Source organism: Maribacter stanieri, assembly GCF_900112245.1.
Taxonomy (GTDB): Bacteria; Bacteroidota; Bacteroidia; order Flavobacteriales; family Flavobacteriaceae; genus Maribacter; species Maribacter stanieri.
The window spans coordinates 1224928-1340270 of the sequence record NZ_FOYX01000001.1; the positions used below are offsets into that span (position 1 = coordinate 1224928).

At 34.5% G+C, this 115343-nt stretch carries 93 protein-coding genes and 1 tRNA gene (2 of these 94 only partly in view); 33 read left to right on the plus strand and 61 right to left on the minus strand.

Annotation, left to right across the window (positions count from 1 at the left end):
* The 6 genes in view from BM296_RS05315 to BM296_RS19585 are tightly spaced (at most 21 nt apart) and all read right to left on the minus strand, a layout consistent with a single transcriptional unit that may run on beyond the window.
* On the minus strand, positions 1 to 227 hold the 5' portion of the coding sequence (locus tag BM296_RS05315; RefSeq protein WP_027065214.1) for an SRPBCC family protein. Its footprint begins 217 nt before the window's first position; only the first 227 of its 444 coding nucleotides appear in the window; it begins with the start codon at positions 225 to 227; the stop codon falls past the left edge of the window.
* An 11-nt stretch (positions 228 to 238) separates the two neighbouring features.
* Positions 239 to 1201, minus strand: coding sequence for a 2-hydroxyacid dehydrogenase (locus BM296_RS05320; protein WP_027065213.1), 963 nt, complete (start codon positions 1199 to 1201; stop codon positions 239 to 241).
* A complete protein-coding gene (locus BM296_RS05325) occupies positions 1194 to 1688 on the minus strand; it encodes a VOC family protein (protein ID WP_027065212.1) in 495 nt (164 codons plus the stop codon). The genes BM296_RS05320 and BM296_RS05325 overlap by 8 nt, the downstream gene beginning before the upstream one ends.
* A gap of 3 nt (positions 1689 to 1691) precedes the next feature.
* On the minus strand, positions 1692 to 2855 hold the full coding sequence (locus tag BM296_RS05330) for a mandelate racemase/muconate lactonizing enzyme family protein (protein ID WP_091901956.1): 1164 nt from the start codon (positions 2853 to 2855) through the stop codon (positions 1692 to 1694).
* Positions 2852 to 3739 carry a sugar phosphate isomerase/epimerase family protein gene (locus BM296_RS05335; RefSeq protein ID WP_027065210.1) on the minus strand — a complete coding sequence of 296 codons (888 nt, stop codon included), beginning with the start codon at positions 3737 to 3739 and terminating at the stop codon, positions 2852 to 2854. Before BM296_RS05335 ends, BM296_RS05330 begins: the two co-directional genes overlap by 4 nt.
* A 21-nt stretch (positions 3740 to 3760) precedes the next feature.
* Positions 3761 to 4042: a CDGSH iron-sulfur domain-containing protein gene (locus BM296_RS19585; RefSeq protein ID WP_036145751.1), complete on the minus strand. Its 282-nt coding sequence runs from the start codon at positions 4040 to 4042 to the stop codon at positions 3761 to 3763.
* A gap of 107 nt (positions 4043 to 4149) precedes the next feature.
* Between BM296_RS19585 and BM296_RS05345 the strand changes: the two genes are divergently transcribed.
* From BM296_RS05345 to recQ, 4 genes are all read left to right on the plus strand, one after another.
* On the plus strand, positions 4150 to 4836 hold the full coding sequence (locus BM296_RS05345; protein WP_027065209.1) for a GNAT family N-acetyltransferase: 687 nt from the start codon (positions 4150 to 4152) through the stop codon (positions 4834 to 4836).
* A gap of 265 nt (positions 4837 to 5101) precedes the next feature.
* Positions 5102 to 5434: a single-stranded DNA-binding protein gene (locus BM296_RS05350; RefSeq protein ID WP_027065208.1), complete on the plus strand. Its 333-nt coding sequence runs from the start codon at positions 5102 to 5104 to the stop codon at positions 5432 to 5434.
* A gap of 107 nt (positions 5435 to 5541) precedes the next feature.
* Positions 5542 to 5841, plus strand: coding sequence for a GIY-YIG nuclease family protein (locus tag BM296_RS05355; RefSeq protein ID WP_091901957.1), 300 nt, complete (start codon positions 5542 to 5544; stop codon positions 5839 to 5841).
* Positions 5842 to 5978: 137 nt separating this feature from the next.
* Positions 5979 to 8063, plus strand: coding sequence for a DNA helicase RecQ (gene recQ, locus BM296_RS05360; RefSeq protein WP_027065206.1), 2085 nt, complete (start codon positions 5979 to 5981; stop codon positions 8061 to 8063).
* A gap of 21 nt (positions 8064 to 8084) precedes the next feature.
* On the opposite strand, the gene BM296_RS05365 is transcribed toward recQ, so the two are convergent.
* From BM296_RS05365 to metG, 7 genes are all read right to left on the minus strand, one after another.
* Entirely contained in the window at positions 8085 to 9239 is a 1155-nt protein-coding gene (locus BM296_RS05365; RefSeq protein ID WP_036145748.1) for a T9SS type B sorting domain-containing protein, read from the minus strand.
* A gap of 26 nt (positions 9240 to 9265) precedes the next feature.
* Positions 9266 to 11323, minus strand: coding sequence for a phage tail-like protein (locus tag BM296_RS05370; protein WP_091901959.1), 2058 nt, complete (start codon positions 11321 to 11323; stop codon positions 9266 to 9268).
* 191 nt (positions 11324 to 11514) lie between these two features.
* Positions 11515 to 12348, minus strand: coding sequence for a phosphatase PAP2 family protein (locus tag BM296_RS05375; protein WP_027065202.1), 834 nt, complete (start codon positions 12346 to 12348; stop codon positions 11515 to 11517).
* Between the two features lie 94 nt (positions 12349 to 12442).
* Complete coding sequence (locus BM296_RS05380; protein ID WP_218157863.1) at positions 12443 to 13906, minus strand: hypothetical protein; 1464 nt, start codon at positions 13904 to 13906, stop codon at positions 12443 to 12445.
* A gap of 55 nt (positions 13907 to 13961) precedes the next feature.
* The gene (locus BM296_RS05385) at positions 13962 to 14864 is read right to left on the minus strand and encodes a histone deacetylase family protein (protein ID WP_027065200.1); all 903 of its coding nucleotides are present in this window, start codon (positions 14862 to 14864) and stop codon (positions 13962 to 13964) included.
* Between the two features lie 8 nt (positions 14865 to 14872).
* The gene (locus tag BM296_RS05390) at positions 14873 to 17014 is read right to left on the minus strand and encodes a Tex family protein (RefSeq protein ID WP_036145746.1); all 2142 of its coding nucleotides are present in this window, start codon (positions 17012 to 17014) and stop codon (positions 14873 to 14875) included.
* A 28-nt stretch (positions 17015 to 17042) separates the two neighbouring features.
* Complete coding sequence (metG, locus tag BM296_RS05395; RefSeq protein ID WP_036145745.1) at positions 17043 to 19121, minus strand: methionine--tRNA ligase; 2079 nt, start codon at positions 19119 to 19121, stop codon at positions 17043 to 17045.
* 192 nt (positions 19122 to 19313) lie between these two features.
* Here metG and BM296_RS05400 point away from each other — a divergent pair, with 192 nt between their 5' ends.
* Positions 19314 to 19493, plus strand: coding sequence for a hypothetical protein (locus BM296_RS05400; protein ID WP_027065197.1), 180 nt, complete (start codon positions 19314 to 19316; stop codon positions 19491 to 19493).
* A gap of 57 nt (positions 19494 to 19550) precedes the next feature.
* On the opposite strand, the gene BM296_RS05405 is transcribed toward BM296_RS05400, so the two are convergent.
* The gene (locus tag BM296_RS05405) at positions 19551 to 21254 is read right to left on the minus strand and encodes a DUF1501 domain-containing protein (protein WP_091901962.1); all 1704 of its coding nucleotides are present in this window, start codon (positions 21252 to 21254) and stop codon (positions 19551 to 19553) included.
* A gap of 11 nt (positions 21255 to 21265) precedes the next feature.
* Positions 21266 to 22759, minus strand: a complete 1494-nt coding sequence (locus tag BM296_RS05410) for a DUF1800 domain-containing protein (protein ID WP_027065195.1) — start codon at positions 22757 to 22759, stop codon at positions 21266 to 21268.
* Between the two features lie 186 nt (positions 22760 to 22945).
* Between BM296_RS05410 and BM296_RS05415 the strand changes: the two genes are divergently transcribed.
* Together BM296_RS05415 and BM296_RS05420 are read left to right on the plus strand one after the other, a co-directional pair.
* Positions 22946 to 23305 (plus strand): YraN family protein, encoded by a 360-nt coding sequence (locus BM296_RS05415; RefSeq protein WP_027065194.1) that lies wholly within the window; start codon positions 22946 to 22948, stop codon positions 23303 to 23305.
* A gap of 88 nt (positions 23306 to 23393) precedes the next feature.
* Positions 23394 to 24053 (plus strand): aspartate kinase, encoded by a 660-nt coding sequence (locus BM296_RS05420; RefSeq protein ID WP_027065193.1) that lies wholly within the window; start codon positions 23394 to 23396, stop codon positions 24051 to 24053.
* Here the strand turns inward: BM296_RS05420 and BM296_RS05425 are convergent.
* The 7 genes from BM296_RS05425 to mfd form a co-directional block, all read right to left on the minus strand.
* Positions 24050 to 25369, minus strand: a complete 1320-nt coding sequence (locus BM296_RS05425; RefSeq protein WP_027065192.1) for a TlpA disulfide reductase family protein — start codon at positions 25367 to 25369, stop codon at positions 24050 to 24052. The two genes, BM296_RS05420 and BM296_RS05425, sit on opposite strands and share 4 nt — an antisense overlap.
* Positions 25370 to 25535: 166 nt before the next feature.
* Positions 25536 to 25877, minus strand: a complete 342-nt coding sequence (locus BM296_RS05430) for a tellurite resistance TerB family protein (protein WP_091901964.1) — start codon at positions 25875 to 25877, stop codon at positions 25536 to 25538.
* Positions 25877 to 26206: a hypothetical protein gene (locus BM296_RS05435; RefSeq protein WP_027065191.1), complete on the minus strand. Its 330-nt coding sequence runs from the start codon at positions 26204 to 26206 to the stop codon at positions 25877 to 25879. Before BM296_RS05435 ends, BM296_RS05430 begins: the two co-directional genes overlap by 1 nt.
* A gap of 101 nt (positions 26207 to 26307) precedes the next feature.
* Complete coding sequence (locus BM296_RS05440) at positions 26308 to 27570, minus strand: serine hydrolase domain-containing protein (protein ID WP_027065190.1); 1263 nt, start codon at positions 27568 to 27570, stop codon at positions 26308 to 26310.
* 65 nt (positions 27571 to 27635) lie between these two features.
* On the minus strand, positions 27636 to 28643 hold the full coding sequence (gene yiaK, locus BM296_RS05445) for a 3-dehydro-L-gulonate 2-dehydrogenase (protein ID WP_218157864.1): 1008 nt from the start codon (positions 28641 to 28643) through the stop codon (positions 27636 to 27638).
* A gap of 59 nt (positions 28644 to 28702) precedes the next feature.
* The gene (locus BM296_RS05450) at positions 28703 to 29038 is read right to left on the minus strand and encodes a TerB family tellurite resistance protein (RefSeq protein WP_036145743.1); all 336 of its coding nucleotides are present in this window, start codon (positions 29036 to 29038) and stop codon (positions 28703 to 28705) included.
* 1 nt (position 29039) lies between these two features.
* Entirely contained in the window at positions 29040 to 32408 is a 3369-nt protein-coding gene (gene mfd / locus BM296_RS05455; protein WP_091901966.1) for a transcription-repair coupling factor, read from the minus strand.
* A 125-nt stretch (positions 32409 to 32533) separates the two neighbouring features.
* Here mfd and BM296_RS05460 point away from each other — a divergent pair, with 125 nt between their 5' ends.
* Positions 32534 to 33883: a dihydrolipoyl dehydrogenase family protein gene (locus BM296_RS05460; protein WP_091901968.1), complete on the plus strand. Its 1350-nt coding sequence runs from the start codon at positions 32534 to 32536 to the stop codon at positions 33881 to 33883.
* Here the strand turns inward: BM296_RS05460 and BM296_RS05465 are convergent.
* From BM296_RS05465 to BM296_RS05490, 6 genes are all read right to left on the minus strand, one after another.
* Positions 33880 to 34683 (minus strand): TspO-related membrane protein, encoded by an 804-nt coding sequence (locus BM296_RS05465; RefSeq protein WP_091901970.1) that lies wholly within the window; start codon positions 34681 to 34683, stop codon positions 33880 to 33882. The two genes, BM296_RS05460 and BM296_RS05465, sit on opposite strands and share 4 nt — an antisense overlap.
* Before the next feature lie 58 nt (positions 34684 to 34741).
* A complete protein-coding gene (pdeM, locus tag BM296_RS05470) occupies positions 34742 to 35413 on the minus strand; it encodes a ligase-associated DNA damage response endonuclease PdeM (protein ID WP_091901972.1) in 672 nt (223 codons plus the stop codon).
* A 14-nt stretch (positions 35414 to 35427) separates the two neighbouring features.
* Positions 35428 to 37899 (minus strand): ligase-associated DNA damage response DEXH box helicase, encoded by a 2472-nt coding sequence (locus BM296_RS05475; RefSeq protein ID WP_091901973.1) that lies wholly within the window; start codon positions 37897 to 37899, stop codon positions 35428 to 35430.
* Between the two features lie 103 nt (positions 37900 to 38002).
* Positions 38003 to 38260 (minus strand): GIY-YIG nuclease family protein, encoded by a 258-nt coding sequence (locus BM296_RS05480; protein WP_317041478.1) that lies wholly within the window; start codon positions 38258 to 38260, stop codon positions 38003 to 38005.
* A gap of 48 nt (positions 38261 to 38308) precedes the next feature.
* The gene (locus BM296_RS05485) at positions 38309 to 39946 is read right to left on the minus strand and encodes an ATP-dependent DNA ligase (RefSeq protein ID WP_091901975.1); all 1638 of its coding nucleotides are present in this window, start codon (positions 39944 to 39946) and stop codon (positions 38309 to 38311) included.
* Positions 39943 to 40968, minus strand: coding sequence for a ligase-associated DNA damage response exonuclease (locus BM296_RS05490; RefSeq protein ID WP_091901976.1), 1026 nt, complete (start codon positions 40966 to 40968; stop codon positions 39943 to 39945). The genes BM296_RS05485 and BM296_RS05490 overlap by 4 nt, the downstream gene beginning before the upstream one ends.
* 102 nt (positions 40969 to 41070) lie before the next feature.
* Between BM296_RS05490 and BM296_RS05495 the strand changes: the two genes are divergently transcribed.
* Positions 41071 to 41493: a tellurite resistance TerB family protein gene (locus BM296_RS05495; RefSeq protein ID WP_027065180.1), complete on the plus strand. Its 423-nt coding sequence runs from the start codon at positions 41071 to 41073 to the stop codon at positions 41491 to 41493.
* Positions 41494 to 41540: 47 nt separating this feature from the next.
* Here the strand turns inward: BM296_RS05495 and fbp are convergent, their stop codons facing one another.
* Positions 41541 to 42551, minus strand: a complete 1011-nt coding sequence (fbp, locus tag BM296_RS05500) for a class 1 fructose-bisphosphatase (protein WP_027065179.1) — start codon at positions 42549 to 42551, stop codon at positions 41541 to 41543.
* A 108-nt stretch (positions 42552 to 42659) separates the two neighbouring features.
* On the opposite strand from fbp, the gene BM296_RS05505 reads away from it, so the two are divergent.
* From BM296_RS05505 to BM296_RS05515, 3 genes are all read left to right on the plus strand, one after another.
* Positions 42660 to 43142 carry a GNAT family N-acetyltransferase gene (locus tag BM296_RS05505; protein ID WP_091901978.1) on the plus strand — a complete coding sequence of 161 codons (483 nt, stop codon included), beginning with the start codon at positions 42660 to 42662 and terminating at the stop codon, positions 43140 to 43142.
* A 38-nt stretch (positions 43143 to 43180) separates the two neighbouring features.
* Entirely contained in the window at positions 43181 to 44428 is a 1248-nt protein-coding gene (locus tag BM296_RS05510; RefSeq protein WP_027065177.1) for an aspartate kinase, read from the plus strand.
* Between the two features lie 80 nt (positions 44429 to 44508).
* Entirely contained in the window at positions 44509 to 46329 is a 1821-nt protein-coding gene (locus BM296_RS05515) for a lysophospholipid acyltransferase family protein (protein ID WP_091901980.1), read from the plus strand.
* Here the strand turns inward: BM296_RS05515 and BM296_RS05520 are convergent, their stop codons facing one another.
* The 16 genes from BM296_RS05520 to BM296_RS05595 all read right to left on the minus strand — a co-directional run bounded on the left by BM296_RS05520 (position 46330) and on the right by BM296_RS05595 (position 59471).
* Complete coding sequence (locus tag BM296_RS05520; RefSeq protein WP_091901982.1) at positions 46330 to 46830, minus strand: GNAT family N-acetyltransferase; 501 nt, start codon at positions 46828 to 46830, stop codon at positions 46330 to 46332.
* Positions 46831 to 46842: 12 nt separating this feature from the next.
* Positions 46843 to 47331, minus strand: a complete 489-nt coding sequence (locus tag BM296_RS05525) for a DUF6428 family protein (RefSeq protein ID WP_091901983.1) — start codon at positions 47329 to 47331, stop codon at positions 46843 to 46845.
* 15 nt (positions 47332 to 47346) lie between these two features.
* Positions 47347 to 47670, minus strand: a complete 324-nt coding sequence (locus BM296_RS05530) for an ArsR/SmtB family transcription factor (protein ID WP_027065173.1) — start codon at positions 47668 to 47670, stop codon at positions 47347 to 47349.
* A gap of 79 nt (positions 47671 to 47749) precedes the next feature.
* Positions 47750 to 48184 carry an NINE protein gene (locus BM296_RS05535; protein WP_091901985.1) on the minus strand — a complete coding sequence of 145 codons (435 nt, stop codon included), beginning with the start codon at positions 48182 to 48184 and terminating at the stop codon, positions 47750 to 47752.
* Positions 48185 to 48239: 55 nt separating this feature from the next.
* The gene (locus BM296_RS05540; RefSeq protein WP_091901987.1) at positions 48240 to 48626 is read right to left on the minus strand and encodes a VOC family protein; all 387 of its coding nucleotides are present in this window, start codon (positions 48624 to 48626) and stop codon (positions 48240 to 48242) included.
* A gap of 14 nt (positions 48627 to 48640) precedes the next feature.
* A complete protein-coding gene (locus BM296_RS05545; protein ID WP_027065170.1) occupies positions 48641 to 49096 on the minus strand; it encodes a DUF1801 domain-containing protein in 456 nt (151 codons plus the stop codon).
* A 1-nt stretch (position 49097) separates the two neighbouring features.
* The gene (locus tag BM296_RS05550) at positions 49098 to 50042 is read right to left on the minus strand and encodes a 2-hydroxyacid dehydrogenase (RefSeq protein ID WP_091901988.1); all 945 of its coding nucleotides are present in this window, start codon (positions 50040 to 50042) and stop codon (positions 49098 to 49100) included.
* Positions 50043 to 50052: 10 nt separating this feature from the next.
* Positions 50053 to 50418, minus strand: coding sequence for a cupin domain-containing protein (locus BM296_RS05555; protein ID WP_091902954.1), 366 nt, complete (start codon positions 50416 to 50418; stop codon positions 50053 to 50055).
* 116 nt (positions 50419 to 50534) lie between these two features.
* A complete protein-coding gene (gene mgtE / locus BM296_RS05560) occupies positions 50535 to 51890 on the minus strand; it encodes a magnesium transporter (protein ID WP_027065167.1) in 1356 nt (451 codons plus the stop codon).
* Positions 51877 to 52743 (minus strand): 16S rRNA (adenine(1518)-N(6)/adenine(1519)-N(6))-dimethyltransferase RsmA, encoded by an 867-nt coding sequence (gene rsmA / locus BM296_RS05565; protein WP_027065166.1) that lies wholly within the window; start codon positions 52741 to 52743, stop codon positions 51877 to 51879. Before rsmA ends, mgtE begins: the two co-directional genes overlap by 14 nt.
* A gap of 20 nt (positions 52744 to 52763) precedes the next feature.
* Complete coding sequence (locus tag BM296_RS19730; RefSeq protein ID WP_091901990.1) at positions 52764 to 53396, minus strand: DUF4286 family protein; 633 nt, start codon at positions 53394 to 53396, stop codon at positions 52764 to 52766.
* A 77-nt stretch (positions 53397 to 53473) separates the two neighbouring features.
* A complete protein-coding gene (locus BM296_RS05575; protein ID WP_091901992.1) occupies positions 53474 to 55261 on the minus strand; it encodes a tetratricopeptide repeat protein in 1788 nt (595 codons plus the stop codon).
* A 33-nt stretch (positions 55262 to 55294) separates the two neighbouring features.
* Positions 55295 to 55561 carry a YdeI/OmpD-associated family protein gene (locus BM296_RS19775; RefSeq protein WP_218157879.1) on the minus strand — a complete coding sequence of 89 codons (267 nt, stop codon included), beginning with the start codon at positions 55559 to 55561 and terminating at the stop codon, positions 55295 to 55297.
* 297 nt (positions 55562 to 55858) lie between these two features.
* The gene (gene serS, locus BM296_RS05585; RefSeq protein ID WP_091901993.1) at positions 55859 to 57130 is read right to left on the minus strand and encodes a serine--tRNA ligase; all 1272 of its coding nucleotides are present in this window, start codon (positions 57128 to 57130) and stop codon (positions 55859 to 55861) included.
* Between the two features lie 80 nt (positions 57131 to 57210).
* Complete coding sequence (locus BM296_RS05590) at positions 57211 to 58542, minus strand: HTTM domain-containing protein (RefSeq protein WP_091901995.1); 1332 nt, start codon at positions 58540 to 58542, stop codon at positions 57211 to 57213.
* A gap of 2 nt (positions 58543 to 58544) precedes the next feature.
* Positions 58545 to 59471, minus strand: coding sequence for a bifunctional riboflavin kinase/FAD synthetase (locus BM296_RS05595; RefSeq protein WP_091901997.1), 927 nt, complete (start codon positions 59469 to 59471; stop codon positions 58545 to 58547).
* A 53-nt stretch (positions 59472 to 59524) separates the two neighbouring features.
* On the opposite strand from BM296_RS05595, the gene BM296_RS05600 reads away from it, so the two are divergent.
* Together BM296_RS05600 and BM296_RS05605 are read left to right on the plus strand one after the other, a co-directional pair.
* Entirely contained in the window at positions 59525 to 63289 is a 3765-nt protein-coding gene (locus BM296_RS05600; protein WP_091901998.1) for a zinc-dependent metalloprotease, read from the plus strand.
* Positions 63286 to 63972 carry a hypothetical protein gene (locus BM296_RS05605; RefSeq protein ID WP_231500504.1) on the plus strand — a complete coding sequence of 229 codons (687 nt, stop codon included), beginning with the start codon at positions 63286 to 63288 and terminating at the stop codon, positions 63970 to 63972. Before BM296_RS05600 ends, BM296_RS05605 begins: the two co-directional genes overlap by 4 nt.
* Here the strand turns inward: BM296_RS05605 and pth are convergent.
* From pth to BM296_RS05620, 3 genes are all read right to left on the minus strand, one after another.
* On the minus strand, positions 63969 to 64598 hold the full coding sequence (gene pth / locus BM296_RS05610; RefSeq protein WP_027065159.1) for an aminoacyl-tRNA hydrolase: 630 nt from the start codon (positions 64596 to 64598) through the stop codon (positions 63969 to 63971). The genes BM296_RS05605 and pth overlap by 4 nt on opposite strands.
* A gap of 86 nt (positions 64599 to 64684) precedes the next feature.
* Positions 64685 to 65317, minus strand: a complete 633-nt coding sequence (locus BM296_RS05615) for a 50S ribosomal protein L25/general stress protein Ctc (protein WP_027065158.1) — start codon at positions 65315 to 65317, stop codon at positions 64685 to 64687.
* A 60-nt stretch (positions 65318 to 65377) separates the two neighbouring features.
* Positions 65378 to 66319, minus strand: a complete 942-nt coding sequence (locus tag BM296_RS05620; RefSeq protein ID WP_027065157.1) for a ribose-phosphate pyrophosphokinase — start codon at positions 66317 to 66319, stop codon at positions 65378 to 65380.
* A gap of 192 nt (positions 66320 to 66511) precedes the next feature.
* On the opposite strand from BM296_RS05620, the gene BM296_RS05625 reads away from it, so the two are divergent.
* Both BM296_RS05625 and BM296_RS05630 read left to right on the plus strand, forming a co-directional pair.
* Positions 66512 to 66591: transfer RNA gene (locus BM296_RS05625), tRNA-Leu, on the plus strand.
* A gap of 196 nt (positions 66592 to 66787) precedes the next feature.
* Positions 66788 to 67582, plus strand: coding sequence for a CPBP family glutamic-type intramembrane protease (locus BM296_RS05630; RefSeq protein ID WP_091902000.1), 795 nt, complete (start codon positions 66788 to 66790; stop codon positions 67580 to 67582).
* Positions 67583 to 67607: 25 nt separating this feature from the next.
* On the opposite strand, the gene BM296_RS05635 is transcribed toward BM296_RS05630, so the two are convergent.
* Together BM296_RS05635 and BM296_RS05640 are read right to left on the minus strand one after the other, a co-directional pair.
* On the minus strand, positions 67608 to 68648 hold the full coding sequence (locus BM296_RS05635) for a DNA cytosine methyltransferase (RefSeq protein WP_091902002.1): 1041 nt from the start codon (positions 68646 to 68648) through the stop codon (positions 67608 to 67610).
* Positions 68649 to 68865: 217 nt separating this feature from the next.
* Positions 68866 to 70200 carry a phospholipase D-like domain-containing protein gene (locus tag BM296_RS05640; protein WP_091902004.1) on the minus strand — a complete coding sequence of 445 codons (1335 nt, stop codon included), beginning with the start codon at positions 70198 to 70200 and terminating at the stop codon, positions 68866 to 68868.
* A gap of 373 nt (positions 70201 to 70573) precedes the next feature.
* Here BM296_RS05640 and BM296_RS05645 point away from each other — a divergent pair, with 373 nt between their 5' ends.
* On the plus strand, positions 70574 to 71527 hold the full coding sequence (locus tag BM296_RS05645) for a hypothetical protein (RefSeq protein WP_091902006.1): 954 nt from the start codon (positions 70574 to 70576) through the stop codon (positions 71525 to 71527).
* Positions 71528 to 71540: 13 nt separating this feature from the next.
* Here the strand turns inward: BM296_RS05645 and BM296_RS05650 are convergent, their stop codons facing one another.
* A complete protein-coding gene (locus BM296_RS05650) occupies positions 71541 to 72383 on the minus strand; it encodes a hypothetical protein (protein ID WP_027065153.1) in 843 nt (280 codons plus the stop codon).
* A gap of 201 nt (positions 72384 to 72584) precedes the next feature.
* Here BM296_RS05650 and dinB point away from each other — a divergent pair, with 201 nt between their 5' ends.
* Positions 72585 to 73799 carry a DNA polymerase IV gene (gene dinB / locus BM296_RS05655; RefSeq protein WP_091902008.1) on the plus strand — a complete coding sequence of 405 codons (1215 nt, stop codon included), beginning with the start codon at positions 72585 to 72587 and terminating at the stop codon, positions 73797 to 73799.
* A gap of 361 nt (positions 73800 to 74160) precedes the next feature.
* Positions 74161 to 77202, plus strand: coding sequence for a DNA polymerase III subunit alpha (locus BM296_RS05660; protein WP_091902009.1), 3042 nt, complete (start codon positions 74161 to 74163; stop codon positions 77200 to 77202).
* 161 nt (positions 77203 to 77363) lie between these two features.
* On the opposite strand, the gene BM296_RS05665 is transcribed toward BM296_RS05660, so the two are convergent.
* Positions 77364 to 78206, minus strand: a complete 843-nt coding sequence (locus BM296_RS05665) for a helix-turn-helix domain-containing protein (RefSeq protein WP_091902955.1) — start codon at positions 78204 to 78206, stop codon at positions 77364 to 77366.
* Between the two features lie 226 nt (positions 78207 to 78432).
* Between BM296_RS05665 and hxlB the strand changes: the two genes are divergently transcribed.
* Both hxlB and hxlA read left to right on the plus strand, forming a co-directional pair.
* Complete coding sequence (hxlB, locus tag BM296_RS05670; RefSeq protein ID WP_091902011.1) at positions 78433 to 79017, plus strand: 6-phospho-3-hexuloisomerase; 585 nt, start codon at positions 78433 to 78435, stop codon at positions 79015 to 79017.
* A gap of 49 nt (positions 79018 to 79066) precedes the next feature.
* Positions 79067 to 79696, plus strand: a complete 630-nt coding sequence (hxlA, locus tag BM296_RS05675; RefSeq protein WP_027065148.1) for a 3-hexulose-6-phosphate synthase — start codon at positions 79067 to 79069, stop codon at positions 79694 to 79696.
* A gap of 477 nt (positions 79697 to 80173) precedes the next feature.
* On the opposite strand, the gene BM296_RS19400 is transcribed toward hxlA, so the two are convergent.
* Together BM296_RS19400 and BM296_RS05680 are read right to left on the minus strand one after the other, a co-directional pair.
* Positions 80174 to 80311 (minus strand): hypothetical protein, encoded by a 138-nt coding sequence (locus BM296_RS19400; protein WP_027065147.1) that lies wholly within the window; start codon positions 80309 to 80311, stop codon positions 80174 to 80176.
* Between the two features lie 78 nt (positions 80312 to 80389).
* A complete protein-coding gene (locus BM296_RS05680) occupies positions 80390 to 82021 on the minus strand; it encodes a carboxylesterase/lipase family protein (RefSeq protein WP_091902013.1) in 1632 nt (543 codons plus the stop codon).
* A 198-nt stretch (positions 82022 to 82219) separates the two neighbouring features.
* On the opposite strand from BM296_RS05680, the gene BM296_RS05685 reads away from it, so the two are divergent.
* Positions 82220 to 83233 (plus strand): nucleoside hydrolase, encoded by a 1014-nt coding sequence (locus BM296_RS05685; protein ID WP_091902015.1) that lies wholly within the window; start codon positions 82220 to 82222, stop codon positions 83231 to 83233.
* 2 nt (positions 83234 to 83235) lie between these two features.
* Here the strand turns inward: BM296_RS05685 and BM296_RS05690 are convergent, their stop codons facing one another.
* Positions 83236 to 84216: a Gfo/Idh/MocA family protein gene (locus tag BM296_RS05690; protein WP_091902017.1), complete on the minus strand. Its 981-nt coding sequence runs from the start codon at positions 84214 to 84216 to the stop codon at positions 83236 to 83238.
* Positions 84217 to 84357: 141 nt separating this feature from the next.
* Between BM296_RS05690 and BM296_RS05695 the strand changes: the two genes are divergently transcribed.
* The gene (locus BM296_RS05695) at positions 84358 to 85230 is read left to right on the plus strand and encodes a DUF808 domain-containing protein (protein WP_091902019.1); all 873 of its coding nucleotides are present in this window, start codon (positions 84358 to 84360) and stop codon (positions 85228 to 85230) included.
* A gap of 95 nt (positions 85231 to 85325) precedes the next feature.
* On the opposite strand, the gene BM296_RS05700 is transcribed toward BM296_RS05695, so the two are convergent.
* The 3 genes from BM296_RS05700 to gmd form a co-directional block, all read right to left on the minus strand.
* A complete protein-coding gene (locus BM296_RS05700; RefSeq protein ID WP_091902021.1) occupies positions 85326 to 86672 on the minus strand; it encodes an undecaprenyl-phosphate glucose phosphotransferase in 1347 nt (448 codons plus the stop codon).
* A 121-nt stretch (positions 86673 to 86793) separates the two neighbouring features.
* Positions 86794 to 87885 carry a GDP-L-fucose synthase family protein gene (locus BM296_RS05705; RefSeq protein ID WP_091902022.1) on the minus strand — a complete coding sequence of 364 codons (1092 nt, stop codon included), beginning with the start codon at positions 87883 to 87885 and terminating at the stop codon, positions 86794 to 86796.
* A gap of 41 nt (positions 87886 to 87926) precedes the next feature.
* Positions 87927 to 89039 carry a GDP-mannose 4,6-dehydratase gene (gmd, locus tag BM296_RS05710; protein WP_027065140.1) on the minus strand — a complete coding sequence of 371 codons (1113 nt, stop codon included), beginning with the start codon at positions 89037 to 89039 and terminating at the stop codon, positions 87927 to 87929.
* A 1518-nt stretch (positions 89040 to 90557) separates the two neighbouring features.
* On the opposite strand from gmd, the gene BM296_RS05715 reads away from it, so the two are divergent.
* On the plus strand, positions 90558 to 94529 hold the full coding sequence (locus BM296_RS05715) for a non-ribosomal peptide synthetase (RefSeq protein WP_091902024.1): 3972 nt from the start codon (positions 90558 to 90560) through the stop codon (positions 94527 to 94529).
* 14 nt (positions 94530 to 94543) lie between these two features.
* On the opposite strand, the gene BM296_RS05720 is transcribed toward BM296_RS05715, so the two are convergent.
* Positions 94544 to 95401 carry a class I SAM-dependent methyltransferase gene (locus tag BM296_RS05720; RefSeq protein ID WP_091902027.1) on the minus strand — a complete coding sequence of 286 codons (858 nt, stop codon included), beginning with the start codon at positions 95399 to 95401 and terminating at the stop codon, positions 94544 to 94546.
* A gap of 533 nt (positions 95402 to 95934) precedes the next feature.
* Here BM296_RS05720 and BM296_RS05725 point away from each other — a divergent pair.
* From BM296_RS05725 to BM296_RS05760, 8 genes are all read left to right on the plus strand, one after another.
* The gene (locus BM296_RS05725; protein ID WP_091902028.1) at positions 95935 to 103317 is read left to right on the plus strand and encodes a hybrid non-ribosomal peptide synthetase/type I polyketide synthase; all 7383 of its coding nucleotides are present in this window, start codon (positions 95935 to 95937) and stop codon (positions 103315 to 103317) included.
* Positions 103318 to 103358: 41 nt separating this feature from the next.
* A complete protein-coding gene (locus BM296_RS05730; protein WP_091902030.1) occupies positions 103359 to 104051 on the plus strand; it encodes a 4'-phosphopantetheinyl transferase family protein in 693 nt (230 codons plus the stop codon).
* Between the two features lie 201 nt (positions 104052 to 104252).
* Positions 104253 to 105044 carry a polysaccharide biosynthesis/export family protein gene (locus BM296_RS05735; protein WP_091902032.1) on the plus strand — a complete coding sequence of 264 codons (792 nt, stop codon included), beginning with the start codon at positions 104253 to 104255 and terminating at the stop codon, positions 105042 to 105044.
* Between the two features lie 109 nt (positions 105045 to 105153).
* Positions 105154 to 107472 carry a GumC family protein gene (locus tag BM296_RS05740; protein ID WP_091902034.1) on the plus strand — a complete coding sequence of 773 codons (2319 nt, stop codon included), beginning with the start codon at positions 105154 to 105156 and terminating at the stop codon, positions 107470 to 107472.
* A 47-nt stretch (positions 107473 to 107519) separates the two neighbouring features.
* Positions 107520 to 108782 (plus strand): hypothetical protein, encoded by a 1263-nt coding sequence (locus BM296_RS05745; RefSeq protein ID WP_091902036.1) that lies wholly within the window; start codon positions 107520 to 107522, stop codon positions 108780 to 108782.
* Positions 108782 to 110149: a lipopolysaccharide biosynthesis protein gene (locus BM296_RS05750; protein WP_091902037.1), complete on the plus strand. Its 1368-nt coding sequence runs from the start codon at positions 108782 to 108784 to the stop codon at positions 110147 to 110149. The genes BM296_RS05745 and BM296_RS05750 overlap by 1 nt, the downstream gene beginning before the upstream one ends.
* 22 nt (positions 110150 to 110171) lie before the next feature.
* On the plus strand, positions 110172 to 111056 hold the full coding sequence (locus tag BM296_RS05755) for a glycosyltransferase family 2 protein (RefSeq protein WP_091902039.1): 885 nt from the start codon (positions 110172 to 110174) through the stop codon (positions 111054 to 111056).
* A complete protein-coding gene (locus tag BM296_RS05760) occupies positions 111053 to 111988 on the plus strand; it encodes a nucleotide-diphospho-sugar transferase (protein WP_091902041.1) in 936 nt (311 codons plus the stop codon). Before BM296_RS05755 ends, BM296_RS05760 begins: the two co-directional genes overlap by 4 nt.
* Positions 111989 to 112032: 44 nt before the next feature.
* Here the strand turns inward: BM296_RS05760 and BM296_RS05765 are convergent, their stop codons facing one another.
* The gene (locus BM296_RS05765; protein WP_091902043.1) at positions 112033 to 113436 is read right to left on the minus strand and encodes an SGBP N-terminal domain-containing protein; all 1404 of its coding nucleotides are present in this window, start codon (positions 113434 to 113436) and stop codon (positions 112033 to 112035) included.
* 475 nt (positions 113437 to 113911) lie between these two features.
* On the opposite strand from BM296_RS05765, the gene BM296_RS05770 reads away from it, so the two are divergent.
* Complete coding sequence (locus tag BM296_RS05770; RefSeq protein WP_091902045.1) at positions 113912 to 114676, plus strand: WecB/TagA/CpsF family glycosyltransferase; 765 nt, start codon at positions 113912 to 113914, stop codon at positions 114674 to 114676.
* A gap of 148 nt (positions 114677 to 114824) precedes the next feature.
* Here the strand turns inward: BM296_RS05770 and BM296_RS05775 are convergent, their stop codons facing one another.
* Positions 114825 to 115343, minus strand: the 3' portion of a protein-coding gene (locus BM296_RS05775; protein ID WP_091902047.1) for a hypothetical protein. The gene runs 420 nt beyond the window's last position; 519 of the gene's 939 nt are visible here — the last part of the coding sequence; its start codon lies beyond the right edge, outside the window; it ends in the stop codon at positions 114825 to 114827.

A 115343-nucleotide genomic window follows, 5' to 3' on the forward strand; every position in this document is an offset into this window, starting at 1 on the left:
CAAATTTTTAAATTGGGAACTACTTCCGTAACGCTCCAATTATGTGTAAAATTATGTTCACCGGAACTTACTAGAAATTGAGTTTTAAATCCAACTTTTGGCTCAAAATTTGGAATAACATCAAAATACCATTTACGCATGTGTACTACATTGGTCAATGCTTCCCAGACTTGTTCAATTGATGCATTTAATAGTTGCTCTACAATAATGGGTTCATTCTGTTTCATGGTACTATGCTTTAGCTTATCCCTAGTTCTTTTCGATTAAAAATACAATTTGCCATTGGTTGTTCATTTCGTAGAATAGCGAGTGTATTTTCAACTGTCATAGTACACATTTTTGTGTAGGTGGTTTTAGTTAAGCTTCCCAAATGAGCAGTAACCAAAACATTATCTAATTGAAGTAACGGGTCGTTTTCATTGGGAGGTTCTTGCGCTAATACATCTGCTGCGAAACCTGCTATTTTCTTGTCATTTAAAGCAATCAACAATTCTTTTTGGTCAATAATTCCGCCTCTTGCCGTATTGATAAGTAATGCGGACGGTTTCATTTTTGAAAATGCCGAAGCATTGATGAGGTTTTCTGTTTTTGAAGTCAACGGAAGATGTAAACTAATACTATCCGATGTATTTAAAAGCTGGTTAAATTCTACAAAGGAGTAGGGGACATCTTCTTTTTTAGAACTCCAGTACACAACATGCATACCTAAAGCAGTGGCAATCTTTGCAACTTTTTTACCTATGTTTCCCATCCCGATAATACCTAATGTTTTACCGTGAGATTCATCTCCTATGTACGAACCTCTGTCCACCCATCTGTTATCTTTTACCATGCTTACCGCATTGTACAAATTCCGTTGAAGCATTAGTAATAGGGCAATGGTATGTTCTGCAATAGTATCGGCATTGGAATTTGGCGCATTCACCACTTTAATCCCTTTTTTTGTAGCCGAAGACACATCAATATTATCTAGTCCAACTCCGCAACGCGAAATAACTTTTAAGTTGGGCAATTGTTCCATTAACGATTCACGAACCTGACCTTTACCTCGTGTAATGATAGCATCAATAGCATAGTTTTCTAGCTGATGATTCAGTGATGCTTCATCATAAGCGGTTAGAATGTTCATATCCGTAGCATTCTCTAACATTTGCATCGCATCATCGGCAACCGTTTCTAGTAAAAGGATGTTCTTATTCATCGGATTTGTGGTAAAGGGTTGCGTCTTTAGATTTATACCCTCGGAAATCATTTCGCCCAGAGACATAGATTCCTTCTTTGTACAATTCGTCTTCAAAAATCTTCGGGTCAATATAATCCCCGGGTACAGAAGAAAGTTCTACCAAATTACCTGATGGGTCACGAACAAACATTTGAATGGCACCATCGGGTAATTGACGCACATTTCCCCATGGTTTAATATCAATAACACCCAGTTCCTTCATCCGAAAGAACAATGTGTTAATATCATCTACTTGAACACAGATATGACCTCTAAATGAATATGAATCTTCCCACTCCGTTAAGTGTAATTGTTGCTCTTCGTTGAATTTAAAAAATGCAGTTGGGTAATCGAACAAGAATGCGGGTATGGCTTCTAAACCCAGTTCTTCTTCGTAAAATTTGCACGCTTCTTCTAAGTTGCTTACCACTAACGCAACGTGGTTAATATGTACTGCCTTTGCCATAATTTATTGTTTAAAGTCTTTTACAAAATCCCAATTAGGTGTTAAGCCCAAACCTGGTCTATCTGGAGCTATAAGCATTCCTTCCTTATCCACTGTAATGTCTTCTTCCACCAAATCGTACATCATAGGATTACCGCCCAATGAAAATTCAATAACATTTGCTGAAGGAGAAGCGAATGCAACAGAGAGTCCCGCCATAAAAGAAAATGCAGACCCCCAACAATGTGGTGCCAATTCTAATTGATAAGTATGAGCTAATTGTGATACACGCATGGCTTCGGTAATACCTCCAATTATAGCACAATCTGGTTGTAAAACATCTAAGGCACGTTCTGCAATTAAATCCCGAACATCAAAAGCTGTGTATTCGCTTTCGCCTGCAGCAATTGGTATAAAGGTGTTTGCACGAACTTCTGCAGTGCCAATTTTATTATCGGGACTTATAGGTTCTTCAAACCAGTATAGATTACAATCTTCTACGCCTTTGGTAAATTGTTTGGCTTCCGGTACACTAAACGTTCCATGGGCATCGGTCATTAATTTTATATGGTCTGGCAATGCTTCTCGTGCTGCCTTTACCCGTTTTATACTTTCGGCAACGGTTTGGTCCATAATACCAACGCGCATTTTTACTCCGCCAAATCCTTTTTTCGTGTAGCCTACTAATTGTTCGCCAATAGCATCGGCTTTTGCCCAACCACCACTTGCATATGCAGGCATTTTATCGCGACAGCTTCCACCTAACAATTCAACGACAGGAGCACCTAAAGTTTTTCCTTTAATATCCCAAAGGGCAGTATCAATACCACTCATGGCAGAAATGGTTAATCCTCTTCTTCCTAAAATTGGAAATTTACGCCCTCTAGAAAGTGAATAGTGGTCTCTGGTACCATTGTAAACATGCTCCCAAATACGAGAAATATTACGGGCATCTTTACCAATTAATTGTGGCTTTAATTCATTTTCGATGCAACTCACAATAGAGGCGCAGGATCCAGAAGAACCTACTGCGGCTTTTGCTTCGCCAAAACCTTGTAACCCGGTATCGGTTGTTACAACGACCAATGTCATATCAAAGTTTGTTAATAGACCGTAATCTGAAAAATGTTGTTTTTCTTTTGGTATAGGGCAGCGTAACCAAAAGGCTTCTATATTGGTAATTTTCATTTGATAAGGTCTTTTAAGGTGTCTATTGATTTTTTGGTAAGCATGGTATAAAACTCATCGGTAGTAGCAGAACTACCATGGTCTTCCAAGAATTTCTTTTGTTCAGCGGTCAGTCCTTCCGGATTGGTTTCAATTGAGTTTGGATATAGATTTGCAGGGGTACGGTCTAATGGAGCGCAAAACTCTACCGATAATACTTTGTTATACTCAATTTCTTTAAGAGTGTCAATAATTTTAGTCCAGTTGAGGTGGCCCATGCCAGGTGCCATTCTGTTATTGTCCGCAACATGAAAATTTACCAATCGCTTGCCGACTTTCTTCATCGTTTTGAACATATTTTCCTCTTCTAGGTTCATATGAAACGTATCTAAACAAACTCCACAATTAGGACCAACAGCTTCGGCTAATGCCAAAGCTTGTTCCCCTCTATTTATAAAATATGTTTCAAAACGGTTGATGGGTTCAATACCAATTTTCAGCCCATGGTCTTCCGTATACTTATAAATTTCTTGGATACCTTCAACAGCCCATTCCCATTCTTCGTCGGGTCTGGCATCGGGTACAATTTTACCTACCGTTGCTGGTACTAATGAAATGACTTTACCACCCAATTCATAAACCATTTTAGCAACGTCTTTTACATATTGCACAGACATTTTACGTTGAGCAGGGTCTTTAGCAAGTAAGTTTCGCTGTTCTAACATTAAGGTTACAGATCCCCAACATTTTATACCGTATAAGTCTAAGAGTAATTGAGTCTTTTTTATATCATAACTCTCAGGAGCACCTTGTATTTCTAAATGAGTGTAATCTAATTTGTTGATTCTGCTTAGTGTGTGCTCTAAAGATTCTGCACGCATCCAATTATGTATTGCTAATTCCATTGGTAGGTAAGGTTGTTTTGTTTATCCAGTATATTCTATCTTTCTATGAAATCCATCACAGAATGGTTTGTTGTCAGAAACTCCACATCTACAAAATCCTGTAGTGCCCTCTTTTGTAACAATCTCGCCAGATGCCAATTGTATTTGTAAGTTTCCTTTAATTTTTAATGACCGTTGTTTGCTACAATGTATCTGTAACGCATTGGTCTTTAGATGTAATTTCTTCCATTTAGTTTGTTCATTTTTATAAGCTTTTAAGGTAGGTAAAAAATATTTCTTTTGCCTACTTACAGGTACAACCAATTGCTAAATTTTGTTATTATTTATATAACCGAGTATGAAAAGATATTGGTGGAACTTGAATATTTCAATTGTTGTTTATTTAATTTTACGTTTTATAATTTACGCTAATGGCAGACTTAGAAGAACAACTTAATAATCCGGTTTGGTATTCCTTAAATGAAACTCATAAAAGGTTTGCTGTGGAATTTGATGGTGTTCAGTTTTATGATCAAGAGGTATGTACTTTTGGGTCCTTTTTTGATGATTCAAAAACGATTGTAGCTGCGAACAAATATTCAAAAACTACAGGTAGTTTTTTCTTTGTTTCAGAGAATCAAACTCCGAAAATAGACGCAGCTAGAATTGTGTTAGAGAAAAAGATTGATGGTTGTCAAATGGTTTTAAATGAACTACCAGAGGTGTCGATAACCGAAGAGATTGTGCTTTTAGGCGATGAGTATATTGATGAAATATATAATTTAGTCCAGTTAGTAATGCCTGGTTATTATAGAAGAAGAACTTTTGAAATGGGGAATTACTATGGTATATTTAAAGAAGGCAAATTAGTTTCAATAACCGGTCAACGAATGCAAACTAATCTTTTTATAGAAGTTAGTGCAGTAGTTACACACCCTGATTATACACGAAAAGGATTGGCAAAACAGCTAATTGCACATACTACAAAACAAATTTTAAAAGCGCATAAAACACCCATTTTGCATACCAATAAAGGAAACCTTGCTATTCCTCTTTATGAGAAATTAGGATTTCAATTAACCAGAGATATGAACTGGTGGTTGTATCGGAAAAAATAGAATCTTATTTTTTTAATGCCTTTAGGATATCGATTATTCGTTATTATTTGATGCTTATTTCTCAATTTTCCTTTTCTATTAAGTTTAATAATTGTAGGTAACTATATTTAAATCAATATTATAAAAGTTTTCAAACGACTGTAAACGATTACAAACGATAGTAAGTGTTTATAACCCGATTAAAGTTTCAATGCTGTTCTAGGTTTGCAGTGTCGAGTCAATAAGGCTTGATAGTATAAACTGTTAAACCATTAATAATAATAAGATGAACGCATTAAAAAACAAAGTACAGTTAATTGGAAACTTGGGGCAAGACCCAGAAATTATTAATCTAGAAGGTGGTACCAAATTGGCAAAATTTTCCATTGCCACTACCGATAGTTATAAAAATGCTAAAGGAGAAAAAGTAGATGATACCCAATGGCATAATGTGGTTGCTTGGGGTAAAACGGCAGAGATAGTAGAGAACTTTTTAACTAAAGGAAAACAAGTAGCCGTAGAAGGTAAACTTACCCATCGTTCTTATGAAACCAAAGAAGGTGAAAAAAGATACATTACCGAAGTTAGATGTAACGAGTTATTGATGTTGGGTAAATAACGTGAACGTCTTCACGAGGAGGAACGACGAAGTGATCTGTAAGTTTGGAACACGAATTGGTAGATTGCTTCGTGCCTCGCAATGACGTCAATTTTAATTAAATCGAAATGAAAACTTCATATATTTATTTCATGACGAATAAAAATCATACAGTTATTTATACTGGTATAACAAGTAATTTGTTGAGGCGAGTTTACCAACATAAAACCAAGTACTTTATAGGATTTACTTCCAAATATAATTGTAATTTTTTAGTGTATTATGAAGAGTTTTTTGATGTTAATTTGGCAATTGAAAGGGAAAAACAAATTAAATCGGGGAATCGAAAAAGAAAAGAAGAATTGGTGAATTCAGTAAATCCTAATTGGGAGGATTTATCTGATGGATGGATATTTGAATGTAAATAACGTTTTAACGAGGCTTTACGATAAAGTAATCAGTTTAATTTTAAACACGAATTTCGTAAATAACTTTCTGCCTCTTGAAAATTTCATTCTTAGATTATCCCGAGTAAAGACAATTTCAAACACTATTTTTGCATAACATGATTTCAATAGAACAAGATTTACTCCCTTTATTAAAAAAGCACTTTGGTTACGATTCTTTTAAGCCAAATCAATTATCAATTATTGAAGATGCTTTAGGTAAAAAAGATGTATTGGCAATTATGCCTACTGGTGGCGGTAAGTCTCTTTGTTATCAATTAACGGCATTGGCATTAGAAGGAACTGCAATAGTAATTTCTCCGCTAATTGCTTTGATGAAAGATCAGGTTGATGTTTTAAAGGCGAACGGTATTGCAGCTGAATATTACAATAGCTCGCAATCTCAAGAAACCCAACAAGAGATACTTAAAAAGTTAGAGAAAGGGGAGTTAAAACTATTCTATGTGGCTCCAGAAAGTCTTGGATTCTTCAACGGAATTTTAGAAAATCTGAATATTAGTCTTTTTGCTGTAGATGAGGCTCATTGTATTTCTTCATGGGGACACGATTTTAGAACTGCATATACACAATTAGGTGGGTTAAAAAGAAGGTTTCCCAATATCCCGGTAATGGCTCTTACTGCGACTGCCGATAAAACAACGCAAGACGATATTGTTGATCAATTAAGAATACCTCACGCAGAGCGTCATTTAGCATCTTTTAATAGACCTAACCTATACTTGGATGTTAAACCTGCTCAAGATCGTATAAAGCACATTTTAGATTTTTTAGATGACCGACCTTTTGAAAGCGGTATTATTTACTGTTTAAGTCGTAAGAGCACAGAGTCTATTGCTGAAAAATTAAAGAATGCAGGTTTTAAGGCAAAAGCGTATCATGCGGGTATGTCATCTGATGAGCGTTCTAGTGTGCAAGAAGAATTTATTACTGATAAAGTGCCAATTATTGCTGCTACCATTGCTTTTGGGATGGGTATAGATAAAAGCAATGTACGTTGGGTTATTCATTATAACCTTCCGAAGAATATAGAAGGATATTATCAAGAAATTGGTCGTGGTGGTCGTGACGGACTCCCAGCTCATGCATTATTATTTTACAGTTTTGCCGATGTGGCTCAATTACGTCGGTTCATTACCCAAAGTGAAAATGCCGATGTTGAATATGCAAAATTAGAGCGTATGCAGCAATTCGCCGAGGCATTGAGTTGTCGCAGAATTGCTTTGTTAAATTACTTCGGAGAGCAAGTAACAGAAGGTTGTGGTAATTGTGATATCTGTAATTCTCCCCCTGCTTATTTTGACGCAACCTTGTTGGCGCAAAAAGTATGCTCTGGTGTTGCTCGGTTAAAAGAGCGAGAACCGATGGGTATGGTGATCGATGTTTTAAGGGGTGCGCAGAATGCACACGTTTTAGAGAAAGGCTATCAGAACATAAAAACTTATGGCGCGGTAAAAGATATCTCTTGGTTAGACTTACAGCAATATGTAATTCAATTGCTGAATCAAGGGGTTTTGGATATCAACTTTAGAGAAGGAGCGCGACTTGGGTTAACTGCACTTGCAAAAGATGTGCTGTTTTCTAATAAAAAAATAGAGCTTGCTGTCTTGCAGAAAGAAACCGAAAAGAAAAAGGTTGCCTCTAAAGCACGAGCTAAAAAGACAGATTTATTTGAAAAGCTTCGCTTGTTAAGACAACAAATTGCAACTGAGCAAAATGTACCAGCATATGTGGTTTTCGGTGATGCAAGTTTAAAAGATATGGAAGTTAAACTCCCGAAGAATAAAGCAGAATTTATGGAGGTTTCTGGGGTGGGGCAAGCTAAATTAGAAAAGTATGCTGATATTTTTATTGATGAAATAGCTAAGCATGCTCCAAAGAAGAAATCAAAAAAAGCGACCCATGATAAAACGTTTGAACTGTTTAGCAAAGGATCAACGGTTTCAGAAATAGCAACTGAACGAAATTTATCTGAAAATACTATTTACGGACACCTAATGAAAAAGCATGCTGAAGGTGAGGATCTCGATTTAAATCAATTTGTAAGTGCTGCAGAAATAGCTGAAATAGAGAAGGCTAAATCAGAGTTAACCGAAGCAACTGGTTTAAAGGACTACTTTGAATTCTTTGAAGAAAAAGTACCATATTGGAAAATTAAGTTTGCTCTTTATATGTTAGATTCATAATAATTATGATTTCAACACTATTTACCTGTCAATATATAAGTATCCTTGTAAAACAAACTCACCGCCATTAACGGCTGCTATGTAATAATATATTCCTTGAGCCAATCCTGAATCTCGATCTATAGCAGCAATACTTTTTCCTGTTTCTCCATTGAATTCATTAATATAATTTTCTGCTTCATAAACAAGTAATCCATTTCTATCATAAATTTGGAGCACATTATTTTCAAATTCGGCGAGTTCTTCAATTACAAAGAAATCGTTAATTCCATCTCCATTAGGACTTATTATATAGTGATATCCATCTAATGGAAGTTTTGGTTGTTCAACTTCATCTATTGGTAATACTCCAAAAGTGATAGCTGCATATTCATCTGGTATAAACGACGATGAAGTTAAAAAACCGCTTGCTAAATCACCTGTATTTCTAATTCCCCCAAGGTTTTTCCATTCAGATGTAGAAATTTCGAAACCTACGATTCTGAGTTGATTAATATCCTCTGTAATACTTTCAATACTACTTCGGTCGTTCCAATTAATTGTAATTGAAACCTTATTTGATCCTTCTAAAATCCAGTATTCGTTGGTATTTATATTAGCAACTTCTTGATTGTTGCTGAAAGGGTACGTATTTGTACTATCCTCAAAAAGATAACCGGCTGTAAATTCTGAGTTTATATCTGTAGTTTCTGCGGATAAGGGTCTTAAATAATCAGCATCACCAATAGGAAACATAAATCGATCAGAGACATCTGCTTTTACAAAACCATTTACTTTAGAAAAATCAGATGCTCCATTTGAAAAAGCTGTAGGTGTAAAATCTAAATGATTTGAACTTTCCACTTTAGAGGTTTGTAAATCTCCGATAATAAAATTAGCATTATTGCTAACCACAATCGGAATATTTAGAAAAATATTACTGGCATTTGCAATTTCTAAATCATATAATTTTGGTGTAATAACTCCAGAAACATTAAAATAAGTTTCGCCATAAAAACCTACTAAACCACTATTACTAAAAAAATATCCATCATTTTCCAATGAATTGTAAAGTCCGATTTGACCGTCAGTATGAACTTCTAAGTCCCCATAATTTTTCATTTTTTGACTATACAGATTTGACCCTGTAAGAAAGAGTAGTATTAGAATGGTATAGGTGTATTTTTTCTGTTTCATAAAATGGAATGTCAATTTGTATCGACCTATAATGATCTTCTTAGTTTCAATTCTGCATTTAATACATGTAATACACCAGTTGATAATAGACTTCTAGACATTCTTAATTCTATTACGTCGCTACCGGTACTTGTATATTCAAAGAATCTATTAGTTGGGGCTGAAGTAAGGTTGATAACATTGGGCCATATATTTAAAACAGGAGTTACTCTTGTCCCGTTTACATAAATAGCAAACCTATTCTTGAATATCCCTACAGTTTCTAAAATTTCCCATTGTATTTCTCCTACATATTTTGCTCCGGATATATTACTTATTACGGGATTAAAAGTATGAGCCACTATACTTAAATCAACAGCGTCGTGGCCAAGAATGTCAGAAGTACTAAATGCACTTGCTTGAGTTAGAATTTCTGTTTTTAAGTATGAAGCAAGTGCTGAAGTGCTTAAAGTCGTATCAGTAGTGGGACTGTCTAGATTTTGAACTATAGCTGTAGTTCCATCTATTCCATCTGCTCCATCATCACCTTGCAGACTTGCTAGCCATTGTGCTTCAGTTCCCGAGAATCCGTTATTCGTTGCTATTTGGAAAGCGCTTAGTCCATCGTCTCCGTCGGAGCCAGCAGAACCAGTTGCTCCGTCATCGCCATCCTGACCGTCAGTTCCATCGGTACCTTCCAGGCTTACTAGCCATTGTGCTTCGGTTCCCGAGAAGCCGTTATTTATGGCTATTTGAAATGCGCTTAGTCCGTCGTTACCATCAGCTCCATCAGCTCCATCATCACCTTGCAGACTTGCTAGCCATTGTGCTTCGGTTCCTGAAAATCCGTTGTTCGTTGCTATTTGAAATGCACTCAGTCCGTCATCGCCATCTTGACCGTCAGTTCCTTCGGTACCTTCCAGGCTTGCTATCCATTGTGCTTCGGTTCCTGAGAATCCATTATTCGTGGCTATTTGAAATGCACTCAGTCCGTCATCACCATCTTGACCGTTAGTTCCATCGGTACCTTCCAGGCTCGCTATCCATTGTGCTTCGGTTCCTGAGAATCCGTTATTTGTGGCTATTTGAAATGCGCTTAGTCCGTCGTTACCATCAGCTCCATCATCACCTTGCAGACTTGCTACCCATTGTGCTTCAGTTCCCGAGAATCCGTTGTTCGTTGCTATTTGGAAAGCGCTTAGTCCATCGTCACCATCGGTGCCAGCAGAACCAGTTGCTCCGTCATCGCCATCTTGACCGTTAGTTCCATCGGTACCTTCCAGGCTTACTAGCCATTGTGCTTCGGTTCCTGAAAATCCGTTGTTCGTTGCTATTTGAAATGCGCTTAGTCCATCGTCTCCATCGGTACCAGCAGAACCAGTTGCTCCGTCATCGCCATCTTGACCGTCAGTTCCATCGGCACCTTGCAGACTTGCTAGCCATTGTGCTTCGGTTCCTGAGAATCCGTTATTTGTGGCTATTTGAAATGCACTCAGTCCGTCATCGCCATCCTGACCGTCAGTTCCATCGGTACCTTGCAGGCTTACTAGCCATTGTGCTTCTGTTCCCGAGAATCCATTGTTTGTGGCTATTTGAAATGCACTTGATCCGTCCTCACCATCAGTTCCATCGGTACCTTGCAGGCTTGCTAGCCATTGTGCTTCAGTTCCTGAAAATCCGTTGTTTGTGGCTATTTGAAATGCGCTTAGTCCGTCGTTACCATTTTCTCCCTTTAAACTCTCAGAATTAGGTGATGTAAACGTTGTGCCGTCTGATGATGTTAAGGTGTAAGAACCATCATTATTATCAGTAATTGTAATTGCATTGTTAGAACTATTACATATGTTTTGCCATAGGGTTCCATTAAATAAGTGCACGCATTTGCTATCTATATTATAAACTAGGGCACCTTTCAAAGGCATTATACTCAACATTTGAGCATTAGTAACCCTTGTTAATACTAGTACCTTAGAAGTACTTTCAAGTTCTAAAAGTGATGTGGCATTAATTGTGCTTACATCGTCTCCAATTTTTACTTGTGCGAAGGTGTTTACATATGTAAATAAAAGTAGGAAAAATAAGATGTAAGTTTTGTTTGATATCATAGCCTTTTTTATTTTAAAGGCTAATTACATTATTATAAGGGGATTATGTAATTATATGTTGTGAAATGTAAGAAATAACATCTGAAATAATGTAATTTTGTTGTAAGAATAAACTTATAATTGTTTATAATTATTTTTTAAGAACTACATCCATTAGCTAATGAATTTTAAAAAATAACTACATAACGCTATCAAAAATTTACCGTAACTCCCATTTGACCCGGGCCAAAATTTAAATTCCAACTTACCATTTTTTGTTGGTTATTGTATTTTTCGTCATACTTTTTATCGAGATATCTATCAATAGATTCTACAGTTGCAATACTAATGGCAAATGCAAACACCATATCGCTTAACCAATGTTGGCCATCCCATACACGAGAGACACCAGGTATAGCTCCTAAAGTATAAATACCGGCTTTTACCCACGGATTTTTAAATTGCTTACCAATGGCATATGCATTTGTAAAAGCTAATAAAGCATGTCCGGATGGAAAGGAATGAAAATTTCTACTTGAGTTAAATGGATCAAAAGTATCTTTACCTAAGTCTGCTAATGGTCTTGCTCTACCTACAACAGATTTTAAGACTTGTTGTAGAAGTCCGGCAGATGTTGCTGATGAAATTAATAATACCCCTGTTCTTCTTAGTTTTTCATTTTTAGTAATCAATCCCGCCGCATACACTCCTGATGTGGCTAAATAATTATTTGCGGGACTACCATAAAACTCACCATAATCACGTATAAATTTTGGAATACCTTCTCTATTGTTTCTAATGAACCTAGAAGTATTGTCATCTGCCAAATAAACAAGACCTGTTCCACCAACGACAGCACCAAATTGAGCCCATTGTTTTCCTTGCCAATGTAAAGGTCTGGCGTATGAATAACCTACACCCTTAAACATATTTTCGACATCGTATTTAACCATATCCCAACGCGTTTCGGTAGAATCCTTACTAGAATTTTGCGCAGTTAAAGAAATACAAAGGGTTATAACTAAGAGGGTTATTAACTTTTTCATGGGGTAAATTTAAACTTATCGGTTATTTAAAAATAATCTGTATCAATTATTTTTAAATTCAAAAGAGAATTATGTATCGTAATTATATAGGTTTCTATTGAAAAGAACGTAATGTATATGTTTTATGATAGGCATCATAATTTCCAAGAATATAGGCATTATTCATTTTAAAAACGGTTCTACCGTTAGGGGAAATATTATGTTCAACTTCAAACGCTTCTATCAAATCGAAGCGGTTTTCTTTCAATTGTCCATTTTGGTGTTCAAAATTTGAATTGAATAATGCATCTACTTGAATAGCTTTTGTAGCAGTATAAGACTGGTAAGCAAAAAAAGTAGGGTTAAAGAAAACAGTTACAGCGCCAAAGGTAGCAATAGGTATACCGAAACCTGGCATCATAGCCATTGCATTACTGCTTCGTTCAATTACGCCACCATATGAAATTTGTTTAAGGTTATCGTGATTCTGTACAGCTATACCTACTTTACCTCTACTCATTTTTCTTAGTAGTACGCCGGTGTACTCAAAAGTTCTGTGGTTATCAAAGGTGCCGCCAGTCTGTATTATTGATGAATTTTTAAATTTAATCTTTTCGTTCTCATGGGCACTGTACTCATTAATTAACTCTCCGGTTCTAAAATTTAGAGCCCTCAAATGAAAGGCTCTTTTAGTACTTACGATTTGATACAAAATATCCTTATCCACAAATGAGTTGCTGGTCTTTTCTTTATAACTCCAATTCCCCATAGCTTTTTGAAAGCTTGTGGCGTACCCTATTAATTTTTCTAAATCTATGTCTACTATTTGGGTGATATCATTATTACTGTCAAAAGTTATTGTGATAAAATTTTCATTTTGATAAATTTTAGTAGAATTACAGGCAATTTCTAGCGTTGTTGGATTTTCTTTTTCAATCTTCACTATATCAACAGACTTATCTAAACCATACAGTCCAGTATTTATGGTCATCATGTCATATAAATCTTTAACCTTCTGTTTTTTGTTTAAAAATGAATGGTGGGAGAAGTCTATAGAATGTTTAGTAAAATCTGTTTGATTGTTGAAACGGTATATGTTAATTATTGCTGTATTAGGAAGAATTGTAAGAACATGAAATTTATTATTGTATTCTGCAGTTTGTATTATTTCTTCATAGCCTAGGTCTAGGTCTATTTCATTAAATTCAACTATATTCTTCTCAAATGAAAAATGTGAAGATGCAAATTTACGTCGGTTTTTAGTAGTCAAATAGACAACAAAATCTTGATTTTTTAAAATGGTTTGTCCCAATACTTGTTTGAACGCTCTTGCCTTATCTTGAAAATTTAGCTCGGCAATAATTTCATTTGATTCATCAAATAAATAACCGTCAATTACTTTTCCGCGTAAAAAAATGAGAGCAAATCTGTTTTGCGTTTCATCTACTAAGGGTAGTACTTCGTCCGGAGTAATGATTCTATTTTCATAAACATTATTTATTTTGGCAAATTCTTCTTGAGCCATACTTTTATTGATGAAAACCAATAAAATTAATAATAGGGGATACTTTATATGCATTAAGAACCATTTATTGTTTAACGAACCAATAACTACTATTATTTTCAATGGGTAATTAAAAATAAACAGATTGAGCAAGTCTAAATGTATTTGAATGCGCTTCTACAATAACCTTTATATCTGCCGAATAACCACCGCCCATACTGCATTGTACAGGTATAGAATGTTCTTTACAGGTATTTAGTACAAATTCATCACGTTTTTTACATCCATTTAAAGTGAGGCTAAGTGTACCTAATTTATCACTTTCAAGAACATCAACGCCACATAAATAAAAGATGAAATCTGGCTGTAGGTTCTCTATTAATTTAGGTAAGTTATCTTTTAAAATGGATAGATAGATGGCGTCATCGGTTCCTTTGGGTAAAGGTATATCCAAATCTGACTGTTCCTTTTTAAATGGGTAATTACCTGCTCCATGCATTGAAAATGTAAATACAGAATCATCATTTTTAAAAATTTCTGCGGTGCCATTACCTTGGTGTACGTCTAAATCAACAATAAGCACTTTTTTAGCGAGTCCTTTGTTTATTAAGTATTTTGCGCCAATGGCTTGGTCGTTTAGCATGCAAAAAGCTTCACCATGGTCACTATATGCATGGTGAGTTCCTCCGGCAATATTCATAGAAATACCATACTCTAAAGCGTATTCAGATCCTTTTATGGTTCCATCTGCAATTATACGCTCTCGTTCAACTAAATCTTCTGAAAGTGGAAAACCTATTTTTCGAGCCATTTTTGGCGAAATCATGATATTCAACAAATCGTAGAAATATTCAGGGTCATGAACTGCTACTATATGTTTATCATTGGGGATCTCAGGCTCAAAAAAATTGGCTTCTGTACAAGTGCCTTCATGTATTAATTGCTGTGGTAACAATTCATACTTCATCATCGGGAAACGATGCCCTTCTGGTAATGGATGTTTATATATAGGATGATAGGCTATTTTTAGCATCACCTGAATTATTTATGTAGTTTCAATTGAATTCTCTTTCGGGAAACATCAACTTCTAAAACTTTTACAATAATTTGTTGATGAAGATGCACATGTTCATTTACATCTTTTACAAAAGAATCTGATAGGTTAGATACATGAATTAATCCGCTTTCTTTAATACCTATATCTACAAAGCATCCAAAATTGGTAATATTGTTTACAATACCAGGTAATAACTGCCCACTATGTAAGTCGGTAATAGATTTAATGTTTTGGTCAAATGTGAAAACCTTGGCTTTTTCACGACGGTCTAATCCTGGTTTTTCAAGTTCTGCACGTATGTCTTCTAGAGTGGGCAAACCAACATCTGTTGTACAATACTTCTGTAATTCTATCTCTTTAAGGACAGTCTTATTACCTATCAAAGATAGAATTTCTGTGCCAGTATCTTTCGCCATTTGCTTGACAATACCATAACTTTCTGGGTGTACGGCAGAATCATCTAACGGATTTTCAGCATCTTTAATACGTAAAAAAGCCGCCCCTTGTTCATATGCTTTTCCGCCTAAACGAGGTACATCCATTATTTCTTTTCTACTTTTAAATGCACCTTTTTCTTTTCTTTGGGCAACTATATTTTCCGCTAATTTTGGACCAATACCAGAAACGTAACTTAACAGGGGAACACTAGCGGTATTAATATTTACGCCAACGGAATTTACACAACTTTCAACAACGGTATCTAGTGAAGTTTTCAATTTGGTTTGGTCGACATCATGTTGGTACTGCCCAACACCAATAGATTTTGGGTCAATTTTCACTAGTTCTGCAAGTGGGTCAGCCAAGCGTCGACCAATAGAAACTGCACCACGTACTGTTACATCGTAATTAGGAAATTCATCCCTAGCTATTTTTGATGCTGAATAGATAGAAGCTCCTGCTTCACTCACAATAAAAACTTCTACAGGAGTATTGAATATTACTTTCTTTACAATCTGTTCTGTTTCTCTTGAAGCCGTTCCATTACCAATAGCTATAGCTTCAATTTTATAAGCATTTGCTAATGAGCTTAATTTTTTTATAGCCCCGCCAACATCATTTTGTGGTGCATGTGGATATATAGTTTCATTATGTATTAAATTTCCTTGGGCATCCAAACAAACTACCTTACAACCCGTTCTAAAGCCAGGGTCAATGGCAAGAATTCGCTTTTCACCTAATGGTGCTCCAAGTAATAATTGTCTTAAATTGTTTGAGAAAACACCAATGGCATCATCATCTGCTTTTTCTTTGGCAGCTTTTAGTAGTTCGTTAGATAAAGAAGGAAACAATAGTCTTTTGTATGCGTCTGCAATTGCTAACTCAATTTGCTTTCCGCATGCATTATTAGATTTTATAATTCTATTTTCAATACGATCCAATAATCTTTCGTCGTCTAGCTCAATTTTAACCCGGATAAATTTTTCTGATTCGGCACGTAAAATGGCAAGTAATCGGTGAGACGGACATTTATTTAAAGGCTCGCTCCACTCAAAATAATCGCGGAATTTCTGTGCCTTTTCATCATCTTTTTTAGTACCTATTACTTTTGTACTAATAATGGCAAATCTTGCTAATTGTGATCTTATGGAACTTCTTACATCTGTACGTTCATTAATCCATTCAGAAATAATGTGTCTAGCACCTTCTAAGGCATCATCTTCATTTTCTACCTCTTTGCTTAGGTATTTAGATGCCGTAAATTCTATGTCATCATTGCGCTGCGCCATAATGATTTTTGCCAATGGCTCTAATCCATTTTTACGCGCAACCTCTGCTTTGGTCTTTTTGCTTTTTTTGAATGGGAGGTATAAATCTTCTAACTGGGTAAGATCTTCAGAATTATTGAACTTTTGTTTTAGCTCAGCCGTTAAGACGCCTTGTTCGTCAACAGCCTTTATAATGGCTTTTTTTCTCTTTTCTAATGCTTCAAACTGTTCTTTAAATTGAACGATAGCACCAACTTGTACTTCATCTAAATTACCAGTTCTTTCTTTACGATACCTAGAAATGAAAGGTATGGTACAATCGGCATTTAAAAGCTCAATAGTATTTTGAATTCCCTTCTCTGGTAGTTGGGTGTGCTTGAGTATATAGCCAACAATTTGGGCCGAGTCCAATTTTGCCATGTGTATTGTAATATTTTTAGAGGGGGATTTAGTTTATTCCTTCCCCGTTGCCAACACTATCTTCATCAGGATTAACGAACACTAATTTTCCATCAGCATTTTCAGTCATTAAAATCATGCCCTCACTATCAACACCACGAAGTGCACGAGGAGCTAGGTTGACAAGTACAGTAACTTTTTTGCCTACAATTTCTTCCGGAGTAAAACTTTCCGCAATTCCAGATACAATAGTTCTAACATCTAAGCCCGTATCAACTTTTAGAACTAAAAGCTTTTTGGCCTTAGCCATTTTTTCGGCTTCTATAATAGTACCCACACGCATATCTAGTTTAGAAAAATCGTCGAATGTAATGGTATCCTTTTGTGGCATTAGTTTTTTATTTTCGTTTTCATTAGCCTTTTTAGTGGCTTCCAATTTATCTAATTGAGTTTGTATTTCACTATCCTCAATTTTTCTAAATAATAGCTCTGCTTGATTTATTTGATGGTCGGCAGTTAGTAAGTTGCTATTTGTTGCAACATCGTTCCAATCAAAACCTTTGTCTGCGCTTTGCGCTATGTTTAATATATTTTTAAGTTTACTAGATGTAAATGGTAAGAAAGGCTCACTTAAAACAGCTAAGCCTGCCGCTATTTGCAAAGCAACGTTCATAATCGTTTTTACACGTTCCTCATCTACTTTTATCACTTTCCATGGCTCTGCATCGGCTAAGTATTTATTACCTAAACGAGCCAAATTCATTAATTCTTGACCTGCTTCTCTAAAACGATAGCGCTCAATAGAACTGGAAATTATATCTGGGTATTTGCCTAATTGTTCTAATGTTTCGGTATCTACATCAGATAAAGTTCCTGCTGCAGGTACTTTTCCATCATAATACTTATTAGTTAACACAACTACTCGGTTAATGAAATTACCTAATATAGCTACTAGTTCATTATTATTTCTAGCTTGAAAATCTTTCCAAGTAAAATCGTTATCCTTGGTTTCTGGTGCATTTGCAGTTAAGGTATAACGCAATGAATCTTGCATTTCTGGAAAATCCACTAAATACTCGTGTAACCAAACTGCCCAGTTTTTAGATGTAGATAGTTTATTTCCTTCTAGGTTTAAAAACTCATTTGCCGGTACGTTTTCTGGTAAAATGTAACTTCCTTCTGCCTTCAGCATAGATGGAAATATAATACAATGAAAAACAATATTATCCTTACCAATAAAATGAACCAGTTTTGTGCTTTCGTCTTTCCAGTATGGTTCCCAATCTTTTCCTTCGCGGGCTGCCCATTCTTTGGTAGATGAAATATAACCTATAGGTGCATCGAACCAAACATATAATACTTTGCCTTCGCCACCCTCTACAGGTACTGGTATTCCCCAATCTAAATCCCTAGTTACAGCTCTTGGTTCTAATCCGCCATCAATCCATGATTTACATTGACCGTAAACGTTAGGTTTCCAATCGTCTTTATGTCCTTTTAGAATCCAATCGGTTAAAAATTCCTCATATCTATCTAAAGGTAAAAACCAGTGTTTTGTTTCTTTAGTTGTTGGTACGGTTCCGGTTATAGTTGATTTCGGATTTATTAAATCTGTCGCATTTAAACTAGACCCACAATTTTCACATTGATCTCCGTACGCCTCTTCATTACCACATTTAGGGCATGTGCCTATTACAAAACGGTCAGCCAAAAACTGTTGTGCTTCTTCATCATATAATTGTGCCGTAGTTTCTTCAATAAAATCTCCTTTATCATAAAGATTTATAAAGAATTCTGAAGCCGTATCATGATGTACTTGTGCAGAGGTTCTTGAATAATTGTCGAACGTTATACCGAAATCCACAAAAGACTGCTTAATAATTGCATGATATTTATCGATAATATCTTTAGGGGTTACGCCTTCTTTTTTTGCTTTCATTGAAATGGCAACACCATGTTCATCGCTACCACAAACAAAGGCAACGTCTTTACCTGTTAATCTTAGGTAACGAGCGTAAATATCTGCTGGCACGTAAACGCCGGCTAAATGACCAATATGAATTGGGCCATTTGTGTATGGTAATGCAGCAGTAATCGTATATCTAGAAGGTGATTTAATATCGGACATCAAAATAAATTAAGCTACAAAAATACTGAATTTGAAGTGAGAATTACTAATTACTTAAGATTAGTAGTAAGCTACTAGATGAAAATTATAACCGTGTCTAACTATGTCGTTCATGGATATTTTATACTAAAAACATTTAGAATCTGTTATAATGTAAGAAAATACCTATTTATAAACTAAAACATAGATGTTATGGCTGTTGGTAATTCAAGAAAGTTAAAGCTTGATGAAAGCTTAGAGAAATTTAATGCAGGAATAGAAGATGCACAAACAAGTAAAGAAGATGTTGTGCGGCTTTACAAAGACAAGAACCATAGAGTAAAAAAAGAGTTGCGGTTTGAGTCCAAAATGAACAAATCGAAATTGGCATAAAATAAAAAGCCCTATTCAATTTAATTGAATAGGGCTTTTTACATAGTGGGAAACAGATTAAACTACCATCACTGATTTACTCATTTTTTGGTTTTGTACATTAATACGATAAATGTACTTTCCTGTAGATAGTTGTTCGGGCATGCGCTCTCGTATATTTATTTCGGTAGAACCTTCAAACATCATTTCGTTAAAAACGGTGCCTAGTTTCTGACCAAGAATATTAAAAAGTTGAATGTCTACATGTGCCGAAAATGGCATTTCTAAGTAGATATGTGGTGTACTGTCCGTTGGATAAAATGGTTTGTGAACAACGGCATTCAATAAATCTGGATTAAAAGGTGTTTCAGCTTCTTCTCCAGGTGGTACTGGTGGTGTAACCTCACCATCACTGTACACTATATCTGGAAATGCTTCGCCACTACAGCTAAAACCTAAATCTACTGGTACATATGGTTTATAATTCAATAAATGTGCTTCTACCAAGGGTACATCTACACAAAGCCATTCTGCAAGAACAGTAGCATAGAGATCTCTAAAATCCATTGTGTATTCTAAATTACCTCTACCATCTGGGTCATCTAGTGTTGGGTGGTCGCCAACAAAGGCACTACCATTTAAACCGGATCCAAAAAATAAGGTTGGCGTAGCTTTACCATGATCCGTACCATTTGATCCATTCTCGAAAATACGTCTACCAAATTCTGAAAAAGTCATACTCAATACTTTATCATCTTGTTGGGTAAAGGCTAAATCTTCATAGAAATTATTTACCGCTACAGATAAATTAGTCATTAGTTGAGCGTGAGCTTGCGGTTGATTACCATGAGTGTCAAAACCACCCATAGAAATCATAAAGACTTTTGTCCCTAAATTTCCTTTTATCAATCTGGCAATAAGTGCCAATTGACGTGCAAAGCTATTTTCTTGATATTCTACTTGATTTTGTCCACGTGTGTAAGCATCATGTATTACACCAGAATATTCATACGTAGTATTTGCAACCCCTCTTAAAAACTTAAGTTGGTCGCCATACATACAATCATTAAATAAGGTCTCTTCTAAACCGTAAACGACTCCAGATTCCGCTATTTCCTCTAATTGATCAATGTTTGAGGTAACAAATGCATAATTGGTTTCATCTCCTTGAAATACCAAACTTCCAAACTGACCAATTTGAATGGCAGCAGGCGCCGCTGGTGGATTTATCAAATAATCTGGGTACATATTTTCAAAATGTCTACCCATCCAGCCAGTGTTTAAACCACTAAATCCTGTAGTTTCTATATCTGTATTGGCAAAAATATCTGAACCTGTAAAGTGCGATAAACTTTGTCCTTCATAACCTACACCGTGTACCGCTTTAAATTGACCTTCTTCCCACATAGGTGCTAAAGAATTCATGTAAGATGGAACCCCAAACTCATCGGTCAATTTTAAAACCTTACTTTCTGGGATGTAGATATTAGGTCTGGCATTGGCATAACTATCATATTGTTCAATAGGAATAACAGTACTTAGTCCGTCATTACCTCCAGAAAGGCGAATTAGAATTAAAATATTGTCTGTTTCAGCACCTGCGATAGCCGCCGATAGTGGTGATGGCGCAGAAGCTGATAACATGTTAGAACCTAGCATCATTGAGCCTGATCCAGCAATTCCCATTGCTTGTAAAAAAGAGCGTCTGCTCCATGTTTTATGTTCATCATCATGACCTTCATGTTGAAGACCTTTAAATGGGGAGTGGTGTGTATTGCACATAGCAGTAGGTGTTATTTTAATTGAAACTCTGGTTGTCTAGCTAAATATTGAAATAGGAGGTATACTTGAAAAGGACCTTGTTGCCAAGTGGCCAACGTCCAAGATTCTTGATTACCACCTTCATAGTAGACATCCTCTACATCGCTTCTAAATATGGTGAATGCTTTATTGTATTCTTCTTCGTTTAGAAGTCCTTTGGGGAGAATAAAATCTATAATAAGTCTTGCAACATCATCAGGATTTGAACTGGTTAAACCGGCATTTCCTGAAATTTCTAGACCTAGTGTTCTAAACTGCTCATTGTCGGCCATATAGAATTCCTCTAAAATGCTTTCAATGGTAAGCCATCGCCCAATCATAAAATTGGTATTGATCCAAGACCTGTTTCTTTGCCAACCGGCAACATCAAAAGGTTCAAATATTTCTTGACTTAATAATGCGCTATAATTTACCATTTCGGCAACATTGGTATCTGTATAGCTAAATCCTGATTCGTTTAGTGTATTAAAATAGAAATCTATAGGGCTCTTTATAATTACGCCGATAGCCTCATCGTCAAAAAAGTGTTGACTTTTAAAAAGAAGTCTTAATACCGGTGCCAACTCAAAATTATTAGAAACAAATGTAGCAGCTAAACCATCAATGATCAACTGTGCATTATTTGCTTCGTCTTTTGAATCTGGGTGTACAAAGAACTCATACAATTTACGGCAGATGAATTCTGCAATTTCTGGTGCTCTTTGTTCAAAGAGAATATTTATAACATCGTCATAACCCCAGTTACCAGTTTGTCCTAAAATAGTTTTAGTACTGCCATCATGTTTAGTTGGGTCAAAAGCAACTGGAGAACATCCAATTTCACCACGTTCTACATAGCCACTTAGAGCTTTTGCGGTCTCAATGATATCTTCTTCAGTATAGCCGTTGCCTTCACCAAGTGTAAAGAGCTCATAAAGTTCACGGCCATAATTTTCATTAGGATTGTTACCATTATTGTAAACACCATCTAAGTAATATAACATGGCATTCGTTAACCCAATTTCACTGGTAAAGGTTTTGAAATTGCCCAAAGCGTTACGTTGTAAGCAATCTATGTATTCGTATAAATAAGAGTTACAGTTATATACGTCTAATTCCGTAACAAAATGATTGCTCCAGAAAAAGCTTAATCTATCACGTAAATTGTTATTCAACAAGCCATTGGCATACGCCAATTGAAACTCAGATTTCTGCTCTCTTTTTAATTGATTGCTAGCATCGCTATCTGTTGGGTAATTGGCATTGGTCCAATTTGCCCAAGCAGGAGTAGCTATTCCTGGCATGCTTAAGGCTTCATCAACCAAGCTATCTACCAACGCAGCGGCAGATTGACCGGTAGCCTGGTTTATGGTGGCGACAGAGGCACTAAATCCTAATCGTCTGTATAAATGTGATGCTCTTAGCTGATCTAGATTAGCTGTATACGGAGCAAGAGTAGAAGTATTACAATTAATGAAATATTCCATATCTTAAAATAGGCGTTTGTATTACGTTCGTAGAGTTGGGGCTTCTATGCTAAACGTCTCGAAATTTGGTATAGTATTTAAAACTATCTATTTTCGATAATCAGAAGTCAAATAACGAGATTTATTGGTAAAAAGGCGTTAAAATTCCAATATTTTCGATGAATTGCACAATCCACAAACAACATCATGGGAAAACACAATGAATTTGGAAAAGAAGGGGAACAGATAGCGGTTGATTTTCTCAAAAAGAACGGATATACAATTACATATAAAAATTATAGATACCTGCAGGCCGAAATTGATATTATAGCACGAAAGGGTGATATTTTGGCGATTGTTGAAGTTCGTTCAAGAAGTTCAGATTTTATAGAGAATATAGCTGAAACGGTTACCGTTAAAAAAATTAAACTATTGGTTATGGCGGCAGACCACTATATAACAGATAATAATCTTGATGTTGAAGTGCGTTTTGATATTATTACCATCCTCAAAAATAAGAGTAAATTTGAGTTAGAACATTTAGAATCTGCCTTTTATCATTTCTGAGTAATCTACTAAAAGAGTAGATTTATTAAAAAACATTTTGTTTTATTTGTAACAAGTTGTTATATTTGCACAACAACCATACAGTAAAATGAAAACAATATCATCAGTCGTTGAAGAGTACATTAAGAAAAAGCCATTTTTACAAAGTGCTCTAGCACAGGGTATCATCAATCTTACATCACTATCTAGGATAGTAAAACCAGAGATTGAGCATGAATTAGGTAAAGACATTCGTAATGGTGCAATCGTTATGGCATTGAAACGCCTATCTGATGATCTTGAATTTAGGGCAACCCATAAAATTTTAAAAGTTCTAAAAAATATAGGAGAGATAACTGTGCGTTCTTCACTAACGGATTATACTTTTTTAGCTTCGGATAAAATATTGGTACATCAAGCTAAATTGCTAGAAGAAATCAATAATAATCAAGATGTTTTTTATACTTCTAGCCGTGGTGTAAATGAGATTAACATTGTAATAAGCAATGTGATGGATAAAACAGTTGAAAAACTGTTCAAGGATGAAAAATGCACTCAAAAAGCAGAAGAGCTTTCTTCTATTACGGTAAAGTTACCTGCTGAGAATGTTTCTGTACCTGGTATCTATTACTTTATCTTTCAAAGATTAGCTTGGGAAGGTATTGTGCTTTACGAAGTAATATCTACAACTAATGAGTTTACCATTTTAGTAAATGACGAACAAGTAGATATGGCCTTTAAAACAATAAAGGATTTAAAATCTCTTTAGTTTTCTAGAAATTCTACTACTTCTTTATCAGATTCAGGTTTAGCTAAGAATCTTTTCTCACTGTCAAGAATAAAATAGGTAGGTGTGCTTTGAATGCCAAAAGTTTGTGCATAATCGCTCTCCCATCTGCCTAAAGCGATGGCGTGATTAAATGCCGGTAAAGTAGCAGATACTTTTTTCCAGTTAATGTTGTCATCTTCTAAGCCAACAGCTATTATTTTAAGGCCTTCGTAATCTTTCAATTCTTTATGAAGTTGAGGAAGTTCTTTAAGACAATGAGAACAGGTACTGCTCCAAAAAACAAGCAAATAATTTTCAGCTTTCTCCATGGTCAAAAGTGAGTGTTTTTTGCCATTTGCTTCCCAGGTAATATCTGGGGATACAGCGCCTATTCTTAATCTAGATGCTATCTCAATCTCATCGACTAATTTTTGATTGTCATTAGCAAGTGCCGATTTCTTTAAATGGTTCTTGAAAATAAAATCTTGTACTGAGCCCATTTCATTGACCTCAGCAATTTTCCATAATTGATGAAGCGCCTTAACTTGAAATCCGTTAGGTGTGGTTTTAATGAAATCTGCAGTAGTTCTAATGTTTTTGTTAATTTCAATTTCTAGCTGCTCTTTTGTTTTAATGTCAGCAGGAAGTGCAGAGAAAACATAGCTAGCGAACTTATCGGTTAAGAAATTAGACCCTTGTAAAATAGGATCATTGATGTTTAGATTATCGAAATGATGCTGCTTCTTGTTTTTTAGAAAAGTTTCTAAATTTTCGAATTCAGTGGGTATGTAACTTCTATTTGCTTTAATAAATTTATGTGCTATGCTACTAGCATGTTCTTCTTCAAAATTGGTTTGTATCGTTTTTAGTTCTTTTAAAATTGCCCCATATTCTTTTTTAGAATCATTACCGGTCTCATAATATTCTAACAATCTATCTTGTGCTGCGGTTATTTTAGAAAAATATTCATGATACCATTTATTTTCTTCTGAATTAGTAATTGTCAATCCATTTTGAAGATTGAAATTAAATTTCACATCTTCTTTTTTATTGTAAATAACATCAATATAAAACTCATCTTGTGGTACGGCATATACTAATCTATACATACCCGCTTGTGCCGTAGCTGGCATTTCTAGTGTAAAAGAACCTTCTTTTATAGCAGTATCAGTACTATAGCGTTCCCCGTTTGGTGTTAACTCATATGCTATAAGCCATTTAAAATCTTTTGGAGGAGAAAAATTTCCTGAGATTGATCCTTGTGCTAATATATTTAGGGAGGTAAGTAAAAGGCAAAAACTAGTTATAACTTTCATGATGATGTAAAAACAATTATCGGACCAACATTGATAGAATCGTTCAAAAATTTTGGCTATTCTAATTCTGAAATTCCTTATTCATTAGTATTGGAGTGAAGTATATACTTTTCAATGAATAAAAGTAATAATCAAGAGGCAAATGAGGGCTTTAATTCTGAAAAGGTTATGATAATTCTTTTTCAATTCCCATGTGACTTAGTGCTTCAGATATTTTAATAAGTTCCTTTTCATGAACATAACCATCAGAAATGGCCACATCATCTAATAATTTAGCTAACTCTTTTTTCTTAGGTAAAGACATTAGTTTAATAATATTGAATGCTTTGTCTTTATCTAGATTACGAGCTTGACCTACAAAGAAACTATCAAAAGTAAAACGCTCCATTAATTGCGTAAGAAATCGCATTTCTGCCGGTGCCACTTTGCTATCGGCTAGAATAACGTAATCAACCATTTTCACGACGGCTAATTTCTCTTCTTTTGTAAAATCTATTATACTACTCATTACTCTGTTTCTTCTCCTAATCCAATGTTTATGAATGTTTCTATGATAAGATCCATTTCTTTTTTATGGACAGCTCCATCTGCAATTGCAACTTCATCTAGAATATCTGCCAAAGCTTTCTTTTGTTCGTGCGGTAAATTGTAAAGTGTAACTATTGCATTGTCATAATCTAGCAACTTTGCGCGCTCTAAGAATGCGTCGTCAAAACCAATTGTACTTTTTAGTTTGTTCAATGTTTCTAACTCAGCCGGGTGAACTTTACCATCTGCCTTTATAACTTCATAAATCATCTTAACAAAGGCTGCTTTTACAAACTCTTCAAACTCCATGCTTTTTATTTTGGAGTTGAAAGATAAGGAAAAGGACAGTACTTTTAAATAACTCTTTAAATGAGTTTCTCTGCAATATTAAAAATTAACAGCTAAAATCATTAAAATGGGTATGGACCATAAACTGCATCTCTAAATTGTTTGTGCAAACCTATTTGATCATATGGAAATAACTGTACAAACATAACGGCAGTTAACTCATTTACCGGGTCGACCCAAAATAAAGTAGAGGCAGCTCCATCCCAATAAAATTCACCTACTACACCATGGTTTTCTTCTGGAGTTTTTGGTGGTGCTACACGAACGGCAAAGTCAATACCAAATCCTACCTGCCCTTTAGTTGGTAACCATGAACGTTCTGTAATACTATCTGCCAATTGGTTGGTAGCCATTAATTTTATAGTTTCAGGTTTAAGAATTTGCACAGTATCTAAACTACCTTCGTGTACAAGCATTTGGGCAAAACGCATATAATTATCTAAAGTAGAAGTAAGACCAGAACCGCCACGTGTTAATGGCCAATGTACTGTATAATTGCTGTATGTTATTGTGTCTTGTACTAATACACCTTCATCTTTTCTAATGTATAGTTTGGCGAACCGGTCTCTATCTTCTTCAGGAATATAATATCTGGTCTCGTTCATCTCAAGAGGACTTAGCAGATGTTTTTGTACATATTCGCCATAAGGTTTTCCGGAAATTCTTTCAACCAGTAAAGCTTGCACATCTACACTTGGTCCATATTCCCATTGAGTACCAGGCTGAAACCATAAAGGAACTTCTCCCATTTTTTTTCCCATTTGGGTAAGGGTGTTTTCTCGGTTCATTGCGTCTGCATCCTTAAATAACTTGCTTAAGCCAGGTATGTCATCTCTATTTGGGAAACCTGCAGTATGTCTTGTAATATCTCTAATAGTTATTTCTCTATGTAACGGTTCGGTTAACACATTTCCTTTAGCATCTACCCCTGTGTAAACGGTCATGTTTGCAAATTCAGGAATATACTTAGAAATTGGTTCGTCTAACTTAAATTTACCTTCTTCATATAGAGTCATCAAAGCAGTGCCTGTAATTGGCTTAGTCATAGAATAGATTTGAACAATCGTATTCCTGTCCATCAGTTTATTTGCAGCAATGTCTGCGTAACCAAATGCATTGTAATATACTTCTTCTCCTTTTTCGAATATTAGTGCAGAAACACCAGCTATGTTTTTTGCATCTACAAAACTTTTAAGAACAGAATCTATTCGAGCTTTTGCAGTTGTTGTAATTATTTCTGGTTCTACAACGGCCTCTTTTTTTGCAGATTCTTTGCATGAGGTTACAATTAAAAGTAGCGTAAAGTAATAAAGTAATTTTTTCATGATTGTTAGGTTGATATGAGTGTTTTGAAAGTACGAAAATAAAATAAGCGAGTTTAAGTCTAGTTTTACAATTGAAGTACTTGTTCCCATATTTTAGAATTTACCATCATGCCTTCTTTTTGATTTTTTAATCTAGTAGAGAGGGTTCGTTCTCCTGGGTAAAAGGTTTTATTACCCATTTTCATTGGTGGACCATCATGGGTGAATTGGATAATCTCGTTCAATAAGTTTTCTTGGATTTCGGCATCTGAAAAAGTTGATGGGTCTATACACATAAACACCTGTGATAATGCGGCCTCATTTTTTTTCAGTCCAATTTTATAAGTAGAATTACCCGCAGAAAGTAAAGTTGCCAGCATATCTAAAATCATAGAAAGGGCAGATCCTTTCCAATATCCTACAGGTAATGCTCTACCAGAATTCATAATGTCTTTAGGATTCTTACTCAATTGATTATTCGAATCCCATCCACCATTAAAAGGAAGCTCTTCGTTTTTTAAATCTAAACTTTGCATTTTCCCGAATGAAAATTGAGATAATGCCATGTCTAATACTACATGTCCTTCTTTTCTAGGTATGGAAATCACTAAGGGATTATTACCAATTCTATTTTCTTGACCGCCCCACGCTGGCATATTGGGAATTGTATTGGTGAACATAATAGAAATGCAACCTTGTTCTGCAGCTCGCCAACCGTAGGTGCCACCACGCATCCAATGATTAGTATTTCTAAGCGCAACTAAACCCATACCATTTGCCTTTGCCAAATCAATTGCTCTATCGGTACATTTTAAGGCATTTAATATCCCTGAGCCTAAGTTTCCATCCCAGCGTTCTATACTGCCCATAGAAGTTACTTTACTTGCTATAGCATCTATATCTATTAAACCTTTGTTGATGTAGTCTATAAAAACTGGAACTCTATTAATACCATGCGAGTAAATACCATCTATGCTACTTTCTGTGTGAATTTTAGCAAGTGTTTCTGCTTGTACTTTAGAGAAGGAATATTTAAGGAACAATTTGGATAGAACCAATTTCATTTCCTCAGATGAAACTTTGATTTCGCTCAAAACGATGTATTTATATTAATTACAACCGTAAGATACGCAAGAAGTTTTTGCTTTAAAACTTAAATGGACTTATGCTTTTTTGAAATACCAATTTCCGAAAAAACGTGTCTAATTATATTGTTTTCTTTTTCATGATAATGACCATCTGAAACTGCGACATCCTCTAAAATTTCAGCCAACTTGCATTTCTTCTCTTCAGACATGTCTTTTAAAATATTCGTGCTTTGTTCAATATCAATAGCACGTGCCTGAATCATAAAATTACTATCAAAATCTATTACCGACATTAATTTGCTTAAAGCGTTAATCTCGCCTTTATGAACTTCACCATCAGCTACAATTACAGAATCTATTAAATGGACCATTGCCAGTTTTTCTGATATTTCAAATTCCATATTACGCATTTGTTTTTTCTTTTGTTTCAAACGGCTTTAAAGCCAAATATGCTCTATCGGCAGAATGTATGCCTTCAAAAACTAATAATAACCTTAACCCATTGCGGGTCTTTTTTTCTTTAATCTTACATTGCTGTGCATGAGATTGTACATATTGCAATACTCTAGTAAAAGTTGATGTCTGGTAAAATTCTGATTGTTGGTCGCTTATAAAGTACCCAATCATTTTCCCTTGTTTCATCACAATTTTCTCTAAACCAATACTGTTCGCTATCCATTTTATGCGAACAGAGTTTAGTAAATCTTGTGCTTCATCAGGCAATTCCCCAAAACGATCTACGAGTTGTGCTTCAAATTTTTGAAGTGCTTCTTCATCCTTTACTTGGTTAAGATTGGTGTATAAGGTAAGCCTTTCTGTAATATTGTTAATATAATCATCTGGAAAAAGCAATTCAAAGTCAGAATCTATCTGGGTTTCTTTGACGAAAACCTTTTCATGTTTGCCTTCTACTTCTTCATAAAGGTCCTTGAATTCATTCTCTTTTAACTCGTCAATTGCTTCTGCCAATATTTTTTGATAGGTTTCAAAACCAATCTCATTAATAAAGCCACTTTGTTCGCCGCCTAATAAATCTCCGGCACCACGAATTTCTAAATCTTTCATGGCAATATTAAAACCGCTACCTAATTCTGTAAACTGTTCTAGGGCTTCAATACGTTTACGGGCATCACTAGTCATAACTTCGTAAGGCGGAGTAATGAAATAACAGAATGCTTTCTTATTGCCACGACCAACACGACCTCGCATTTGGTGTAAATCGCTCAATCCAAAGTTATTGGCGTTGTTAATGAAAATGGTGTTGGCATTGGTAACATCTAAACCGCTTTCAACTATGGTTGTAGATACTAATACATCAAATTCACTATTCATGAATCCTAGCATTAAAGCTTCTAGCTTCTTGCCTTCCATTTGACCATGTCCTATGCCTACTTTAGCATCGGGCACCAATCTTTGGATCATACCTGCAACTTCTTTAATGTTTTCAATACGATTATGAATAAAGAATATTTGACCACCTCTTTCTATTTCATAACTAACAGCATCTCTAATAGTCTCTTCATTAAAGCGTATAACCTGACTTTCTATTGGATATCTATTTGGCGGAGCTGTTGTAATTGTAGAAAGGTCACGAGCTGCCATTAAACTAAACTGTAATGTACGTGGTATCGGTGTTGCCGTCAATGTAAGTACATCTACATTTTCTTTAATAGATTTTAATTTGTCCTTTACGGCAACTCCAAATTTTTGTTCTTCGTCAACAATTAAAAGCCCTAGGTCTTTAAATTGAACATTCTTGTTCACCAATTGATGTGTGCCAATTATAATATCAACTTTACCCTCACCTAAACGCTGTATAGTATCTTTTTTCTCTTTCGCCGTTCTAAATCGATTCAAATAATCTACCGTTACCGGCATATCTTTTAATCGTTCTACAAATGTACGGTGATGTTGAAATGCCAATATGGTGGTAGGTACTAAGACTGCCACTTGCTTACCATTATCAACAGCCTTAAAAGCTGCGCGGATAGCAATTTCAGTTTTACCAAAACCAACATCGCCACAAATTAAACGATCCATAGGACGCTCACTTTCCATGTCTCTTTTGACATCTTCGGTAGCCGTACTTTGATCAGGGGTGTCTTCGTAAATAAATGATGCTTCTAATTCATTTTGCAAATAACTGTCAGGGTTGTACTGAAACCCTTTTTCTAGTCTTCGTTTTGCATAAATTTTGATAAGATTAAACGCGATTTTCTTAACACGCGATTTGGTCTTTTCCTTTATTTTTTTCCAAGCACCTGAACCTAATTTGTAAATTTTAGGTGGTGCACCATCTTTACCATTGAATTTTGATATTTTGTGTAACGAGTGTATGCTTACGTAAAGGATATCACGCTCGCCATACATCAATTTTATGGCCTCTTGTTTTTTACCTTCTACATCAATTTTTTGGAGTCCGCCGAATTTACCGATACCATGATCTATGTGCGTTACGTAATCACCAATTTCAAGCTTGTTCAATTCCTTTAAAGTAATAGCTTGCTTTTTAGCGTAACCATTCTTCAAATGGAACTTGTGGTATCGTTCAAATATTTGATGATCTGTATAGCAAACTAGTTTTTGTTCATCATCTACAAAACCTTGAAAAAGTGGAAATACAATTATTTGATAGTGTACCTGCTCGTTTACTTCCTCAAAAATATCATGAAAACGCTTGGCTTGCTGCTCACTGGCACAAAATATATAGTTAGTGTACCCTTGATCTTTATAGCCGTTCAGATTTTCAATTAGTAAATCGAACTTTTTATTGAAAGAAGGTTGAGGTTTTGAATGAAACTCAACAAGATGCTCAGCATCTCGTTTTGCATATTGTGTTAATAAAGTGAAGCCAGCAAGTTGTTGCTTAAATTCTGCGCCGCCCATAAATAATTCTTCGGGCTCAGCATGTTTTATGTCTTTAGATAATTTAGTAAAAGCTTCTTTTGCCTTATTAAAAAAATCATCTAATCGGTCGTAAAGTAAGTCGGTGTTTTTTGCAAATACCAATGTATTATTGGCAACGTAGGTTAAAAAACTTTGTCTTTTTTCAATCAAAAACTTATCTGCCATATTCGGCACTATAGTAATTGATTTTACTTTTTCTTTTGATAGTTGCGTCTCAACATCAAAAGTTCTTATACTATCAATTTCATCGCCAAAAAATTCTATTCTATATGGTTCATCATGAGAGAAAGAATAAACATCTACAATACCACCACGTACAGAAAACTCCCCAGGTTCTGTTATGAAATCTACACGTTTAAATTTATATTCAAATAAAATTTCGTTTAAAAAATCTAATGAAAGCGTATCCCCTAATTTCATTTTTAGGGTATTCTTATCCAGTTCTTTTCTAGTTACTACTTTTTCAAAAAGTGCGTCGGGGTAAGTGACGATTACAGCAGGCTTTTTTCTAGAATTTATCCTGTTTAAAACTTCTGCGCGTAATAATACATTCGCATTATCGGTTTCTTCAATTTGATAAGGTCTTCTGTAACTACCAGGGTAGAACAGCACTTTATCTTCACCAATAAGTCTTTCTAAATCATTTAAATAGTAAGCAGCTTCTTCCTTGTCATTAAAAATAGCCAAGAAAGGGCGTGACTCTGTATTAAAGATACTTGAGAGTACAAATGAAAGTGATGATCCTACAAGACCTTTTAATTGAATGTTTTTAGATTCTGAATTTTCAGAATCGGCAATAGTATTTTGCAGTTTCCCTATTTGGGGAGACTGATTGTACCGTTGTTGGATAGAAGAATGACTCAACAGTTTAAAATTTGTGCAAATATAAGCATACCTAAGAAATGGATACGATTCATTATTATCGAATATGGGTTACCTATTGCCCTTAAAAAGTTGCATTTTGGTATTCAGCAAAAAAAGGTAGTGTTATGGATGAGAATGAATTTGATGTTTTTGTAATAGGAAGCGGTATTGCAGGGCAAACTGTTGCCAAAGCTTGTATAGTAGAGGGGATGAAGGTTGCCATTGCCGATAACCGAGAATTTGGCGGTACTTGTGCAAATAGAGGTTGTGATCCTAAAAAGATATTACTTGGTGCCCTAGAGGCTTATGAGTTAAGTGCAAATTTAAAAGGAAAGGGAATAGATAAGGTTGTAAAAGTCAATTGGAAGCAATTACAAAAATTCAAAAGAAAGTTCACCGCTAAGATACCGGCATCTACTGAACAAAATTTAAATGGGAAAGGAATGAAGTTGTTTCACCAATCTCCTGAATTTTTAGATGAGAATACGCTTTTGGTAGAGGGGAAAAAAATTAAAGCCAAGAAAATAATTATTGCCACAGGGCAAATACCACGAAAACTGGAAATTCCCGGAGCCAAACATTTTAAGAATAGTGATGATTTTCTAAATCTTAAAAAATTACCGAAACAAATCGTGTTTGTAGGTGGTGGCTATATTGGGATGGAATTTGCTCATATGGCAGCAAGAGCTGGCGCCGAGGTCACGGTTATAGATACAGGTAAAAGACCTTTGCATGCTTTTGATGCAGATTTGGTAAACGAGCTTAGAAAGTACTCTGAAACACTTGGGATTAATTTCATCTTCAATGCAACACCTACAGTATTGAAAAAGCAACGAAAAAAACTCACGCTAACTTATGAGTTAGAAAGGAGGGAACACACTATTGAAGCCGAAGCATTTTTTAATACCGCTGGTCGTGTACCCGCATTGACAGGTTTAGATTTAGAAAAGGGGAATGTTCAATTTGAAGATAATGGCGTAGCAACAAATGCTTATTTGCAAAGTACTAGTAATTCAAATGTTTATGCTTGCGGAGACGTTTCTGATAAGAATTTACCGCTCACGCCGCTTTCGGGTAGGCAAGGTTATGTTGTTGCCGAAAATATAATTAATGGAAATGATAAAAAATTAGAGGTGCCAGTGATACCGTCTGTGGTATTTACTTCGCCGAACTTGGCTACAGTAGGGTATTCTGAAGATGAAGCACGTAGTCGTTATAAAAATATAAGAGTGAATTTTGAGGTCGCGACCGACTGGTTTAATGCAAAACGAATAAATGCACCATTGTACGCGTACAAAGTGATTATGAACGATAGAACTGGAGAAATTGTGGGTGCACACCTCATAGGGCCTGATGCTGGTGAAACCATCAATATATTTACCATGGCAATAAATAATAAAATGACTGATCGCGATATAAAATCTACTATATTCTCTTATCCATCTTGGGGTAATGATATAAAAAGTATGGTTTAAGATTTCTCTTGTAATCGTTCTTGCAATTTTTTAAACGGACTAGTTTCTCGGTTTTTGAATGCATGAAAAGCAATGGCAATAAAGAGAATAATTGTGCCTGTCATTGCTGAGTAAGCAATATAAATATTTGATTCATTATGTCGTACATAAATGGCGAACAATGCCCAAACACCAACAAGAGCAAATTCGCGCATATTTCTTTTCCATATCATAAGAAGATTAATCACAGTCGCCGCTACAATCATGTTTATCGTCCATGCTTGTTCAGATAGTACTCCGCCGTTCCAATCTAGTTTGCTTAAATATGCAGAAATATTTGCGATGGTAGCTACAGATATCCATCCGCTGTAAAAACAAATGGGCCACCAAACAAATGCGATGACTGATATTGGGGCATCCCAACGCTCCATATTGGTATTTAGAATAATCTTAATCAATGAAAGTAATATTCCAAACATAATAACCACTGAGAGTCCGGTGTAATTGTACATAAAAGCAATTACCCAACAACAGTTTAAAATATTCGCTAAGGCAAACCAATAACCAGTCTGTTCAATAAATTCACTTGGTTTATCACTGAAAAAGGCTCTTTTTACTTGAAATATGCCATAGCCCAACAATGCTAAAAAGATTACACCCCAAATGGCAAATGCATATGCTGCGGGAGTAAACAGATTTTCATACTGTGCGCTCATTTCGCCAATTGTAGTATCGTTTAGCGAAAATGCTTGCGAAATGTAATTTACTATAATGACTAAAATTACAGATGCTAAATTAAGTACTGCTAGTTTCTTTTTCATACGTGTAAAACTATAATGGATATCTTATAAAGTTATGCTCTTTAGCACATTAAACGATCTATTTTCGGTAATTACGTTTCTTTTTCACCTCTTTTATAGGAACGGGCAGCACGGCATCGCCTAAAAGGGCATAAACTTCACAACCATTGCATGGTTCTAAGGTATAAGTACCTGTAAATTCACCAAATGCCGGTACTATCATTTGATGTTCTGTTTTGTAAAAGCAAGGTAACCGTACAGATTGTCTTCCTAGTCCGCTAAGTTTAATAGCTGGATGTATATGTCCTGAAAAGTTGAATAAACCATCTCGTTCTTCTGGGTGATGGGTCAAAAGAAAAGATTCTAATACTAATTCTGGAATTACTTTTATATGTAATTCTTCATATTTCAGTGGAGAAATAATATCGTGATTACCGCTTACTAAAATTATTTCTTGTGGAGTAGCCTTCACCCATTGTTCAAAAAGAAGCCATTCTGTGTTTAATGCAGAATGAAACAAATCGCCTAAAAAAAGTATTGATTTTGGTTTAAAATGATTCACTACCGAGGTTAATGCATCAAAATTTTGCTGCACTGCCTGTTGTGGAACTGCAGCACCGTATTTTCTAAAATGCGAAACTTTACCTAAATGAACATCACTAATCAATAGCATTGATATCTCTACCCAAAAGAGCGCGCCAGAAAAGTGCATTTCAAAAGTTTGATTATGAAGGGTAATTGAATGGGTCATCGATGCAAAATTACCTATTTCTTCATCAACAGTGCAGCCATTTTTTTAATTCGGTCAGCTAATTTTTCACTTGATAGTTTTTCGCGCCCCACACGTTCCGTAATTAAAGGGAAAGAAAATGGTGTGGGTTGCTCACATGCTTTCCAAACAATATCTTGCTTAGCAATACGCTCTAAAGAAAGTCTCAAACGACCTTCTTCCAACTGGTGTTCAAAAGTTTCGGTAAAGGCTTGTTGAAACAATAAATTATCTGGTTCGTAATCTCTAAAAACATCGAACAGTAATTGAGAACTGCTTTGTAAATGCTTCATTTTAATCCCTTTTTTAGGGTAGCCAGTAAATACCATTCCGCTAATAATAGCAACATCCCTAAATCTACGGCGTGCCATTTCGGTGGCATTCAAACTTTTTTGTAAATCATCCAGCATAAAATCTGTGGTAAACAAATCATTATCTAACACTTGTTGAATATCTATGGGCTGATCTGATAAAAGTTCAAAACCATAATCGTTAAACGCTAATGAAAAGGTAACAGGGGATAGTAGGCTAATTCGATACCCTAATAAACTGCCCATGGCTTCATGTACAAATCTACCTTCAAAAGGATAAAAGAGATGATGGTAGCCATCGCGAGTTTTAAAGGTTTCAATTAGAAATTCTGATGGTTTGGGTACTATACTATCTCGTCGTTGTCTGTCAAAAAGAGGTTTCAATGCTCTTATTTCTGCAGATTGATTTTTTATTGGTTCGCCCGAGCTGTACAGTTCATTTCTGAGCAGCTCAGACATTTGTGCAGATAGGGTTAGACGACTTCCCATCCAACTAGAAATTTTATTGGTTTTCTTATTGGAATTTCGCACCTGTACGGTCATTTCTTTAATTCGAATAAACTCTAAATTTCTGCCAGCAAATGTGAATACATCACCTTTGTTAAGTTTAGAAATGAAAAATTCTTCAATAGAACCTATATATCCTCCTTTTTGATACTTTACAGCTAAATTGACATCGCCTACTATGGTGCCAATTTGAAAACGATGCCGCATTGCTACGCCACGATTGTTGACCTTGAATTTTCCGTCTTCTTCAACTTCTACTTTTTTGTATTCGTCGTAGCTCTGTAAACTTTGACTACCCATAACCAAAAAGTTCAATAACCATTGCCATTTATCTTCGGTAAGGGCTTGATAGCAAAAAGTCTGTTTTACTTCTTGGTAAATTTCTTTAGGATAGAATCCGTCTGAAATCGCCAATGTGGTTAAATACTGTAAAAGCACGTCATAACTATTAAGATAGGGCATTCGGTCTTCTACGGTGTTCAACTTTACCGCTTTTTGTAATGCCGATGCTTCTATAAGTTCTATGGCGTGAGTGGGTAGAAAATAAATTACACTTTCTTTACCAGGTCTATGACCGCTACGCCCTGCACGTTGTAAAAAACGGGCAACACCTTTTGGACCTCCTATTTGTACAACTGTTTCAACAGGTGCAAAATCTACTCCCAAGTCTAAACTAGAGGTGCAAACCACAGCTTTTAATTCCTCATTTCTAATGGCATTTTCAACCCAAACTCTTGTCTCTTTATTTATACTGCCATGATGCATTGCCATTTCACCTGCATATTCTGGATGCTTTTCTAAAATTTTCTGAAACCAAATTTCGCACTGACTTCTGGTATTTGTGAACAGCAGGGTGGTTTTGCTATTATTAATAATGGGAATTACCTCTTCTAATAAATGAAGTCCCAAATGACCTCGCCAAGGAAAGGTTTCCATCTTTTTCGGAATAATACTCTTTACGGTTATCTTCTTATTGATATTGGCTTTGATGAGAACGGAGTTTTCTAGAGCTTTAGATTCAATACCCAGTAACACATCTCTGGCTTGTTCTAAATTACCAATGGTTGCAGATATGCCCCAAATTCTTAATTGAGGGGATACATTTTTAAGCCGAGATAAGGCAAGTTCCATTTGTACACCTCGTTTTGTGCCTAATATTTCATGCCATTCATCAACAATTATAGCTGAACAATCTTTGAAAATTTTATCGTACCCCTTTGTAGCCAATAGTAATTGTAGACTTTCTGGAGTGGTGATTAGCAGATCTGGCATTTGCTTTTTTTGCTGTGCCCTTTCCTTTGTAGAAGTATCGCCAGAACGGATGCCTACTGTCATTTGCGTACCTAAATCTAAGGTGATGCGCTCTGCGGATTGTTTTATTTCTTGGGATAATGCACGCAGCGGAGTAATCCAAATTGCCTTTAATCCCTTTTTGTGTTCAGTTTTATAATTAGGATTGTTCTTAATGTAATTCAGTACTATAGGAAACCACAATGCATAGGTTTTACCACTGCCTGTTGGGGCATTTAATAGTCCATTTTTACCCTGTAGAAAAGCCTTCCAAGTATCTTTTTGGAATTTAAAAGGTTTCCAGCTTTGTTCCTGAAACCAATTTTCTGCGATATCGTAAAGTTCTTGTCTTTTTACCATTGCGAGCAAAGCGAAGCAATCTGTTTAATTTATTCTTGAATTTTATTTTTTGTTCCGAAGTTGAAAATTATCGTCTAACCAATTAATGGAAAGATCACCCCATTCAGGATTCATTGAGTTTATTAACTCTTCCTTTTTTTTTCCGATTGCCAGCTTTTAATTTCAATTCTCTTTTAAATGCATCTTCCACATTTTCAAATTCCTCAAAATAAACTAGAATATCGCAATTGTATTTCTTGGTGAAAGCATTTGGATATATTCTGTTTTTGTGTTCATTCATTCTTCTTTTAATGTCATCTGTAGCTCCAACATAAATAACTGTTTTATTTTTATTGGTTGTTATGTAGATATATCCTTTCATTTTATTTAGGCTAGTGAAATCAACAGATGTAAATTAACTATTAGTTTTTTATTCAACAGATTCCTTCGCTTCGCTCGGAATTAAGTTCTTCAAATCATCCAACGTATTCGCTTCGTGAATGTTCTTGTCCTTTCGCCATCGTAACATTCTTGGAAAACGTGTGGCTATACCACTTTTATGACGTTTTGATAATGCAATACCTTCAAAAGCGATTTCGAATACATGATGCGGAATAACACTGCGTACAGGACCAAATCTTTCTAAGGTGTTTTTCTTTATCCATGCATCTAGTTTTCTGAATTCTGCATCGGTTAGTCCGGAATATGCTTTTGCAAACGTTACCAGTTCCTTTTCTCCTTCTTCATTATCCTTCCAAAGAGCAAAAGTGTAATCTGTAAAAAGATTGCTTCGTCTTCCATGTCCGCGCATAGCATAAGTAAGTACCGCATCTATAGTTAATGGGTCTACTTTCCATTTCCACCAATCACCCTTTTTTCTGCCTACTAAATAAGGAGAATCCTTTCTTTTAAGCATGAGTCCCTCACTATGCATTTCGCGAGAGCGATCTCGTTCATCTGCCAATTCAATCCAAGAATTAAAATGCATTGTTTCAGATAGATGTAATGGTATCTTAGCTTGATTCTGTTCAGATACCACGTTTTTAAACATATTCTCTAATATATGTCTACGCTCAATAAAAGGTAGCTGACGAATGTCTTTACCTTCCCATTCTAAAATATCATAGGCTTTTAAAATAACAGGAACTTTTTTTAAGAGTGCTGCTGATATATTTTTGCGACCTATACGCGTCTGTAAATCATTGAAAGTACCGATAGTTCCTTCAATATAAGGTAGAATTTCTCCGTCTATAACGGTGCCGTTTGGTATAACGTTTACAAATTCATTAAACTCCGGGTACTTATCCGTTACCAATTCTTCTCCACGGCTCCATACAAATAGTTCATCATTTCTAAGAATTACCTGAGAGCGAATGCCATCCCATTTATGTTCTGCCGACCATTCATTTATATCGCCTAAATCTGCTGCTTCGCCTTCTATAGCATAGGCTAAATAAAAAGGGTAAGGTTTAGATAGGTAATCGCTTTCGTTTTCTTCGAGAACCAACTGTTGAAAAGATATCGTATTTGGGTCCCAGTTCCCCATCAATTTATAAGCTAAAATATCCTCGTCTATTTCAGTTGCTTTAGCCAATGCGCGGGTCATTAATTTCTGACTAACGCCAATTCTGAATCCGCCAGTAATGAGTTTTGTAAAAACAAAACGTTCATAATAGTTAAGCATTTTCCAGTTTTCATAGAGATATGCTTTTTTATCATCATCTGTCTTCTTTTTTAGGGCTATCATTTCCTCAAGAAAAACCGTTAAGCTTTTATCTGATGATTGATTTGCCGCTGGTATCACTAAAGCGATAGTTTCGGCTAAATCACCAACGATATGGTAACTTTCTTCAAATAACCAAAGTGGAATATTAGCTAATTCTGATGCCCAAGTTCTAAGTAGGGTAGTGTTCACCGGTCTTGGTGGTCTACGATGCGAGAGTATGGCAATTGTCCAAACTTTGTCCTCGTCACTGGCTTTTAGAAAGTAGTCTGTTAAGGCCTGTACTTTTATAGTAGTCTTATTGGTACTATCTAGTGTTTTTATAAGGAGTGCGAAGTTTTTCATGCTGTTATAGATGATTTTGAAGCTACGGCAGCTTCTATTTCTTCCTCTCCATATTGTGTTGCTTCGGTGCGGGCATCATAGCCTTGTTCGCGAAGGTATTTTGAAAATATATCTGTATATCCGTGGGTGCAAATAATCTTTTCGGCTCCTGTAGCTTCAATACTTTCTAAAAGTCCTGGCCAATCGCAGTGGTCACTTAATACAAAGCCTTTATCAATTGCTCTTCTTCTTCGGGCGCCTCTAAAAGTCATCCATCCGCTTGCGGAAGCAGTTACATATGGTACCATTTTTCTTATCCATGTACTGCCATGTGCACTTGGTGGTGCCAATACAATATTACCCAACAATTGCTCTTTCTTCGTTTCTCTAGTAATAAGTGTTGTTTTTGGAAAGTCTACCAAAGGTCGCAGCACCTCTGTCATATTTTCAATGGCACCATGGGTGTATATTTCACCAATATCAGTATTCAAATATTTTAATAGACGTTGTGCTTTACCTAAGCTATACCCAAAAAGAATTGATGTTTTGCCTTCGGCTTTATTTTCTGCCCACCAATTATTTATATTTTCTAGAACTTCTGCTTGAGGTGTCCATTTAAATGCCGGCAAACCAAAAGTGCATTCGGTAATAAACGTGTTGCATTTAATGGGTTCGTACGGAGTGGAGATACCATCGTTTTCAGTTTTATAATCTCCAGTAAATACCCAAACCTCGCCTTTATGCTCAACTCGTATCTGTGATGAGCCAATAATATGACCTGCTGGGTGAAGACTAAATTTTACATTATTGATAACAAAAGACTCTCCCCATTCTTTTCCTTCAACATTAATTTCGCCTAATCGATGCAGAATAATTGGAACGTTTCTATGATGGGTAATATATTTTTTATGACCATACCTACTATGGTCGGCATGTCCATGTGAGATTATTGCATGGTCTACAGGTTTCCATGGGTCAAGGTAAACTTTAGCTTTTTCGCAATAAATGCCATTATCTGTAAATTGTAATAGAGGAGTTTTCATAGCAATGTCAAGTTACAAATTTCACATGCAAACAAAGTTGATGACAAACTAAACTATGACCTCTAAAAAATTTATATTTGCTCAATAATTAAAAAATAAGATATGTCTTTTGCAGATTTATATACTAGTGGTGAGCACAGAAGAAACTTAGCTCATTTTGCAGCTTTGGCAACTTTAGCGTCTATTGACGGTGAAATTAGTACTGAAGAAAGAAAGTTGTTAGATCGGTTTGCTAGTAAACTAGATATAACCGAGTCTGAGTATGAAGAGGTTTTAAGAAAAGAAAATAAGTATCCAATTGATTCTACTCCGGATTCTGAGAAAAGATTAGAGCGTTTGTATGATTTGTTCAGAATTGTTTATTCTGATCATGAAATTGATGACGAAGAGAGAATCTTAATTAAAAAGTATGCTATTGGTTTAGGTTTTACTGGTGAGAAAGCAGATAGTATTATTGAGCGTTCAGTTGCCATTTTTGGAGGTAAATTAGATTTTGACGATTACTTATATCTTGTAAAGCATTAAGTTTTATAAAAAAAGAAATAAAAAAGGGAGCAATTAGCTCCCTTTTTTTAATGATACTTATTTAAGAATTCTTGTAGTTTTTCTACCATATTTCTACTTCCGCAGAAGAACGGAACCCGTTGATGGAGTTCTGTTGGTTGAATATCCATAATACGATTTTTACCGCCTATAGCTATTCCGTTTGCTTGCTCGGCTAAAAAAGCCATAGGGTTGCATTCGTATAACAATCTTAATTTACCGCTTTCACTAACACTACTTTTTGGGTACATATATATACCACCTTTAATCATATTTCTGTGAAAGTCAGAAACTAAAGAACCTATATATCTAGAAGTATAAGGTCTGTCATCTTCTTCCATTTGACAGTATTTAATGTAATCTTTTACACCTTGGTGAAAATGAACATAGTTTCCTTCGTTTACCGAATAAATTCTGCCATTTTCAGGAAATTTCATGTTAGGGTGAGATAGATAAAAAGTACCTAGTGCCGGGTTTAAGGTAAAACCATTTACACCATCACCTGTGGTGTAAACCAACATAGTAGAGGTGCCATACACTACGTAACCGGCTGCAACTTGTTTGTGACCGGGCTGTAGAAAATCCTCCATGGTAACAGGTGTACCAATAGGGGTAACCCGCCTGTAAATAGAAAAAATGGTACCCACAGAAACATTCACGTCAATGTTAGATGAACCGTCTAATGGGTCTATTAAAACAACATATTTATTTTGATGGTTATCATCATTACTGTTGATACTGATAAAACTATCTTCTTCTTCAGACGCAATACCGCAAACAATTTCTCTATTCTTTAGGGTTTGTATAAACTTGTCATTTGCAAAAAGATCTAGTTTCTGCTGATCTTCGCCTTGTATGTTAGTTTCACCTACACCGCCTAAAATATCAATTAAACCTGCCTTACTAACCTCATGGTTTACAACTTTGGCAGCTAATCTAATGGCATTGATAAGTTTTGATAATTCACCTGAGGAATATTGAAAGGAATCTTGATTTTCAATAATAAACTCCCCTAGGGTCTGATTTCTTTTTGGAGACATTTCTTAGTTTATGGTTATATACAAATATCGTGTATTTTGTTAAACGTTCAATTTTGGTTTTAATTACATTTTTTAAATTTATAACTTTGTGTTTTATTTGTAACAATTATGAGCTATATAATTCGAGTTGCCCAAAGAGAAGACATGAAGCAGGTGCTTCAATTAATTCAAGAATTAGCCACTTTTGAAAAGGAAGATGATGCCGTTGAAGTAAGTGTTCAAGATTTAGAAGAAGATGGTTTTGGTAAACAGAAATTGTTTCACTGTTTTGTTGCTGAGAAAAATGAAAAAATTGTTGGTATGGCTTTGGTTTACCCAAGATATTCTACTTGGAAAGGGGCGGTAATACATTTAGAAGATTTAATTGTAACCAAAGACATGCGTGGTACCGGTTTGGGTACAGCACTTTTAGATGAGGTAGTTAAATATGGAAATGACCTTGGTGTAAAAAGAATATGTTGGGAAGTTATAGATTGGAATGAACCAGCCATTGGTTTTTATGAAAGTAAGGGTGCCAAAGTAATGCGAGATTGGGATGTTGTTCAATTGGATGAAACTGGAATAAAAAATTATTTAAGCGCAATCGCTTAATAGAAAATGAATTAAAAAATTATAGATATAAATTGAGTATGAGAGTTTTTAAATTTGGAGGAGCATCGGTTAAAGATGCAAATGCGGTTAAAAATGTAGTTGAGGTTTTAAAAGAAGTAGGGTATGAGAATACACTAGTGGTAATATCGGCAATGGGTAAGACTACCAATGCCATGGAAGATATTATCAATGCTTATTTCAACGATAAAAAAGAGATACCATCTAAAGTTGCTGAAATGGTAGACTATCACCATAGTATAGTATCAGAATTGTTTCCAAACGCACAGCATTCCATTTATAAGGAAATTAAAGTGCTAGTAGATGAAATTAATGGCTTTTTAGTTTGGAATAAATCGCCTAATTATAACTTCGTGTACGATCAAGTTGTTGGATATGGCGAGTTGCTGTCTACGACTATTATAAGTGCTTATTTTAAGGAAATAGGTATTACTAATAATTGGTTAGACGTAAGAAATTTTATTAAAACGGATAGTACTTATAGAGATACTACGGTAGACTGGGAACGTACCCAAAGTAATGTTACCAAAATAGATCAAAAAGTTCTGAATATTACCCAAGGTTTTTTGGGTAGTGATGATAACAACTTTACCACTACTTTAGGTCGTGAAGGGTCCGATTATACTGCTGCTATTTTGGCTTACTGTTTAAATGCCGATTCTGTTACTATTTGGAAAGATGTACCGGGAGTTTTAAATGCGGATCCTCGGTATTTTGAAGAAACTCAATTACTAAATAATATTTCTTATAGGGAAGCTATCGAGTTGGCGTTTTATGGGGCATCTGTAATTCACCCAAAAACGTTACAACCTTTACAGAGAAAGGAAATTCCACTTCACGTAAAATCGTTTTTAAATCCATCAGGTAAAGGAACCACAGTTGGTAAAGGGGTTGGTATTGAGCCAAAAGTGCCTTGTTTTATAGTAAAGAAGAATCAGGTTTTAATGAAATTATCATCACTTGATTTCTCTTTTATTGTAGAGGATAGTATCAGTGAACTTTTTAAATTATTTCATCAGCATAAAATTAAGGTTGGTTTAATTCAAAATTCAGCCATTAGTTTTTCAGTTTGTATCGATAATAAATTTGGAGGATTGGAAGCGCTATTACAGCAGTTAAAGAGTAAGTTTAAAGTGGTGCACCACGAGAATGTTTCTTTATACACTATTCGTCATTTTAATAATAAAGCTCTTGAAACCTTACAGAATGGGCATGAGCTATTATTAGAACAGCGTGGAACCGAAACTGTACAGCTCGTAGTAAAGTAATTTCTTTGCATTTCCTGTTTTCTAAAAGCAAAGCTGCTTCTGCTATTTTCCTATATTTACAGTCTAATCGAGGATGATATATGGGTTTAGTTACCGCTAAGGAGATTGCCAAAGCTATCAATCTTGCCAAGTATGGCGTGTTTGGTACTTTTATTGGCTGGGTGCTGCTGAAGGTTACGCGTTTGTCTGGTATTAATCGTTATTACGATACCATTGCACATTTAGAAGGTGAAGAGTATGCCAATGCAATATTAGAGCATTTTGATATTGATTATGAAATTCCTGAGGAAGATTATAGGCGATTACCAAAGGAAGGAGCATATGTAACCATTAGTAACCACCCATTGGGTGCTATTGATGGTATCTTGCTTTTTAAGTTAATGCTTAAACAACGGCCCGATTATAAGATTATGGCCAATTTTCTGTTGCAGAGAATGGTACCTTTAGAACCTTATGTTTTACCTGTAAATCCATTTACCGAACATAAAGATGCCAGAAGTAATCTAGCAGGTTTTAAAAAAGCATTAGAACATTTAAAAGATGGTCATGTATTAGGAATTTTTCCTGCGGGCGAGGTTTCTACCCATAAAGATGGTAAGTTAATTGTTGATAAAGCTTGGGAAGAAGCTGCTATAAAATTAATTAGAAAAGCAGGTGTTCCTGTAGTTCCCATTTATTTTCATGCCAAGAACAGCTCTCTATTTTATCGTATTTCTAAGTTGGGAGATTCTTTGCGTACAGCTATGATTCCTTCACAAGTCTTTTCTCAAAGAAATAGACCAATAAAAGTAAGAATAGGTCAGCCCATTTCTGTTGCTACACAAAATGAGCAGGAAAGTTTACAAGAGTATACAGAATTACTGCGCCGTAAGACTTATATGTTGTCAAATGCATACGAGAAAGAGCGTTTAATAGACCAAATACCAACATCACTTAAAATACCTAAGCAACCAAAGAAAATTGCCACAGCGGTGCGTAAAGAGGTAATGGAGGGTGAAATAGAAAAACTTAGAGAGAAAGATTGCCGATTATTACAAAGTAAAAATTACGAAGTGTTTCTAGCAAAGGAAAAGGACATGCCTTTTATCTTGAAAGAAATAGGAAGACAACGTGAAGTAACTTTTAGAGCAATTGGCGAGGGAACTAATAAGGCTATTGATTTAGATAGTTTTGATACGTACTACCATCACTTGTTTTTATGGGACGATGAAGCTAAATGTATTGTAGGTGCCTACAGAATGGGTATGGGGTCAGAGATTTTTCCTCAGCATGGTATTGATGGTTTTTATGTGCAGGATCTGTTTAGGGTAGAACCAGAGTTATATGATATGATGGAACACTCCATTGAAATGGGACGTGCCTATATCACTAAGGAATATCAGCAAAAACCAATGCCATTATTTTTACTTTGGAAAGGAATTGTACATACCACCTTAAGGTTTCCAGAGCATAAGTACTTAATTGGCGGAGTTAGTATAAGCAATCAATTTTCCAATTTCTCGAAATCTTTAATGATCGAGTTTATGAAGTCTAATTATTGGGATCCTTATGTAGCGCAATATATAAGACCTAAAAAAGAGTTTAAGGTGAAGTTGAAAGATGCGGACAAGGAATTTGTTTTTGATGAAACGCAAGCCGACCTTAATAAGTTTGATAGATTGATAGATGAGGTTGAGCCAGGTAATTTACGTCTGCCGGTTTTAATTAAAAAATATATAAAGCAAAACGCAAAAGTGGTTGCATTTAATGTAGATCCTTTGTTTAATAATTCTGTAGACGGACTAATGTATATTAAAATATCCGATTTACCTGAGAGTACAGTAAAACCTGTAATGGAAGAATTTCAAGCGGAGCTGGAACGCAGATTGGTAGAATCTCAAAATACAGAGAAAGAAGAATAGTTAATCTACACCAACAACTTTACTTCGTCTTTCAAATAGAATATTGTCTATCCATTTTCCATGTAGTTTACCAACACGTTCTCGGGTACCGATCATTCTAAAACCTGCTGATTTATGTAATTTAATACTACCATGATTTGTTGGGAATACGCCAGATTGTAGTGTCCAAATCCCCTCTTTTTCACTAGCTCTAATTACGTGTTCCAATAATAATTTACCGACACCTTTTCCTCTACTACTGGCTGAAATATAAACACTTATTTCAGCAACACCTCCATACACGCATCTATTGGAAACAGGGGATAGAGCGACCCATCCTAAAATTTCATTCTTGTTTTCGGCAACAAATCTGCATGTAGACATATGAGCTTTATGCCAAGCATCAAATGAAGGGGTATTGGTTTCAAAAGTCGCTACCCCTGTCTCAATACCTTCTTTGTAAATGTTAGCAACAGAATCCCAGTCTGTTGCTAACATTGGTCTTATTGTCATTTCACTCATATCGTAATTTAATTAGCAGCAGCCACTACCAGGAGCGCAAGAAGTTTCTGCTACTTGTTCAGTAGTTTCTGGAATACCACAAGTTTCTTTTGCTTTACAATCGGTTTTTTCAATGCCTAAAAGCATTAAAATTTGATTGTTTTTAATTTGATGTGATAATACAAATAGTTGAGCCGTATGAAATACCGAATTACTGTATTCAAATTTTACTTCAACATCTTTTTCCATTGGTTTTATTTTATCCACTTTATTTAAGATGCCCATTGCTTTGTAGGCGGTCATGTAGTCTCTTTTGCCTAATTCCTGCGGACTTTCCCATAATTGTATAATAGTTTCTTTCCAGAAATCTGTACCGGCACCACAATCTACTGAATCAACGGTAATATTCTTTACTTCAGTTATGTGATAGTTTGCACCTACTAGTTGACCAGGAGCATATTCAAAGACTAAACTCTTATCAGTGTTCTCCTTTAGTAAGGTTAAAAATTCATTTGTTTTCATGTCTATAGTTTTTAATTAACAACAATTGCTTTTAGTGGTGTTGAAGAATGTATTCAGTAAAGTTTGTATTTCTGTCCATTTAGGTAGGTTAATACAATAGCAGACTTTTTTACCTTCTATTTCACCTTTAATTAAATCAATACTCTTTAGTTCTTTTAAATGTTGTGAGATAGTTGGTTGTGCCAATCCTATTTCATCAACAATATCATTACAGATACAGGAGTCTTGCTGACTTATATATTGTAAGATAGCAATACGGGCAGGATTGGACAGTACTTTAAAAATAACCGCTAGCTTATTCTGCTCTACATTGAATATTTGTGTTTTAGTAATGCCCATATCATATTTATATATTGCAATATTACGATAATAAATGTAATAAAAAAAGTCGGATAGTATTTTACCCGACTTTTTTTATTTAGAACCAAGGTTTTCTACCTACTTGGTATGTATTGTAAAATTCTTCATCTGATTTTGTTAAATAGATGATACCTTCAATTAAACCTACTAGTCCCATAGCTGAAGCACCGATGCCACAGGTAAAGAAACCCACTACTAATGTAACTGCCAACATTATAATACCTTCTTTTTGATATCCTAATATAAATTTATGAATACCTAGGCAGCCTAAAATTATTGCTAAAATCCCAGCTAACATTTTTTTGTTTTCTCCTCCAGCATTGCTGAATGCTTCTTTGGCACCTGCACTAAATTCATTTGCCGTTTTTTTAGCTCCTTCACTAAAGTCTTTTGCAGATTCTTTCGCATCCTCTGAAAATTCTTTGGCTGACTCTTTAGCGTTGTCAAAAGCATCTTCTGCTTTGTCTCCTAAATCTTTATTCTCGTCTGACATTTTAGTTGTTTTTTGGTGGTTATTATTAGCGATAAATGTAGCAATTATTTAAACATCACAAAAATGCTTTATCAATTGGTTCCCAAAGTTCTAATTTATTTCCGTCGGGATCTAAAATCCAACCGAATTTTCCGTATTCAAATTCTTGAATTTCGCCTACTACGGTAACACCTTCTTCTTTTAAAACCTTTAATAATTCCACAAGATTTTCAACCCTAAAATTCATCATAAAACTCGATTGGCTAGGCTTGAAATAATCAGTATCATCATTCATTGGGCTCCATTGGGTAGAACAATCATTATCTTCTTTATCTTTCCACCAAAATGTACAGCCATATTGATCAGTGTCCAACCCTAAATGTTTGTTATACCAGTTTTTAGCATGGTCTGGGTCTTTCGTTTTATAAAAGAATCCTCCTAAACCTGTTACCCTTTTTTTCATATCGCTTTAGGTTTTTATTTTTTTATAGTTGTTTCATATTTAGAAATCCAGTCTCCCACTGTTATTTTGGTACAGAGTTCCGCAATTAACTTGTAAGGAACATCGTCCATTTTTTTAAATCTAATACAGCTTTTACCCATATCTAATTTAAGTTTGCAGTGTTTTGGGTACTCGTCTATAAACCAATTCATTAACACATTGTCTGCATAAATACCTGAGTGGTAAAGGGCGATAAAATTCTTTTGTGAAGCTAAATTAATAAATGGCAGAGGTAGTTCTGGGTTAACATGATAACCAGATGGATATAAAGAATGTGGTACTACAAACCCTAACATGCCATAACTTATTTGCTCTTCAAAACCTTTAGGTAAATTTCCCATAATTATACCTCTTAGTTTTTCAATTACTACACGACGTTCTTGTGGTAATTGCGCAATGTATTCATTTGGCGTGCTGGCTTTGTATTGCATATTAACTCTCGAATTTTGCTTTAATTTTATCTACTACGGTTTGTGCTAATTTAATTTTACTTTCAACTGTCCAACCAGCAACATGTGGTGATAGTATTACTTGATCAGAGTTTGTTAAGTATTTAAATGCTTCTGGTAAGTTATCACCTGTAAACATATTTTCAAAAGATGCCTTCTCATATTCCAACACATCTAAACCGGCACCTAGAACTTTGCCAGATTTTAAGGCAGCTACCAAATCTGATGTCTTAATACATTTACCGCGTGCTGTATTAATTATCCAAATAGGCTTTTTGAACTTTTCTATGAATTCAGAATCTACCATACCTATAGTCAGTTCTGTCTGTGGTACATGTAAACTAATCACATCTGCTCTGTTTTGAAATTCTATAATACCTACTTGCCTAGCATTCTCATCTTCAACACCACCCTGAATATCGTAGCAAATAACCTCATCTACATCAAAACCTTTTAGCTTTTTTGCGAAGGCTTTCCCCATATTGCCATAGCCAATTATACCTACAACTTTTCCTTCTAATTCAATACCACGGTTGCCTTCTCTATCCCATTTTCCGCTTCTAACTTCCTTGTCCGAAGTATTCAATTTATTAAAAAGCGATAATAGCATGCCCAAAGCGTGTTCGCCAACAGCATTACGATTACCTTCTGGAGCAGCAGCAAGAAAAATTCCAAGCGATTTAGCATGTTTGGTGTCAATATTTTCAAGTCCGGCACCTAATCTACCTATAAACTTCAGATTCTTAGCTTTGTCTAAAAATTTGGCATCAATTGAAAATCTACTGCGAATAATGAGTCCGTCGTAATTTTCAATTTTAGCTTCAATCAGTTCTTTAGTAGAGCTATAGTCTTCATCGTTCTGAAAACCTAATTCAGAAAATTGCTCAATTATTAATGGGTGATTTATATCTACGTGTAATACTTTCATTTAATCTAAATTATATTTCGGGGTAGTTTGTTTGTGTTTTTTCATCTTGTACGTTTCCTGTATGGGAAGTACTTAATTTTTCAAATAACATTACGTGCACTTCTTCATCATCTTTGGTCATTGGACAATGCTCAACGCCTTTTGGTATAATAATTATCTCTCCTTGTTTTACTATCTCTGTACGGTCTCTAAATTGCATGTGTAAAGTGCCTTTTACAATTTGGAAAAGTTCATCTTCGTTGACATGTGAATGCCATACAAACTCACCTTTTAACTTGGCTAGTAGTACTTGCATGTTATCAACAACACCAATTTGATGTGGATGCCAATACCCACTTACTAGTTCATATTTTTCTTTAAGATTAATACTCTTCATAAATGTGTTTGTTTTTATCCTAATAGGATAAAAAATGGTTGACATTCTTTTTTAGAAAATTGATTATAGTAAGATACGCAAAGCGCCAGTATTCTAAAAAGAAGATGAGCTGTTTATTAAATGCCTAAAATCAATTTTGCAATAGAGAAGTAGATTAAAATTCCGAAAATATCATTTCCTGTAGTTATAAACGGACCGGTAGCTACTGCTGGATCAACGCCTCTTTTGTCTAAAAATACAGGTATAAAGGTGCCGATTAATGCGGCAATAATAATAACTGATATTAGGGCGACACAAAGGGTTATTGATATTAAATAACTAGTATGAAAGAAGAAATGGCTAATGACCAATACGATGGCGGCAATGGCAACACCATTAATTAGACCTAACGTAAATTCTTTAAGTAGCCTGTTTAAAATTTCCCCTTTTACGGTATTGTTGGCTAGACCTTGTACCATAATAGCCGATGATTGTACACCAACATTACCTGCTGTAGCCTGAATTAATGGAACAAAAATTAACAGTATAGGAAAAGTACTCATTACTTCTTGAAAACTACTTATTATACTGGCGGCACCAATACCACCGAACATACCAATAATTAACCAAGGTAAACGTGCCTTTGTAAGCTCCCAAATACTATCATCAGAATCTACCCCTCTAGAAATACCTGCGGCCATTTGGTAGTCACGCTCGGCTTCTTCTTTAATAACATCTACAATATCATCAATAGTAATACGACCAACCAATCTACCTATTTCATCAACTACAGGTATGGCCTCAAGGTCATACTTGGTCATAATTCTAGCTACTTCTTCTGGATCTTCATTAACATTTACTGCATCAACATTTTTAATGAAAACATCTTTAATATGGGTTTTTGTAGAAGTCGTAAGTAAATCTTTTAACGAAAGCCTACCTTTTAATTTGTCTTCGTCATCTACTACATAAATAGAATGTACACGAGTAACATTTTCTGCCTGTGCACGCATCTCTTTCACACAAGTAAGAACATTCCAGTTTTCATTGACCTTTACAAGCTCTTTTGCCATAAGTCCACCAGCAGAGTCCTCGGCGTATCTTAAAAGATCTACGATGTCTTTTGCGTGATCTCTATCTTCAATTTTAGAGATTACATCTTGTATTTGTTCTTTTGGTAGTTCCCCAATAATATCTGCGGCATCATCGGTATCTAACTCTTCTAATTCACTAGCTATTTCTTGAGATGATAGATTACCCAATATAGCTTCACGAACATCTTCATCTAATTCTGTTAAAACATCTGACGTTTTATCACTGCCAAGTAATTTGATTAGATAGGTAGCTTGATTCTCATCTAGTTCATTGATGATTTCAGCAACATCGGCATAATGCACGGCACCTAACATAGAATTTAGTTCAGTATCATTGTTTTGATCAATGAGCTGTTCTATTTCTTCTACAAATTCTTCTGTTAGTTTAAAGGGTGTCATCTGCTATTTTCTTCGTCAATGCTATAAAATCGGCAACAGCCAACTGTTCTGGTCTAAGATCAAATATAGTATCTTCTCTTAGATTATCTGATAAGGTAAATGTTTTTAAACTGTTACGTAACGTCTTTCTACGTTGGTTAAAAGCCGTCTTCACAACTCTATATAGTAATTGTTCATCGCAAGAAAGTTCAAATTCAGGTTTACGCGTTAATCGTAATACGCCCGACTGTACTTTTGGTGGAGGATCAAAAACATCTGGTTCTACGGTAAATAAATATTCAGCGTCATAAAATGCTTGAACCAAAACCGAAAGAATGCCATAAGCTTTACTGCCTTCTGCAGAACAGATACGTTGCGCAACTTCTTTTTGAAACATACCCGAAAATTCAGGAATTTGAGTTCGAAGCTCTAGCATTTTAAAAACAATCTGGGTTGAAATATTGTAAGGAAAATTACCTGTTATACCAAATTGCTCTTCACCAAACAAAGTCGAAATATCAAAATTTAAAAAATCTGCTTCAATAACTTTAAAAGTGCCTTCGCCTTCAAATGCTTTAGGATGTTCTAGCGGGAAGGTTTCATTTAAGTATGTGATGGACTCTGTATCTAAATCCATTGCAACTAAATTACTATCTCTTAAAAGAAGGTATTTAGTTAGTACTCCAGTACCCGGACCTATTTCAATTACATTTTTATAGTCCTTTTGTAATAAGGTTTCCGCTATTTGCTTAGCAATATCTTCATCTTTTAAAAAGTGCTGACCTAGATATTTTTTTGCTTTTACAGGACCTTTTTCATAGTGCTTTTTATGAGCATATTTATCACCTTTATTCTTCTTTCTTTTCGTTCCCATAACCTGTTTTTAACGGCACTCTATTTTGCAATATACGCCCATGCGTTTTTTCCTGAAGCCAATTGAATTAGAATTCTTTCATATGCTGCTCCTTCATACTTGTCCGCTTTTTGCAATTCTTGATGAGATAGGGTATATACTTGACCTTTTATAATATCTTCTTTAACTCCGGTATGTAGCAAGGTAGGGTAGAGGTCTGCTACCTTCTCTTTAGATATAATGTACTGTGGCAATTCATCTTCAAACCCATTTAAAGGTCTAGAGAAAACACCTAATTGTACTTCTCTTTCTTGTAATGTTCCGTAAGTAAACAAATAATGTGTAGCTGCAGCACGTTGTACAAAGTACTCATCTACTACTTCTAGTTCTGTTTTAAAAGAAACCAATTGACCAGCAAATTTCTTTTGAATACTTTCAATTAAAGCAGGTGCATCTTCTTCATAATATCTTTCTAATGTTTCTTTGTCAGGTACCGTATATTGAACGGAATATGTAAAGCCTCCCATGTCTTCTTCAACCAGAACTTTGGTAAATTTTGCGCTTAAAAATTTACCTGTTGAAAGTACTTGGGGAATATGGGTTTCTTTCATCCATTTTACCCAAAAATGGTGAGCTGTTTCTTCTATGTTGGTGGTAACGTTATATATGTACATGCCTTAAAATCAAAGTTCAAATTGTATTGCAAAGTTAGGTCAACTAAGTCTTAATACATATTAGATGAACAGTGTTTTTAATTTATGGAGTCTCCCCTTAAAATTCTAAAGTTCTTTCGGGCTTCAGGAAAGTAGTAACTATCTTGATAGTTATAGATTATTTTCTCGTACTGTTCCTTTGCTTTTAAAGGGTCGTTAAGTACTTTTCTATATAGTTCGCCAAGTGCAAAATAAGCATCATCGGCTAAAATACCATTTCTATAAAAGGTTATTATTTTCTGATAGTTTAATTGTGCCTCTTCGTATTTCTTTAGCTTTTCAAATAATTGCGCTTGCTTTAAAAGTGCTTCATCTTCAATTTTTTCGCCCTTGTGGTTTTCTAAAATATCATCTAGGACTTTTATAGCTTCGCCTGTGTTATTTTGATAAGCTAAAAAGTCTGCTCGCGCATATTTTTTTAATGCTGTTTGGGTAGAATCTTCAAGCGAATTATCTGAAATAAGTAAACTCAACTGCATGGCATCGTTTGCGATTAATTGCGAAGTGGAACTTCGTAATACCTTTAACTGAGTTAATGCCCAGTCAAAATCGCCTTTGTAAAAACTTGTTTGAGCCACTTTATAACGGGCATCTTGACCTAAAACATCGTTTTTTAGTTTTTGCTGAATTTGAGAAAAATAGATAAGTGCTTCGTTGAACTTTTTGTTATACACTAAAATATCGCCCAACGCTAGTTTTAGATATGCCGTGCCTCTATCACTTAAGGGTAATTCTAAACTATTCTTCAATATTTTTTCTGCGGGTGCCGGTTCATTTTTTTTAAACGTTAGAAAGTTTGCGTATGCAACTTGTAATTGTAACGATTGGGATTTGTATCCAAAATCATCTATGAGCGCATCATATTTTTTTTGAATACCATCTAACTGATTGTTTGAAACATCTAATAACTCAATATCAATTAGGTTTAGTTCTGCATCTAATTGGGTAATTTTATTATTTGTATTATCGATGACATAGCTGTAAATATCTTTGGCTACTTCATATTCTTCAGTGTCTAAAGCACTTTTACCTAAATTTTCTAACCTAGAAGTAGAACTGCCGTTCATCCGTTTAAAAATGGCTTTCTCTTGTCTTAAAGCACTATTGTATTGCTTTTGTTGAACAAAGAGCCAGCTCAGTAATTCGTTCCATAGAATATCGGGATTCTTTTGAGCGCGTTCTAATAATACTTTTTTTAATAGGAGGTTGTTTTTATCCTCAGCATTTTCAGATACAAAATCATCAATACTTCTTAGAATATTAGATTTTGATGTTTTACCGTCTATTACAAGGTTTAGGTAAGAATTGTACATGGCTTCTACATTACCTTGTTCACCATAAATTCTAGCCAGTTGAAAGTTGAAATCTAAAGCAGGATTAAGTTCCATTGATTTTTGAAAGGCTTTTATAGCCATATCCAGTAAACTATATTTTTGAAACTGAAGACCTAAGGCATATCCGTAATTCGGATTTTTAGGAATTATATCTAGTGCTTTATCGTAATAGGTTTGTGCTGTGTCTTCTTTTTCTTGAAGATTATAATTGTAGCCCAAATCTATTAATAGTGTAGGGTAGGGGTTGCGGTCTTTTAAGCGCTCATTTAAAAACTCTTCAGCATCTTGGTAACGCTCTAATTGCTGATAACATGAAACTAAATCTTGTACATATTCCGTTCTTCGCGGATTTTTCCCCACAAGCTTTTCATAAAAAACTACTGCTTTTTCAAAATCACCATCAGCAAAATATTGCTTTGCCAAGAAATCATCTTGGGCATAGGTGAACGTAGACAGGGTAACAAATGAAATTAGAAAAATGATAAAACGCATAATCAAAGATAAGTAGAATGACGTAAGATGTTGTTAAGGAGATGGTAACAAACTAGGTATTTTAAAATAGAGGTCTTTTAGGATTTGTTGTGCGAACCATCGCATTTGGGCATTTATCTTAGATAAACCACAAACACAATCATGTAAATCTTTACCGATGAATATTCTTTCGATATTCTTTTTAATTCTAGATGTACGTGTAGTAAATTGTTTGGCTTGTTGAATATGAAGTATGTATCCTTTTTGACGATCGGGAGTTAAACTATCAAAATCTTCTTTGAATTTTGGGTTTTCTGAAATTTTTGTTCTAGTTCAATATGAACAACAAAGTCGGATTATTTTTTTGATCTTTTCATGTACCATAAAGTAATATGATTTATGATAGTATAGGATATTCAAAAACCTAATTAATATAACTGATCTTTTTATTTAATTTAGATAGTAATAAGTTCGATTAAGGGCTAAATCGGATAGATTCAACAGCTTATAGTTTATCAAAATAAAAAAACAGAAAAATATTAATAAAGGAGTACTGTATGTACTACAATCCTCCTTTAAAGGTGCTAGAACTTTTAAGCGATGATTAAAGTCGTAAGATTAATCAATCATATCAAAACCACAATAAGGCACCAATACTTCTGGTATTTTTATACCTTCAGGAGTTTGATAATTTTCTAGAATACCTGCTAAAACACGAGGTAATGCTAATGAGCTACCATTTAATGTATGGGCTAGTTGATTCTTTCCGTTTTCATCCTTAAAACGTAGTTTTAATCTATTAGCCTGGTATGTTTCAAAATTTGAAACAGAGCTAATTTCTAACCATCTGTCTTGTGCAGTTGAAAATACTTCAAAATCAAACGTAAGTGCAGCTGTAAATCCTAAATCACCACCACATAGGCGTAAAATGCGGTAAGGTAGTTTTAGTTCTCTAAGAATATTTTTTACATGTTCAACCATGCCGTCTAAAGCTTCATATGATTTTGAAGGGTGTTCTACACGAACAATTTCAACTTTATCGAATTGGTGTAAACGGTTTAAACCACGTACATGTGCTCCATAGCTACCTGCTTCTCTTCTAAAACAAGGCGTGTAACCAGTATATGTAATAGGGAAATCGTTCTCGTTTACTATAACATCTCTAAATATATTGGTAACAGGAACTTCTGCCGTTGGTATCAAGTAAAGATCATCTGCGGTTACGTGGTACATTTGTCCTTCTTTATCAGGTAACTGTCCTGTGCCATAACCAGATAATTCGTTTACCAAATGCGGTACCTGAATTTCAGTATATCCTGCTTCGGTATTTTTATCTAAAAAGTAGGCTATTAATGCTCGTTGTAAACGAGCTCCTTTTCCTTTATAAACAGGAAAACCTGCACCAGCTATTTTTACACCTAATTCAAAATCTATAATGTCATATTTTTTAGCAAGCTCCCAGTGTGGCATTGCTCCTGAATCTAAAGTAGGTATTTCACCTTCATTAAAAATCTCTTCGTTATCCTCTTCAGTAGAACCTTTAACAACAGATGCATGTGGTGCATTAGGTAATTGGTATAAAAGTGTCTGTAATTCTTCTTCTGCTGTGTTTAGATCCTCGCCTAATTGCTTAGACTCTTCTTTTAACTTAACAGTTTGCTCTTTTAATAAGTTAGCTTCTTGAACTTTTCCTGTTTTGTATAATACGCCAATTTCTTTGGAAATTTTATTCGATTCTGCCAAAACGTTGTCCAAACTAGTTTGTGCGGCACGTCTGTTTTCATCTAACTGAAGTACTTTTTCAATTAATGGTTCTGCATCTATGTTTCTTTTTCCAAGGGCAAGGATAACGTCTTCTTTGTTATCTCTAATGGTCTGTATTTGTAACATTATGGTGTATTGTATTTGGATGCAAATTTACGTTAATCTTATAATTATTACTGGTATTTAAAGACTAAACAGTTTTGTAACTATTTTTTAAGTTTGGAGTAGCTGGAAGGTAGAATCCATTCATGATGTTTTGTACGGTACCATGGTTCTGCAGCCAAATCTGTTTTAGAATTTATGAAAGATTCATAAGGTTTCCGATTAATGCTGATTTTAGAATTTTCTAAATGAACAGAAACATTCATATTCTTTTCTGCAAATTCTTTCTTTAAATACTGGGCAAATTGCCAAGCAAAATCTGGGTAGGCAAAGATTTTTCGCTCTTGCGCACGTGTAACATACTCTTTTGGGTCAATGATAAATACTTGCTTAGTAGTTGTTTCAATTGCTTTAAATGTACCTTTTCCATGTCTACTACGTAGCATCATTCGCCAGCTCATTCTATGACCTTCTTCAGTCCAAAGTACATCATCTTCTATTGCATGGTGTCTAATAGGTAATATCAACTGTATTATAAAATATAAGCTTGCCCCTAATATGAGTGTATTTCCATAATTTGGCACGGATGTATATGATGCGGCAAAGGGAGCTTTTGTTTTGAAAAATATTTTACGAATGGTTTCTGGGTCAAAAAAGAAAACACTGAAAGCAATTGATAAATACGGAAAAATTCCAATCTGAAAAATAATCGAATTAAATAGATGAAAGAAAATTGATATAAAGAAAGCTATTTTACGAGTTGGTTTCCAGAGTAGCGCAGGTACAATTAGTAAATCAAATAAAATACCTACGGTACCAATGATACTATGTATCCAAGGTTCTTGCAAAATTTCACCAACCAACCAATAACTTTTTTTTGACCTCATTAACACTTCAATAGTGCTGAAGTCTAACCAATCGCCATACATTTTAGCAATAGAGGCGTACACATAAACAATGAATAATTGAAGTACTATAAACCATTTTACATATGAATACATTGAATTGCATTCTAATTTCGGATTCATTTTAACGTCTAATGACCTGTACCTTTCTGCGGGGAAGAAGCACATGGCAAATGAAATTAATATGAGTAAATAGTAATGGTTATTATAGGCAGTCTTTTGCATCAAATAAGTTACTGTCCACAAAACTGTAAATGTTATTATACTTGCACGGTATTTTAACCCTATAGCGATGAAAATACCTAGCAGACCCATTATGCCGAAATAGAAATACATGCCATAGCCAGGTAGTGGCTGTAGAAATTCAAAATCTATGAAAGGGAAAGTATATTTTGGGTCAATTAAATTTCTTTTTACCCAACCTGTGCCAATTGCACCAAAACATTCAAGTGACACGAGTATGCCAAAAAAAATACGAAAGATGATTAGTGGGCTATTATCTATACGTTGAAATAACAACCTGTTTAACATAATTACCGCTGAATAAATTCTATTGATTTTTCTTTGTCTTTGGCTAATTGAGCCTTTAAAGCTTCAATAGATTCAAATTTATGCTCATCTCTTAAACGAACCAAAATATTAATTTGAATTTTTTGATCGTATAAATCTGCATCAAAATCGAAAAAATTGATTTCAATTGATTTTTCAGTACCATTAACGGTAGGGTTATAGCCTATATTCATCATTCCGTAAATAGTTTTATCGGCAATACTACTGTTAACTACATATGCGCCATTTTTTGGTATTAGTTTGTAGTCTTCGGCTATATAAAGATTAGCGGTAGGGTAGCCTAACTGTTTGCCAATGCCCTTGCCTTTTATAATTGTACCGGTAAGCATGTACTCATAGCCTAAGTAGCTATTGGCAGTTTCAATATCGCCATCCTCAAGCGCCTTTCTAATTTTTGTTGAACTTACAGAAACATCATCAATTTCTTGAGCAGGAATTTCATCTACCGTAAAGTTATAAGTACTTCCAAAAGTGATTAAATCTGATATGTTCGCGGTTCTATTTCGTCCAAACCTGTGGTCGTAACCAATAATCACCTTTTTGATATTTAAGGTGTTTACAAGAATGTCCCGAACAAATTCGGTTGCCGTAAGTCTAGAGAATTCTCTGGTAAATGGATGAATGATAAGAACGTCAAGACCAAGTTTTTCTAAAATAGTAATCTTTTCGTCTATTGTATTTAACAGTTTAATGTTGGTATCTTTCTGTAAAACCATTCTAGGATGCGGAAAAAATGTAAGTACAGAAGATTTTAATGCCGTCCTTTTGGCATGGTTTATGATTTTGTTAAGTATTTTAAGGTGGCCAATATGTACACCATCAAAGGTGCCTATGGTAATGACCGTAGGATATTCTTCTTTATACTTAGAAATGTTGCGGACTGTAATCACCTATGATAGAAAATAAAAAGACTTATATTTGATTTTGAGTTAAAAGCCTCTTAATGATTGCAAAATTACGCCTAGTTTTCTCAATTACCATAGTATTTCTTTCCTTTTCCAGTATGGCACAAACTGCTTATTGGAAAAATACGGAATTAAATGCAACTGCTAAGCAAATTTCTAAACAGCGTTTAAGAGTCAATAAAGGAAAGGCTTTTATTTTAAATCAAGCGGAATTTGAAACGGCCCTTGCTGAAACGCAGAACTCTAAATTAATTTATTTTCCAAATGAGGATGGTAGTTTAATTCCTTTTTTAGTGGAAGATGCTCATCTTTTTTCTACAGAACTTGCCGAAAAATATCCGTCTATAAAGTCTTATAAAGGTATAGCCTTGCACGACCCTACGAAACAAATACGTTTTAGTATTTCTCCAAAAGGTATTCAAAGTACAATGAGTACTTCTGGTGATAATGGCGCTTTATTTATGCAGAAATCAATTGAGGATACTTATGTACTATATCGCAGAACGGAGCAAGACCAACGAGATATTGACTTTGTCTGTAAGACAATGCCCGAGGTTAAGGAGTACTCACAGAATTTAACTGCTAAGTTAGTTGATGACCAAACTCTCAGAAAATTTAGGGTAGCTATTTCCGCTTCAGGTGAATACACACAATTTCATGGCGGTACAAAGGCAGATGCCCTTGCTGCGATTAATGCAACACTTACTAGAATAAACGCTGTTTTTGAGCGTGATTTATCTATTACACTCGAATTGATCGCAAATACTGATTTAGTAATTTATACGAATCCAGAAACAGATCCATATACAGGTAGTTTAAGTTCTCAAGTGCAAAATACTTTGACAAATGTAATCGGCGAATCAAATTATGATATTGGGCACTTGTTTAATCAGCAGGATAATACTTTAGATGGTAATTCTGGTTTTATTGGAGCAGTTTGTACAGATAGTAGAAAGGGTAGTGGTTACACCACCTTATCTTCGCCTGTTGGGGATGCTTTTGACATTGATCTAGTTGCTCATGAAATGGGGCATCAATTTGGAGCCAATCATTCATTTTCGCATATTTCTGAAGGAACTACAGTACAGGTGGAACCTGGTAGTGGTACAACTATTATGGGTTACGCTGGTATAACCGGTGTTAATAATGTTGCTAGCAATAGTGATGATTATTTTCATTATGTAAGTATAGTTCAGATTAGAGATTATTTAAAAACAGTTTCTTGTGGTACAACAGAAGTAATAACCAATACACCACCAACCTTAGCTCCTTTAGTAGATTATATAATACCGAAAGGAACTCCTTTTATACTTACAGGTGAAGGAAGTGATGCAGATACTGGCGATGTTCTAAGCTATACTTGGGAGCAAATTGACAATGGTGTAGTAACGCAGGCTACTTTTGGTCCAAATAATCCCGCAGGTGCTAATTTTAGGTCTTTGCCGCCAAAGCTTGTTCCACAAAGATATTTTCCTAGTTTAAACAGAATATTGTCAGGTGAACTAACTCAAACTGTCCCAACGGCAGGTGATGCATGGGAAACTGTTTCTAATGTGGGACGTGATTTAAATTTTTCATTGACAGTGCGAGACAATGCATTAAACGGAGGGCAATCGGCGTCAGACGAATTAAATGTTACGGTAGTAAATGATGCGGGGCCATTTTTAATTAGTTCTCAAAGTACAGAAGAAACTTTTGAGGCTGGATCCGTGCAAACCATTACCTGGGATGTGGCAAATACTGATGTTGCGCCAATAAGTACAGAAACGGTAACTATATTTTTATCAACTAATCGTGGTGTAACATTCCCTATTATTTTGGCAGAAAACACATTGAATGATGGTAATCAAACTGTAATTATACCAAATATTGCTACCAGTACTGGCAGAATAATGATACAGGCAGACAATAATATTTTCTTTGCCATAAATGACGCTAATTTTGCAGTTACTCCTTCGGAAATAGTACTGAATTTTGACCAAATAGGATATGATATTTGTAAGCCTAATGACTTAACTATTCCATTTACATATGAAACTAATTTAGGGTTTGATGAAGAAAGTGCATTTAGCGCTATGGATTTGCCAGTTGGCTTATCGGCAAATTTTACGCCTGAAACTGCAGATGCTACAGATACTTTGGTTGATATTGATTTTGAAGGTGTTTCCACTTTAGATGTTGGTATATATCCAATTAGAATTTTGGCAACTTCAGCAACGGTTACAAAAGAAATTACGCTACAGTTAAGAGTGTATGATGATAATTTCGAAGATGTTGTTTTGACCTCCCCGGTTGACGGTTTTGAAAATGCATCTACAGATGTATTACTTGAATGGGAAACATCTGTAGGGAATACGCAATATGATATAGAAATTTCTGATGATGCTGCTTTTACCAGTATAATAGAATCAAGTACCGTAAATGGTGGTTCGTTCTCACCGACCCTTATAGATAATAATGGGTTGTATTATTGGCGAGTTAAACCAAAGAATGATTGTGGAGAAGGAGTATTTGGTACAGCCTTTAGTTTTTCTACGGTGCAATTTAACTGTACAACAAAGAGCGCTTCAGGTATGCCAATTGCCATCTCTAGTAGTGGTACTCCTGTAATTACTTCTAAATTGGTGTTTTTTGAAGATTTGCCGGTAGCTGATATTAATGTACAACTTGACATTGAACATACCTTTTTGGCGGATTTGGTAATCAATTTAACATCGCCGTCAGGTACTACAGTGACTTTGTTATCTAATTCTTGTGGAGATGCGCGTAATATTAATGCCATCTTTGACGATGATAGTCCTGCTTTTAATTGTTCTGTTAATCCTGGTATAGGCGGTTCGGTAAAACCCTTAGGGAGCTTAAGTTCTTTTAATGGCGAATCTTTAGTTGGTGAATGGATTTTGGAGATAAAAGATAATGCTCCATCTGATGGCGGTAGTTTAAAATCTTTTACATTAGAGGTATGTGTTGAAGGAGATTTTAGACCGGACGCTGATAATGATGGAGTTTTTGATGATGGAGATGACCTTTGTTTAAATACTCCTGTAGGTCAAGAAGTTGATGCTTCTGGTTGTGCTGTATATCGTTTTCCTCCAGAGAATTTTATAATTAGTTTAGAGAGTGAAACCTGTAGAGATAATAACGATGGGTCTTTGTCAATTGTACCAAAACTAGCTTTGGATTATCAAGTAGTGGTTTCTGGCAATGGTATTGATCTTACACAAAATTTTTCCAATGCCTTTAATTTGGCTAACTTAAGTTCAGGTACATACACCCTTTGTATTATTGGAACTAATGGGCTTATAGTTTATCAAGAGTATTGCGTTGAAGTTCAAATATCAGAACCTTCTATCCTTAATGTTACCTCTAAGATTGTGGATGATAATTCTCTTGTACTACTTGAGATGAATGGGTCGTCGTTTTATACGATAGAGTTGAACGGAGTGGCTATACAGACAGAAGAGTCTACCGTAGAATTAGTACTGGAAAAGGGATTGAATACTTTAAAAGTATATACAGATATTCCATGTCAAGGTATTTATGAAGAACAAATTGGCTTTTATGAGCAACCGGTATTATTCCCTAATCCGGTAAAAGATTTTGTGGAGATCTATTTAGGTGCGCAGCAAGAAGAAGTGGTGGTTAGTGTTTTCAGTTCTGATGGCAGGTATATTTCAAGTACAACTACTTTGCCTTTAGACGGTATTGTAAAGTTAGATTTGAGTTCTCTTGCTACCGGAATTTATTATTTGAAGTACGAGGGTAGAATAATTAAAGGAACTTCTAAAGTAATTAAAGAATGATGCGCTTATTAGTACTTATCGCTTGCTTGTTTATGGCTATTACTAGTTGTAAAAAGAAAAGTGCCGCAACGCCACCTGAAGCTGTATCCTTGGTGTTTCCAGATGAGAATTCTGAGTGTACTACTGGGGTGAGCTTAGGACAGGAAACAAGTCAGGTAGAGTTTCGTTGGAATTTGGCAGATAATACAGAAACGTATGAATTACGTGTTACAAATATTTCTACTGGTACTGTGCAAACAATAGTATCGGCGTCGAATTCTGCCAAACTGCCTTTGGAAAAAGGAGAGCAATTTTCTTGGTTTGTTCGTTCTAGAAATAGCGATGTTGAACAAACAGTTTCAAGTGAGGAATGGTATTTTTATAATTCAGGTTCTAGAACAACATTTGCCCCATTTCCAGCAACAATTGAAAGTCCTGCAGCGTCCGATAATGTATTTAAAGATATTAATAATGAGGTCATACTATCTTGGTCAGCTTCTGATTTAGATGATGATATTGAAGGTTATGAAGTGTACTTCTCGGTAGAGACGCCACCAATAGATTTAGTTCGTGAATTGTCAGCTCCAATAACAAGTATAAAAGTCTCTGTAACATCAGACACAGTTTATTACTGGAAGGTCATTGTAATAGATGAAGAAGGTAATAAGTCAGATACAGGTATATACACCTTTAAAGTCCTTTAGGAGTTGTTGTATTGGTTCATGGTTCTTGCTATTCCGGCAAGTGCGAATGAATTAATTATTTCTGTAGATTTTTTTAATCGCTCTGGTAATAATGCTTTTTCCTCATCATTCCATTGACCTAAAACATATTCTACCTGTCTACCTTGTCCAAAGTCTGCACCTACACCAAAACGATATCGGTTGTAGAGAATAGTTTGTAGAAATAACTCCACATCCTTTAATCCGTTATGTCCGCCATTACTACCTTTTGTTTTTATCCTTATGGTGCCAAAAGGTAAATTAATATCATCTGTAATAACTAGTACATTACTTTGTGGTATGTTCTCTTTATCCATCCAATATTTTAATGCTTTACCACTACGGTTCATATAGGTAGAAGGTTTTAAGCAAATAATAGTTCTGCCTTTTATTTTATATGATCCAATATCACCTAGTTTAACAGTTTCGAAAGTGAAATCATTGGTTTTTGCTACCTCATCTAATATTTTGAAACCAATATTATGACGAGTTTCTGCGTATTCATCACCTATATTACCAAGGCCAACTATTAAGAATTTTTTCATGGGATCTTTCTCTTCAGGAATTATGCTCTGCTTAGAAAAAAGTGATTTTATAAAACCGAACATTTGTATTATAATTTAGGTTGTAAAAATACAAAAGCATCCTGATACAAGTACCAGGATGCTTTATTATGAATTTAAAACCGTTAGGTCTATTCTTGAGCAGCTTCTTCAGAAGCACCTTCAGCTCCTTCAGCACCTTCTTCTCCATCTTCATCCTCATCATCAACAACAACAGCGGTACGAGCAGTTTTAACTTGTACTACTACTTGGCTTTCTGGGTGTAAAATGGTGAAATCATCATTTAATAATGATGATACAGATATGTTTTGACCGATTTTCAATTTAGAAATATCGATATCAAAGAAATCTGGTAATTTAGCAGGTAGTGCTTTAATAGAAAGTTTACGTTTTCTAAATAACAAACGACCACCGTTACGAACACCTGGAGAGTTTCCTTGTAATCTTACAGGAATATCCATAGTAACCATTTTATCATCAAATAATTGATAAAAATCAATGTGGATGATAGCATCTGTTACAGGGTGAAACTGAATGTCTTGCATTACTGCCTTAAGAGAGGCTCCACCATCCAATTCAATTGCAACTGTGTGTGCATTTGGAGTGTAAACCAAGTCTCTGAACGCTAGTTCTTCTGCTGAAAAGTGTAATGGTTTATCCCCTCCGTATACTACGCAAGGAACCTTTCCAGCATTACGTAGGGCTTTAGTTGCCTTTTTGCCCACGCTTTCTCTTTCTGATCCTTTAATTGTAATTGACTTCATTATATGTATTAAAAATTAATATTCTACGTTTTAAAACTTCTGCTTCCTGTTTTTAATGGACTACATTAAGAACTTAGAAGAGATTGAGTTATTGTTGTGTACTTTGTGCATTACATCTGCAAATAGATCGGCACAGCTCAAAACCCTTACTTTATCACTTTTAATTTCTATAGGAATAGAATCGGTAATGATTAGTTCGGTCAGTTTTGAGTTTTCAATTTTTTCATATGCGTCTCCGGACAATAAGCCATGAGTAGTTATCGCTCTTACGCTAGCGGCACCGCGTTCCATCATTAAATCTGCTGCTTTTGTTAATGTTCCGGCAGTATCTACCATATCATCCACAAGAACCACATTTTTCCCTTGTACATCACCAATAAGTTCCATATGTGATATGACATTTGCCTTAGCTCTTTGTTTGTAACATACAACGACATCACTATCTAATGCCTTGGAATAAGCATAAGCCCTTTTAGACCCGCCCATATCTGGTGAAGCAATAGTAAGATTTTTAAGTCCTAATTTTTTTAAATATGGTAGAAATAGTGTTGATGCAAATAGGTGATCTACTGGTTTTTCAAAAAATCCTTGTATTTGATCAGCATGTAAATCCATCGTGATAATTCTAGTAGCCCCTGCTGTTTCTAGCATTTTAGCAACTAATTTAGCTGCAATTGGTACTCTAGGTTTGTCTTTTCTATCTTGTCTTGCCCAACCAAAATAAGGCATAACCGCTGTTATATGTCTTGCTGAAGCTCTTTTTGCAGCATCAATCATCAACAACATTTCCATTAAATTTTCGGGTCCAGGATGCGTTGAACCAATTAGGAAAATTCTAGTACCTCTAATTGATTCTTCAAATGAAGGTTGAAATTCACCATCGCTATAACGAGAAAATGAAATCTTGCCTATTTCCGCACCATAAGCTTTGGCAATTTTTTCACCTAAGACCTTACTTTGAGTGCAAGCAAATATTTTTGGTTGTGGAACTTGGTATGACATGTCTTTAGTTATTGTTTTCCAAACAGTTGCTTCTTATAATTAGTTGAAGACCTTGTTTTTAAGGAGGTGCAAATTTAAAAATTAAATTTGGTTGCGAATGCATAAATGTTGATATTTTTAGTGATAGAAAGAAAATTATTATTTAGTTTTGCAGTCTTGTTTTTAAAGGAAGCCGTTTTCTACGGTAATAATGCTCGAGTGGCGGAACTGGTAGACGCGCTGGATTCAAAATCCAGTTCTTCGGAGTGCGGGTTCGATTCCCGCCTCGAGTACAGAATAAAACCCTAATAATTTGAATTTCAAATTGTTGGGGTTTTTTGTTTTTCTTTTTGTGATAGTTTTCAAAATTCTAACCAAAAAGGCGCGCTTGATGTATCTTAGCTAACTGAATTTTAGACAAAAGGTTATAATTTGAATAATAATTAAGTTGTGCCTAGTGATAATTAAAAATTTATTGTGGACTTCTAAATGATTGATTTTTTAAAAAAGTACGAAATTTGGATTTTTTTGGTACTTGCACCTACGCTAAATTTGGTAATTACTTATGCTAAGAGCAAAGGTATAATAGATTTTTTTCCGTACACAAATGGTCGGTTTTATGCATTAATGTTTTTATTGTTATTTATTGTAAAAATCACAAAAGGTAATGAAGGCATAAAGAATTTATTTAGACCTATGCTGGTTTGGAAAATTCATCCAAAGTGGTATTTATTTAGTTTACTTTTCGCATTTACCATAGGTTTATTGACATTGTTAATTAAAGCTTTGTATCACGGAGATATGTCTTTTCTTTCTTTTGATATATACATCCCAACGTTAAAATTTACTTTATTCTTATTGTCTTGGGCATTTCTAGGGGAAGTGGTGTGGATCGGCTATGCATTTCGTGAACTATCAAAAATCACCAAACCATTTTATGCAACTCAGGTTATCGGCTTTGTATGGTCATTATGGTGGCTTCCGTCAGTTTATATAAATGTTGGTGTTATTGAAGACCTTCCTGTATGGCCGTTATTTTTAAATATGATGGGAGCTGCAGGTATGTGTGCTATTGTATATTCAAAAACAAAAAGTGGACTATGTGTATTGGTAATACAATCGATGTTAAATATGTCTCTTGTTTTATTGCCAATTTCACCAGATGCAGGTGACTATACCTATACCATTTTTGCAGTTCTTTATTTTCTAATAATGTTGGTCTTTATGTATTTTATGCCCCCGAAGTTAAATTATGAGTCAACTAATGAATTAAAACACGCTTAAAAGTAAATTACCTGTTTATAATTATCTAGACATGTAATTTATCAGCCTTTGTCTTTTCTTTCTTTTTTAATTTATCGTTAGCACATAATTGCTTCATAATACTATCGGCTAAAAATTTTGCCAGATTTACGGGTACGGCATTACCGATCATTTTATAGCCGGCAGCAACTTTTTTGTAATGAAATACAAAATCATTAGGAAAAGTCTGAATTCTTGCACATTCTCGTACACTTAACCTTCTATAAAGATGTTCTTTACCAGGAACAAAGACACGCACGTCTTTTTCAATAAGCTTCATTTTAGGTGCTTGCGGGTGTATTGGCGCATGTCTACCGCCAGCTTGTATCGTAAAAGATTGTTCGTCCCAATTACGGACACGATTTCTAGACATGTACATGGTAGAGAAGCCACCGATCATATACTCATGATTTGGGATGGGGCATTTATCACCATTGGTATTATTAAACTCTAAAGCGGGTAAAGCTTTTTTCTGTAAATCTGCTATAGCGGTTTCAAGTGTTACTTTAGGAAAGGTTTCTGTTGGAAATTCATATTTAAAATTTAAATCTTTCCTTATTCCAATAAAGAAAATTCGCTTTCTGTCTTGTGGTACATTATAATCAGATGCATTTAGCATTTGAAAGGAAAGGTCATATCCGGCACCTGCATTCTTTAAAAGGTTTTTAATACCATCAAGTGCTGTACTATGTTTGTTGATTAGCATACCACTTACATTTTCTGCTAAAAAGAACTTAGGTTGCTTTGCTTCCAATATTCTAATAAAATCATAGAACAATTGACCTCTCTTATCTTGAATACCTCTTGCCGCTCCTGCTGCACTCCAACTTTGACACGGCGGACCTCCAATTATACCATCACAATCTGGAACTTCGTCAGCGGGGATATCTACAATACTTCTTTTATCGAATTTGGTATTGGGATGATTTTTTTCATAAGTTTCCCAAATATCCTTGTCATACTCATTTGCCCAAATAACATTAAAGCCAGCTTGTTCAAAACCAAGATCTAATCCGCCAGCTCCAGCAAAAAATGACACTACTTTCATTCTGTTATTCTTTTAACTTAAGTCTTTTATAAAGACTGGTGTAAGTGATTTTAATCAATTAAATAATCGGCTTTTCTTATTTGAACATTATCTTTTGCCAATGCTACACTACCAATAAGGATGCTATTTGGACAAAAATACATTTTAGATATTCAAATAGCTTTTATCGAATACTAAAATTATGGTTTGCAGATAGAAAGTGGTTTTTTATGATACTCTATTTTACTTGTATAGTTTCTTTTTCTCTTTTGATATTTTCTATATTTTTTTCAAATGCTTTTACTGTATTTATGTCTTCAATAGCTACATGCATACCAACCTCGCAATGAATTCCCTCATAACTGATATGGGGCATGTTTTTAAATTTAGGAATCTTTATATTATCGAGATAAATGAATTGGGTGGGTGTAAAATTATAAGAGCAATAGATCAGTAGATTGTCTATGAGTATAAATTTTGAATGTAAATTTTCATTAACGAAATATTGAACATTCTTGGTTTTTGTAAGCTCGCTATAAAATTTTTGAAATTTGCTAGTATTGGCAGGTCTTCTAAATTTAATATCCTTGAATTTATTCTCATCTTTGGTCAAAGGTGCAAAAGTTTGTGATAGACACGTTACGTTTACTCCTTTGTTCGCCATATAGATAACAGCTCCTAAAACACCTTGTCGTGTTTCGTTTTCTTTAATTATAGAATGATGTTTAGCATTAAATTGAAAATTAAATGCAGCCAAGTGTTGTGCGCAAATGATAATTCTTTTTTTAGCGGATAAAATGTATTTTGATAATGTAGTATCTAGAATGTTAGAAGAATTATAATAGAACGGGGATGTAATAAATATTGAACCTGATTCCTTAAAATCTATTTTATCATATGAATTGCAAGAGGTGTTTAAAGATTCATTGTAGTCTTTAATATGGGTAGAACTACTTATTAGATTTTTATAAAAAGCTTTTGCGCACTCCTCATAATTAGGCTCGTCTTCTATACAGACCATCGATTCATGTTTCACCAAATCCCGAACGGCTAAATTAGAGGAGCTTAGTAGCAGTATAAAACCATTTTTCTTTTTAATGTAAGCAGATTTTATGTGTAATGAATACGGTAAAGATCCTCTTGAGAATTTATTGATATAGGCACTTCGTACATATAAATGGGAAAAAAAATATACGTTAAAATCAGGATGCGTTTTTGAGTGGTATATCTCACTAAATATTTGTCGTGCCAAGGAATATTTAGTGAAACTATCATTACTTTTTTTACCTGTTTCTAAATTTTCTAATGGTTGAGGTTTAGTGTTATCATAACCTTCTAGAGGAATTGTAATTACATTTACTTTAATGCCACTTTCTGATGTTTTTTTCAGGTAATGATGTAAGTACTTGTTGTTATACAAATACCAGGATATATTAATTTCTTCAATATCATTTTTTTGCTGTTCAATAGTTTCAATAAATTTTTGAAGCAAATGAGGAGAACCACCTTGATCATAAAAATCGAATTTATTCTTATAATTTCCAGGGGAATCAAAAAATGATTTAAAAGGCATATACGTATGTTGTTCTTTTAATAATCCCGCAGCTATTTTGTTTTCTATTTAAACATTCGGATTACTAAAGTTGAAACAAAAGGGTAAGTCCTAAAGATAAGTATCTAATTAATTTTTAGTGATTTATCTTAACATAAATCTTTTGAGATGCTATTCATTGGCTTTGTTTTTAGAATAGTATCTCTGGTTTTGACGCTTCTTTTTACCAATATTTGATTAACTCTGTTAGCCTATTTTAAACTATATAAAATCTTTGAAAATAAAATATTTGCGTATCTAATTTAGTATTACTTTTCCGCCTTCAAATTTTAAGGTAATTAACTGGTTTTTAAAGGTTAATAAGCCTTTGTTTTAGATTGATTTGATTAGTAATATGGAACATTATATTATTTATTTAGGTTTTCTTGTGGCAGCTTATGCTGTAATCGCCAATGATGTTATTCAAACATTAGGAACGTTTATGACTTCAAATGCAGGAATGAAGTGGTGGTTGCTATGGGGTTTTGCAGGAACGATTTTGACAGTCACCTTAGTTTATGGCTGGTATATTAATGGTGGAGATGTTTCTTATGGTAGACTATCAAATATACCTATGCCAAATCCTTTGCCTTGGTGGTATTTGTTGGCTCCAATTTCTTTAATGGTGATAACCCGTTTTGGAATACCGGCAAGTACTACATTCATGATTTTAAGTGTTTTTTCATCTAGTCAATTGATAGAGAAAATGATATTAAAATCAGTTTTCGGCTATTCGCTAGCGTTTGTTTCAGCCTTTGTGTTGTATTTGTTTCTGACCAAAAAGTTTGAATCCCCTGCATCTATTCGGTTAATGGACAAGAAAAAACAAAGACCTTATTGGTTAGTAGCCCAATGGTTTTCAACAGGGTTTTTATGGTCTCAATGGTTGATACAAGATTTCGCTAATATTTTTGTGTTCTTACCTAGGCAATTATCGCTGTATGAGCTAGTATTTTCTTTAGGGGTTATTCTGCTAATTATGGCGTATATATTTAACTCAAAAGGAGGTAAAATACAAAGCATTGTCAATCATAAATCAAACACACAACATATTCGATCAGCTACTATAATAGATGCCTGTTATGCACTATTATTATACTTTTTCACTACAATGAGCACCATACCTATGAGTACTACTTGGGCATTTATAGGAATTTTGGCAGGCAGGGAAATAGCAATTAGCTATAGCCTAAAAAAAGGACAATTAAAGAAGACTTACCGTATGTTGGTAAATGACTTTGCCAAGGTTAATATTGGTCTCTTCGTAAGTATATTAATAGCTTATCTAATTCAGTTTCTTAAGGGGTAATGTAAGCATATTTCTACTTCACACTGATCAATACTGCTTCGCAACTTTGTAGGTCTGAGTTAAGTACAATGTTTTCAGATTTTTTACCATCAGATATTTCAACAGAAACTGTATTTGGTGGAGAATCACCTAAGTTATGGGCGTAGAGGAACAAATCGTTAGATTTTGTAGGGTCTAGTTTTATTTTAAATTCCTTTTTCCAATAGGTTAAATAGTATTTTTTAATCACTTGCACTCCGTTAAGATATATAGAAACAATATCGCCATCTTGTCTGCCATGGTCCCAAATCTTGATAATAATATTCTCAGAATCAAACTCGAATTCTTTGGTATATGAAATTTTTCTACCGTCAAAACTGTCCCTAATTTCTGTCTTGTTTTCTGTTTTGTTTTTAGATTGTGCTACGGCAGTTTTTACTGGGGCATTTTGCTTTTTAGGTTTGTTCTTAGATTTCTTTTTAGGAGTAACGACGTTGGCATTTGCCAATTGTTGCTTTTTCTTTCTTTCGTCAGATGCTGCATTTGTAATTGAGAAGAATGGAGTAACTTTTTTAGCAATATTAAATTTATCATCAGGGAAAAGTTCTATGGCAACTACCTGATATCTATTGCCAGAACCAATGTTTTTTGCCAATTCAATTCCGTCTTCAAAACCATCATTTTTAAAAGAACCCAGTTCTTGTACAACCATTTCATTTCTTACTAGAAAAAAGCGAATAGATTTACTGGTGTCTATTTTAATAGTATTCCATTGCAAGGTTATTTTATCTGGAATGTTCCAAGCTGTATTTTCATTTGGGGAAATGATTTCTATGGTAGCCACGTCTTGCGCATATCCAAGGGTGGAAAAAAACATAAAGGCTGATAAAAATATAAAATGAATTTTACGCATATGTAATGTCTTATCTCAAAGATAGTATTAAACCGTTATTGGTTTAGCACCTTTGATATCTAAAAAATATAGGCTATTAATTTTACAACGTTAAAATTTGGAAATAATCCTAATAATTGGAAATATTCCATAATTTAGCTATCCCGATTTTTTAGAGGGATAGTTATGAGCAAGACCATACTTCATATAGATTTAGATACATTTTATGTGTCTGTAGAACGATTAAATAATCGCGAATTACAGCATAAGCCATTATTAGTGGGCGGTACAGGAGACCGCGGAGTAGTTGCTGCGTGTAGTTATGAAACCCGTGGATTTGGAGTGCATTCGGGTATGCCCATGAAGATGGCTCGCGAATTGTGCCCAGATGCTGTAGTGATTCGTGGTAATGCTGGTGACTACAGTAAGCATTCAGATATAGTAACCGAAATCATAAAAGAGTACGTTCCAGTATTCGAAAAATCTAGTATCGATGAGTTTTATGCAGATCTCTCTGGTATGGATCGCTTTTTTGGTTGTTACCAGTATGCGTCAGAAATGCGTAGGAAGATTATTAGGGAAACCGGACTCCCCATTTCCTTCGGATTATCGGCTAATAAAGTCGTTTCTAAAGTTGCTACAAATGAAGCGAAACCCAACAATCAATTGAAGATAGATGAGGGATTGGAAAAACCTTTTTTAGCACCCCTTTCCATCAAAAAAATACCAATGGTGGGTGATAAGACTTATCAGATTTTACGGAACCTTGGACTACGGCAAGTACGCACAGTTCAAGAAATGCCTATGGAAGTCATGCAGCGTGTTTTGGGCGCCAATGGCGAAGTCATTTGGAAAAGAGCCAATGGTATAGATAATACGCCTGTAATTCCGTTCTGTGAACGAAAATCAATTTCTACCGAACGAACTTTTGATAAAGATACTATTGATGTAAATAGACTACGTGGTATCCTCATTGCCATGACCGAAAATTTGGCATATCAATTACGTCGAGGAGAAAAGCTAACCGCTTGTATTTCAGTAAAGATTCGGTATTCAGATTTCAATACCTATTCAAAACAAATGCGCATTCCGTATAGCAGCGCAGACCATATTTTGATTCCTAAAATTCTAGACCTGTTTAAGAATTTATATAACCGTAGGTTATTAGTAAGGCTGATAGGTATACGTTTCAGTCATTTGGTATCTGGTAATTATCAGATTAACCTGTTTGATGATACCGAAGAAATTTTAAGCCTATATAATGCTATGGATGAAATTAGAAAACGCTACGGAGATAAAAGTGTGTTGCGGGCATCGGGCATGGGAGCAAAAACAATAGGTAGAATGCATAATCCTTTTAATGGATTGCCACCAGTAGTTTTGGCGCATAGGAAGATTTAATTTGGTTGATGGTTGATGGTTGATGGTTATTGGAAGTGTTTGTCCAGTGGAGCGCAGTCGAGACCTATAGGAAATGCTTAGCGCAATACGCGTCATGCTAAGCGCAAAATACGTCTTCACGAGGAGGAACGACGAAGTGATCTGTTGAATACAAGTAAGCCTAGTGATTTTTTGTGCTTATTGCAACAGATTACTTCGGCAGAAAAGCCTCGCAAAGACGACAACCGATCACTGAGCGTAGCCGAAGTGAAATTTCTAGTGATAAAGTAAAATATAAAAAGAGCGTAAGGCGAATAGCGTGAAGCGCTCAGCGCTTAGCGCAAAAAACCAACAACTAACAACCAACAACGGATAACGAATTTTGTACCTAAACTGCCATACATACTACAGCCTGCGCTACGGGACCTTTTCGGAACTGGAGCTCTTGCAATTGGCAAAAGACCATGGGGTAACGCAATTGGCATTGACAGATATTAATAATACATCGGCTTGTTTAAACATTGTTCGTAAAGCAGCTGAATATGATATACGTCCTATTTTGGGTATTGATTTTAGAAACGGAGTTGAGCCATGCTTTGTTGGTATAGCAAAGAATAATGAGGGATTTTTAGAACTCAATAACTTTTTATCGCATCACATTCATCATGACAAGAAAATACCAGAAATCGCTCCGGATTTTAAAGATGTGTTTGTTATTTACCCCTTTGAGAAAGTGTTGGAGAGTGAAAAGAAAATCTTTGCAGCACATGAGTTTATAGGGGTTTCCGTAAATGAGCTGAAACGACTTCGGTTTTCAAAATTATTAGAGCAGCGAGATAAGATTGTATTGCTGCAGCCGGTTACTTTTAGGAACAAGCGCGATTTTAATGCCCACCGATTATTGCGCGCCATAGATAATAATACTTTGTTGAGTATGTTGTCGGTAACCGAGCAGGCGCGCGATGATGAGCATATGTATGCGATACCAAACCTGGCAGCGCACTTTTCTGAACATAGTTTTATACTAGAAAATACCCAGCAGTTGATGGATGCCTGCTCTATTCATTTCGATTTTACCACAGGGCGAAAACCTCAGAATTTAAGCACCTATTTAGGCAATACCAAAGAAGATGAGGTATTTCTAGAGCAGTTATGTCAAGAGGGGTTGCCCAAGCGTTACCCCGAAATAGATCAGGCTGTTTTAGATCGCTTAGCGAAAGAGCTTTACCTCATTAAAGAGATGAATTTTGTCTCTTACTTTCTTATTAATTGGGATATTATCTCTCATGCTCGAAAGCAGAATTTCTTTTATGTAGGTCGTGGTAGTGGTGCCAATAGTATTGTTGCCTACCTGCTTTTTATTACTGATGTAGATCCAATGGAGCTCGACCTGTATTTTGAGCGATTCATTAATCTATACCGGGTAAATCCGCCAGATTTTGATATTGATTTTTCCCATAAGGATAGACCTATAATGACGGAGTATATTTTTAATCGTTTTGAAAATGTAGCATTGTTGGGTACCTACGTTACTTTTCAATCTCGTGGAGTTATTCGCGAATTAGGTAAGGTTTTTGGTTTGCCAAAAGATGAAATAGATTTGTTGTGCGACGGTAATATTCAGGCAAGTCGGTTAGATAATATATCAACTTTGGTACTGAAGTATACCCAACTACTACACGGTATGCCCAATTACTTGAGCATTCATGCTGGCGGAATTTTAATTACAGAGAAACCTATTCATTGGTTTTCGGCGACCAATATGCCTCCAAAAGGATTCCCGACTACGCAGTTTGATATGATTATCGCTGAAGATGTCGGTATTTTTAAGTTCGATATTCTTGCCCAACGCGGACTCTCAAAAATAAAAGAGACGTTGGATATTTTAGAACGCGACCGCCCAGAGGAATTCGCCAAGTTCGATATTCATGATATCAAGGCGTTTAAAAAAGATTCTAAAATCAATAATTTGGTAAAAACAGCGCAGTGTATGGGTTGTTTTTATGTAGAATCGCCTGCCATGCGGATGTTGTTGAAAAAGCTGGAAGTAGATACCTATTTGGGTCTCGTAGCGGCAAGTTCAATTATTCGCCCCGGAGTATCCAAAAGCGGTATGATGCGCGAGTATATTCTTCGGCATCGTAATAAAGGTAGGGCAGAGGAATTGGCGCATCCGGTGATGTTAGAGATTATGCCAGAGACGTACGGGGTAATGGTCTACCAAGAAGATGTAATAAAAGTAGCCCACCATTTTGCAGACCTAGATTTAGGTGAAGCTGATGTGTTACGACGCGGGATGAGCGGTAAATTCCGTTCTCGAGAGGAGTTTCAAAAAGTACAGGATACCTTTATGGACAACTGCCGTAAAAAAGGATATACGGAACAACTTATAAAAGAGGTGTGGGATCAGGTAGCCAGTTTTGCAGGTTACGCTTTTGCCAAGGGGCATTCGGCATCGTATGCAGTAGAAAGTTACCAAAGTCTGTTCCTACGCGCCTACTATCCCTTGGAATATATGGTAGCGGTGCTCAATAATGGCGGCGGATTTTACAAACCTGAATTCTATATACATGAAGCTCGTATGTTGGGCGCAATTATACATCCGCCGTGCGTAAATAAGAGCAATGCAGGCAATCAGATTTATGGTAAAGAGCTGTATTTAGGCTTAGGTTATCTGCGGGAACTAGAACAACGCGTAATGGAGCGTATTCTAAAGGAACGCTATCTTAATGGTGATTTTAGTTCGTTAGAAGATTTTCTGGACCGTTTAATTATTTCCATAGAACAAGTGAGCATATTAATACGAATTGATGCCTTCAGATTTACTGAAACCAATACACATGAACTACTTTGGAAAGCACATCTATTCCTGAATAAGACCAAGAAAATAGACCACCCAAAATTGTTTGCGCCAAAGCATCAGAACTTTGAGATTCCGTCATTATACAGTACTAATTTAGAAGTAGCTTTTACACAATTAGAATTGCTGGGGTTTAGTTTGTGTAGTCCGTATAAGCTTTTAGAAGTTTCGCCTTTTAATACATCGGGAAGTAAAGATTTAGAACGATACCTAAACAGAAATATTGATATTTATGGGTATTTAATTACAGTAAAACGTACCAGAACTCAAAAAGGAAAAGCAATGTTCTTTGCTACGCTATTAGATCAGCAAGGTCAAGTTTTTGATGCGGTGTTGTTTCCGCCCGTAGCGGCTAAATACATGTTTAGGGGTAGGGGAATATATCGGTTTTATGGTAAAGTTGTAACTGAATTTGGCTTTTTAAGTATAGAGGTCATTAAAATGCAAAAACAAGATTTTGTACAAGACCCTAGGTATGCCGATATGAAAACCAGCGCCAAGGTTTTTGATCAAAAGAAGGCGAATGACCAAGAAGGGAATGAATTTGGTAATCAGTTTGTTTAGAAAGCATTAAGCGTCTATTCATCCATATTTTTTACATCTATTTTCCTGAATTTATTTATAATAGAATCATCACTATATGCTCTGAAAATTATGGTAGGTCTTGCTAAGAATAAAATTGATTTTATAAAGTCTTATTGTCAATCTGTTAATTCTTTAAAAACTTAAGTATACAATGTATTGTCATGAGAAATTACATGCTCTTTTACATTGTTTTGAAATTCTTGAGGAGTTTGCCCTACGTGTTGTTTAAAGAAACGACTAAAATATGATTGATCTTTAAAATGAAGATTAAACCCTATTTCTTTAATAGTGTTTTCGCTATGTATAATTTGGCGCTTTGCCTCTAAAATCAACCGATCATGAATTAATTGTACTCCAGTTTTATCTAGCTTTTCTTTTAAAATTTGATTTAAGCGCTTAGCACTAATATCCAATTTACTTGCATAAAAATCGGCAGTTCGTTTATTCTTATAATTTACTTCAAGCAGAAGCATAAACTCATAAACGCGCTTTTCATTAATATCTTGCAATGTAAAATGCTGTTCTTTTAACTGTATCAATTTTAATAAAAACACCTTTAAAACAGCTTTCATCATTATTAGATTAATGACTTCGTGACTGTATTCTTCTTTCAAAAGTTGAAGAACAGCGGCCAAACCATTCGAACCTTCTTCGTTCACCTGTAAACAAGAAAATTCGCCTTGAATGTTGAACATTCTAAATACATCTAACAAAAATTCTTTCAAATCGCCTTCAAGTAATTCTTGCTTAAAAGATATCAAGACACCGTTTTTACCAGCTTTGTTCAATTGATGCACTCTATACGGCGGTATCAAATAAATCCAATCTCCCTTTAAAGTTTGGAAATCGTGTTGTGGAACATGAAGTGCATCTTCATTTTGTAACCATACAATTTCATAAAAATCTCTTCTTGCAGGATCATTTAAATAGGCGGGTGGACAATTCCCTAAATCTTTTATATATAAAACTTTATCACTCAGCATAAACTTTTTTTTAAACATGAAGCAGACCTAAAAATTTCAAAGCATTATCTACCTAAAAAAAGCCCGTTTCCAAAATATACCACAAAAATAGCCAATAACACCATTATTAAAATCCATAATAGCAAATTGTACCAGACAACTGTCTAATTGTGTAAGTCTTTAGCTAGTGATCCCATATACTTTTGTAGTCGATTTTAATGCTAAGAGAATTTCAATCAAGTACCCTATGGATGATACGCTTAAAAAAAACAATACAGAATTGATAGAAGATGCCATGGATATTATTATTGGTGAACATCTTAAACTTATTAAGTCTATACAATATGATGAGATAGCGGCATTGATACCGACAATTACAAATGCTAAAAACATTTTTGTCACTGGTTCAGGTAGAACCGGACTCATGATGAAAGCTTCAGCAATGCGCCTGATGCATTTAGGATACAAAGTACATGTAGTTGGTGAAACTACAGCACCTGCAATTACAAAAGGAGATGTACTTATAGCTGGGTCTGGATCTGGCACAACTAGCGGAATTGTTAGTGCAGCAGAAAATGCAAACATAGAAGGCGCGAGTGTTATATGCTTTACCACAAATGCAGCGTCTCTTTTAGCATTACTATCAAAACATACGGTTACCATCCCTGCGGCACAGAAGCAAAAACGTGATGAAGATATTTCAAAACAATATGCAGGTAGTCTGTTTGAGCAGTCATTGCTTTTGGTCATGGATGCTTTAATACAGACTTTATGGGAACTAGATGGCAGTTTGGCTTCAGATTTATGGAAGCGTCATGCTAATATGGAGTAAATACAAGAATAATAGTTAAATAATACAGGACATTAGAAATATTTAAATTATGGCAAAATTACAAGTAGCAATAGATTTATTAAAAATAGAAGATGCAATTGCATTGGCAACAAAAGTGGCTCCTTATGTAGACATTATAGAGCTTGGAACACCACTTATTAAAAGTGAAGGCTTATCTGGAATTAGAAAAATGAAAGATGCTTTTCCTGATAAATTAGTTTTAGCAGATTTTAAAACGGCTGATGCAGGTGAATTAGAAGCAGGTATGGCTTTCGGTGCAGGTGCTGATTATGTAACAATTTTAGGAACAACAGGAGATTCTACCATAGCTGGTGCAGTAAAAGCTGCTGTAGCAAATGGAAAAGGTGTTGTTGTTGATACTATAGGTGTTAAAGATAGAGTTAAGCGTGCAAAAGAAGCAATTGCTTTGGGAGCGGAGTTTGTTGAGTTACATGCTGGTTTAGATGAGCAGGCTGAAGACGGGTATTCTATTCAAGTGTTGATTGATGAGGCTGCAAGAGCTGGTGTAAAAGTATCTATTGCAGGTGGTGTTAATAGTAGTAGTATTACTGCTGTAAAACAATCTGGTGCTATTGTGGCAGTTGCAGGAGCAGCTATTTACGGAGCAGAAGATCCTGCGCAAGCAGCAAAAGAATTAAAAGAGCTGTTAAATGCTTAAGCGGTTTTAATTAAATGTGATTTTAGTATTGATTAACAAATTCCCATAAATTTTTATGGGAATTTGTTGTTTTTGACTTGTTCTATTTCACAAAAATTTCTGAGTACAGTTTGTCAAAAAAACCTTGAGTACTAATGTTATTATACATTTACGTGAAAGTGTCGACAGCTTTTTGATTGGGGGTTGTATCCGCCAGTTGCAGCTAATTATATGTTTTGGGGTAGGGGAATCTATTAATCCTGTGCCAAGGTCTTTGATTAAAAAAAACGAATGACCAAGAAGGGGTAGGGTAAGAGAAAATGGAAGTTAGCAAATAGATAAAGGAAAAGAGAACAAAGCGTAAAATGAATATTTGTGTTGAGAGTAGCCCCAGTAACAAACAATAAATAAAAATACGCTATGGGCGCATGGCATCCAGCGTTAGGCGAACAGCGCAAAAACCACCAACCGACAACTAACAACCAATAACCAACCTAACTAAAATGCTTCTAACACATAACCGAATATCCAGTATAAAATTAGAAATACAAAAACGGTTCCTATGCACCCGCATTTTCCACCACCTATTTTCTTTGCGCCATACCACGCACCAATAATTTGAATCAGTTTTTTCATGTGACTAATTTACGAGTTTAGTTGGTTGCTTTTAATTTAAAAAGTAGCTCAAAAACGCTATTTCCCATCTTACGGTATTTAGTTATTTTGATAAGCCTTATCTAAAAACTCATACCGAGCATCATTTTTGGCTTTTATCAGTTTACTTTCCGTGTCTATTACCATAACTGGGGGATGGGTATCTTTTGCTCCTGCGGCATCCCATGTAGGCAGCCCTTCGCTATTTGGATTGCCTGTCTTAATGAAATTGGCGAAGTAGGTCATCATCGCTTTAGATACTTTGTAATCATCGGGTGTCCATGCGTAATCCTCAATTAAATGAAGGTTACCCATGCAGTACTCAATTTCACATGCATGTGGCGCACCTACCCCTTTTGGCTCTGGGGGAGTGGCGGTATTTTTTTCTACTGTACCACCTGCTAAACCAGAAGTTAGTGAGTTATCAACCAATGGAGGTCTTAACTTACTGTATAAATATCTATAAACTGGCTGATTGCTGTTCTTTCTATGTAAATCAAACCATTTCCACGTACTGTACGATATAAACCGGTCAGAAGCTAATGCCGTTGCCGATAGTTCAATTTCTTTTTCAGAACCGTGTGGGTATAGCTCTAATACTTTTTTATATTCCTTTGGATACGCTTCTTTTACTTTGTTTATATAATTGTCTTCTGTGTAAGGACCTTGTGTAAATGCCATACCTGGTATCTCTGCCGAATTCCAACCTAATAAAAGAGGAACCATTGCTTGTTCTTTATTTTTAAAAATTTCAGGAAGTGTTTTTGGTAGAAAATAACCGTCTAATACTGCTGGAAAACCAAATCGTTTAGATTCATTATATATCTCATAAATCGCTCTAGTGCTCAATTTACGTAATGCTGCAATTGATGGGTAACCCGCATTTTTAGCAAATTCCATACCCATATTTTCTGCATCTTTTAACGGAATAGGTGACATGGTAGGGTTGATGCCAGCGCCACTTTCACCTATAGCACCTGCAATTAAATCTTTAGATAATGGAGATGCCATTTGTTGACTTGTGCCAATAGAACCTGCAGATTCTCCTGCAATGGTTACTTTTTTAGGATTTCCACCAAAAGCTGCAATGTTCTTACTAACCCATTTTAATGCCGCATTCTGGTCTAATAAACCATAATTTCCAGAGGCTTTATAAGAAGCCTCAGCACTCAATTCTGGGTGAGCTAAAAATCCAAAAATGTTCAATCGATAGTTGGTCGTTACTACAACGATACCTTCTTTTGCCATACTTTCTCCATCATATCTTGGTTCAGAGGCATCACCAGCAACATTACCACCGCCAAAAAAATATACCAGTACTGGCAAATCTTTGGTGTTACGTTTGGCAGGTGTCCAAACATTTAAATAAAGACAATCTTCGCTAACACCTTTAGATCTAGATTTCATGTCACCAAACACCATGGTTTGCATTGGTCGTGGTCCAAATTCCTTTGTTTCTTTTATACCTTCCCAATTTTTAACTGGTTGCGGAGCCTTCCATCTTAAATCTCCTATGGGAGGCTGGGCAAACGGAATTCCAAAATAGCGTTGTATTCCAGTATGTGTGTCGTAATTTCCTTCAATAGTTCCGTTTTCAATAGTTACTTGAACAGGAAAAGAATTGGTTTCTTGTGCTACCGTTTTTATACTTATGATTAAAAGGGTAAAGCATAAAATCTGAAAATTTTTCATATCAGCGTAAGTTTTATTGTCTCAGTTTGTAACAATAATACATTTATTATTTTAAATATATGATAACCTGATAATTAAAATTTGTTTTATAACTGTACCATTAATACCAGAACGAGGTTGTATTTCTTGCCAATTAGTTTTGAACGACTAGTGAGAATGTATGGAGGTATGATTATCTTCTGATAAATTTTACTAATTATGAAATCACTAGTCTTTAGTTTCTTTTTCACTCTTTCCTTCGTTGGATTTTCTCAACATGACGGACTTTCAGAATTAAATTCATTGGTAAAACCACGTATGCGGGTAATAATTGATAATGATTTAGGTGGTGATCCAGACGGACTGTTTCAACTGGCACACCATTTAATGTCTCCGTCTGTTGAAATTAGGGGTGTAATTGCATCTCATTTGTATGAGCAAGGTTTTGGAGGTCCGGGTACTTCAGAGTATGCAAAGGAACAAGCCATGAAAATCGTTAAGATTTTGGAATTAGAGAATTCTGTCACTGTATATACTGATAAAAGCCAGAGTATGACGGATGTTTCTGAACCAATAGATAGTGATGCGGTACAGTTAATTATTAAAGAAGCGATGCGTACAGATACCAATTTACCTTTGTACGTGGTGTGTGGTGGCGGATTAACAAATATTGCAAGTGCTTACCTGCTTGAGCCTAAAATTGCAGAAAAAATTACCCTAGTTTGGATAGGCGGACCAGAATATATAGATATTGCGATTCCACCACCTGGGTTCACCACGCTTGAATATAATTTGGGTATAGATATTAAAGCAGCTCAGGTCATTTTTAATGATTCTAATATCAATTTGTGGCAAGTACCTAGAAATGTATATCGGCAACCTATAATGTCAGATGCAGAACTTTTAACAAAGGTTAAAGGTAAAGGCAAGTTAGGTGATCATTTATTCAATGTAATGAAAGAGGCATTGGCAAAGATTGATAAATGGAATTTGCCTATGGGAGAAGTATACATTTATGGCGATAATCCCCTAGTATTATTAACGGCAATACAATCTTCATTTGAGCCAGACCCTTCTTCTAGTACTTACGTAATAAAACAGGCCCCTAACATAAATGCATCAGGTATTTATGAAGCAAATTTAAAGGGTAGAAATATAAGGGTGTATCAACAGTTAGATAATCGGTTGTTGTTTGAAGATTTCTTTGCGAAGTTAGCGTTGTTGGGCCGGTAGGGTTAATGTTTACAACCCTTTAATTCATCTAATAAATTCATAATTAATACACCATCTTCAGCCGTACATGGGTTTTCAACTTTCCCTAAAAAAAAATTGACAGTAGCTTGTATCATGGGTTCTTGAACATGATTTGGGTTAGTAAATGAAAACGTTTGTTCTTCATTGTTTTTTTTAAAAACAACTTCACTGCCAAAAAAAGAGAATTGAATACGACCGTTGGTGCCATAAATAATACATTCATCTTTTTCGTTTACTTCTGCAGCATTAAAATTCCATATCCCTCTAAATTGAATACCATTCTTAAATGAGATAATTCCATTAACAATCTCTTCTACGTTTACATTCCTATTTGTGGGTTTAGTAAGTCCATGTACTTTTTCAATCGGGCCAAAGAAGTGAATCATTAAGTCAATATGATGGGGTGCCAAATCATAAAAATAGCCTCCACCCGATATCTCAGGCTGTATTCTCCAATTATCTTTAGCATCCGATACGAACAATTCTTTTTTAGATTGTAAAACTTGTAGGTCTACATGAATTATGTCTCCAATACTATTGGTATTAAGAAGTTCTTTTACTTTTAAAAAGGCTGGCAATTTACGGCGATAGTGCGCCATAGTAAGTTTACTTGTACTATTGTTAAGCGCATTAGTTATTTGTTGTGCTTCTAAAGCGTTTAATGCCATTGGTTTCTCTAAATACACATGTTTATCAGCGTCTAGGGCTTGTAATGCATAGGTTAAATGTGTAGAAGGGGGCGTGGCAATATAAACAGCATTGATGTCATCGTTATTTAATATATCTTCTGCATTTGAAGTCCAATGTGGCACATGATGTCGTTTTGCAAAATCTTTTGCTTTTTCTTCATTGCGGCGCATGACCGAAATTAAATTTGAATGTGGCACCTTCTGAAAAGCGGGTCCACTTTTTACTTCTGCAACATCTCCACAACCAATTATTCCCCAGTTAATTTCATTCATTTTGTTAGCTTTAATATCCCTGAAAATTTATAACTATTTCATTGCTCATAAAAATACAAATTAGAGATGGGTTATCTTTTTTGTGGATAGAATTCCTATATATGATATGGTTAAATTATTTTTGACCAAAATTAAAGATACATGGCTTCAGGTTTTTTTGCAATTTTAGATGATGTAGCAGCACTATTGGATGATGTAGCGGCAATGAGTAAAATAGCCACTAAGAAGACCGCAGGGATTTTAGGTGATGACTTAGCCGTAAATGCCGAAAAAGCATCAGGATTCGTCTCTAAAAGAGAATTACCGGTACTTTGGGCTATTACTAAGGGCTCGCTTCTCAATAAAATTATCATATTGCCTATTGCCTTTTTGTTAAGTGCTTTTTTACCATGGGCGGTTACACTTGTTTTAGTGTTAGGGGGAATTTACCTTGCTTTTGAAGGTGCGGAAAAAATTCATGAATTCTTTGTTCCTCATGAGCATGCGCATATAGCTGCAGAAGCAAAGCCGATGACCAAAAAAGAGATTCTTGAACTAGAGAAAACCAAAGTAAAATCTGCCATAGTAACTGATTTTATATTGTCCATAGAAATTGTAATAATTGCTTTAGGAGCCGTTATTAAAGAGCCTTTGGTTACACAGATAGCAGTAGTTTCGGTAGTAGCTCTTTTAGCAACAGTAGGTGTTTATGGTATTGTAGCGCTTATTGTACGAATGGATGAATTTGGTACCAGATTAATTAATTTAAACGAAGAGGAAAATAGTATTTCTGATAAAATAGGTCATTTTTTCGTAAACGCCTTGCCAAAGGTAATTAAGGCCTTGTCGGTTATTGGAACTATTGCTTTACTATTGGTTTCTGGTGGTATTTTTGTACATAATATTGATTTCTTTCATCATCTGCTACCTAGTGTTCCTAGTATTATTGTAGAATTTGTAGTTGGTCTTGCGGTTGGGTTTATTGCACTTTTACTTTTTAATGGAATAAAAAAACTATTTAAAAAGAAGGAGTAGTTAGTTGTCCTATTATTTTTGAACCAATTTTCAATACTGTTTACTTATTTGGGAAGACAAAACTAGATGTTTAGGTCTTAATAATACTATTAGGACTAATATGCCCTTTCTTCGCCTTTCAAGGCATTATATACAGTTAAGAAAACAATTTTAGCATCTAATGCTAGCGACCATTTTTCCATATAAAAAATATCATAGCGAACTCTATTCACAATATCTGACCTATTCACGATTTCTCCTCTACAACCTTGAATTTGTGCTAAACCGGTAATGCCTGGTTTTAAGAAATGACGCACTAAATATTTATCTACAGAGCTTTCATATTGTTGGGTATGTACCACCATATGAGGCCTAGGACCAACAACACTCATGTCGCCCATTAGTACATTGAAAAACTGAGGGAGCTCGTCAATACTGGTATTTCTTAAAATTCTACCAAGCCTTGTTACCCTTACATCATTTTTAGTGGCCATTTGAGTATCGCTTGTAGTACTTTTGGTCATGGACCTAAATTTATAACACCAGAAAATATCCCTATTAACTCCATGCCGTTGTTGTTTAAAAAACAAAGGTCCCTTGGAATCAATCTTCATGAGTATGAAAACTATTGGTATTAACCATGACAGTATAAATAGTATGATCATGCTAGAAAATAATACATCGAAAATTCTTTTAATTAGATTGGAATAGTCTAAATCTAAAGGAGAGGCCCTAAGGTTTAAAATAGGAACGGCGCCATATAATTCTAACGACATTGCCCTGGAGAACAATTCTTTGTTATCCGGAATAATTTTTATTCTTTTTAAACTATTATCTGCAATTTTCATTAAATATTGTATCTCTGCTTTGGAAAGCTTAGAAGCCATACAGTACACTTCCTCAACATTATTTTCAAATATATAATTGAATGAGCTCTCGATATCTCCCAAACAAGAAGGGCTATTAGATTTTACATTGTCGAAATATCCCATATATCGATACCCGAATTCAGGGTTGTCAAAAATACGTCGTAGCTTTTGCAGATTCTTATCCTTACCAATTACTACTACACTTACGCTATTGTATCCTTTTGTTCTGTATAAATTTTTAGCCCAATAAAATAATACCCGAAATAGTGTTAATAGGAAGCAGATTAATAAGTATACCAAGACTAAGTACATAGGTTTATAGGAATACATTCCAAAAAACACGAATGAGGTAAAATAGACTAAGCCATAAATGATAAAAAGTATAACAAAGCTTTTGAAATTACTCATAAAGCCATCTCTTCTAGCCGTAGGGTAGAAGTTTAAGCTATAAGTGGTAATAAGCCATGTTAGGTTATAGTAAAGTATACTATATCCATTAAGATATGTTTCTGGAGTATATGCATACAGTGTCAAATTAATGATCAATATATGCACTATAAAAGATAGAGGTATTATAAAATTAGATTTCTTCATTTCCGCTTTTAGTAATGGTTGGTCAAAGAGCTAAGAATAGGTTGTTACTACTAGCCAATAGTTAATGAACTATTGGTTAGCGGTAAATTTGAGTTTGATAGAAATCTGTAGGTAAAAACAATTAATTCTTGGAGGTGTACCATGAATATACTTGCTGTACTCCTTGTGATAAAGAAATGGTGTGTTTCCATCCAAGGTCATGTAATTTTCTGGGGTCCGTTAGTTTTTTTAATGTACCATCTGGTTTCTCGGTATTAAAATATAATTCGCCTTTAAAATTTATAGTTTGTTGTATTAATAATGCTAAGTCTTTAATAGAAATATCAACTCCTGTACCAATATTAATATGGGTATTGCGTATTTCATTAGTTTTTTGATTATAGCAATCTTTGAAATCTCTCTGCTCCATTAAAAAGACGCAGGCATCTGCCATATCTTCACTCCAAAGAAATTCTCGCATAGGTTTTCCAGAGCCCCATATTTCTAAATGAACTGTATCATCTTTTTTCTTAATGCCATATTTATCTAAGACAGAGATAATTTCATTTTTAGATGATTTACCGTTAATTCCCTCAATTGGTAAAGCATTTAAATCTGATGATAAAGTATCCCAATCATTATTTTCTAAGGCCTTCCCTAAGTGCATCTTTCGAATCAATGCAGGTAACACATGCGATTTTTCTAAATCAAAATTATCATTAGGTCCGTACAAATTGGTAGGCATAACAGAAATAAAGTTAGTGCCATATTGCAAATTGTAACTCTCACACATTTTAATACCTGCTATTTTTGCGATAGCGTAAGGTTCATTGGTATATTCAAGAACGTCTGTTAACAAAGAGTCTTCTTTCATGGGTTGAGGACAATTTTTAGGATAAATGCATGTACTTCCTAAAAACAGTAATTTCTTCACCCCATGAAGATAACTTTGGTGTATGACATTATTCTGAATCATTAGATTTTCATAAATGAAATCTGCACGATACGTGTTGTTGGCTACAATACCACCAACTTTAGCGGCAGCAAGAATAACATATGCCGGTTTTTCGATTTCGAAAAACGCTGCAACTTGTGTTGCATTGGTCAAGTCTAGTTCTTTGTGCGTGCGAAAAATCAAGTTTGAATAGCCTCTGCTTTTCAGATTCTTAACAATTGCACTGCCAACTAGACCTCTGTGACCTGCTATATATATTTTAGCTTCTTTATTTAACATAGTTTACTTACAAATTAGGAGAATCGATAGTTCTTAATTATTTATTCGAAATAATTATAAGTAACATAACCACCTTTCTTCAAATATTGATCTTTTTGCATCAATTTTAAATCATGTGTCATCATGTCTTTTACCAAACCTTGTAAGTCATATTCTGGAATCCAACCTAATTTAGTGTTAGCTTTTGTTGCATCACCAATTAATAATTCAACCTCTGTTGGTCTGAAATATTTAGGATCGACCGCTAGAATTTCTTTTCCGGTTTCAACTTGTATATCTGGATTAGAACATGATTTTATATATCCTTTTTCATCAACACCTTTTCCTTTGAATTCTAGTTCAATACCCATCTCTGCGAATGCCATTCTAACGAATTCACGAACTGGCGTAGTCTTTCCCGTAGCAATTACCCAATCTTCTGCTTCATCAGCTTGAAGAATCATCCACATCATACGTACGTAATCTTTAGCATGACCCCAATCTCGTTGAGCATCTAAATTACCTAGGTAAATTTTGTCTTGTAAACCTAGTCCAATTCTTGCAGCTGCTCTGGTTATTTTTCTAGTCACAAAAGTTTCTCCTCTAATAGGTGATTCATGGTTAAAAAGAATACCGTTACAAGCGAACATGTCATAAGCTTCTCTGTAATTTACAGTAATCCAGAATGCGTACATTTTTGCTACGGCATAAGGACTACGTGGGTAAAAAGGAGTTGTTTCTGATTGTGGAACTTCTTGTACTTTTCCGTATAATTCTGAAGTTGATGCTTGATAAATACGAGTCTTTTTCTCAAGTCCTAATAAACGTACGGCATCTAAAATTCTAAGCGTACCCAATCCATCTGCATTACCAGTATATTCTGGAACTTCGAATGAAACTTGAACATGGCTCATTGCTGCTAAGTTGTAAATCTCGTCTGGTTGAATTTCTTGTATTAATCTAATAAGATTAGTACTATCTGTCATATCACCATAATGAAGTACAAAATTTCTGTGTTCTACATGTGGGTCTTGATAAAGATGGTCAATTCTGTCTGTATTAAACAAAGATGCTCTTCTTTTTAGACCGTGTACTTGATACCCTTTTTTTAATAAAAATTCGCTCAAATAAGCGCCGTCTTGACCTGTAACTCCAGTAATTAATGCTACTTTCATAATGTTGTAAAATGGATTTATACTATTTTTTCGTTCATATTTTTCACTTATGACCTAGTAAATATGGTAATAGTGAATTCCAGCAATGTCATTCTTTTTAAAATGGAATGCTTAATTATTTTAAATAATTAAGTGAAGTTGGGGAATTCATTTTAATATATTATCTATAGTTCTTTTCAAAGTAAAATTTTGTTTTACCACTACCTAGATTATAATAATATAAGTTTTAAAAGTTATTAAGATTAATGACATAGTATTGAATCTTTTAACTGTGGTTAACGGTTGTGAAACAAATTTAGGATATTATTTGTGTAATTCGAATCAAAAAAACAAACCTTAGATTAACTTATGATTTAATCGATAAACTGTGTTTTAATTAATCAGTTTTTAAAATAGTTGTCATTAGGCTCGTGGTTATAACTAGGTTGCTATTATTTCTTATAAAAAATAGTATGATTAATGGAGTTGATAATTTAAAATATAATTGTGATTATTAATCTTTTACTTTTTTTCTTGCCACCAATTAAAACATTAAAAGTACTGCAGTTGAAGTTTATAGTTTCTATTTGATGTCTATAATTTTATGAATACTTTTTTATATTTTTTCAAGGGCTAAATCAATTAAAATGATAAGATAATTAAAAGCGAATATTTTGAGCTCTTATTTATCAAATGAAAGGATTTAGGGTTATTTTTTTAAAAATAACCCAATAAAACTTGTTATTAATTAATTTTTTAATCTAAGTTTAAATTATCAAACACTATCTATTAGCTATATTTGAGTAGGAAAAAGACTACTTTAATGTATTATTTATTGTATTTCCCCGTTATAATATCAATCTTAAACCACCATGCGATGATATCTAACATTTTATCTAAGAGACTAACGTTATCCTATCAAAAGAAAAAGTTAGTTTCTCTTGAGAATTGCTACATGCATCTTAAACCGTATTTTCAGGTTAAAAAAGGTGCTGAGATTAAAGAAACCCAAAAAGCCCTAGTGGATAAGAAAACTAGGAATGAAAGGGTTCAGAACATGTTTAATGATATAGAGCAAAATCAAATTTTGTATGCTAAAATTTTAACTGAAAAATTGTTGAAAGTTTAAGTTTTCAAAAATTTAATTATTAAACGTACTATATAAAGTCCCGAATTAATTTTAATTCGGGACTTTATTATTTGATAACAATTCTTCAATTCAAGGTGATTATTATTCTTAACTTTAGGACTGATTAATACATTTTTCTGTCCTTCCTTAACGTGAACTTCTAATCTGGTTTGTGTTTGAACAAGTTTTCGTTCTTTAAATTATATTAGGGTTATAGCATTTAAGATATTTTTTACACACAACTATTTTATTTACACATCAGCGAAACTAAATGTGTTTTTTGATGATTATAAATATATTTATCGCATAAAACTGAAGAATCTTAAGCAATAGCCGTCTTAATGAAAATTTTAAAGCTATGTTTTAAATCCCCCTTATTCTTTATAAACTAACCTATTCAGTCATATACTTTGGAAGTACTAACGCATTTTAACCCTTTTGAAGGACCCGCAATAAAGCACATTTTGCACACTACAGATGCGCAAGAAGAAATTTGGTATTCTTGCTATTTTGGTGGCGAAGACGCAAATAGAGCTTACAATCTTTCATTATCAATAGATTTTACAGGAGAAATAGATGTAATTGCCTTACAGTGGGCTCTGGACATGCTTATTAGTAGGCATGAATCATTACGGTCTGTGTTTAGTCCAGATGGAAAGTTTATTAATGTGTTTGATGCTCAAATTGCAAATATTGATTTTCAAGATTATATTAAACTTTCGGCTACAGAAACAGATATAGAAGTAAGTAAATACACAAAACAAGATACAAATACCGCTTTTGATTTAACCAAGGGGCCATTGATACGATTTGGTTTTTTGAAACTAGAAAATCAATTGCACCAGTTAGTTATTAATACACATCATATTGTATGCGATGGGTGGTCTATTGGTATAATAATGCAGGAAATTGGAGAATTGTACTCCGCAAGGGTTGAGAACAGAAATCATAATCTACCAGAACCGGTACCCTATACAGAATATGTTGCGCAACAGAATGAGTTAAAATCGAATGGTGAATTTACTCAGGCAGAAAACTACTGGTTAAATGTATACCAAGGGGAGATACCAAAAACAAACCTCCCTACCGATTTTGGACAAGTTACTAAGAGAACATATAGTGGCGCGCGCATAAATCAATCCTTAGATAAAGATATTGTTAAAAGTATAAAAGATACCGGTATCAGAGCCAACACTAGTTTGGTTCTAACATTAATGGCGGCCTTTGAAATTCTACTTTATAAATTAACAGCTCAAAAAAGTATAGTTCTGGGACTCCCTGTTGCAGGGCAATCTGCTATGGGGGCTAAACATTTGGTAGGTCATTGTGTGAAGTTACTTCCAATGAAAAGTGAACTGGATGGTGATGATAGCTTTATTGACTACTTAAAGAAAAGAAAATCTGCAAATTTTGATGCTTTTGAGAATCAGGAACTAACTTTTGGTAGTTTATTGAAAAAACTAAACTTAAGTAGAACTCCAGGAAGAGTGCCATTGGTGCCTGTGGTCTTTAATGTCGATATGGATTTGGATGATGGTGTTTCTTTTTCTGGTCTTATCTATGAATACCACAGTAACGCGCGAGAATTTGAAACATTCGAATTGTTTTTAAATGCAACAGGGTCTAAAGAAAAGATAATATTAGAATGGTCTTATAATACAAACTTATTTAAAGAGAGTACTATACTTTCTATGGGGGAATCCTTTAAGACTGTTTTAAACAAGCTGATTGAAAACCCAAATGCAAAACTTTCTGAATTACTACAAAGAAGTAATGATGACTTTATTATTGAGGGTGCTTCATTAGAATTACCGAGTACCACGCTTCATGAGTTATTTCATAAACAAGCTATAAATACACCAAATGCTATAGCTTTAGAGTTTAACGAAGAGAAAATTACATATGCAGAAATGCAGCGTAGAATTAATTCTACTGCACGTCTTTTGTGGGAAGAAGGGGTAAAACCAAATACTACGGTCGCTATTTCTCTTGAAAGATCTCCAGCTCTAATTATATCGCTTTTTGCAATATTGCAGTGTGGGGCTAGATACGTTCCTATAGATACGGGTTATCCAGATGTTCGTACCAAACTGATGATTTCAGATGCGAATTCTACTTTTTTCATTTGTGATACATCAAAAGAGAAACTTGACCACGATGTAAAAGCTATTTTTATTGACGATATTATATCTAACGGAAATGAAGCTGATGGTAGTTTTGAAAATGTAAATGTATCTTCTGATGCAGGAGCTTACATCATTTATACTTCCGGATCTACCGGTAAACCTAAAGGAGTACAGGTTACACATAAAAATGTAATCAACCTATTGTTTTCCATGGGCAAAGAACCAGGTATTGGACCTGATGATAAAATATTTGCGACCACAACGATATCTTTTGATGCGATGGTTATGGAAATATTCTTACCATTAATTCATGGTGCCAGCGTTGTGTTAGTTGATGAAAATACAAGAAAAGATGGTCATCTTTTATTACAGAAGGCGGTTAAAGATAAGATTACAGTTATCTGGGGAACGCCAACCATTTGGCAGATTCTTTTAGATTCTGGATGGAAAGAGCCATTACATATTAAAGCGTTGATTGGTGGAGAACCAGTACCTAAATCACTTTCTTTAAAGTTGTTGGAAAAATGCGATGAAGTGTGGAATATTTATGGTCCTACGGAAACAACGGTTTGCTGTATACTAACTAAAATTTCTAATCAAGATGATCCAATAACCATTGGTAAACCTATTGCAAATACTCACATTTATCTTTTAGATGAACAAGGAAATCCTGTTGTAAAAGGTGAAGCTGGTGAAATAACTATTGGGGGAGAAGGTGTAACTATGGGTTATTTAGGGCAGGAAGAACTGACTAACGAGCGATTTGTTAAAGATACTTTCAAAGCTGATGGGAATTCAAAAATGTATTTGTCCGGAGACTTAGGAAGACTTTTGCCAAATGGTCAAATTGAATGCTTAGGAAGAAAAGACGGACAGGTAAAAGTTCGTGGACATAGAATTGAACTTGGTGAAATTGAGCATTCGCTAAAGAAATTAAAAGGAATAGAATCGGTTGCTACAGATGTTAGAAACCATGTTTTAAAAGCATTTATTGTTTATAAGGGTGAAGATAGTCAATGGGATGAAGATGTACTTAGTTGGAAAAATCAACTGGCAAATGAATTACCTGTATTTATGCTGCCCCATGAATATATTAGATTAAATGAACTTCCGGTAACTATAAATGGGAAGCTTGATAGAAAGAGTTTACCAGATACAGCTGCCAATACAGTTTATACTACAGCCGAAAATAGTCAACCGCTTACGAAAGCTGAAAAACTGGTCTCAGAGGTTTGGAAAGAATGTTTGTTTCTAGATATAGTCAACGTTACTGATGATTTTTTTGAATTAGGCGGACACTCTTTAATCGCTGCTAAGGTAATGACTAAATTAGAAGAGAAGTCTGGTCAGCGCTTACCATTATCATCTTTATTTGAATATTCTACGGTTACAAGTTTAGCTAGTTTATTAAAAATAGAAGAGAATACGGTAACCTGGGATTCTTTGGTGCCAATTCAGACTAAAGGTTCTAAAACACCACTATTTATAGTACATGGAGCAGGATTAAATGTACTTTCCTTTAAAAGTCTAAAGGACCATATGGATCCAGATCAGCCAATCTATGGTTTTCAAGCGAAAGGTTTAAATGGTAAAGAAGAATTGTTAACTTCTGTAGAAGAGATAGCGGCACATTATAATGAGGCCCTTATTGCAACGCAACCTAAAGGACCGTACATGTTGGCGGGTTATTCTTCCGGTGGTATAATTGCCTATGAAATGGCAAAACAGTTAATGGAAAAAGGGGAGAAGGTTTCTACTTTAGCTCTTTTAGACACATATGCATATGCACATTATGGTCGTAGTACTTCTTTAGGTAAGAAAATGGCTTATGGTAACTATTTATTTAATAAATCTTTGCATGTTTTAAGGCAGTTATTAAATAAGGAAGGCTTTAAATATAGGGTAGGAGTTACCAAAACAAACCTGAAGAAGCTTTACTTAAGATTAAAAAAAGATAAGAATACCTTGTCTAAAATGGATTATGACTGGGAGTATGAGCATAGAATTATTGAGCACAACAAGGTTGTAGATAGGTATCATTTAAAACCTTTGTCAATAAAAGCCGATTTGTTCCGTATTCAAGATGTTATTGATTACACTCATGACAATGTAAATTTTGGATGGAAGTCTTTTGCCCAAAATGGTATAGAGTTACATTACGTTCCTGGAGAGCATTTAACAATGTTTGCTCCGCCTAATGATAAAGTATTGGCGAAAACCCTTCAGGGAGTTCTTGATAACAACAGTTCTAAGTAGTAGTGCCTTGAAAATTAACTGATAGTGACCATAACGGCTTTCTTGCTATAATTATCAGCACCCATATAGCTAAAGTAATGGTCAAGTGTACTGTCTTTTGTAGAAGTATGCCATAGGCTAAAACCTGTATTTTTAAAAAGTACTTCATAATTGTGCGAGAACGAACGTTCATAACCGTATGGCTCTGAACTTGTATTTACTTTAAGGTCGTGGTCAACTCCATTAGGCTCAATGGCAATAAAAATGGTGTTTCCTAAGCGGTTTATTTGTTGTAAAAAGTCTTGTAACCTACTTTCTGTAAAATATTCTAGTACGCCTCTAGAAGTAACAAATATCATATTTTTATTGGCATAGGTGTTTACCCAGTCAAAAGCATCGCCAGCTACGAATTCAAGTTGGGTGTTCTTTTGATATGTTTCCTTGTTCCGTGAAATCTGTTTTTGACTTAAATCAATACCAACAAATCTATCGATTTGAGGGAATTGTTCGCTTAGATAATTCAAAACCTTACCATTACCAGTTCCAATCTCTACAACGGTGTTGAAATTTTCATGCTCTAAAGATAATTTGTCTTTTAGAAGTTCAAATATGAAAGAACATTCAGGTAAAAAGTTATTTTCAAAGGAATCGTCAGTTGCTGAGAAAAAATCATCTCCCTTGTTTTTCCAATATGCTTTATGAAATTCAGATAATGTATTATAGTCCGATTTTTCTTCTGCTTTTTTCAAAAGAGATTTGCGTATAAAAAGTTCAATTAGACTTATATCATTTCTATTGGTAATGGTCATGCCTTTATTTGCAAATTCTCTTGTCTTTTTAGGCATTAGAAATACAAGTAGATCACCAATAAGTAGTATTATTTTATCTTTCATTAGCGTGCTATAACCATATTTTACCTTTGTTTTATTTGAATCATAGTGTTTTAAATAACCGTTACACTTAAAGTAACTGAAAGAAAACTTTAGATGTGCAAATGAACGTCATTTTTTACCACTTAATCAACTCAAATGATGAAGGTTTTAATTACTATCGAGGAACGTTATTTAATATTCGATGAAATATTGTTGATTAAAAAATAATTCTTGAGATAATGCACTTGAACATTTTCAATAAATAATTGATAATCAAGTATTTATAATTAAAATATTCCAAATTATATGTATTTACTTCCAGTTTTTAAAATCCAGTTTAAACCTAAGATTTACTAATTTTACTGTAATTATAATTTACAAGTTTGATTCAAAATATCCTTCAAAAATAGATTTGATTAAATAGAATTTTAACCTCAAACAATTTTTTATTAATGCAATTGTGTACTTAATGAATGCGTTTCAAGGAAGACATTTTTAATTCTACAAATTGAAATTATAATATTACGGAGTCATTAATTATATCGTTACTAGATATGAATGCTAAAAATAAAGGGTCTATTTCTAGCTCTGTTAAAGGGTACTGGGAAAATTTACTATCAGATGATATTAAATTATTAGACTTACCGAATAGAGAATTGACCTTAAGCCACAGTGCTTCTAAGGGGTCTTTACTGCGTACTTATTTTTCGTCAGAGGTAACAAGTTCTATTCGTTCGTATGTGTCTTCACCAGAAAACTTGGAAATCTTTTTAATTTCTTCACTTACAGTTCTCTTGCATAGATATACGAATCAAAACGATATTGCATTTGGATTAATAATTAATAACAACGATCAATTAGGGGTAAATGATAATTTATCGTTTTTTAGAAATACAATAGCACCTTCTTTTGATTTTAATACGGTGTATAAAAGTACCGAAAATAGGGTTTTATTAAACTTTGAAAATTACTATCCCAATAATGATTTTCTAAATGATTTTGACTTAGTACATAAAAATGGTCAAAATTCATTATTAGATGTTGTTCTTACCATAAACACATTAAGCGCTAACAATACAGTAAATGGTGATGAGGGTATAGTTTATGTTGGTGAGGTTAGTAGCGATTCTAATATTAAGTTTATTCTAGAAATTGAGGAATCGCAAATTCGATTCGATGTTATTTATAATGACGATGTATTTGACCGAAAGTTGATTGCGCAATTGATGTCCCATTTTAAAAACATAGTACCTCGTTTAATTGAACAACCTTCTTTAGAAATTGGTAATATAGATTTCCTTTCAACACAAGAGCGTAATACATTATTAAAGGAATTTAATACGCCGGTAGTAGATTATCCAAGAGAGAAAAATATTGTTGATCTATTAAATGAACAGGTTGTTAAAACTCCAAATAGTATAGCGGTTGTCTATGAAGATAACAGTCTTACTTATGATGAGCTTAATAAGCTATCCAATCAATTTGCCGATTATTTAATTAAAAGTAAGGGAGCCACTAAAGGTGATTTAGCTTGTTTGATATTAGAAAGAAGCGAGTGGTTAATTATTTGCATGATGGGTATTATGAAGGCTGGTGCGGCATATGTGCCCGTTGATCCAAATTACCCAGATAAACGAAAAGAGTATATTAAGGAAGATAGCAATTGCGACTTTACTATAGATGCGGCTGTAATAGAAGAGTTTAATTCAACTAGAGATAATTATGCTACAGACGCTATTGCAAGTGTTCAATTAGACCCAAATGATTTAATTTATATCATTTACACTTCTGGTACAACCGGTAACCCTAAAGGGGTAATGTTAGAACATAGAAATATTGTTAGCCTATTTGTAAATGACAATCAGTTCTATGATTTTAATGAGAATGATGTTTGGACTATGTTCCATTCGTACTGTTTTGATTTTTCGGTTTGGGAAATTTATGGAGCATTGTTATTTGGTGGTAAACTGGTAATTCCTTCTAGTGATGTTGTTAAGGATCCTTATGAATTTATGTCGTTGCTTATTAATGAAGAAGTAACCATTCTAAATCAAACACCCTCTTCCTTTTTAAATATAATGGGTAGTCTACCGACTGGTGATGTCGATTTGAAATTACGATATGTCATTTTTGGAGGAGAATCATTATTTCCTAAATATTTAGAAAAATGGTACCATAAGTTTCCAGGTATACAATTTGTAAATGGATACGGTATTACCGAAACAACCATATTTACAACGTTTAATATAATTGATGATGAAGATATAAGAACCAATGTTTCAAATATTGGAAATTGTATATCAACATTAACCTCTCATGTTGTAAATAGCAATAATCAATTACAACCTGTTGGCGTTATTGGTGAATTATGTATTTCTGGTCACGGTCTGGCAAGAGGTTATTTGAACAGACCAGAATTGACCAATGAAAAATTTATTATGAATCCTTTTGAGCCTGGTGATAAAATGTATCGTTCAGGTGATTTGGTAAGAAGACTTGCTGATGGCACTTTAGAATATATTGGCAGAATAGACCACCAAGTTAAAATACGCGGACATCGTATAGAACTGGGGGAAATTGAATCGACAATTAATGCTATAGATAGTATTAAACGCACCATAGTATTGCCTAATACCAATGAAGAAGGTGAAACAAGGTTGGTAGGGTATATACAGGCTAACGGTGAAAAACCAGAAATGAATAGCATTCGACTTGAGCTTGTAAATAAGTTGCCAGAATTTATGGTGCCTACTTTTTTAATGTGGGTAGATGAGTTCCCTACTAATGCTAACGGAAAAATCGATAAAGAAAAATTACCTGAACCAGGATATCTAAGATCAAATTCAGATGTGATTTTTAAGAAGCCTCGCACCAAGGTAGAGAAACGTATAGCTGATATTTGGGAGAAAGAATTGAAAATATCCGGTATTAGCGTTGATGATAACTTTTTTGAAATGGGCGGTACTTCGCTTATGGCACAAAAGGTCGTAAACGCAATTATGAAAACGCTTAAGGTAAGAATACCGGTTACTAAACTATACCAACATACTACAATTAATGCTCTTTCTAAATTTGTAGAGGGTGATAAGGAAACTACTTTGTATAGTAAGCGCAAGGCAAAAGGTTCAAATAATTCAAATGACGTTGCGGTCATTGGTATGGCCGGAAGATTTCCAGGCGTTAGTACCATAGATGAATTTTGGGATGTTTTAAAGAATGGTAAAGAAACCATATCGTTCTTTACCAAAGAAGAATTAGATAAGAGTATTCCCGAGTCTTTACGAAACGATAGTTTATACGTTGCTGCCAGGGGTGTTGTGCCTTCGGTAAAAATGTTCGATGCTCGTTTCTTTGGCTTAACGCCTAAACTTGCGGAAGCGATGGATCCACAACAACGCTTATTTTTAGAACTTGCTTGGGAAGCACTTGAAGAATCTGGACATCTTCCTGAACATTATAAAGGTAGAGTAGGGGTATATGCCGGTACAGGTACGAATACGTATTATAAAAAGAATATACTTCCTAATAGTGAATTAATAGAAACAGTTGGTCAACTTCATTTAGATACCGTAAATGAAAAAGACTATATATCATCAAGAACTGCGTATCATCTAAACTTAAGAGGGCCTGCAGTAAGTGTGCAATCTGCATGCTCTACATCGCTTTTGGCAATTGCCGAGGCGGTAGAATCTATAAGAAACGGCCATTGTGAAGTTGCCTTGGCAGGTGGTTCTAGTATAACAGCTCCAATTAATAGCGGACACCTTTATCAAGAGGGATCTATGTTAAGTACAGACGGTCATTGTAGGCCTTTTGATTCGCAAGCAAAAGGAACTGTATTTAGTGATGGTGCCGGTGTTGTAGTTTTAAAGGATTTAGAAGAGGCTAAAAAAGATGGAGATTATATTTACAGTGTTATAAAAGGTGTTGGAATAAATAATGACGGTGGTGGTAAAGGAAGCTTTACAGCTCCAAGTGCAGAAGGTCAGGCAAATGCTATTAAAAGTGCTATAGACGATGCAGATATTTCGCCAGATACCATTAGTTATGTAGAGGCTCATGGAACGGCAACACCATTAGGCGATCCAATTGAAATGGATGGTTTAACGCTAGCTTTTGGAGATCAATCAAAGAAAAATTATTGCGGTCTAGGCTCTCTAAAGAGTAATATGGGGCATCTTACCGCAGCGGCTGGGGTTGCAGGACTTATTAAAACTATCCTGGCCATTCACCATAAGGAGTTACCACCTTCTTTGGGATATGAAAAACCCAATCCGGTAATTGATTTTGAGAATAGCCCATTTTATATTACAGATAAGTTAGCTCCTTGGAATGTTGAAGGGCCTAGAAGAGCTGGTGTAAGTTCATTTGGTGTTGGGGGTACAAATGTTCACCTTGTACTGGAGGAATATGAGATGAATGTAAAAGATTCAACAAATCATAGACCGGTACAGATACTTCCTATATCTGCTAAAACTCGCACAAGTGTAGAAGGATATGAAACTGCTCTAAAAAATTATCTTGATTCTATAGAATCGGTGAATTTAGCTGATGTTGCCTATACCCTTAGTACGACCAAAGCTAGTTTTAACAATCGTAGATTTATCATAGCTAGTGATTCTAAAGAAGTTTCTGAATTATTAACGAATAATGATATAAAAACTACGCAGTCATCAGTAGTTAAAATTGTTCCTAGCGAAATAGTTTTCCTGCTTCCTGGTCAAGGTTCCCAGTTTTTAAATATGGGTAAAGAGCTGTATGACGGGGAAGTTGTATTTAGAGAGGCTGTTGATAGATGTGCCGATTTATTATTGGATATTTTACAGCTAGATATTCGAAATGTAATTTTCTCAGATGAGAATAACGAAGAAGCTGAAAGTAAACTAAAAGATACACGTTATACACAACCCGCATTGTTCACTATTGAATATGCACTTTCGCAATTATGGATGAGTTGGGGAATTAAACCAACCTTAATTTGTGGACATAGTTTAGGGGAATTCGTTGGGGCACATTTAGCAGGTATTTTTAGCTTGGAAGATGCATTGCAACTGGTTGCTATGAGAGGTATTTTAGTAAGCACACTTCCAAAAGGTAGTATGCTTACCCTACGAATAGATGTTGAAGCTCTAAATAAAATAATCCCAGAAACACTATCTATTGCTGCGGTAAACTCGCAAAAACTATGTGTTGTTTCTGGAGAGGACGACGAAATTGAGAAATTCAGTGAAGTTCTTAAGGAACAAAGTCTACCATATAAATTATTAGCAACAAGTCATGCTTTCCATTCTGCAATGATGGACCCAATACTAGAAGAATTTGGTGCACTTGTCAGGAATATTAATTTAAAAATACCAGAGATACCAATAATTTCCACGGTTACGGGTACTTGGCTTACCAATGATGAAGCTGTAGATGCTACCTATTGGACCAACCATTTACGAGATACTGTTAGATTTTCAGATGCTATGGACACCATAGTTAAGTTGGAAGATATAGTATTGTTAGAGGTGGGGCCGGGTAATGCACTTACTACCTTAAGTCGACAGAACAAAGAAGCTAGAAAGCTAAAATCAATTGCCTCTTTACTTATTGCCAAATCTGATGAAAATGCATATAACGGAGTATTAAATGCTTTAGGGCAATTATGGTTAACAGGTCTTTCAATAGATTGGAACACTTTTTATGCAAATCAAAACAGACAACGATTAAGATTACCAACTTACGTATTTGACCGTAAACCATGTTGGATTGACCCTATAGTTTCGAATCCGATAACGGAAAGAACATATTTAGATTCAAACCAACCAACACATACTTTAATAGAAAAACCAATAAGCGTCACACCAATGAGAAACGTGTCTATTTTAAAAAAAATTTCAGAGTTAATATCGAATACTTACGGAATTGAGATAGAAATTGCCGATAAAAATTTAAGCTTCTTAGAATTAGGGTTAGATTCTTTAATTTTAACTCAAATGGCTATTACATGCAAGAAAGAATTTAAAATTCCAATAACCTTTAGACAACTTAACGAGGATATTAATTCTCCTGAGCTTCTAGCTAATTATCTTGATAAGAATTTACCAGAAGAGGCACCGGCACCACAAGTGGTTCAACAACCAGTTGCTGCTGTTAATCACGTGCAACAGGCTACTCCAACAAACTATACTACTTCGGCAACAAACCAAACAGCTATTGGGTTAATAGGGGAACAACTTCAGTTATTAAGTAAACAGCTTCAATTGCTACAAGGTGGTACGGTTAGTCAAGAGCCACAACAACAACAACCTGTAGCACCAATAAATAATGTAGTGTCTAAAAAGGTCAATGGGCATGCTAGTTCAGACATATTATCTGAGCAAGAAAAATTAGAGCATAAAAAACCATTTGGCGCATCTCCAAGAATAGAAAAGCAGTCTACTGGATTAGATATGGTGCAGTCCAAGTTTTTAAACGACTTGACATCAAAGTATAACAAGAAGACTATAAAAAGTAAAAATTACGCTCAAGATAATAGGGCTAAAATGGCTGACCCTAGAGTAGTTTCAGGTTTTAAGCCGTTAACAAAAGAATTGGTGTACCCAATAGTGATTGGAAAATCTCAAGGGAACCGACTTTGGGATTTGGATGGTAATGAATATATAGATGCATTAAACGGATTTGGCTCTTGCTTTTTTGGGTATCAACCAGATTTCATAAAAGAGGCAATGCATAAGCAAGTGGATTTAGGGTATGAAGTAGGTCCGCAACATCCTTTAGCGGGAGAAGTTTGTGAGCTTTTATGTGAATTTACCGGTCATGATAGAGCCGCATTATGTAATACGGGGTCAGAAGCCGTACTTGGTGCTATGAGAATTGCACGTACCGTTACCGGTCGTTCACTTATAGTAGCTTTTACAGGGTCTTACCATGGTATTAATGATGAAGGTATTGTTAGAGGTTCTCAAAAAAAGAAAACGTTCCCGGCTGCAGCAGGAATACTTCCGGAAGCAGTTCAGAATATGTTGATTCTTGATTATGGAACAGAAGAAAGTTTACAGATAATTAAAGAGAGAGCGCATGAATTGGCAGGTGTACTAGTCGAGCCAGTTCAAAGTAGAAGACCAGAGTTTCAACCTATAGAATTTATTAAAAAAGTAAGGGAGATAACAACAGCGGAAGAAATTCCATTTATTTTCGATGAGGTAATTACAGGCTTTAGAATGCATCCAGGTGGTGCGCAAGCATTATTTGATGTCAAAGCAGATCTTGCCACTTACGGTAAGGTTATGGGAGGCGGCGTTTCGATTGGTGCTATTTTGGGAAAGAAAGAATACATGGATGCTCTTGATGGTGGTTTCTGGCAATATGGAGATGATTCTTACCCAGAAGTAGGTGTTACCTATTTTGCAGGAACTTTTGTTCGTCATCCTTTAGCATTGGCATCATCAAAAGCTTCTTTGCTTTATATGAAGAGTCAAGGTCCAAGTCTTCAGTCAAATTTATCTGCGAAGACAGAACGTATGGCCAAAAGTTTAAATGATACGTTTACGAAAAACGGACTGCCTATAGAAATTACATATTTTGGGTCTCTATGGCGATTAAAATTCAAGAAAGATATTCCGTATTCAGAATTGCTATTTGTTAGTATGCGTGAAAAAGGAATTCATATTTGGGATGGTTTCCCTTGTTTTTTAACAACAGCATACACCGATACTGATATAGATTTCTTGATGAAGACGCTTCTATCTTCAGTTGACGAATTGGTTGCGGTGGGAATTTTAAATAAGGAAGCCAGTATTAACGGTCATACAGTAGAGGCACCATCGTCATTTGAAAAACTAAACACACCGCCGGTTCCAGGGGCTCGTTTAGGTAGAGATGAGAAAGGACAGCCTGCGTGGTATGTAGCAGATGCTAACCAAGAAAGTGGTTTTATGAAAATTGATATTTAGAAACACAAACGAATTATAAAAAGCTAAGTATGTTAATTTAAATGACGCACCTACTTTATACATACTTGACCAATGAAAATAACGATAGTTTTTTTGCAGATGCGCAAAATAACTTTTCGGAAGAGTTCATAAATAAAATCTCAAAATATAAACGTTGGGAGGATGCTAAAGCTACCGTTTTAGGAAGGTTATTATTAGCTTATGGCTTAAAGCATTTTTACGATTACGATTTAGAGCAACTTAAAATGCGTTATTCTAAGGATAAAAAACCCTACTTAGAAGACTCAACTATACAATTCAATATTTCACACTCTAAAGAATTAATCGTTTGCGCAATTACTTCATTGGGCGAAATTGGTGTAGATGTAGAGAAAATAAATGAGTTGAATATAGATGATTTTAAAGGCCAATTCTCCAGCTTAGAATATAGGAGAATGCATAATTCAAAAAATGTATTAGAGAGTTTTTATCATCATTGGACCCAGAAAGAAGCAATAGTAAAAGCTCATGGATCTGGTTTGAATATCCCGTTAAATTCTTTTGAAATAAATAACAACAACGCTATAATTGAGAATAAACAGTACTTTCTCAAAGAAATAGTTCTCAATTCTCAGTATAAATGCAATGTGGCAACCCAAAACATATTATCCGATAATGTTATGGAGTTAACAGGTCTAACATCAAAATTACTCACAGATTTTGGGTCTTCAAATAGCTTAAAGTCTTTTCGGTAATAGCGGTAAACATCGTATGTGGCCGTTAAAGTGACAACTTAAATATCGTATCTGCTTTCATAAAAAGGTTGAATTGCCGTTTTTCTTAATTACGACGATTTTATAAACTATGATGTCGGAATTTATAGAGAATCAATTTTTGTTTGATTTAATTTTGAGCTTACCATATATAACAACTATAAGCTACAAACTATAATAATTATGAAAGCTGACATTTCCCCATTTAACCTAAATAATACTAGAAAATCAATATTTAAATTTTCTTTACTGCTTATTGTGGCATTACAAATATCTTCTTGTGGTAGTGCAAAGAAGTCATCATATTTTAATGAAGTAGGTAACAATACGTTTTCTTCTCATTTTGAGCCGTTAGAACCGATCTTACAGAAAAACGATTTGTTAAGTATAAACATAAGTAGTCTAAATGCTGAGGTTACAGAGATGTTCAATATTGCCAATAATGTAGGCGGAACCCAAACAGTTGGTTATTTAATTGATCAAGATGGTTACATACGATTTCCTGTTTTAGGAAAAATTGAAGTTTCTGGGTTAACCAAAAAAGAGTTAAGAGAATACATTAGAGAAGAGTTGATCTCTAAAAGATTATTAATGGAGCCAATTGTAGATATTCGTTTTATGAACTTTAAGGTTTCTGTTTTAGGTGAGGTAAATCAGCCAGCTGTATTTACTATACCAAATGAGAAGGTTACCTTATTAGAAGCGCTTGGTATGGCCGGAGATATGACTATCTATGCAAATAGAGATAATGTGTTATTGATAAGTGAAGAAGACGGTGTTAAAAGCACCAAAAGAATTGATTTGACTTCTGATGAATTATTTACTTCTCCTAATTACTATTTAAAGCCAAACGATATTGTTTACGTGCAACCAAACGATAGAAAGGTTAGAAATACGTCTAATGCAGCGCAATGGTTTTCGGTAATCTTAGGTTCATTATCCTTAGCGGTAATCTCTATTTCTACTTTTAAATAAACCCAATAATAGTTTTAGAATAAATAGTTTACTTAAAACTTAATGTCTTTTGCTATAGAGACACTGTTTAAGTAAACTATAGCTTGTTTACCATATAAAATTAAATGTAATGACAGAAAAGGAATATTTCGATTCACAAATGTCCTCAAATCATAATGCTGAAAATTTTGATTTGAAAGGGTTGTTGAGTAAATACCTTAAATCATGGAAATTTTTTGTTATTTCTTTGATAATATTTTTGAGTTTAGCCCTTGTTGCGCTACAGTTTATAAGTACTTCTTATAATGTTTCCAGTAAATTATTATTAAAGAATGAAACAACTAATATTGATGCTTCTGGAAATAATTTAGTAAATAATAATCCTTTTAGTAACTCAGAAAGAGTAAATAATGAAATAGAAGTTCTTACTTCTGTGCATTTAATGCGTTCTGTCTTAGATACTTTATCGCTACAATGCAAATTTACCGCTCCCGACGTTTTTCCTGAAAAGGAATTATATGGGTCAGAATTACCGTTTAAGATTGTAGTAGATACAATATATCCATTAGCATATGAAACCACTTTAAAAATTAAAATAGAAGGGGATGAAAGCTTTAGTATAACAGAGAGTTTTGAAGACGCTTTAGAGGATGCGAGTTCCACTAGTTCTGATTACGGGTATAACAGGTACAACTATGGGTATAAAATTGAAAAACCTTACGGAGTTTTCGAGATTGTAAAAAATGATAAGAGTATTTCAAAGGACACTGAGTTTGTATTGGATTTTAGGGATATAGATGAAATGGCACATGACTATGTGAAAAAGGCTTTAAGCATTTATGTAGTTAATAAAGATGCATCTGTTATAAACATAGTATTAAAAGAAAAAACACCAGAAAAGGGTGAGGATATTATTAATAGCCTAGTTGAAATTTATGGGTTAAAATCATTCTTAGAAAAAAATACTTTAGCCTTAAACAACGTAAAATTTATTGATAATCGGTTAAATACGCTTTCTAAAGAGCTTAGCGAAGTAGAAATGAATGTTGCGCAATTCAAAACCGAAAATGAATTAGCTAGTGTTGAATTTGATGCAAACTCTTTTGCCGAACAAGAAATAGATTACGGCAGAAAATTAACAGAATCGGAAATTGAATTAAAAGTCTTAAATGCTATAGAACGTAATTTAAGAAAAGGGGGTAATGAATCTACATTGAATTCATTGAGTATTTCTAGTCCAAACCTTATTTATTTAATTGATAGTTATAATAAATTACTAATAGATAAGAAAAGCTTACAACGGACAGTGCCTGAAAACAACCCTAGAATGATTGATATTAGAGATCAATTAGAACAGCTTAGGGGAAATATACTTGGTAGCCTTTCTACGTCAAAACAGAGTTTAAGAATAACTATTAACAGTATTAAAAATAGGTCTGATCAATTTGCAGAAAAGAAGCAAAGAATACCATCCATGCAAAGGCAATTGCTTGAAATTAGTAGAGAACAGGGTATTAAAGAAAATCTGTTCCTATACCTACTTCAAAAAAGAGAAGAGGCTGCTTTAATGGTAGGTGCAAAGCAAGATAATTTTACGGTTATAGATAGCGCAATTACCGATTATGAATCTGGTTCTCCAAGTAAAAAACTATTCTTGTTAATCTCTGTTTTAATGGCGCTAGCGGTGCCTGTTGGGATTATACATTTAAAAGATAGTTTAAATACTAAGGTTACTGATAAGAAAGATGTTGAGAAAAAGACAAGTGTGTCTGTTATAGGTGAGATAGCGCATAATAAATCAGGAAAAAATTTAATTGAAAAAGGAGAAGAAAAAAGTCTATTAGCTCAGAATTTTAGAATGATGAGGATGAATTTAGATTTTATTCTTTCAGAAAAAAAGGCACAAACAATATTAGTTACCTCTGCAATTAAAGGTGAGGGAAAAACATTTTTCTCTTCTAATATGGGTGTAGCCTTGGCTTCATCTAGTTCTAAAGTAGTGATACTTGAATTAGATAAACATAATCCGGAATTAATAGAAACCCTTGGCGAAACCAAGAAAGAATATGGTGTTACTAACTACCTGAACCAAAATTATAATACTATAGTATTGCAGGATCTTTTGGTGTCTGTAAAAAATAATCCCAATCTTTTTGCAATTGGTTTAGGGTCAGAAAGTATGGATGGTCTAGAATCATTCCATTCCAAAAAAATGGTTGATTTAATGGAGCAATTAAAAGAAGAATTCGATTACATAATAATTGATTCCGCTCCAATAAGTAAACTAGCAGATACACTTGCGCTATCAAAATATACAGACTGTTGTATGTATATGGTTCGTGCAAACCACACTAAATTTAATGATCTAGAGATAATAGAAGATATTAAAACTAACAGGAAGTTTAAGAACCCTATGGTAGTCTTAAATGATGTAATAACTAAGTATTAATGCTTTTTATTAAATCTATCGTTACTAGTTCAAAGTAAAAAACAAGAATGAATATATATTATATTATCACTTTCTTTTTTTTATTATTTGCTTCTAAAGCCAATTTCTTAGTTCAATCTAACTTAGCATGGTTTGGTTTTGAAGTATCTATGATTGTTGTTGCCTTTTATTTTGATAGGGTGAAGAAAAAAGATGTGCAGTTTTTCTTAGTAAGCATAGCAATTTATTTTATCTATATTTTATTCAGATTTAAATTAAATCAGTTACCTATTGATTATTTTAAGAGTGATGCATTTTATTTTTTCAAATTTGTCTTAACATCCTATTTGTTCTGTTTAATACTCAAGGAAAAGACATTATACTATTTAGTGAAAGTAATTTCACATTTGGCATTGATCTCTATTATTTTTTATATCATTCAATTTTATCAAAATGGGGTAATAGTTAAAGCAATTGGTAACGCATTTGAAAGTATAACGGTAAATGATAACTCTCTTAGGTATACCAATTTTCTAGTATTTACGTATGACACTATTCATTATTATAGAAATTCAGGCTTTTGTTGGGAGCCTGGAGCTTTTGGTTCATTTTTAACCTTAGCACTTTTGTTCAATTTTTTAATGAATGATTTTAAGCTGAACAAAGAAGCATTTATCATCACACTTGCTATTTTAACAACAGTTTCAACCACAGCGTATTTGGCTGTATTTCTATTGTTTTTCTTAAGATATCGAGTATTAAATAAAGGAAGTAAAGTAACCATTATTGCTTTTGCAATTTTATTTGCTATTGCAATACCCAATGTACCTTTTTTAGGAGAAAAAATTGTGGAAATTTATGACCAGGATATAAGGGACCTTAAAAGAATTGAGGAATTATCTACCTATTATGATGATGTGCAAAGACAAATTCCACTGAATAGATTTGCAAGTGTAATTTTCCTGTATGAGCAATTTGATTGGAAGTTGTTTTTAGGCGTTAGCAATCAATATGACGAGTACTATATAAATGAGTATAATGTAAATATATCTAATGGAATAATGGACTTTATTACCAAATTTGGAGTTGTAGGTCTATTTGTATTATTATGGCGGTATGGTACTATGTGCAAGGTATATTTGCGTAAAATGGAGTATGTAATCTATTCCATAATGATTTTAATGATTTTAAGTTTTGGCGAACCCATACTAATGCTACCAATTTGTGTCATATTTATATTTTTACCCACATTTAAGAATCAAGATTTTTCAACTTTGTCCTTTAAATACAGATCAGAATTTTTACAATTGCAAAGACCCAATAATTTATAATGATAAAAAGGTATAATACAGTTAAAGTATTTATTCAATCTTATTTTGAAGGGAATTCTAGAACTAACTTATTGGTCAAGAATGTGTTTTCCTCCTTAATCTTAAGAGGCTTGGGGACGGCGATAAACTTTCTCTTTGTTCCTTTGGTTATCAATTTTGTTAACGCAGAGCGATATGGTATTTGGTTAACGCTAAGTTCTGTATTAACATGGTTTACATTGTTGGACATAGGTTTTGGTAATGGTTTACGTAATAAGTTTTCAGAGGCAGTAGCACTTGATGATATAAAAGAACAGAGAAAGCTAGTACACACAACAGCAGCGGTACTAATTCTTATTTCAGCTTTAATTTTTACACTAAATATCATATTTACGAATCAAATTAAGTGGGATGAATTTCTAGGAGTGGATGTTTCGTACCGTACAGAATTACAGCAATTAGTATTCTTATTGATTTCGTTCTTTAGTTTACAATTTATATTTCAAATCTATAATCCCATACAATACGCATTACAGAAACCAGCAATGATTGCGAGAACAATATTGGTTGGTAATGCGCTAGGTTTAATCGGTATTTTATACTTAAGAGAATTTTCTGAGCCTTCATTATTTAATTTAGGTTTCGTGGTTATGGGGAGTAATGTGCTTTCCATATTCTTGTTTACGGCATATTTCTTTATTTTTCAAAGACGAGATTTAATACAGAAAATAGAAAGACCTACACTAGATACTTTAGGTTCAATTTTCTCTTTGGGTATTAAGTTTTTCTTCTTGAATATTGCGTATATGGTGCAATTTCAAACAAGTAACTTTTTAATAAGTAAGTACTTCACACCAGAAAAGGTTACGGAGTTTAATATCGCTTTTAAACTCTTTAGCGTTGCATCTTTAATATTCGGTATAATCCTTAGTCCGGTGTGGAGTTCGGTTACCAATGCCCAGGTAAACAATGATTATAGGTGGATTAAAAAGTTAATCAATAAGTTATTGCTGATCTGGGGTGTTATTGCAATAGGAAGCATTATTGTATTACTGATAGCACCAACTATTTACAATTTATGGATTGGTGAAATAATAACGATACCATTTATAACCTCATTAGGTGTGCTATTGATTGTACTATCTAATTGCTTTTCAGAGATATTCATAAGTGTTTTAAATGGTATGGGTAAAGTAAATTTGCAATTTTATATTTCCATTTTTGTAATCATATTCTTTGTCCCCATTGCTTATTATTTATCGGTAGAATTAAGCTATGGTATTTTTGGAATTTGTATGGCTATTGTGATAACCAATGTTAATGGGTTGATCGTGGCGCCATATCAGGTGTATGTTGAAATGAGAAAAAATCGAAAATTACCAGCTTAATAGTAGAAATAAAGTAGAGAGAATGCCAACTAAAGAAAATAAATTAATAACCGTTTTACTTACGTGTCACAACCGTAAGTTAAAGACTTATAGCTGCTTGGAAGCACTGTTTAATTGCACATTAGAAGAGGGTTTCGATTTAAATATTTTCTTGGTTGATGACGGTAGTACCGATGGTACAACCGAATATTTACAGGGGAAATTTAAAAATCTTCAAATAATTCAGGGTACCGGAGATTTATTTTGGGCAGGTGGTATGCGAGCGGCATGGAAATTTGCTAATGAGCACGAAAAGAATACAGATTACTTTTTGCTATTAAACGATGATACCATCATATTTAAAGATACGATTACTAGATTGTTAAGGGATTTGAAATCAGTTGAGAACTCCAAAAGTATTATTGTAGGACCAACATCGGATCCAGATACAAAGAAAATATCTTATGGCGGACATCAACTATTAAATAGACTGACTTTTAAAAGTAAAATGTTAATCCCTAATGATGAGTTTCCTCAGAAATGTGAATTAGGTAATGCCAATATTATGTTGGTGCCAAAAGAGGTTTATCAAGAAATTGGCTCTTTAACAGAAAGCTATACACATGGTATCGCAGATTTTGACTACACCTTAAAAGCCTTAAAAAAAGGTATTAAAACGTATATCTCCAGTTCATATTGTGGCTATTGCACAAATGATCACGGAGTTAATTGGCTGCCTCAAGACAGTAATTTAAAAGAAAGAATAGCGTATTTGTATAGTCCTACGGGATTATCATATAAAGAATATATACAATTTGTTAAGGTGCATTTTCCGTTTCACCTACCGCAAGCATTCTTACTATTATGGGGTAAAACCTTATTTCCAATCATTTGGCAATTGTTTAAAAATGAAGACTATTTAAAATGAAAACAGAAACAGCACAAGCACCAGTACTTTTTATCATTTTTAATAGGCCCGAACAAACAAAAAAGGTTTTTGACATGATACGAAAGGCGCAACCTAAAAAACTCTATGTTGCGGCCGATGGACCACGAAATAACGGAAAGGACAATCAATGTTGTAAAGAAACTAGAGCTATTATAGATTTAGTGGATTGGGACTGTGAGGTTAAAACACTTTTCAGGGAAGAAAATATTGGCTGTGGGCTAGGACCTAAAACTGCTATAGATTGGTTTTTTGAAAATGAAGAAGCGGGTATTATTTTAGAGGATGATTGTTTGCCTTCAGCTAGTTTTTTTAGATTTTGCTCAGAGCTTTTAATAAAATATAAAGATAACAATCAGATTATGCATATTGGTGGTTCTAACTTTCAGAACGGCTATATCTCAGATTCAGATTACTCGTATTACTTCTCTTATTTTAGTCATGAGTGGGGTTGGGCAAGTTGGAGAAGAGCATGGAAAAACTATGATTATGAAGTTTCTACATATCCTGAGTTAAAAAGGAAAGGATACTTTGATAAGTATTTTTCAAATTTTATTGAAAAGAAATATCGTTTAAGCAAAATTGAAAAAACTATTAAAGCTAAAGAGGTCTCTTGGTGGGACTATCAATGGGACTACACCAAACTGGTAAACTCTGGCTTGTCAATTATACCAAATCAAAACATGATCAAAAATGTTGGGTTTGGTGAAGATGCCACACATACTATTAGTGCCAATGATGCAAGGCAATATAATGAAGCACAAGAAATTGATTTTCCGTTAGCCCATCCTAACTTTATTATTAGGAATGTAAAGGCAGATAGAAGGTATTTCAAATTTTTCTTTAAAGACACTATAGTACGCAGAAAAATACTCGGTTTTTTAAGAATTCCAGGGTATTCTACCAATGGGTAATATTTTGATTATTCTTTTGCTCACTTATAATTATTGAATTCTCCTTAATCACAATTAAAATTAAGAACTATAGGGTTTCTAGGTTCAAAATCTATATCTGTTCTATAGTCAATAACGTCAAAATTATGCTCTGGCCAAACAATATTGGTAGGGTTGCATGAATTGAAAACTATACAGTCGTTTATACTATTTCCACCGGTATTGGCCGTAGTTCCAAAAGCACCGAAAATTAGGGAGTTAGAGGTAGATTTCCCTCTGTTTTGACCAAGTTCGCCACATATAATCTGTTTGGCACGTATTCTTGTAAAACTTACATTTTTAGAGCCTTCTACAGATGAGACTACACCGTTGCCCATTTCTAAAAAATCTACATCCTCAACTATTCCTCCATAACCACCTCTTGCACCCTCGGTATTTTGGTCTTCAAATAGTACACCAACACCGGTAGGGCTGTTGTTGCCAACGATCAACCCTTTTTTTATCTGCTGCCCGCCACTTTTATAAATACTTACATTGTCTTCTGTCCAGGCAATATCGCGGTCGTTTATTACAGAGAAGTTTTCTAAGAGCCCGCCTATACACTTGTCATATTGTACTAATTGACCTCTAGGGAAAGGCCCTCTCATATTATGCCCCTCAATATATTTTAAAATAGAATTATCACATTGATTTAAGCGAATACCGGTAGAACCATCTTCAACTCTAACATTCGTAATTACTATATTTTGAGAACCTATTCCTTCTATACAATTTCTATCAGCATCTTCTAAGGGGCCTTTTGCTGGTGCGTTAACGTATTTAATAGAGCAATTTTTTATCGTGAGATTATCTGCACTTGTAAATTTAATACCCATAAATTTCCCGGTATATTCAATAATGCAATTAGAAATTACTACTCCTGTGTAATTATTGATTTCAATACCGTGTTGGTTAGATGTTCTAATATAAAGGTTTTCTATTCGTTGGTTATTTGCACTTACTTTTATAGGTCCAGAATCTTGTAAATTAGAAGTACAAATATTACCAATAATGCTTGGTATTATTTTGTACGTTTCTTTAGTTCCATTTTCAGCAGTAACGGTATAAGTTCTTTCATGACTAAAATCTTGTGTTGCTTTAGAAGTGGGACTTACCGTAGACCCTGGTGATAATACTATGGTAGGTACTAATTTCTCAATAGGTATTAATAGAGGATCGAGCTCAACATACACTGTTTTTGTATTTTCATCAAGAGTACCAATAATATCTGTGGTCAAACCATTATTGTCAACAGAAAGAAAACTAAAATTCGTGATTTTTGCATTTGAGATGGCAATAGGTTCTTCAGCAGCTTCACCTATCTCTTTTAAAAGGTCGGTTTCAGAAGCACAAGAACTTAATTGTAACAAAGGGAATGTTAAAGATATAAAGAATAGAAGTGTGGCATTTATAGATGTAGGTCTGATCATATTTATCAAATATTCGGTAATGATTTTAGATCTTAAAATTCTGTAAGAGTTTATTAGTTCGCAGTTAGTTTTTGTGCTTCATATAATTTAGGGGAATATGATTAGAACAAGAATTTAAAAGCTTTTAATTAAGGTTGTAAAGATAATTTTAAAATATTAAAGTACAGATTTTCAAATCTTTAAGATAAGTTAAATAATAATATAATTTAATCGACAACAGTTTTTGTAAGATTAGTAACACACATTAATGTAAAGAAACTTTATTTCTTGTAATATAATGCGCTGCAACCTACGCTATAACTATATTTTTCTGCATATCAACAGAAGAAATTTATGGTTGAAGGCGAAATAAATATATTTGTTTCAACAACCATTAACCCCCGATATAATTATAATAATTGTTTAAAAAAGTTCAAAAATGTGTATTGATTTTCCATTTGAACAAAAATTGTAATTACGGTTTTTTTAGAAATTTATGATGCTTACTGAAGTTGACTCAAAGGTGGTATGCCTTGGTTATCCTATTTACAAATCTTCACTTGATGATTTGCCATTAAAATCTAAATTATTGGTAAGTACAATCAATCAATATTCTTTCTGTATAGCAGAAGAAGATATAGAATTTAAAAAAGCGTTGTTGGGTAGCGATATTATTCTTCCCGATGGTATTGGTATTACATTAGCTGCAAAATGGTTGAATAGTGCTACAATTAAAAAAATTGCAGGTGCAGATTTTCATGAGTTTCAATTAAAACGGTTAAATGAAATACATGGATCTTGTTTTTACTTAGGGGCAAGCAGTGAAACTTTGGCTAAAATTGAGTCTCGTTTAAAGATTGAATATCCAAATATTAGATTTGCTAGTTATGCGCCACCATTTAAACCCGTATTTACCGAAGAAGAGAATCTAAGTATGATCGAAGCTGTTAATAGTTTTAATCCAGATGTGCTATTCGTAGGTATGACTGCTCCAAAACAAGAAAAATGGAGCCATGCAAATAAAAATCTTCTTGATGCTAAAATCATATGTTCTATTGGTGCTGTTTTTGATTTTTATGCGGGCACTGTAGAAAGACCAAGTAAGCTATGGAGAGATTTGGGCCTTGAGTGGTTAGGTCGTTTAGTAAAAGAACCCAAGCGAATGACTAAACGTTATCTCTACTATGGTGTTGTATATGCTGTATATTTGGTAAAGGCGAAGTTTGCGCCAAAATATGAGATTAGTGAAGAGGTGAGATAGTTACTTAGAATATCAAAAGAAGATTATTGGGAGTTGAATTAATTAATTTATTTAAGATTTATCAGAGTTAGCAGCTATACTCTTCGGTGCTTTTTGTTTCGATAATACCATTTTAAATTTTGATAAACATTCTTCAACTAAAGATTGTTTATATGTCGTTAATAATCTTCTTCTTATTTAAAATTTGTATTTTTTTAATATGAGTGAGCATTATTTTGGCTAGTTTATTTTGCCCATTATCGCTTAAATGTATAACGTCTCTATAATCTAAATCATTAAAGTCAAAGTCAAGTTCTTTTATTAAATCTATATTATTTTTAGTAGCCCATTCTATTATTTCATTCCCTTGATTATTATACTCTTGGTTATGTAATTCTGTTTTTTCTGCATGTAAATAGACTATTAAAGGTATCTGTAAACTATCTGATAGTATTTTTAATTCTTGAAACCCAGGATTGAAAACCAATCCTTTTTTTTGAATACCTTGCGCCGCTTTTTCGTCGGGATCTAATTTTTCATTCTTTTTAGTAAATATTTTATTTACTCTAGGTCTTACATAACGATCTAAAAGTTCCCACCATGCTAATTTATATTGATGTTCTGGGTAAGAGTTATGATTGCCAACTACAGGTTGAAAGTCCATAACGTCATATGCATCGTGGCTATT

Coding starts and splice junctions, on each gene's coding strand:
- BM296_RS05505 (WP_091901978.1), top strand. CDS start 42,660: ATGAGCTATATAATTCGAGTTGCCCAAAGAGAAGACATGAAGCAGGTG.
- BM296_RS05355 (WP_091901957.1), top strand. CDS start 5,542: ATGAAAACTTCATATATTTATTTCATGACGAATAAAAATCATACAGTT.
- BM296_RS05510 (WP_027065177.1), top strand. CDS start 43,181: ATGAGAGTTTTTAAATTTGGAGGAGCATCGGTTAAAGATGCAAATGCG.
- BM296_RS05605 (WP_231500504.1), top strand. CDS start 63,286: ATGATGCGCTTATTAGTACTTATCGCTTGCTTGTTTATGGCTATTACT.
- pdeM (WP_091901972.1), bottom strand. CDS start 35,413: ATGACCCATTCAATTACCCTTCATAATCAAACTTTTGAAATGCACTTT.
- BM296_RS05530 (WP_027065173.1), bottom strand. CDS start 47,670: ATGGGCATTACTAAAACACAAATATTCAATGTAGAGCAGAATAAGCTA.
- BM296_RS05380 (WP_218157863.1), bottom strand. CDS start 13,906: ATGCATATAAAGTATCCCCTATTATTAATTTTATTGGTTTTCATCAAT.
- BM296_RS05620 (WP_027065157.1), bottom strand. CDS start 66,319: ATGTCATACCAAGTTCCACAACCAAAAATATTTGCTTGCACTCAAAGT.
- BM296_RS05375 (WP_027065202.1), bottom strand. CDS start 12,348: ATGAAAAAGTTAATAACCCTCTTAGTTATAACCCTTTGTATTTCTTTA.
- BM296_RS05345 (WP_027065209.1), top strand. CDS start 4,150: ATGGCAGACTTAGAAGAACAACTTAATAATCCGGTTTGGTATTCCTTA.
- BM296_RS05720 (WP_091902027.1), bottom strand. CDS start 95,401: ATGAAAGATAAAATAATACTACTTATTGGTGATCTACTTGTATTTCTA.
- BM296_RS05695 (WP_091902019.1), top strand. CDS start 84,358: ATGGCTTCAGGTTTTTTTGCAATTTTAGATGATGTAGCAGCACTATTG.
- BM296_RS05765 (WP_091902043.1), bottom strand. CDS start 113,436: ATGATCAGACCTACATCTATAAATGCCACACTTCTATTCTTTATATCT.
- rsmA (WP_027065166.1), bottom strand. CDS start 52,743: ATGGGAACGAAAAGAAAGAAGAATAAAGGTGATAAATATGCTCATAAA.
- BM296_RS05755 (WP_091902039.1), top strand. CDS start 110,172: ATGCCAACTAAAGAAAATAAATTAATAACCGTTTTACTTACGTGTCAC.
- BM296_RS05330 (WP_091901956.1), bottom strand. CDS start 2,855: ATGAAAATTACCAATATAGAAGCCTTTTGGTTACGCTGCCCTATACCA.
- BM296_RS05735 (WP_091902032.1), top strand. CDS start 104,253: ATGAAAGCTGACATTTCCCCATTTAACCTAAATAATACTAGAAAATCA.
- BM296_RS05430 (WP_091901964.1), bottom strand. CDS start 25,877: ATGAGTAGTATAATAGATTTTACAAAAGAAGAGAAATTAGCCGTCGTG.
- BM296_RS05475 (WP_091901973.1), bottom strand. CDS start 37,899: ATGGTAAAAAGACAAGAACTTTACGATATCGCAGAAAATTGGTTTCAG.
- BM296_RS05745 (WP_091902036.1), top strand. CDS start 107,520: ATGAATATATATTATATTATCACTTTCTTTTTTTTATTATTTGCTTCT.
- BM296_RS05440 (WP_027065190.1), bottom strand. CDS start 27,570: ATGAAAAAATTACTTTATTACTTTACGCTACTTTTAATTGTAACCTCA.
- BM296_RS05645 (WP_091902006.1), top strand. CDS start 70,574: ATGGAACATTATATTATTTATTTAGGTTTTCTTGTGGCAGCTTATGCT.
- BM296_RS05680 (WP_091902013.1), bottom strand. CDS start 82,021: ATGAAAAATTTTCAGATTTTATGCTTTACCCTTTTAATCATAAGTATA.
- BM296_RS05385 (WP_027065200.1), bottom strand. CDS start 14,864: ATGCTAAAAATAGCCTATCATCCTATATATAAACATCCATTACCAGAA.
- BM296_RS05420 (WP_027065193.1), top strand. CDS start 23,394: ATGAAAACAATATCATCAGTCGTTGAAGAGTACATTAAGAAAAAGCCA.
- BM296_RS05350 (WP_027065208.1), top strand. CDS start 5,102: ATGAACGCATTAAAAAACAAAGTACAGTTAATTGGAAACTTGGGGCAA.
- BM296_RS05400 (WP_027065197.1), top strand. CDS start 19,314: ATGGCTGTTGGTAATTCAAGAAAGTTAAAGCTTGATGAAAGCTTAGAG.
- BM296_RS05550 (WP_091901988.1), bottom strand. CDS start 50,042: ATGAAAGTATTACACGTAGATATAAATCACCCATTAATAATTGAGCAA.
- BM296_RS05495 (WP_027065180.1), top strand. CDS start 41,071: ATGTCTTTTGCAGATTTATATACTAGTGGTGAGCACAGAAGAAACTTA.
- serS (WP_091901993.1), bottom strand. CDS start 57,130: ATGTTACAAATACAGACCATTAGAGATAACAAAGAAGACGTTATCCTT.
- BM296_RS05325 (WP_027065212.1), bottom strand. CDS start 1,688: ATGGCAAAGGCAGTACATATTAACCACGTTGCGTTAGTGGTAAGCAAC.
- BM296_RS05650 (WP_027065153.1), bottom strand. CDS start 72,383: ATGTTTTTTTCCACCCTTGGATATGCGCAAGACGTGGCTACCATAGAA.
- BM296_RS05450 (WP_036145743.1), bottom strand. CDS start 29,038: ATGGAATTTGAAATATCAGAAAAACTGGCAATGGTCCATTTAATAGAT.
- BM296_RS05390 (WP_036145746.1), bottom strand. CDS start 17,014: ATGGCAAAATTGGACTCGGCCCAAATTGTTGGCTATATACTCAAGCAC.
- BM296_RS05730 (WP_091902030.1), top strand. CDS start 103,359: ATGACGCACCTACTTTATACATACTTGACCAATGAAAATAACGATAGT.
- BM296_RS05335 (WP_027065210.1), bottom strand. CDS start 3,739: ATGGAATTAGCAATACATAATTGGATGCGTGCAGAATCTTTAGAGCAC.
- BM296_RS05520 (WP_091901982.1), bottom strand. CDS start 46,830: ATGAGTGAAATGACAATAAGACCAATGTTAGCAACAGACTGGGATTCT.
- BM296_RS05405 (WP_091901962.1), bottom strand. CDS start 21,254: ATGTGCAATACACACCACTCCCCATTTAAAGGTCTTCAACATGAAGGT.
- BM296_RS05615 (WP_027065158.1), bottom strand. CDS start 65,317: ATGAAGTCAATTACAATTAAAGGATCAGAAAGAGAAAGCGTGGGCAAA.
- BM296_RS05705 (WP_091902022.1), bottom strand. CDS start 87,885: ATGTTAAATAAAGAAGCTAAAATATATATAGCAGGTCACAGAGGTCTA.
- BM296_RS05365 (WP_036145748.1), bottom strand. CDS start 9,239: ATGAAACAGAAAAAATACACCTATACCATTCTAATACTACTCTTTCTT.
- BM296_RS05575 (WP_091901992.1), bottom strand. CDS start 55,261: ATGCGTTTTATCATTTTTCTAATTTCATTTGTTACCCTGTCTACGTTC.
- hxlA (WP_027065148.1), top strand. CDS start 79,067: ATGGCAAAATTACAAGTAGCAATAGATTTATTAAAAATAGAAGATGCA.
- BM296_RS05590 (WP_091901995.1), bottom strand. CDS start 58,542: ATGTTAAACAGGTTGTTATTTCAACGTATAGATAATAGCCCACTAATC.
- BM296_RS05525 (WP_091901983.1), bottom strand. CDS start 47,331: ATGAAAACAAATGAATTTTTAACCTTACTAAAGGAGAACACTGATAAG.
- recQ (WP_027065206.1), top strand. CDS start 5,979: ATGATTTCAATAGAACAAGATTTACTCCCTTTATTAAAAAAGCACTTT.
- metG (WP_036145745.1), bottom strand. CDS start 19,121: ATGTCCGATATTAAATCACCTTCTAGATATACGATTACTGCTGCATTA.
- BM296_RS05415 (WP_027065194.1), top strand. CDS start 22,946: ATGGGAAAACACAATGAATTTGGAAAAGAAGGGGAACAGATAGCGGTT.
- BM296_RS19730 (WP_091901990.1), bottom strand. CDS start 53,396: ATGTACATATATAACGTTACCACCAACATAGAAGAAACAGCTCACCAT.
- BM296_RS05320 (WP_027065213.1), bottom strand. CDS start 1,201: ATGAATAAGAACATCCTTTTACTAGAAACGGTTGCCGATGATGCGATG.
- BM296_RS05545 (WP_027065170.1), bottom strand. CDS start 49,096: ATGCAATACAAAGCCAGCACGCCAAATGAATACATTGCGCAATTACCA.
- BM296_RS05555 (WP_091902954.1), bottom strand. CDS start 50,418: ATGAAGAGTATTAATCTTAAAGAAAAATATGAACTAGTAAGTGGGTAT.
- BM296_RS05540 (WP_091901987.1), bottom strand. CDS start 48,626: ATGAAAAAAAGGGTAACAGGTTTAGGAGGATTCTTTTATAAAACGAAA.
- fbp (WP_027065179.1), bottom strand. CDS start 42,551: ATGTCTCCAAAAAGAAATCAGACCCTAGGGGAGTTTATTATTGAAAAT.
- BM296_RS05630 (WP_091902000.1), top strand. CDS start 66,788: ATGATTGATTTTTTAAAAAAGTACGAAATTTGGATTTTTTTGGTACTT.
- BM296_RS19400 (WP_027065147.1), bottom strand. CDS start 80,311: ATGAAAAAACTGATTCAAATTATTGGTGCGTGGTATGGCGCAAAGAAA.
- BM296_RS05685 (WP_091902015.1), top strand. CDS start 82,220: ATGAAATCACTAGTCTTTAGTTTCTTTTTCACTCTTTCCTTCGTTGGA.
- BM296_RS05435 (WP_027065191.1), bottom strand. CDS start 26,206: ATGGAGTTTGAAGAGTTTGTAAAAGCAGCCTTTGTTAAGATGATTTAT.
- BM296_RS05600 (WP_091901998.1), top strand. CDS start 59,525: ATGATTGCAAAATTACGCCTAGTTTTCTCAATTACCATAGTATTTCTT.
- BM296_RS05480 (WP_317041478.1), bottom strand. CDS start 38,260: ATGAAAGGATATATCTACATAACAACCAATAAAAATAAAACAGTTATT.
- BM296_RS05485 (WP_091901975.1), bottom strand. CDS start 39,946: ATGAAAAACTTCGCACTCCTTATAAAAACACTAGATAGTACCAATAAG.
- BM296_RS05640 (WP_091902004.1), bottom strand. CDS start 70,200: ATGCCTTTTAAATCATTTTTTGATTCCCCTGGAAATTATAAGAATAAA.
- BM296_RS05665 (WP_091902955.1), bottom strand. CDS start 78,206: ATGCTGAGTGATAAAGTTTTATATATAAAAGATTTAGGGAATTGTCCA.
- BM296_RS05515 (WP_091901980.1), top strand. CDS start 44,509: ATGGGTTTAGTTACCGCTAAGGAGATTGCCAAAGCTATCAATCTTGCC.
- BM296_RS05535 (WP_091901985.1), bottom strand. CDS start 48,184: ATGTCAGACGAGAATAAAGATTTAGGAGACAAAGCAGAAGATGCTTTT.
- mgtE (WP_027065167.1), bottom strand. CDS start 51,890: ATGACACCCTTTAAACTAACAGAAGAATTTGTAGAAGAAATAGAACAG.
- pth (WP_027065159.1), bottom strand. CDS start 64,598: ATGTTCGGTTTTATAAAATCACTTTTTTCTAAGCAGAGCATAATTCCT.
- BM296_RS05760 (WP_091902041.1), top strand. CDS start 111,053: ATGAAAACAGAAACAGCACAAGCACCAGTACTTTTTATCATTTTTAAT.
- BM296_RS05370 (WP_091901959.1), bottom strand. CDS start 11,323: ATGATATCAAACAAAACTTACATCTTATTTTTCCTACTTTTATTTACA.
- BM296_RS05725 (WP_091902028.1), top strand. CDS start 95,935: ATGAATGCTAAAAATAAAGGGTCTATTTCTAGCTCTGTTAAAGGGTAC.
- BM296_RS05425 (WP_027065192.1), bottom strand. CDS start 25,369: ATGAAAGTTATAACTAGTTTTTGCCTTTTACTTACCTCCCTAAATATA.
- BM296_RS05465 (WP_091901970.1), bottom strand. CDS start 34,683: ATGAAAAAGAAACTAGCAGTACTTAATTTAGCATCTGTAATTTTAGTC.
- BM296_RS05740 (WP_091902034.1), top strand. CDS start 105,154: ATGACAGAAAAGGAATATTTCGATTCACAAATGTCCTCAAATCATAAT.
- gmd (WP_027065140.1), bottom strand. CDS start 89,039: ATGAAAGTAGCATTAATTACTGGAGTTACAGGTCAAGACGGCGCTTAT.
- BM296_RS05690 (WP_091902017.1), bottom strand. CDS start 84,216: ATGAATGAAATTAACTGGGGAATAATTGGTTGTGGAGATGTTGCAGAA.
- BM296_RS05410 (WP_027065195.1), bottom strand. CDS start 22,759: ATGGAATATTTCATTAATTGTAATACTTCTACTCTTGCTCCGTATACA.
- hxlB (WP_091902011.1), top strand. CDS start 78,433: ATGGATGATACGCTTAAAAAAAACAATACAGAATTGATAGAAGATGCC.
- BM296_RS05490 (WP_091901976.1), bottom strand. CDS start 40,968: ATGAAAACTCCTCTATTACAATTTACAGATAATGGCATTTATTGCGAA.
- dinB (WP_091902008.1), top strand. CDS start 72,585: ATGAGCAAGACCATACTTCATATAGATTTAGATACATTTTATGTGTCT.
- BM296_RS05460 (WP_091901968.1), top strand. CDS start 32,534: ATGGATGAGAATGAATTTGATGTTTTTGTAATAGGAAGCGGTATTGCA.
- BM296_RS05770 (WP_091902045.1), top strand. CDS start 113,912: ATGATGCTTACTGAAGTTGACTCAAAGGTGGTATGCCTTGGTTATCCT.
- BM296_RS05700 (WP_091902021.1), bottom strand. CDS start 86,672: ATGAAGAAATCTAATTTTATAATACCTCTATCTTTTATAGTGCATATA.
- BM296_RS05750 (WP_091902037.1), top strand. CDS start 108,782: ATGATAAAAAGGTATAATACAGTTAAAGTATTTATTCAATCTTATTTT.
- BM296_RS05635 (WP_091902002.1), bottom strand. CDS start 68,648: ATGAAAGTAGTGTCATTTTTTGCTGGAGCTGGCGGATTAGATCTTGGT.